This window comes from Murdochiella massiliensis, assembly GCF_900059565.1.
In the GTDB taxonomy this organism is placed as follows: Bacteria; Bacillota; Clostridia; order Tissierellales; family Peptoniphilaceae; genus Murdochiella; species Murdochiella massiliensis.
This window is the reverse complement of sequence record NZ_FIZW01000002.1, coordinates 1090778-1206120: the sequence shown is the minus strand read 5'-3', so window position 1 is coordinate 1206120 and position 115343 is coordinate 1090778. Positions and strand designations below refer to the sequence as shown.

The following is a 115343-nucleotide window of genomic DNA, read 5'->3' as shown; positions in this document are numbered from 1 at the left end:
CGCATTAAACGTGTCCCAGGCAAGCTCCAGTGTGTAAACCGCCCGATTATTCTCGTGAGATACCAGTTTCGCCATTCGTCATTACTCCTTTGTATTTTCTTTTTCGACAAGATTTTTTCATTATAGCACAATGCGAGGGAGACCGCTAAAAGCCGACCACAATGCCGCCACGATTGGCATAGCACGCATTGAGCCCCCCGCCTTCTACGATTTCCACACGGCCGAACGGTGCGCGCGCAAGAATTTCCCGCTTCACATGTTCCGCTCGTTCGATATCCCGAATGTGGGTGATAACGAGTGTACGCTTCGCAAACGGCACATCTTCTGCAGCAATGTGCTCCGCCATACGCATCATCGCGCGATCCATGCCTCGCGCAATCGACTTGAGGCCGATTTCACCGTTTACACCGCGACAAATGGGACGAATGGAAAGATGGGTGAGAATGTTTCCGGCCAGACGCGGTAAGCGTCCGGATTTACTTAACGTGGTGTAGTTATTCAATACGAAATAGGTGTAGTTTGTTTGTGCAATCTCTTCTTCTTTCGCCACAATTTCATCGAAAGAGAGGCCTTTTTGGATGAGCTCGTGCAGACGGAACAAATAGGCGCTTTCTCCTGCAGCGGCGGCCTTGCTGTCAAAGGCATGCGCCCGTTTTCCCTCTTCACACAACTCGCGAGCCGCCAGCGCAGCACTATTATAGGAGCTGCTGAGCCTGCTCGAAATGGTGAGAAAGAAAATTTCATCGGCATCGCCTGCGGCATCAATGAAATGTTGCGGTGACATTGCCGCACTCTGCGCAACTGTATCTGAGGCATCCACATCCGCCAGAAACGCATCAATATCCATGCTGCCGTCATCCACATAGTGATGGCCGTTGCAGCTTAACGCGAAAGGCACGCGACGTGCTGCAATCTCTTTGTCCAACGCTTCATTTCGGTCACAGCTGGAATCGGTAACAATGACTCGTTTCATTCTCTTTCTCCCTCTTCCATCCTCTGTCGCGCTGCCCTCGTTAACGCCGCAGCATGGTTTTCCACATCACCATCAAGAACCTGATCCAAAAGCCACGATAGCATTTCGCCCACGCTCTTCCCCGGTTTCATACCCATTGCCAGCAAATCCGCCCCGCCAATGGTCAAATCCGTTTGTGCCACCGGCAGGTGTCGCTCTTCCACTTCAAGCATTTGCCGTTCCACACGACGGACAGCAGCCTGCCGTTCGTCTCTCTCCTCAGGCGAAGCAGGCAGTATTTCGCTTGCCGCACGAACCAAAGCAAGAAGGGCGTGCTGTTGCGGTCGGGTTCGTCCGATCAGACGCTGCACGTCAGCAAGACATTCCGGCAAAGGGCTATGTCCTTCACGAAGAAGCAGACACACGTTTTCGCGCAACTTCGTGGAGGTTTTTAACCTGCGCAACAATTGATTCATACGTGAAACGCGCACGGCAACCTCATCTTTTGTAGAAGCAAAGGAAGAGCCGAACCCCAATGCCGCCCAGCGCAAAGCCGGGCATGGAGGCACCGTACAGACCAGCGCAGGCTGCACATCGTCCGGGGACAGCAGAAGGGAACTGCCTTTCTGCGGTGGTTCGGCGAAAAGTGCCGTCCAAAGTCCCGTCTCGTTCAACAGAGCGAGAGCCCGATCCGGGTGTGCGTCCGTCAACATCCGTTCCAACTCTTCATAGCAGCGTTCCACGGAAACAAAACGAATGCGCTCATGCTGCTTGATCAAGGCCTGCCGCAAGGAAGGCTCAATAGTCCACTGAAAGCGAGAAGCAAAACGCACCGCGCGCAACATGCGTAAGGCATCTTCGCCAATGCGTTCCTCTGCACAACCCACCGCACGTAGAAGCCCCGCATGAAGATCCCGTTCTCCACCGAACGGATCGCGAAGTCCTCGTTCGGGATGCCATGCCATGGCGTTCATCGTAAAGTCACGGCGTTTCAAATCTTCTTCCAGATGCTGAGAATAATGAACTTCTTCCGGATGACGTCCGTCGCGATAGTCGCTTTCCGCCCGGAAAGTGGTGACTTCATAGACCGCCTTCGGCATCACCACGCGAATCGTGCCGAAGGACTTACCCACATCTAACGTATGTTCGGCGGCAAATACGGTTTCAATCTGTTCCGGCGTAGCGTTGGTGGCCAGATCGATATCCGAGGCGGAGTTCCCCATCAGTAGGTCACGCACGGCGCCACCGACGATCCAGGCTTCATAGCCGGCCGCCTCAAGACGACGCAAAACGAGAAGGGCCTCGTCAGGAAAAATCATGCGGTGAAACCCTCATCACGAAACGCCTGCACGATGTGTTCCGCCATTTCTTCGCACAGATCACTGTCTAAATGTTCGACCATTACGCGAATCAACGGCTCGGTGCCCGATGCGCGCACTACGCTTCGTCCTTCTTCACCAAGCACACGGTTGGCTTCGGCAATGGCGCGTTGGACCCGTTCGTTTGCGAGCGCCCCCTCTTTATCTTCCACCAGAAGGTTACGCAACACTTGGGGATAGTGAATCAAATCCTGATGCAACGAAGCCAGGTCGGTTTTGTTTTCTACCACAATTTCCGCCAGACGAAGCGCCGTCAACACACCATCACCGGTGGTGGCATATTTGGAAAAAATAATGTGTCCGGACTGTTCTCCGCCGAGAGCATAGCCATGCTCAAACATCTCCGCTACGACGTTCTTATCCCCTACGGGCGTTTTTGCATACTGAATGCCGGCGCGTTCAAAGGCTTTATACAGGCCGAAGTTGGACATGATGGTGGTAACAACGGTATTTCCGGGCAATGCATCATTCGCCTTCATCTCTTTGCCGCAAATGTAAAGGATGGCATCGCCGTCCACCACTTTACCGTGGTTGTCTACCGCGATGCAGCGATCGGCGTCCCCGTCGAAGGCAAATCCGCAATCGAGTTTCTGAGACTTCACCAGATCCACCAAGCTCTGAATATGTGTGGACCCACAATCCAGGTTGATATTTAGGCCGTTGGGCTGATCGTGAATGACATGCGTCTCCGCGCCGAGGGCGTCAAAGACGTTTTTTGCCACCGTAAAGGACGCGCCGTTGGCGCAATCCAGTCCGATACGCATACGTTTAAAGGAGCGGCGCACTGTCTGAATCAGATAGCCGATGTAACGATTTCGGCCACGGGAATAATCCTCCACCATGCCGATTTCACCGCGTTGGGCAAGCGGCAAATCATCGGTCTCGGCGTCGATATAGCGCTCAATTTCTTCGAGCAGTTCCTCTTCCATCTTGCCGCCGGCGCTGTTGATGATCTTAATGCCGTTGTCGTAAAACGGATTATGACTGGCGGAAATCATGATGCCGCAGCAAAAGTTCTCCGCGCGTACCGCATACGATACGGAGGGCGTCGTGGTGACGTGCATAAGTCCCACGTCACAACCGCTGGTCGTAATGCCGGCCGCCAGAGCATTTTCCAACATATAGCTGGATCGACGGGTATCCTTGCCGATCACAATGCGCGGGCGCTTTTCTTCCGCCCACTCCGGCATATTATGTCCCGCGCCGAGGGAAACGCGCAATTCCTTCTGTAATTTCAAAAAATGCGCACCGAGATAACGTCCGATTTTCATGGCGTGTTCCGCCGTTAACGACTGATTCGCCTCACCGCGAAAGCCGTCTGTTCCGAAGTATTTCATGGCCACCTCCCTTATCGCCTCATGATACCGATTTCGCGGTCACGGTGTCAAGAACCGGGACCGCGAACGGGATACGACGGGACACCGACGGTGTGGACAGAACGTGACAAAAGCATCGAATTGCCGGCGCCGCGAACAGAATCGGATGATACGCCAAAATCCGGAAAAAGGGAAGAAGCCTCGTCCGCTCAATATTTCTCAGTTTCTTAACGGAAGGAAGGGCGCAATGGCACCGGCCAAGCCGGAAATGGGCATCGTCTGGAGCCAGATCTTTCCGGGACCCGTTAATACGGTATGGAAAAAGCCTTCTGCGCCCAAGAGCTTATTCTTCATGCCCTTGACCTGTTGGATGTCCAGCGAAACACTGCCTTCCATGCCAAGAACATTGCCGGTGTCCACGATCATCTGCTGACCGCTCTGCAATTCATATTCAATATACTCGCCATCCACTTCCACAAAAAGCATGCCGTTTCCGGAAACACGCTGCATAATGAAGCCCTCACCACCAAAAAATCCGGCGCCTAATTTCTTTTGAAAATGCATGGCCAGCTGCACACTACTTTCGGCAGCAAGAAATGCACGCTTTTGCAAAATGATTTCCTTCCCGTTTTCCATAGGAATCGCCAAGATTCTTCCCGGAAAACTGGATCCGAACGCAATCATTCCGTCTCCACGCGCCCGATAGATGTTTTGAAACATATTTTCACCCGAGAGGGCACGGGAAAACATGCTTCCTAAGCCGCCGCCACCGGAGGTGGACATCTCCATGTTCGGTGTCATCCACACCATGGATCCCGCTTCGGTGAACATCTGCTCGCCATTGTTTAACTGACAAACAACGACAGGAAAATTACCACCTTTAATTTCGTACTGCATACATTTCCTCCTTTTCCGCGTTGTGACGCTGCGTTCCTGAACAGTATTTCTTTCTCTATACAATGCTTCTCTACTATTATAAATAACAACCTATACTCCAAGATTTTCTTTACCCATCGAGTCGTTTTTCTGTCTTGAATTGTCAAATCAGGGCATAAAAAAAGCCCACCTTGCCAGCAAGGTGGGCGAAAACGAATATAAACGGATCTACCGATGGGTTATTGGACGTAAACGTCCAGGTGGTTTCCTGTCGTACCGCGATCGTAGATCTTACCGTAATGGCCGAATGGGGTCGGATACACCGTACCCAGCGGAGCGCTGCCGGCTAAGACGATATAGCCGTCACCGTCGCAAACATAACCGTCGTCATTCACGTGACGGCCGGGAATGGAAAGTCCGCCGCCGGGCAATACGCTCTGTGAATAGAAGGTGTATTTATAATCGGAATAGTATACGACGCCCTGGAATTGAAACTGCGCCAGTGTATACAGCATCGGACTCGTCGGCGACGGATCATGCGTGCCCTTGAGCACGACTTCTTCCTCCGCCTTTTTTGTCACGACGTTGGAAACGATCTTCTTTTCAACAGGTTTTCCGTTCTTGAGCACCACTTTGGTCACCGTTTGACGATTTCCCTTAGCACCGGCTTTTTTCACTTTCGTTTCGCCAATGTTCATATCCTCGGTTTCCTGCGTCGTCGTCTTGAACGGAATCGCCGTATTTTCCGTGATCATGCGGGTTTCAATGTGATCCACACGCACGCTGTCCCCGTCATGCAGGGTCTCTGTACGCGCCGGGGAAATCACATCATCCTGATCGACAGCAATCTCATTTTCTTCCAGAAAATTACCTACATTTGTCGCATAAGTCACTTTTTTCTCAACGTGATCTCCATCATAAAGAGTGACGACTTTTTTTGTCTTAATCTGGAGATGCATATTGTCCTGAACTTCATCGCTCATCTCTAAGCTGAGCTTCGCATCCGCAAGATCTTCCAATTTGGCATCCGCCAACGCTTCCTGCAAGGTCTCTTTGTTGGTCACCAGTTCGATGGCTTCTCCATTGTAGTTCAAATGAACTGTTTTCGGACGTTGCGCGTAAACCATGCTTCCCGCAATCGCGCTCAACGTCAGGACGCCCGCCAAAATAAGCGCACGTCTCTTTCCTGCGTGTCTTTTGTTCATGTTGCCTCCCTCCTCGTGGTCAGCGAGGTTGCTCGTTACCTTAGGATGGTCAGTCCTTTTCGGATGGTCGAGAGCCGAAAATGGTAACGGCGCTGTTATATTTGTAATCTTTTTGTTACGAAATTCGTCCTCATTATAGGAATGTTCCTTTTTCTTTGCAAACGGGCAACCGCTTTTTCGATAAAAAAAGAGCGATTTGTTACAGTATTGTAACAAATCGCTCCGGTTTTCTCTCCTTATTGAAGCATCTATTCGCTATTAAAGCATCTATTCGCTTTTGTCGTCCATCTTTTCGACCTTACGTGCCTCTTCCCGCAGCTGATAGACCGCATTTCGACTTCGTCCGGAAAGAGCGATCACCTCTTTCATGGCCGCTTTCGCGGACAATCCCTCCTGCATCTTAGCGCGTAACGCCTGCTTCACTTCTTCATCCGTCCAGGAAGAAGGTGCTTCCGCAGGAGCAATCACCAGGGCAAATTCCCCTTTCTCGGTGATCGGCATCGCTTCGGCCGTCTCACCAGTAACGTGCACGATCTCCTCATACTGTTTGCTCCATTCCCGCAGAACGGCGAAGGCTCGTTTTGGCCAACGCGCGCCAAGTTCTGCCAAGGTTTGACGAATGCGAAACGGCGATTCGTAGCAGATCGCGGCAAGAGGAAAGGTGTCCAACAAGGACAATGTCTCTTCACGCGCTTTTCCTTTGCGCGGCAAGAACCCGAAAAAGGCGAAGCGACCATCCCCAAGTCCGGCCGCCACCGCCGCCACCGTCACGGCCGACGCCCCGGGCAGCACGGTGTAGGGCAAGCCGCGGGAAATGGCCTTGCGCACCAATACCCCGCCCGGATCGGAAACGCCCGGCATCCCGGCATCCGAAATAACCGCCACCTGTTCACCTTCCTGTACACGGGTGAGCAGCTCTTCTGCACGCACCTGTTCGTTGTGCTGATGATAGGAAAGAAGTGGACGACGAATGGCATACGATTCCAGAAGCGGCGCAGAATGCCGCGTATCTTCACAGGCAATCACATCTGCGTTTCGCAACACATCCAATGCGCGAAGCGTAATATCTCGGCGATTGCCGATCGGCGTCGGCACAAGATAGAGCATTCCTGTTCCGTCTTTTGTCGATGAGTCCTCGATCATAACCCCCTCCTTCCCCGGCATGAGCGCGCAGCACCCGCATTTGGACACAAAAAAAGGAAGTGCTCAATGAGCACCTCCTGCCTGATCTTAGGCTTCCGGTTCGATAGCGCCCGTCGGGCAAACGCCTGCGCAAGATCCGCAGTCAATGCACGCGTCTGCATCGATGACGTAAATGTCGCCCTCGCTGATCGCGCTGACCGGGCACTCGCTGATGCAGGTGCCGCAAGCAATACACGTATCATGAATTACATATGCCATGTCAAATCCTCCTCCACAAAATTCACTCCATCAACAGCCGAAGCTGTCACAAAATTATCATAGTCGTTCGCCCCGACCCTGTCAAGAATCAGTGCCGACGCCCACGTCGACGCGGACGCGCCTTCGCTCGTCCTTTTTGCGCATAGCGTTCGGGAGAAGCGCTCGGTTCTTCCTTTTCTTTTTCCACCGATTCCTCGGACGTCATTACGACCGCCGCATTGTTACGGGACGAAGCACCGCAATTTCCACAACATCCCGCCACTTCGGACGTCTCCGTATCACCACGATTCTCTTGTGCTTGTCGACGTTCCTGCTTTTTTTGTCCCTCGGGAATAAATTCATGTTCATCCAGTTCCCGCTCATCCCGCAATTCCGGACGCGGTTGGCCCTTCTTACGTTTGGCCAGTACTTCAATGTCCGGTACCGGATAATACTTCTCATCCTCGGAACCATCCGCTTTATACACATGCACCCGCACGCGCGTTTGCAGGACATCCCGATCGACAACGTAGCCCTGACCATCCTCCGTTAAAACCAGCGTGCCTTTTGCGGGAACACGCTTCGTATTGCTCAAATAGTGCTCTTGTTCGTAGTTGAGACAACACATCAGACGTCCGCATACCCCGGAAATCTTCGTCGGGTTCAACGAAAGACCCTGCGTTTTGGCCATTTTGATGGAAACCGGCACAAAATCGCGCATATAGCGCCGGCAACAGACCGGTTGGCCGCACTGTCCTAAACCGCCGATCATCTTGGCCTGATCCCTCACACCGATCTGGCGCAATTCAATACGCGTATGAAAACTCTGGGCGAGATCACGCACCAATGAGCGAAAATCCACCCGATCTTCGGCCGTAAAATAAAAGATCAGCTTATCGCGGTCAAATGTATATTCCGCGTCCACAAGCTTCATGGCCAGACGGTGCTCTTCAATTTTAAGCGCACAAATGGCCAGCGCATCCTGGGCAAGTTGACCGTTTTCCGCCATTGTCCGGGTATCCGCTTCATCCGCCCTGCGCACAAGCGACGCATCAATCGGCGGCAAAAGCTCTTCAGGAAGTGTAATATTCTCTATACAAATCGTTCCGTATTCAACACCACGATCGGTTGCAACGATGACATCTTCATCCTTCGCGACTTGTTCACCCTGCGGATTCACATAGGTGATCATACCGGAGCGTTGAAAACGAACGCCGATAACTTCTGTCATTCGTTTTCCTCCACTATCTGTTTTCGTTTATCTATTTCTTTGCGCTCTCCTCGATTCGCCCGAGGTGCAAAAAAAAGTGCTCCCAAGCCATCGTCACATTGATGTTTCCTTCAATTAGGCGACTTAATTCCTCTATTTGCATAAGCGCAACACTGATTGCACTCGTTGTCACTTCTTCCGCAAGCGCATGGACACGGGCACGACGTCCCGGCGATACGATTAAATCGTTTCCTATACTTTTGTATTGTAACATATCCGCCAAAGCGGCATGGACAGCCTCAAGATAATCCCCTTTGCGCTCCGTTAACGGAAGCAGACGGTCACGACGATCAAATACCGCCGCTCCTTGCCCGGAAAAGCCGCCACGAAGCAAACCGAACAGTGCCTTTTCTTCCTCTTCCGTCAACAAGGTCACAGTCGACGTTTCTTCCGGTAGAGGACCTTCTTCCGGTGTAGAAGAGGACACTGTGGTCGAAGAAAGGATTGAGCCCGTGTTTCGCGGCGGAACAAAAAGAAGGCGACAACGTGAACGCACGGTCGCCAGCAATTTTCGGCTGTTTTGCGCAACCAGGATCCAAACCAGATAGGCCGGCGGCTCTTCCAGTGATTTTAAGAGCGCATTTTGCGCTTCTTCACGCATACGATCCGCATAATCCAGCAAAAAAACGCGATAGCGACTCGCCAACGGCTGTTGATACAGCGAAGCCGTCAGCGAGCGCACCATCGCGATCGAGATCTTCTCTTCCGTTTCCTCCGTCAAATCACGAAACGAAAACGTCTCCTCGGTTAGAGCGGATCCGTCCCTTCCCTCGGAAAGCAAATGACGCGACAACGCACGCGCAAAAGCTAAGGCATCCTGTCGATTGCCTTCTATAATATAGGCATGGGAAACCTCCGCCGAAGAGGCGGGAAAAAGGCGAACCCAATCCGCCGGCAAAGCGGACGAATCGTTTCTACTCATAGCCGATACATCTGGTCAATATCCAACTGAAAAACGGTCGCCCCGCCCACCTCGATTTCAATCGGAATCGACGAATAGGAGCTGGGATCAATTTGCGGGCTCATCATGGGCGCAATGGTTTTGCGACGGGAACAGTTGCGACGAATAATGCGCAAAGCCTCTTCCACTTGCACCTCCTCCACACCCAAAAGCAAGGTCGTATTGCCGCTCTTGAGAAATCCGCCGGTGGAAGGCAGGCGCGTCACGCGGAATTGATTTTCCACAAGATCTTCGGTTAGCGATGCAGCGTCACTGTCTTGAACAATACAAATCAATAATTTCATCGCGGGACTCCTTTCTGTATGCGTTATTCTTTCGGTCGGCGCGATAACGCGCAGTCAATCGCTTTCCACGCCTCGGCAATCACCTCATCCGACGGTTTTGCGGCATCCACAATCACCACGTTTTTCATCGTTGCCAGCGCTTGTTGATAACCATTATAAACGTTTTGAAAAAAAGCGTCACCCGCTTTTTCTAAGCGATCCTGTTCGACCTGATCGGCTTTTCGGCGCAACACCGTGAGCGGATCGACATCCAAAAACAACGTCAAATCCGGCTTCAGCCCCTCTGTGGCATAGTGGTTGATCGCCGCCACCTCTTCCAGGCCAACACCGCGCGCGATGCCCTGATAGACCAGAGAGCTGAGAACAAAGCGATCGCTGAGAAGAATCTTGCCTTCGGCCAATGCCGGCAAAATGACCTCGCGCACATGCTGCGCACGCGACGCGGCATAGAGCAACGCTTCCGTCATGGGCGCCATCTCCTGATGCGCCGGATCCAGCAAAATGTCGCGGATTTTTTCGGCGATAGGCGTGCCGCCCGGTTCGCGCGTATACAGCACCGGAATGCCCTGCTTGGCAAAATGCGTCTTAATCCCATTCAGTACTGTGGTCTTTCCGGACCCATCGGAACCTTCAAGGGCGATAAAAAAGCCGCGCATCACCATTCCTCCTCTTCTTCCTCCAGACGATCCACCGCCGCAAGCCATGCGGTCGCCTGCACATCCGAGGGCATACGCCATCCGCCGCGCGGAGAAAGCGAAAGTTCACCGACGGCAATACCATCCACCATGACCGAACGCTTAAACTGGGAAGCGAAAAAGCGCGAAAGCATCTTGCGCAAAACGAAGAGCAGGGTGGCATTCGAATACACCCCGGCAAACGCCTTTTGCGCTAACGCCAACAACTTGTCCGGTGCATAACGGTAGCGCAGGAAATGATAGAGATAAAAATCATGGACTGCATAGGGTCCGATGACCTCTTCCGTCTTCTGCGCAATTTCGCCTTCCTCGCCGGGCAAAAGCTCAGGAGAAATCGGCGTCTCTAAAATATCTTCTAAAACCGCCTGCAACGCCGGCAAACGCTTTGCTTCATAGGCGACCAACGCTTGTACCAAGGTCTTTGGGATGGAAGCGTTCACGTTAAACATCGCCATGTGATCGCCGTTAAAAGTGCACCACCCCAATGCACTTTCCGAAAAATCGCCCGTCCCGATATGAAGACCGCCATGCAAATTCGCCAAATCCATCAGAATCTGTGTGCGTTCCCGCGCCTGCGCATTTTCAAACGCTACGGAACGGTCGTCTTCCGCAAGACCGATATCCGCAAAGTGCTGCCGTAATACCGGTGTAAGGGAAATTTCCCGGAAATCGCAGCCGGAAAGTTCACCCAACGTTGCCGCATTACTGCGGGTGCGCTTTCCCGTACCGAACGCCGGCATGCTGACGAGATGAATGCCCTGTTTATCCCATCCGTCGAGGGCAAAGGCGCGCAGTGTCACCAAAAACGCCAAGGTCGAATCCAGGCCACCGGATAACCCGATCCACGCTTGCCGCGTTCGAACGTGTCGCATCCGGCGTGCCAGCGCACGTGCCTGAATTTGCAGGATTTCTTCGCTCTCTTCTTCGGTTTTCACCACAAAAGGAGCCGGATCAACGGCGCACCATTCCGCGCGTCGACGCGGCGTCATGGGGAAGGAAGAGGCATTGCGGTTCGCCATTTCCGCCTCATCCCACGCCTTTCCGATCGCATCTTGAACACGCGACATCGCTTCCTCGCTTGCTGCCACCGTTTCATCCAAAGTTGCCTGTTCCGCGCGTGTCGCTGCTATCGCGTCCAAGTCAAAATCGTAATAAATCGCACGTTCCCCGATCACCGCATCGGGAAGAACCTGTTTTTTGTCGTCAAGCGCTCGATCTTCGCCGGAAGGCAATTCCGCGCGATCAAACGAGTTTGTCGCGCGAACGACGCCGGGAAACGATGGTGCGCGCCCCAGAATTCCGCCATCCGCCACTATACGTCCATTTTCTGCCAGAAGACGATCACCCGCATAAAGTGTATCGATGCCCGTTTCCTGTTCTCCCGCGCAGGCCAGCGCGACACCGACACCGCGGGCAGAAAGCGCCGTTATCTCTTGCACAAGACGCTTCGCCTGTCCTGCCCGAGCGGGAATCGCCGCCGGAAGGAGCAGCAGATCCGTTTCTTCCCGCTCCAGCGCGTCATACACTTTGGAAAAAGAGGAGGTAGTAAGCGTAGAGACCGCACAACGGCACAGAAGGGAACCGTCATAGCGATTGTGGAAGGAGAAACGATCATGGTCCAGGCGCGTTCCATTTTGCACCACCACGACGTGTTCTCGCGCTCTTCCCTGCTCCATGCGCAGAATGCTGATCACCAACGCGGGATGGGTGTTGCGACTTGCTTCAAGTAGTGTATCCAGCGCTTCTTCCGTTGCCGATTGCAGCGTTTGCATGAAAAAAAGATCGCCCAGCGTTGCACCGGTCAGCGCACACGAAGGAAGCACGACAACATCTGCATGCCGTTCCTCCGCTTCCATCAGCACCTGCCGAATTTCTTCCGCATTGGCCTGCGGATCGCCGGCATGCAACGGCGGAACCGCCGCCGCTACACGTATCCAACCTCGCATGAATTCCTCCTCATTCGCATCGCACTACTGTGGCTGATAGCCGAGGCAGTACGAATAAATCCAACCTTCCTGTTTTGTGCCGTCTTTTTTCAGCGCAATACCCTGTACCCAAGCGGCATCATCCACCATTTTCGCCTTCTTGACCATAAATTGATCTCCCGGATTCACCGTGAAAAGAATGGGGTTCTGCGTACCACCATCGCTTCGCACGTTAGCGTCATCCTCCACCAGGAAGGTCTTTCCAATCCAGGTGTCCGGCTTCTGATAATCTGCATCCCCTTCCGTAAGCGGCTTGATTTTTTCCTCTTCGGAAGAAGATTCTGCCGCAGATTCGCTGCTTTGCGCGGCAGACGTCTCCTGCGGCGCTTCCGTATCGCTCTGCTCGATCGAAGAAGATTCCGGTGTCACTTGTGCGGTACGATCGCTCATCGCATCGATAAAGAAAGAGGCCATCAGCCAGAGAATCAGCAGCAAAAAGGCGACGCTGGCCACCGAGAGGATCATGCGTGAAACGACCGGGTTTGCGGATGATGAGCCGCCGCTCTCTCCGGGCCGCATAGGACGGCCGTTGGGCGATTTGCTCCCCGTGTTGTTCATGGATGGCCGAGCCGCACTCGAACTTCCGCCCCGACGGCGCTTTTCGGCGTCCCGTCGACGTTGTTCCGCTTCCCGCCGCTTACGCATTTCGTCCGCTTCAGATTTCCGAATGAGGGCATCCATCGCCGGCATGTCACTCTTTTTCCCTCGCGGAAGAGGCTTCTGCGTACCGTTCGCTTTTGTTTTTTTGGCGTTGCTCTCCTCTGCCGACTTCACTTTCGGCGCATCCGGACGGATGGGCTTTATCTTTCGCAAATACGCCTCAGAGCCCTTTCCTCCATTGGCGGGCGGTCGTTCGAGGCGTCTCGTTCGATCATCTCTGGGAATGGGCTTATAGTCCTCGTTTCGCAACCTCTTCCTCCTTTCGCTTTTGTATTCGTTCTTTCCGTATTTGTCGTCTTCATTTGTTATCTTCTTTTGTCGTCTTTATTCATCGTCTTTTGTCATCTTTATTCATCGTCTTCCGACCCGAAGCTGATGCCCACGGCACGCGCTTCCTGAATAAGCGGATGATCCGTCGGAACGGCCTTTAATTTTCCGGCTGTTTCGCTGAGCGGAATCGTTCCGGTTTCGCCATTTTTGAATACCACGAGCACACCGAATTTTTCCTTCATGACGGCTTCTGCGCCTGCCGCACCGCAGCGTGTCGCCACCAGGCGGTCATAAGGAGTAGGCGATCCGCCGCGCTGCATATGTCCGGGAACGGTGACGCGAACTTCGGCTTGAATATGCTTTTCGATTTCTTCCGCTAAGTGATAGGCCACGGAGGTGGCATCCCGTTCCGAAATGGTCTTTTTGTATTCTTTTTTGCTCAGTTGCGCTTCTTCCACCGATTTTGCGCCTTCCGCGACGGCAATGATGGTAAAACGATGATCCTGACTGCGGCGACGGGCAATGCCACGACAAATAGCATCTACAGAATACGGAATCTCCGGTAACAGGATGATGTCGGCTCCTCCGGCAATGCCGGCATAAAGTGTCAGCCAACCCACTTTATGTCCCATGATTTCGACGATGAACACGCGGCTGTGCGAAGCGGCGGTGGTATGCACGCAGTCAATCGCATTGGTCGCTACTTCCAAAGCGGAGTGGAAACCGAAGGTCAGCTCTGTCCCGAATAGATCGTTGTCGATGGTCTTGGGCAAAGCTACCACATTCAACCCGTTTTCGGACAGAAGCTGTGCCGATTTAATCGATCCGTTTCCGCCCAGAACGACCAGCGCATCCAGTTTCAGGCGTGCATAGGTTCCCTTCATCAGCTCAATTTTATTCATTCCGTTTTCATCCGGATTGCCCATTTCCTTAAAGCTCTGGCGGCTGGTGCCCAGTATGGTTCCGCCGCGTGTCAGCAGCCCGGAAAACTGATCCGGCGTCATCTCGAGATATTCGTTATACATCAGTCCCCAATAGCCGTTCACAAATCCATAAATAACCGTATCGGGGTTTAAGCGAAACATTGCCTTGGCAAAACCGCGCATAGTGGCATTGAGACTCTGACAGTCGCCGCCGCTGGTTAAAATTCCAATTCTTTTTTTCATGGTTTCCTCCGTGTTCACTGCCTGATTTCGCTGTTATTTTATCATAGCCCCCACGTTCCCGCACCCTTGATGCCGTAAGACAGACGGACGTGATATACTGTTTGCATGAACCCGAAGAAGCAATCCGGAAGGGAGCAACGTATGGCGGCAAAAGAGTTACGTCACAAGGGATTTGAAGATCGGCGTGAAGAAGCGATGGAAAAAATTCTGCATCTTGATCCATGGCTCAATACGTATCGAAATGACCTGAAACTCCGCATGGATAACCTGGAAGTCAAACGGCATCTTTTGTTGGGCGAAGAGGGTAGCCTCAGTGAATTCGCTAACGGCCATCACTATTATGGCTTTCACCGCACGGAAACCGGCTGGGTCTATCGCGAATGGGCTCCTGCCGCACATTTGTTGTTTTTAGTGGGTGACTTTAACCAGTGGCAACGCTATACCCATCCTCTGCATCGCAATGAACATGGCGATTGGGAAATCCGTCTCGAAGGCCACGACGCTCTCAAGCATGGCCAGCGCATCAAGGTCATGGTGCAATACGATTACGAAGACCACTTTAAGATTCCTCTCTATTGCCGCCGCGTCGAACAGGAAGTACATGCCGACGGTTCTGTTGACTGGATGGGCATTATTTGGGCTCCGGAAGAGGAATACGCCTGGGATGATCATGACTTTCGACCGGCAAAAGGCGCGCCACTGATCTATGAAGCGCACGTCGGCATTGCGCAGGAAGAGGGCGTTATCAGTTCCTTCCGTCAATTTGTGGAATTTACCTTGCCGAAAATCAAACGTGCCGGCTACACGGCTGTTCAACTTATGGCCATCATGCAACATCCCTATTACGGCAGCTTCGGCTATCATGTTTCCAACTTCTTCGCCGTTTCCAGCTGGTTCGGTACACCGGATGATTTTAAGTATCTCGTCGACTCCGCCCATCAGCTCGGGCTGAGCGTATACATGGATCTTGTTCATTCCCACGCCGTGAAAAATACCGTGGAGGGCATCAATCAATTCGACGGCACGCAGGAACAGTTTTTCCTTTCGGGGGATGCCGGCTTCCACCGTGCCTGGGATTCGATGTGCTTTGATTATGGAAAACCGGAAGTGCTGCACTTCCTTCTTTCCAACTTAAAATACTGGCTGGAAGAATACCATCTGGACGGTTTCCGTTTCGACGGCATCACCTCCATGCTCTTTCATGACCACGGTCTTGGCACGGCGTTTGATTCCTACGATAAATATTTCTCGCTCAATACCAACATTGATGCCGTCTCTTATCTGACCCTGGCCACGGAGCTGGTGCACGAGATCAAACGCAATGCCGTACTCATTGCTGAAGATATGAGCGGTATGCCGGGATTGTGCCTTCCCCCGGACAGCTGCGGTATCGGCTTTGACTATCGCCTTTCCCTGGGCATTCCGGACTTATGGATCAACCTCATGAAGACCAACGATTACGATTGGTCCATGCACAAAATCTACTATGAATTGACCACGCGCCGCCCGAAAGAGAAAAAAATCGCCTATACCGAAAGCCATGATCAGGCGCTGGTCGGTGATAAAACGCTGTTCTTCTGGCTGGCCGATGAGCAGGCCTATTGGCACATGCGCAAGGACGACGACAATTTCATCATCGACCGCGCCATCGCCCTGCACAAAATGATGCGTTTCATCACCTTGACAACCGGACAGGACGGTTATCTCAACTTTATGGGCAACGAATTCGGCCATCCGGAATGGATAGATTTTCCCCGGGAAGGCAACGGCTGGAGTTTCCATTATGCCCGGCGCCAGTGGCATCTTATGCTCGATGATGAGCTAAAATACAGCTATCTCTCAACCTTTGACCGAGATATGCTTCGTTTTGCGAAAAAGGAGAAGGTCTTCAGTCCTCAAGGGTTGCAATATATCCGCATCTATGAAGATCGCAAAGTCATCGTCTACCGCAAGAACAATCTGCTGTTTGTCTACAATTTCCATCCCCAAAACTCGTACGAGAGCTTGCGTTTCCCGACCAATGAAGAAGGCACCTATCGTGTAGTCTTCAGCAGTGACCGCAAAGACTATGGCGGATACGATCGCATTCCCGAAAACGTACTCTACCACACCGAACCGATGGATGACATTGACTGGGATCAGGGACTGACCCTCTATCTTCCCAGCCGTACTCTGGTCGTTTTGAAGAAGCTTCCGCCCGAAGAGGAACAGGTCGTCGACCTGGATGTCGATGAGCAGGAATCCCTTCCGGTAGATGAAAAAGAGCAGCAAGCCATCGATCAAATGCGCCGCGCCGAAGAAATGGCCAAACAGGCACTGCGCGCAGCGAAGGCCAAGAAGAAGTAAAGAAGCGGCGCGGCGTTTGTGCGGTTTTCGCGTGGAGCGCCGCAGGAAGCGACGGCGGCGGCGCGGTGACAAGGCGGTGCGCCGCTTGGATGCGGCGTAGGCGGCGCGGTGGCAAGGTGGTGCGCCGCTGGTTGCGATGGCGGCGGCGCGGTTTCATGCGGTGCGCCGCTCGGTGCGATGGTGGCGGCGCGGTTTCATGCGGTGCGCCGCTCGGTGCGATGGTGGCGGCGCGGTTTCATGCGGTGCGCCGCTCGGTGCGATGGTGGCGGCGCGGTATTTGCTTACAAAATGTGCAAGACCCTGGCTGAGAGAAACAACGGTCCTTTACCAGGGTCGATTTTTTGCGACGTAACCCTGGCTGAGTGAAACAAAGTGTCATCGCCAGGGTTTCTTTTTGCTCACCAAGCCCTGGCTGTAGAAAATATTGTGCGCCAGCCAGGGTCAGCGCGCGATTTCAATCCCTGGCTACAGAAAATGACGTATGCCTGCCAGGGGCGATCGCCCCATTTTTCCCCTGGCTAAGAGATGAACCTTTCCACAGCCAGGGTCGAGGCAGTGGAGCGCTACAATCAGCATTGGCAGCATGGTTATTATAGTGGAGTCGCCTTCGGCGAGTTTTTAAACCGCCGGCCGTAGGCCGGCTCCTTATTTTATAGAGGGGAATTGCCGAAAAACGCAAAACCACTCCACACCCGCTCGCGATTCGGTAGAGGGGAATGGCCAAAAAAACGCAAAACCACTCCACACTCGCTCGCGATTCGGTAGAGGGGAATGACCAAAAAACGCAAAACCACTCCACACCCGATCGTCATTCGGTAGAGGGGAATGGCCGAAAAAGACGAAAACACTCCACACCCGCTCGCGATTCGGTAGAGGGGAATGGCCGAAAAAGACGAAAACACCCCACACCCGTCTATACGTCGGTAGAGTGGTTTCGCGATAATTGCAAAACAAACACGATTTCGGTGACACACAATGAAAAATAAAGCGGAGCGCCGCTTGAACCGCCGCTGGCGGCGCGGTTTTCAGAAGGATCGCTGCATTCGGCAGCGTTTTCAAATCGCCGGCCATAGGCCGGCTCCTTCTTGGCGCCGCAATGGTATTGAACGGCGCCCAACCGCCGACCGCAGGTCGGCACCGCCTTACTATGTTGGTGGTGGAATCCCGTTTTCGACAAACCACCACCATCGCCAAGACCACCAACCATCACCCAAAGCCACCACCATCACCACAGCTTATAGCACTGCCGACGTCACCGTCGCGATCACAGCTAACGGCCATAGGAAGGAGCTGGGCACCTACCGACCGGCTCCTTCCTATGGCCTTCCACCGCGATGAAGGCGAGTCACGATTTATCACGCCTTCTCCATCGCTTGCGCAAAGCGCGGTTGATGCGCACGAAGGAGCAGAGCAATCACTACCCCCTTGCCCAGGCTCGTCAGGCTCATGCCCAGCCAAATGCCGTAAGCGCCAAATGGCTTCATCAAGAGCAAACCCAGAGGAATGCGCAGAAGGTTAAACGCCACCGAGTTAATTGCCGGCGGCAGACTTTTGCTGAACGCGTTGAAACAGGCCGTAGCTGCGGACTCAAAAGCAATAAACGGCTCGGAAATAGAAAAAATCACGAGATACATTCCGCCCATGGCAATGGCGTCAGCTTGCCCGGGCAAAAACAACGAGAAAATGGGACGTCCGAAGAACATAAACAGCAGCATGATGGCCAACCCGATCGCTGTCATCAGGCGAATTCCCGTTCGCATAATCGCATTGACGCGCTGTTGTTGCGCCGAACCGCCGCACATCGTCGCGCCGATGTTTTGCGCCGTCATAGCGGTTAGCGCCGCGCCGAACCCGTCAGCAGTCATCCAATTCAGACTTTCCAGCTGGGAGCCGATCGTCGTGATGGCAACGGCAAGGGCGCCGATGCCGGCAAGCATACGACTGAGTATCAGATTGATGATACAGAATGTTCCGCTTAGAAGTGCCACGGGAAGACCGATGCGCACAACCTCGGTCGCAACCAACCGATCCATCGGCGAGAAAAAGCGTATGCGCCGCAACACGGCGAGCGGATTTTCCGCAAAGGTCATCTGTTTGCCGATGCGGGAAACCACGATACGGAAGAGAAAAAACACCCCCACCTGGGCAAGCGTCGTCGCCCATGCCGCGCCTTCTACGCCAAGTGCCGGGAAGGGGCCGATGCCCACGATGAGCAAAGGATCGACAATAACATTAAAAACCAGCCCGCAAAAGTTAATCCAGAACGCGCTTTGCGAATCACCAAAACTCTGAAATGCCTGTGCATAAGAAAAATGCAGCATTTTAAACAACATGCCGATATAAACGATGCGCCCGTAGCGCGTGGCCACCTCCGAAATAGCCGGACCGAGACCAAAAAAGCGTACAAAGGCGGGAAGTGTCGCTTGGGCAAACAAAAAAAATCCAACGGATGCAATGAGTGCCACTTGGAATCCGGTAGAAAGTATGCCGGAAAGCGTCTCTTCGTCTTTCCCTGCACCATAATTTTTAGCGGTCACCACGCCCAGACCGGTGCGCACACCGGTGGCAATCGCATCGGCCATCCACGTTACAAAGCCGACCATACCGATACCGGCGACGGCATCACCCGAAGCAACCTGCCCCACCCAAAAAAGATCGGTGAGCGTATACACCGTCGTAAAGAGCGACGTCATGACAAAAGGAGCCGCAAACCGCACAAGCAGCGGTAAAATCGGCCCCTCAAGCAAATGTAAGGGTTGTCGTTTCTTATGCATCATGGGTTTACTTACAGCACATGGACATCCACACGACGGCAAGTCAAACCTAAAATGGCTTCCACTTCCTGTCGCACCGCTTCCTGTACATCGCGCACAACCTTGATAATCACACGATCTTTGTCCACCATGATGGACAGTTCGGTGGCCAACTCGCCATCTTTCGTTTCCGTTGTAATGTAGCGCTCATAGCCGCGGCGAAGCGTTCCCGATTCCGCATCAAATCCGGCAACCGCCAATACGCCGTCCACCTCGGCAGCCCGAAGCGCGAGCATCTGATCAATAACCCGATTGGACACCAGACAGCGTCCTCCTTCAAACTCTTTCATTTTTCTCCTCCCGTCTTCGTCCACACCAAAACATGCTTTGTCCGCACGCGGCGCATCCTCAAAATGCCTGTTCGTTTGCCCATTCTTCCGTTTGCCAATCGGCAAAGGAATACAAAAACGCATCCGCTTCCAGGCGAATCGCATCTTCATCCTGATCATATCCTTCGTCCTTGACGCCTACGGTGTGACAACCCGCCTCCCGAGCTGCACGCAACGCCAACAGAGCATCATCAAAAACGACCAGCTCCTCGGGGCGAACACCGAGGCGCTCTGCCGCCACAGTAAAAAATCGTGCGTCGCTCTTGTCGATGCCGAGAGCAGATGAGCTGAGCACAAAGGAAAAATAGGAGCGCAGCTTTGTCGTATCCAGCGCCAATTCACACAGCTCCACCGGTGTCGCCGAACCGATTGCCATCGGAATACCCAAGCCCTGTAGCACGTCCAGCATTTCTCGAACGCCTTCTTTGGGCATCACCGCCGTTGCGTAAAAGTGTTCCATCGCATCGAGCGCTGCCTGTCGAAGTGCGCCGGCATCTAAATCCAACTGCATCCGGTCGTTCAGATACTCCACTACCCCCTGCGTTCCCGCGGTAAGCAGAAATTCATAATCCACATCGTTTTCATCCACGCCCCGATCACGCAAATAGCCCATTTCCGCTTCATACCAAGCTCTTTGCGAATCTAAAAGCGTACCGTCCATATCAAATAATATGGCTTTCATCCGTCCTCCTATTTATTGCCCATTATCGCGAGATTTGCAGTGTCTCGACGTTTAACATCCTTTTTGTACCAACCCCGGGCGCGTTCGCGGGCATCCGCTGTACCGTTTTCGCGGTGCACCGTCGTCCGACGCATTCACACGCATGCCGTCAAAAGCGCCGTAGGGAAACTTTTTTCCAGTATACCATAAGAAAAAGCGCCCGCGTCGCCGAAGCGGCGCGGGCACCTTTACGGTTCGTTTTCTTCTGCTGTGCAGGGCATTACAGTTTGATTTCGCCCACCAGTTCTTTACCGTTAAAGAAGTTGATGATGTTTTCCGCAGCCATCGTGCAGACAGCCGATTCGCATTCATTGGTCTTGACGGCAAAGTGCGGGGTCAACACGACGCGTTCATGCTTGAAGAGCGGGCTCTCGGGATCGCACGGTTCCGCCTCGGTAACGTCGAGGCCGGCACCGAAGATTTTATTTTCGTCCAGCGCACGAATGAGCGCTTCTTCATCCACGATCGGGCCGCGCGCGCAGTTCAGCAGCACAGCGGATTCCTTCATGATGTCAAATTCGTGATCGCTGATCATGTGACGTGTTTCATCCGTCAGCATTAAGTGCAGCGTGACAAAATCCGCCACTTTCAGGACTTCATCCACGGTATCCACATAGGTGACACGGTCATCGTTGCGCTTGACATACGGATCGTACACAACCACCTTCATGTCGAAACCGTTCATGCAGATGTCGCCGATGGCACGACCAATGCGTCCATAGCCCAAAATACCGAGGGTCTTGCCCTTAATCGAATAGCCCATCGGCGTGTTGGAGCGTGCCGCCCAGCTTTCCTTCTGATAACGGCGGGAAGACTGCGAAATCTGCAATGCAACAGTCATCATCAAACCGACGGTAAATTCGGCAACTGCCTGACCATTCGCGCCCGGCGTCGTCGTCAGCTTAATTCCCTTTTCTTTCAGCAACGGCAACGGATAGTTATCATAGCCGACGCCATGATTGGAAATGATCTTCAGATTCTTCGCCGCATTGATGGCTTCTTCCGGAATTTCCGCAATACGAATCAGCGCAGCATCTACATCCGCAAATTCTTTCACCATCGTCTCGGTGTCGGTCAAGTTCTTAATCTTGCTCCAAACCACCTCATAACCGGCATCTTCCAGCTTCTTAATTCCGTCCGGATGGACTTTTTCCGTTACCAATACTTTCGTCATTTCGCTCCCCTTTCGTGCATACGTTGGCCCGCCAGGACTTCTCAAGGCGCAAAAAATCGCCCAAAATCGGACGATCCACTACACTTCTAAGGTAGCATGACGGGACGTCATTGTCAAACGTTCTCCTGAAGGATGGGACTGCTCCTTAATGTTGGATCTTTGCTCTCTCAATCAGGGACGAGGTTGTTAACCACGAAAACTTAAACCTATATTACAGCAATATCAATCGCTTTAACTCAACAGCTAATCCTTGATACCATTGCCTCTACAGATCAGCGTAAACCTCTTATCTTTTAATACTTCAATATATAAGTCCGTTTTTCTATGTGTCCATTTTATTGCAAAATATACCACTACATTTATTGCATATGCTAATAGGATGCATATTATATAAGCGATCACTAAATAGCTAAAATCTTCTGTGAAGGATTTCTCGCTTTTTTTAGACATTATTGATGAAAAGCATCCGAAAATAATCCCTAATAACATCATTAACATCGACCGGATATCCATTTTGGATATAATTCGTTTCATTTCATCTAAGGCCTTGAATTCTCTTGACCCAATAGACCGGCTTGATTCTATGATCATCTCCAAAGCGCGTTCATTCATATTTATGTTTATATCATGAAATACGTCATCAATTGCATCCGATGCGATCTGTTTCTCTTTTTCTGTATGATTTAAAAAATAGTCTGCAAAAGAAAATGATGCAAAAGAGCCAATCACAATTGCATACACGCCTTTGAAAAAACGATCATTCTTATTATTAGGAAAATGAGTGTTGAGAGCAATCACCACAAGTGTTATAGCTATTAAGAAAATAATATGTAATTTAAAGGTCTTCGTCTTGCCGTATGATATTAGCCATATGGAAAAAGCATGTTCATTCGATTTCTTATTCCTATACATCTCGTCAAATTTCGTTTCAAAGTGGCTATACAGGTATTGCGCATTTATATTTCCGCTTTTTTCTGAATCATGACACATAAGAACGACCTTTCTGTCAATTATCTGCATAGTTTTATCTGCATCGTTTTTAAATCGAATTTTTGTGCATAGACAGTTTACGCCTAACCACTCTCCAACACAAATAGAGCTCGCCATCCTCCCCGGCGTCATTGTAGAAATACAATTGGACGGCTTTTCGGAATAAGTTAATAGAACTGCTTAAAGACTGAATAATAAAATAAAGAAGTAACTTGAATTATAGCAGGAGGGGGATCTATGGCATTTGATGAAATGAAATCTTAAAGCAAATTTCGCTAAAGCAGGAAGGGTTCTATTGGGATTTTAAACGAGAAACGCATTCGTCTATAATTAAACAAAGCCTTCCAGACCATTAAAGGCACAGAAGGCTTTAATGGTCGTAAAAAACAGTACTATTCATTAACTTTTGTTTTTTTCAGCTGATAATAATGAATGCTCAACGTAGTGATGTGAAGATACCATTTGTTGTTTCGTATCACTGACCCTGACTGGCGTGAGTTTATTCCGTTTGCCAGGTTTCGGTATGGTATGCGTGACTCTGACTGGCGTGCATTTGTTCTATTAAGCAAGATTTAATGAACGAAAAGCATGGTTTATGTGTCCTATCCGACAAATCTTATCCTTGATCTTGTTTTTTGCTTTTTGGGACACAGCTTCCTTCGATAAAGCCGGAGAGATGTATCCTTTTTTTCGTTTTTCAAAATTCGGGATACAAAGCTCATGCTTCTATAGCTAAATTCGTGTCCCTTTTTACACTTTTCGCATTTTTAGAAACAATATACGGCAATCTCCTAATCGCCAAATGAATTGTCAAGGCAGAAATAGACGTTTCTACAACATCATGGCGACAAGGCAACAAAAAGGAGCCGGCCGCAGGCCGGCGATTCAGAACGCCGCCGAAGGCGGCTCCTCTTCGGTTAACGCGCCGCCAGCAACGGTTCCAGCGGCGCTCCACTTCTTCACCCTGGCTGGCATGCGTTGTTTCTCACAGCCAGGGCTCGACAGAGCGTGTTTGCCCCTGGCTGGCACGCATTGTTTTTCGCAGCCAGGGTTCCGCAGAAGTGAAGAGGCCCTGGCTGGTACATGTTGTTTTTTGTAGCCGGGGTTTCGCAGACGTGAAGAGACCCTGGCTGCGATGCGGCGTTTTTTCCAGCCAGGGCCGAAAGGGGCAGATCGACCCTGGCTGCCTATATTTTGTCTCTCCAGCCGGGATTTAGCTAAAAAATTGACCCTGGCTGCGACACTTACTCCGCTCAGCCAGGGTGGCTCATAATTTATAAGCCAAACTGCGCCGCCATCACCATTCCAAGCGGCGCTCCGCTTTCAAACCCGCGCCGCCAACGGCATTCCAAGCGGCGCACCGCCTAAATACAGCGCCGCTACACACGCAACCTGAACAGCACCGTTACGAACACAGAAGGTATGCACAGAGTGCGCTCATCGTGTATACTTATTGCATAGCGACGCTCGCATGGGCGCCGAAAAGAGAGAGAGGAACAGATGAAACAAAAACGATTACTCCTCGCCCTGGCACTGACCGGCGTCGTGCTCACTGCCTGCACCAGCAATCCCGGCTTTGAGCTGGTCGACGTCCATCGAGAAGAAAGCAGTGCCGGCAAAGAAGAAACCAAAACGATAACGGAAATCATGGAACAAGAATTTCCGGTTACCACCGAAGTGGATGCATCCATCCCGGCGGGCGAATATAAAATTGTGCAAAAAGGCGAACGCGGAAAGAGCAAAATCACCTACGAGGTGCAATATCGCGATGGCCGTGAAGTCGGGCGCAAAGCGCGTGCCGAAGAGGTGTTGAAAAAACCGATAGAAGCCATTGTGAAGATTGCGCCCACGCCGGATCATGACGAAATCGGCGCCCGCGAAATTATCGGCTATTCCCAGCCAAAAGCGAGTAAATACGTAAAGCCGGCCGTCATCACCACGACCTCCACGCCGTCCGAGCTGGTTCTGCGCATCTTAGCCGACAGCAAAGCACTCGAAAAAGACGACAGAAACGCGGACGAAAGCTCCTCGCGTTCATCTTCCTCGAAAGCGCAATCGTCGAGCGTTCCCGAGATTCGCATCGTCCCGATGGATCCCGATGAAAAGCCGATAGAGCCTCAACCGCCCTCCTCAAGCAAACCGCCGGCCCAAACCGAAGAACCCACGCCACCTGAGTCGCAGCCAAGCGAGACGGAAGAGCCTACGCCACCCGAAAAATCCGAAGAAACGGAAGAACCTGCACCGCCCGAAGTCTCCGAATTTGTACCGAACATCGTCGAATAAACGCTGCAATAGCCGGCAAGTTATTGCACGACCGTAAGCGTGTATCGCGACGGTCACGCGCATGAGCACAACGCGCATGAGCACAAGTCGATTCCAGGAAATCGATGTTGGCAGTAAGGATGTAGCGGTATTAGATTACTTTCGCCACGTGAATCAGGCAACGCGAACCGAAACAACTCTTTCTCCAATCAAAAAACAGCACGGCCAAGCCGTGCTGTTTTTCTTATGCTTTTACGCAGATGCGCAATGCGTGATTAACGATATAGATGCGACAGATCCTTCAGCTCAAAGTTCGGATCATAGCTCGTATCTTTAGCGCCCCAGACGACTTCCCAATAGAGACGTCCGTCTTCCGCCGAAAACACACTGATACCAACATGCGTATACTTGGGGTTTACCACGGTGTGCTGATGCGGAGCATGATTCATCAATCCATCAATGAAATCCTGCGCAGAGGGAACCGAAGCAACCGATTCGCCCATGGCGGTATACATGCCCTTTCTCTGGAACTCTTCCGTATACTTCAACCCATCCGGACGAATGTGCGACATCAGTCCCGTCGCTTCACGCGCACGCGACTTCGCCAACTTCGCCAAAACGGGATCAATGGAGACCGGCGTTGCGCCGTATGCCGCACGCTGCTCATTCAACAGCTTCAACACGCGATCAATCTGCCCATCTTCATAGGTTCCCTTAAGAATATGACGATAGGAATTATCAATGTTAGGATCGTTGAAGTTACCGCCGAAGTAGAAACTCCACGCACCGTTATACTTGGCAAGACCGATTGCGGTAATCGTGCCCGATCCGCCGTTGTTGAGATATACGCGATTCAGATTGCCCATCAAATCCGGATCATAACCGAAAAGGCCTGATACGCGATAATACTCATCGCCCGACCAATACTGTCCGCCCGTCGGCAACATCCCTGTCTTCTGCGCAAACATTAGGCGATATGCCGCCTCAATGCTCAAGTTCGGATCATACGTTAACGGTTTTAAGCCGGCATCCTTACGCAGCGAATTGAGTTTAGCGACAAACTCGGTTGCGCCTTCCGTCGACATATCCGATTCAAGCGTTTTCAATGCCTCTTGCACAACCGTCGGTAGTTTCGTTACATCGACCACGCGACCGGGCTTCTTTTCCTGCGGATAGCCGGGATTCTCATCCTGACCGCCCAACGTCTTGTTCAGACTCGTCAGGTTGTTTTCACTGATGGTACCGATACCGCCCATGGTGTAGAGCGTTGCAAGGACTTTGTTCTCCTTAAGATAGCTCGCCACATCGCTGGAAGTCTGATCTTTACGTACCAGAAGAATCGGCGCGTTCAGCTGCTGCGCTGCCGAGCTCGCAGACAAGGCATCCGAGAAGACCTCTCCACTCGCCAGGAACGCCTGCTTGGCATCGGCAAAGTTCTGCTTCGCCACTGCTGCGCTGACTTCATAGCGGTTTGCGCCTGTAATGCGCGTCGGCGTCGAACCCGTTAAGCGCTGAAGCGTATTGGCATACGACTCCGGAACGGAGCCCGGACCGCCGATGATTTCACACGCCACGTTACCCAACGTCTTGACGTAATTTTGAATTGCTGTCGGGAACTGCGCGCCGACCAGTAAAACGGCCGCGTTCTTTTTATGCGCATACGGCGCTGCCACCAACGCATCGGAATAAACCTGACCGGTCGTCACCACAATGCGATCGACTTTGCCGCAATATTTTGCCGCATTGGCACTTACTTCGTAACGGTCACGTCCACCGACACGAATCGGCGTCGTTCCCGTCAGACTTTGTACACTTGCAGCGACACTCTCGCTGACCGATCCCGTACCGCCCATAATGTAGACCTGTGACGGCTTCAGGTTCTTCAACACCTGAATGGTAGCCGCCGGCATGGCGTCCTTTTTGGTGTAGAGAATGGGATACTTGCCTTGGGAAATATTGGTCGAACTGATGGCATCCGCAAACGCCATGTCATTGACCAAAATCACCTTATCCGCTTTCTTTCCTTCCGTAAAGAAGGTGTCGCTTACCTTTTTCGCTACGTCTTCACGGCGTGCGCCATCCAGACGCTGAATCTGAAATTTCTCGGCCACCGCTCCGGCACCCGGCGCAAAGACGCTCGTTAACGTCAGTGCCGCGCCCAAGGCGAAGGCCAACAAGCTTATTTTTCGTTTTGCTTGCATGGGCTCTCCTTTCACTCTTCGATAAAAAAGGGGAGATTCTTTCGAACCTCCCCCCTTTGAGGTTGCTCCACGTATTGGACAACCCTCTTCATTCACACCAATAGCAGTGCGTTATTCAACCCTGATTACTTGCGTTTTTTGGAGGCAACAAAGGCACCAGCAGCAAGTACAGCGGATCCGGCATACGCCAGAACAGCGATGTCACCGGTCTTCGGAGCGACTTTCTTCTCGTCTTTCTTGTCTTCCTTCTTGTCTTCCGGTTTTACGTCCGGTTTGTCTTCCGGTTTTACGTCCGGTTTGTCTTCCGGTTTTACGTCCGGTTTGTCTTCCGGTTTTACGTCCGGTTTTTCATCCGGCTTCGGCGCATCCGTATTCTGCGATTCGGAATCTTTCGGTTCCATGGTCTCTTCGTCGCCGAGGATATCATGGTACTGTTTCAGGATTTCTTCGCCAAGGTTCAGCTTCTTCACCGTCTCAGGCAGGAGAACTTCCTCATCATAAACCAGTTTTGCCAGCCAGTAAGCGACATAATCTTTCGCGGCCAGTTCAGCCAATTTCGGATTGGTTTCGCCCTTGATCATTTCTTCCGTTGCTTTTCTCTGGAAGGTCTTGATCTTGTCCAGCTCAACTTTTCTCAGATTGAGTTCGTCTTCCAGCGTTTCCATATCCTGGAAAGCTTGAGCCCAAGCAAGCTGAGCGGCTTTCTCGGCATCTTCCGCTTCTTTCAACAGAAGATCCTTATAAGCCTTCGTCTGGTTCAACTGAACTAACTCATCCTTTTTGAGTTCGATGCTCTTTGTATACCATTTATCGTGTTTGTTGAGTTCTTCAATTTTATTATCTTGGAACCATTTCAGAGCATCCTTAAGTTTCTGCGCCAGGGCACCGTTGTCAGTGTTCTCTTTTTCAGCAATCTCAATGGCACGTCCATAGGCTTTCTCATCTTCAAGCGTATTTCCGAGTCCTTCAAACTTCTCGGCATAGTCAAGCTCTAACGTATCCTTGTGATCGCGATTCTCTTTTTGCTTTTTCGTCCAATAATCAATCTGGTTATTAGCCGCATCAATCGCCTGCTGCGCTTCAATAACCTCAAGCTTCGCATCCTTTACTGCGTCTTTAGCCTCAGCCCATTCTTTTGCTTTCTTGGCTTCGTCCTTCTTGGCATCGTCGAATTTCTTCTGCGCTTCTTTAACTACTTCTTGCTGCGCAGTGATAATCTTTGCATATGCCTCAGAAGAGGTCAGACCCTTCACTTCCGTAGCGGTGGGGGCGGCCAAAACCGGGGTGGCTACTGCGCCTAATGCCAATGCACTGGCCAGCGCCAAAGCAACAATACGTTTCGTTTTCATAGTTTTTCCTCCGTAATAAGTTCAACCTGCTTTACACATCAACTGCTATGGTTGTGCATGTAATCCGTGAAGCTCCGAAATCTCTGAAACTTCTTGATTTACAAGCTGATAATACCAATTCACTGTAGCCTTGTCAACGGGTAAAGTGCGTTTCGGGACAATTTTATTACAAAAAAGTAACGACCGGGGCTACTTTTTTTGTTTTTTGTGCCTTTTATTCCTTTCCGAGCCTTTGTTTCAGGTCTTTATGGGCGTTGCCTCCTTTATACCTTTATGTGCGTTGCCATCCTTTATTAGAGAAGCACGAGTGTAAAAGATGCACGAGCGGCGTCCTATGTTGCCGACAACTACGGGCGCATCGTCGGCGGAAGAAAGTCGGTAAAGGTCATCTTGCCGGTCTTCTTTTCTTTGCCATGGTAGTATGTGACGTCGACGGTGTCGCCTTTTTTGTACTTGAGCAAGAGGGTTTTGAGGGTGTTCATGGATTCGACGGGATCGCCATTGATGGCCACAATGATGTCGTAGGCTTCGATGCCCATGTTGGCGGCAGGAGAGCCGGCGACTACGTCACGCACAACGACGCCGCTGTCGGTCGGCAGGCCTTGTACTCCGCTGGCGGCGACCAGTTTGGTGTTGGTGCCGTTGATGCCCATATACAGCGGGGTGTAGGTTCCGTCGGCGACGATCTTGTCGACGATGGGCTTTACCGTCGAAACCGGAATAGCGAAGCCGATGCCGTCGGCTGAGGCGGGCTTGGCGGTGTTGATGCCGATGAGTTCGCCTTTGGCGTTCAACAGCGCGCCGCCGGAATTGCCGCCGTTGATGGCGGCGTCGGTCTGGATGAGGCCATCCATAATGTTGCCGTCCTGCAATGTGATGGAGCGATTGAGGCCGGAGATGTAGCCGGACGTCAGAGTGGATTGCAGATCAAGGCCCAACGGGTTGCCGATGGCGACGGCCTTATCCCCTACCTGCACCGTTTTGGCATCCCCGAAGGTAATGGCCGGCAAGTTTTTCTTTTCGACTTTGATGACGGCTAAGTCGAGTGTGGGATCCGCCCAGAGTACGTTCGCTTCGGCCTCTTCGCCGTTGGACAGGCGCACCTGCACGGTTTTGGCGTTGCCGCCGTTGACGACGTGGGCATTGGTTAAAATGTAGCCGTCCGGGGAGACGATGACACCGGAGCCTACGGATTCGCTGTATTGCGGCGTTCCATAAAGGAAGGGATTGTCGCTGAAGCTTTTAGAGACGGTGGTGATGCCGACAATGGAGGGAATGGTCTTGGCCGCAATCGCGTTCTCGACGGTGGTGCTTCCTTCCTTTAAAGAGATATTCACGTTGCTGTTGGCTGCCGTGCCGGCTGTCTGTACTTCCTGCTTCGGCAGGGGTACATTTCCGGATGCTACGAGCGCCGCGCCGCCGCCTGCGCCTAACAATGCGCTGCAAATTACTATGGCAAGGGTGCGTGCCGCGTGTCCTTTCGGCCGGTAATTGCGTGCAATTTCTTCACGCACAATGCGCCGTGTCGTTGCTTCTTCGTGGTCGCGCGCGTGCTGTTCATGAGCAAACTGCTCGTGATCGGGCTCGTGGGCGTATGCGTGTTGTGCGGGATGCTCGTTCCCGTGGTCGATTTCGGCTGCGCGGCGGCTGTCTTCGGTGGCACGACGGGCGTCTTCGGTGGCACGACGGGCGTCTTCGGTGGTGTGATGAGCATCCTCGGCGGCACGATGGGCGTCCGCAATGTTATTGTTCGGACGATCAAAGCCTTCATTCGCTTGTCCGTTGTGTTCAAAACGATCCTGATCGTTCATGGTGTTTCCTCCTTCTCTCGCGGCGGCAACCGGCCTGCTCTTCGCGTTCGGCCACGTGCGCCACGTTTTTTTATATTCGTTATGTAGCCTACCGAACGGCTTTGAAGGAAATATGTTACATCATTGGTACACAAAGTGCCGCGATGGAAGGAGGAGCGCCGCTCGGTGCGATGGTGGCGGCGCGGTTTCATGTGGTGCGCCGCTCGGCGCGGCGTTGGCGGCGCGGTTTCATGTGGTGCGCCGCTCGGCGCGACGTTGGCGGCGCGGTTTTGCCTCGCAGAATATGTGAAACCCTGGCTTGACGAAATGCAGTGCCGTTGCCAGGGTCAATTTTTGAGAAAAAACCTGGCTGGCAGAAAAGAAGTATGACAGCCAGGGTTGGTTTTTAGCCCAAAGCCCTGGCCAGTGACAAGAACGTTTTGCAGCCAGGGGCGATTTTTGCGACGAAACCCTGGCTGAGTGAAGCGAAAAGTCATCGCCAGGGTTTCTTTGTTCTTGCCAAGCCCTGGCTGTAGAAAATAATGTATGCCAGCCAGGGGCGGTCACGCTATCTTGAGCCCTGGCTGCATGAAATGGCACATACCAGCCAGGGGCGGTCACCATTCTTCGATCCCTGGCTGCAAAAAATGGCGTATGTCAACCAGGGGCGAGTGCCTTATTTTGACCCTGGCAAAGGGATAAAACTTTTGCCAGCCAGCGTTGAGCGCCGCAGGAAGTGGCGCTATCGGACCAGTTGCAAGAGTGTGCGCCGCTCAAACCGTTTCTGGCGGCGCAGTTATAGAATGGATGCCGCCTTCGGCGGCATTCCCAAACCGCCGGCCAGAGGCCGGCTCCTTATCTTTATAGAAGGGAATCATTGAAAAAGACGAAGCCCCTCTACACATGCTCGTGATCCTGTAGAGGGGTATTGCCAAAAAAGGCGAAAACCCTCCACCCTCGCTCGCGATTCGGTAGAGGGGTATTGCCGAAAAACGCGAAACCACTCTACCCTCGCTCGCAATCCGATAGAGGGGTATTGCCGAAAAACGCGAAACCACTCTACCCTCGCTCGCAATCCGATAGAGGAGTATTGCCGAAAAATGCGAAACCACTCTACCCTCGCTCGCGATTCGGTAGAGGGGTATTGCCGAAAAACGCGAAACCACTCTACCCTCGCTCGCGATTCGGTAGAAGGGTATTGCCGAAAAATGCGAAACCACTCTACCCTCGCTCGCGATTCGGTAGAAGGGTATTGCCGAAAAATGCGAAACCACTCTACCCTCGCTCGTGATTCGGTAGAGGGGTTTCGCGATAATTGCAAAACAAACACGATTTCGGTGACACACGATGAAAAATAAAGCGGTGCGCCGCTGGAATCGCCGTTGGTGGCGCAGTTAAGAAAGCGGAGCCGCCTTTGGCGGCGTTTTCATACCGCCGGCCGTAGGCCGGCTCCTTCTTGGCGCCGCAATTATATTAAGCGGCGTCCAACCGCCGACCGCAGGTCGGCACCGCCTTTCTACGATGGCGGTGGAATCGCCATCTCAGCAAACTACCACCATCGCCAACCGAAAAAACGATGGTGGTAGTATCGCCATTTCGGCAAACCACCACCATCGCTATGAGCGTATAAGCAAAAACCTCAACGTTTCCGCTTCCAAAAGAACTTTGCCCACCACATTCACCGCAAAGCTGCCCCGTCCGCGAGTCGCCTCTTCGACGAGTCGCGTCCGTTGCAATAGGCGATACAGCGAGGCTACGAAGAGAAGCCAGCACGAGCGGACGGCACAGCTTTGCCTTGGCGAAGAGAAGCAAGCGACGAGCGGACGGCACAGCTTTGCCTATCGCGCTAATCGAAGTAATTCACGACGCATACGGCGGCGCAGACGATACAGGCCGTCCAGAAGGCGATGGATTTGCTCAAGCATGGGCATGAGCGTGCGAGAAAGGATAAAGGGATCCTTCTCCTCTGCCGGTAACGTCACCTCCGGCACATCAAGGTGTCCCATCTCAGCCACAATATCACGAAAAACGGGATGCCGATGGATTTCTCCGAGCACGGCATCCAAACTTGCTGCGTGACGCAACATACGCTTGCGCCATAAGTGCTGCTTGCCGGCATTGGTCAGCGGCGACAGATGGGAAGTCGCAACACGATGTGGACGATCCAGGCTCTCCTGAATGTGCTCCATTTCTTGGCTCAACTCAGAAATGAGCACATCCACCTCATCAAGGCGTGCAACAAGCCACGCCTTCTCATCACTGACCTCAGCATGAAATCGCTCGAGATCCTGACGCCGTTCCGCCTCCTTCGCACGGTTCGGAATACTGCGTGCAACTTGCTGCCAGCGTCGATGCGGACGGTTGGTTAATCGATTCATGGAGTCCTCCTTTACAGTTTCGTGACCGGCTTTAACAGCCTGCCGCAGCCTCATCCACGATGAGCGTCACGTTGGGATGCAGAAGCGCAAGGGTTACGGGACAGGAGGTGGTCACCTTGTGTCCGTCCAACAGGCGTGCAACAGCTTCGCGCTTGTCTTCACCGTTGGCTAAAATCAACAGATGCTTAGCCTGCATAATGGTGCCCATGCCGCTGGAAACGGCGCGTTTCGGCACGTCCTCAAGGGAAGAGAAAAAGCGTGCATTGGCTTCGCGCGTGGACGGCGTCAACGATACCGTCGAGGTGAAAAACGACAGTTCCTCCGTAGGTTCGTTGAAGGCGATGTGGCCGTTTCGACCAATGCCCAAAACCTGCAGGTCAATTCCGCCGGCACGGCGAATACGCGCATCATAAGATTCTGCGCATTCTTCAATGGCATCATACTCCTCATCCGGAAAATGAATGCGATCCGGGGAAAGGTTCACCTTACCGAAAAGATTCTCGTACATAAAGGTATGGTAGCTTTGCGGATGATCCTTCGGCAGATCCAGATACTCGTCCAGATTAAATGTCGTCACGTGCTGAAAATCGAGGCCACCCTTCTGATGAGCCTCCACCAGATGTTCATACAGACCGATCGGTGTGGATCCGGTCGCCAAGCCCAAAACGGCATCCGGTTTTTCCCGAATCAGGGCTTCCACAATGACCCCGGCAACACGGCTCATTTCGTCATAATCCTTGGTTTTAATGACCTGCATAGATCCCTCCTTATTATTTGCGTTACTCTTTTATCTTGCTGACGGCGGTAAAACCCGGACAATGGTTCCTCCGCCAAGTACCGTATCTCCCTGATAAGCTACCGCTGCTTGACCGGGCGCGATGGCGCGCTGCGGAGCATCAAACATAACTTCAACAACACTTCCAAAGGCGCTTTCTCCGACGGCGTTTCCGAAAGAGGCGTCCTCTTCATGCGGAGCCGATTCATTTCCTCTTCCCATGTGGAAAATGGATCCGGAAGTCTCCTTTGCACCTAAGCCCTTCACCTCGTCCGGTGACAGGATGCGAAGAACTGCCGGCTGGTCTTTGGCGTTGTAGCGTATTTTAACCGTCGCGCGGATGGGTTCACGGGGCACTTCCCCGATCCAGTTCCAATCCGCCGCAAGAAGCGAATCCGCCATCAACTGCGTTTTTGTGCCGACGCAGACGCGATTTGTCGCCATGTCTTTGTCGATCACATAGAGCGGTTCCTTTGCCGCGATGCCAAGACCGCGACGCTGACCGATGGTATAGCCCACCGCGCCGTGATGCTTGCCGAGGACGTTTCCCTCGGAATCCACCAAATCCCCATCAGAATAGGTTTGTCCCGTATAGCGCGAAAGAAACGAAACATAATCGCCATCCGGAACGAAACAGATGTCCTGAGAGTCGTGCTTACGCGCGTTGATCAGGCCATGCGCTTCGGCAATCTCACGTACACGCTGCTTTTCATATACCCCCACCGGAAGCAGGGTATGCGCCAATGTTTCCGAATCAAAAGAATAAAGTGCATAACTTTGATCTTTGTGGTGATCTACACCGCGCTTCAGACGATACACGCCGTTTTCCTCAACCACGCGTGCATAATGTCCGGTGGCAACCGCTTCACAGTCAAGTTCGCGGGCGCGCTTGAGCAAATGGTCAAACTTGAGGTAGCGATTGCAGTCGATGCATGGATTCGGCGTCCATCCCCGTTCGTAATAGCGGACAAATTTCTGAATGACTTTTTCTTCAAATTCCGGGGAAAAATCAAACACATAGTATTCCATGCCCAACGTGTGGGCAACATGACGGGCATCTTCCACGTCGTCCAGACTGCAGCAGGTATGACCGGAATGGGCGACCAGCTCGTTTTCATACAGGCGCATGGTTACGCCGACGCATTCATAGCCCGCTTCCTGCAACAATACCGCTGCCACGCTGGAATCCACGCCGCCGCTCATGGCAACCAAAACACGCTTTTTCATGCGTTTCTCCTTGCACAACACGCGCGAAGCGCTTCTACAACATAGTCCACCTCTTCGCGCGTCGTTTGCGCGCCGAGCGAAAAACGAAGGGCGCTGCGACGACGTTCCGGCGCGACATCCAGCGCACGAAGGACGTGACTTTCGACATTGGCTCCCGCCTGGCAAGCCGAACCGGCAGAAGCGGAGATGCCTCGCCGTCCCAACTGCGCGAGAAGCACATCCTGAGATATACCTGCAACGGTGACGTGAACCATACTCGGCAGGCAATTTTCACGCGCAACCGTAAGTGTCACTCCGGGAATGGTGGAAAGACCGTCCGCCAACATACCGCCCAGCTCCGTCAATCGGTTCTCCACCTCGCGGTGATGCAAACGACTGACTTCCATTGCCTTCGCCATGCCGATGAGACCGGCCACATTGGTCGTCCCGGCACGAAGCCCGCGCTCCTGCGGACCACCGAGAAGGAAGGGTGCCGGAATAACCGGATGTCGGGCGATGAGCAGACCGACGCCTTTCGGTCCGCCGAATTTATGTGCCGAAATCGACAGCATATCGACGTCCCATTGTTGGAGGTCGATGGGCAGATGCCCCGCCGCCTGCACGGCATCCGTATGAAAAAGAATGTGTCGTTTTCCCTCATATGCACGAATCGTCTCGGCCAGCTCAGCAATGGGCTGAATCGTTCCCACTTCATTGTTGACGGCCATGATGGATACCAGGACGGTTTCCGGGCGCAGCGCCGCTTCCAGAGCGGATGGCGTGATGATGCCGGAAGATCCCGGATGCAAAAGCGTCACGTCCGCCAGCTGTCTCTTCTCCAAAAACTGAAGGGGCGCAAGAATGGCTTCGTGTTCCATTTCCGTCGAAATGATGTGCGGTTTTTGCGTCGACAAGAGCTCTTCGGCATGCGGTTTTTGTGTCGACAGGAACTCTTCGGCATAACGAAGCCCCGTCCAAATCGCCTGATTGTCCGCCTCCGTAGCGCCGGACGTCAACACCAGTTCCCTGGGTTCAACGTTAAACAGAAAGGCCAGCTGCTCGCGCGCCTTAATGGTGTCCCAATGGATGGCGCTTCCCATCGGATGAGTGCTGCTTGGATTAGCAAAACGATCCTGAAAATACGGGACCATCGCCTCCACCACCTCTTCCGACATGGGGGTGGTCGCCGCATAATCCATATATATGGAAGGAATGCTGTGTTCTGCGCTCATGGTCATCCTTTCGCTCCAATAGAAAAACGGAGGCGATTTCCCGCCTCCGTCCGCTTCGTGTACAATCGTTTCGGTTATTCTTCTTCGGCTTCTTTTTCTTCTTCGCCAACAACCGGAACATCCGCCGCTTCGGTGGACTCTTCCTCTGTCTCTTCTTCCACAGCTTCTTCCTGCGGCTCATTGAGGGAGGCGACCGGTTCGTTCTCGTCGACGAGAACGTTGACCTTTTCGTTCTTGGATACATCAAGGTCGGCGATAGTAATGACGTCTCCGATCTGCATATTCTCGACGTCGACTTCCGCCTGTGCCGGAATATCGCCCGGCAAGCACTCGACTTCAATTTCGTCGATCATCTGCAACAGAATGGAGGGCTGAACGCGAATTTCGTCGCGATGCAGCAGCACCACCGGAACCATCAGGCGAACGGCTTCATCCATGCGGACGCCCTGGAAATCAACATGCAGGACTTCGTTACGATACGGATGTCTCTGCACTTCTTTAATGAGCACCTTTTTTGTGTCGCTATCGACGACAAGGTCTACCAGGCTGGACGAGCCCGCTTTGTTATAAACATGGGCAAACTCCAGGTCTTTGACCTGAACCAGCTCATTCTCTTCCCCTTTTTGGTAAATGACCGCCGGGATCTGTCCCGCCGCGCGTAATTTATCCACCCGGTTTTTGCCGGATCCTTCACGCTTCATCGCGTTTAATTTGTACTCCGTCATGCTTCCTCCTTAAATACTACACATATAGCGTCATTATAATGCGAAAAACGGGATAGTTCAACACTTCACCCTGCTTCCCGCTATTTTTCGTCTTTTTTGAGGTCAAGTCCGACCGATTCTTGCCGGCAATGCGATTGCCGACTGTCGTATGCGTGACTTTGTTTCCGCTTGCGCTACTGGGCACTCGTTGTGTTGCCGGCATCTTTTGCGGAAGGCTGTGACTCGCCGTCATCCTTTGTGGTGGATTCTTCGCCGGCCGCCTGGGCAAGGGCGGAGCGCAGGGCATCCCGAAATCCTTCGCTTGTGCGGGTCGCTCCGGAGATGGTATCCACATCCGCCGTATTTTCTTTGGTTGCCTGTTCCACGAGTTTATCCAGCGCTTTGCCGCCGATTTGCGGGGTCTCCTGGTGTTCCAAAATCTTCATTTCGTAGATCTTTCCGCTCTCATCAATTGTTACGGATAGACGAATCGGTGTTTCTTTGGCATTGCCCTGTCCGGTTCCTTCATACGTTCCGGCCTTGAGCTTTTTTCCGGATCCGCAGGAGGTGAAAAGGAGTGCGCAGGCAACAAGGGCAAGACAGGCAATACGTTTTTTCATTCTTCTTTCCTTTCCGTTGAAGCAGCTACGCGCGAAAACGTGCTTCCTTCCCGGACAGCCGGATCACTGCGTCTTGTGACAGGCGCTGTCCTTCGCCGTCCCGCCGATGCGGCGGCAGCGGAGTTGCCAAGAATGACGCGGCAAAATTCTTCGTTGGTTTCGGTATTTTTCATCAGACGCACAAACTGTTCCATGACGGCGGTTTCATCCGCATTGCGCCCTTGTTTGCGCACTTCGACCATCGCGTTCTGTTCTTCTTTGGTCAGCAGCAAATCCTCTCGGCGTGTGCCGGAAGAGAAAATATCAATGGCCGGGAAAATGCGCATTTCGGAAAGGTTGCGAGAGAGATGTACTTCCATGTTACCCGTTCCCTTAAATTCCTCATAGATCATGTCGTCCATGCGTGAGCCCGTATCTTTAAGGCAGGTTGCCAGGATCGTCAGGCTTCCGGCGTCCCGGATATTTCGGGCGGCTCCGAAGAACTTTTTCGGCGGGTAGAGGGCTACCGGGTCAAGGCCACCGGAAAGTGTCCGCCCGGAAGGCGTTGTTGTAATGTTATAGGCTCGCGAAAGGCGCGTCAGGGAGTCAAGCAGAATCATAACGTCCTGGCCGCTTTCCACCAGGCGTTTGGCACGTTCCAACAATTCCTCCGCCGTGCGGGTGTGATTCTGTGCCTGTTTATCAAAAGTCGAGGCGACGACTTCGGTGCGAATCGCATCGTCAGCTTTTCGCATACGGTTGACGCTCTGCTCAAAGTCCGTCACTTCTTCAGGGCGCTCATCAATGAGCAAAATGAACAGATACACTTCCGGATAGGTCACTTCAATAGCCTGGGCGATGGATTTGAGCAGTGTCGTTTTGCCGGCTTTGGGCGGCGAAACGATGAGTCCGCGCTGTCCGCGTCCCACCGGCGCAACCAAGTCGACAATGCGGTTGGAAATTCCCTCCGGAACGGTTTCCAGCCGCAGGCGTTCATCCGGATAAATGGGCGTTAAGTCATCAAATTCCATACGCCGCACGTAGCTCGTCGGATTCGTGCCGTTGACGGCGTTGATGTAAATGATGGGGGCATACTTATCTTTATCGTGGGCATCGCCGACGATGCCTTCGATGATGTCGCCGCTTTTCAGATTGAATCGCTTAATTTGTACCGCCGGCACATAATAATCCGTTCGGGTACCGTCTTCTTTTTCACCGCGCAAAAAGCCGTAGCCGTCCGACATGACTTCGAGTACGCCGATATCTGCGGGCAGCTCGCGACGTGGTTTCTTGCCGTTGCCGTCCGGAGAAGAAGTTTCTTCCTGTTGGGCATCCGTCGACGTAGGCGCATCAAACGCCGGAATTCGAGACGTCTCTATGGTCGGCGTATCGGTCAATGCTTCAGTCGGAGCGTTTGTCAGCGCATTCATTTCCTCGTTTATTGGTTCGTCGGTCGGTGCGTTTGTTGACACGTTCTTTGGCGCTTTTGCCGATGCAGCTCTTGCTGTTGTCTTCTTTTTTGTAGTTTTCCGTGTCGTCTTTTTCTGCGCGATTTCCCGTGTCGTTTTTTCACTTGTTGCTTCTGAAGCAGTAGCCTCTTTTACTGCGACATTTTTTGCGCCGGTTTTCCTGGTCGCTGTCGATTTGTCTGCTATTGTTTTCTTAGACGTGTCCGTTTCAGCATGGCTAACGCTTTTGCCACGGGTAGAGCCTTTGCTACGGGTAACACTTTCATCATGGGGTGAGCTTTCGCTGCGCGTGACGCTGTCGCCACGGGGTGAACTTTCACTGCACGTGACGCTGTCGCCACAGGGTGAACTTTCACTACGGAGAGTACTTTCGCCGCTTGTTGTTTTGGCTGCATTGCGCTCATCCTGCTCCTGAAGCCAGGAAATCAAGCCGTCTTTACGAAAAGCATAGGCTTTTTTCAAGCCGCGCGATTCCGCCAGTTCTTTTAGCTCTGTTCTTTTCATTGAATAATAGCGATCCAAAGGGTCCTCCGAAAAAAATGAATAAAATAATACGTACCTTATCAGCACGCGAAATGGACTGGCTTAAGTATAGCACGAAAACAGTGTAGACAAATATTTGGTTATGCCTTTTTCATCTCCATTTGTATTGTATTTTTCGATGAAGCCCGGCGCGATTCCATGCGGTGCGCCGCTCAATATGCCGCTGGCGGCGCGGTTTTATGCGGTGCGCCGCTCAATGTGCCGTTGGCGGCGCGGTTATATGCAGTGCGCCGATCAATGTGCCGCTGGCGGCGCGGTTATATAAGTGGATCCGCCTTCGGCGGCGTTTTCAAACCGCCGGCCGTAGGCCGGCTCCTTTTTAATTCGCTGCGGACAAAGCAGTTTCGGATCGCAAGATGCCACGACCCTGGCTGGACGAGACAAAATGCCATAGCCAGGGGAGTTTTTTTGGCACAACCCCTGGCTGGATGAAACAAAGTTTGATAGCCAGGGCTAATTTTTAGAGTAAAACCCTGGCTGGCGAGAAGAAAGTTTGGCAGCCAGGGTCGATCTGAACGCATTGAGCCCTGGCTGGCAAAGGCAAAATGCTGCAGCCAGAATTTCTTTTGTACCTCTGGCCCTGGCTGCGGAAAATAACACGTGCCGGCCAGGATCAATCTCGCGATGTCGAGCCCTGGCTGGCAAAAGCAAATCGCCGCAGCCAGGGTCGTAGATGCTTTCTCTATCCCTGGCTGCGGAATAACACGTGCAAGCCAGGGGCGTGATGCCTTCTCGAACTGTCCCAAAAGTTAAAGTGTCCATCAATCAAGGTCCGACGAAAAGGAGTGCCGCTCGATATGCTGCTGGCGGCGCGGTTCCATGCGGTGCCGCCTTCGGCGGCGTTTCATACTGCCGGCCGTAGGCCGGCTCCTTTTGAAATCACTACTGACAACGCAATGTTAGCGCAGAAAATATTTGCGACCCTGGCTGGGCGAAACAGAGTGCCACAGCCAGGGTCGATTTTTTGGCAGAAACCCTGGCTGGATGAAACAAATTTTGACAGCCAGGGCTAATTTTTGAGACACCCCCCTGGCTGACGAGAAGAAAGTTTGGCAGCCAGGGTCGAACTGAACGCATTTAGCCCTGGCTGCGGAAAATAATTCGCGCCAGCCAGGGGCTTCCACGCCATTTCAAACCCTGGCTGATAGATATAAAATGACCTGGCCAGGGCCGATTGCTGAACACAAACCCTGGCTACAGAAATTAAATCGCGCCAGCCAGGGGCTTCCACGCAATGTCGAGCCCTGGCTGCAGAAAATAATTCGCGCCAGCCAGGGGCGAAACCTGTTATTCAAAGATGTGTTATTCAGAGCCGCCTTCTCGAACCTTGGCAAAGCGCCCAAAGTTCCTCCGGCCGGGGTTCTTCTCCGCAGAGTGGAGCAAAACAAAACGGCAACAAAAAAAGCCGACTTTTGAACTGACCCCAAAAGTTAGACTTTTGGGGTCAGTTCATTTTGCCGACTCCTTTGCCATTTGTTATGCTGTCCTCTTAACGTAACGCGTGCTCTATGCTCTTGTCTTGTATTCCGTCGTTATTCTGCTTTGCCGACCGAACCGAACATTTCGAACTTTTCTTTGACCGTCTCTTTGATGGCGGCCGCGCCGGGCGCTAACAGTTTACGGGGATCAAAGCCTTTGCCCTGTTGATCTTTTCCGGCTTCGATATACTCCCGTGTAGCTTTCGCAAACGAAATTTGGCACTCGGTGTTGACGTTGATTTTGGCGACGCCAAGCGAAATGGCTTTCAAAATCATCTCTTTGGGGATGCCGGTACCGCCATGTAAGACGAGCGGCATATCGCCGGTTGCGTCCTTGATGCGTTGCAGGGCATCAAAGTCGAGGCCTTTCCAATTGGCCGGATAGACACCGTGGATGTTGCCGATGCCGGCGGCTAAAAAGTCAATGCCGAGATCCGCCAAGCGCTTGCATTCTGCGGGATCTGCGATCTCACCCATGCCGACGACGCCGTCTTCTTCGCCGCCGATGGTACCGACTTCGGCTTCGACGGAGATGCCGTGTTCATGCGCCAGGCGCACGATTTCGGTGGTCTTTTCCAGATTCTCTTCGAGCGGAAAATGGGAGCCGTCGAACATGACGGAGGTATAGCCGGCTTCGATGCACTTTTTCGCGCCTTCATAGGTGCCGTGGTCCAAGTGCAACGCAACGGGAACAGTAATGCCCAAGGCCTCATCCATCGCGCGTACCATGGCGGCGACGGTGGTATGGCCTCCCATGTATTTGCCGGCGCCTTCGGAGACGCCTAAGATGACGGGCGACTTGAGCTCCTCTGCGGTTTCCAGAACGGCTTTGGTCCATTCCAGATTGTTAATATTGATCTGTGCGACAGCGTAGTGTTCTTTCGCCGCCTTGATGAGCATTTCTTTGGCCGATACCAGCATGTTTTCCTCCTTTTCGTGTGACGGTTTTGATTCATGTAACGGTTTTTGTGTCTTTTTTCGGCTTGCCGCTCAATCTTCCCGGCAAATCTTTTTTTGTGATGAACGACTTCGTGTGAGGGTTTTTCGAATGTTTCCTACTTTATCGTATCCACTTTCCAAATATCACGCACGTATTCGCGCACGGTACGATCGGATGAGAATTCGCCGCAGTTGGCCAGGTTCATAAGACACTTCTTTGCCCAGCCAAGGCGGTCGCGATACGCGACATCGACGCGCTCCTGCGCTTCAACGTAGCGTTCGAAATCATAGAGCAAATAGTATTCATCCCCGCGTTCGCCATGTTGCGGTGCAACCAACGAATTATAGACATCCAAGAACATATAGGTGCCGTGATCCGACAGACGCTGATCCAACAGATAGTCTACGACTTCCTTAATTTCGGGGTTTTTATGGTAGTATTCGCGCGGGTTATACGAGGAAGCGACGCTTTCCAATTCCTCCACGGTTGCGCCGAAGCGGAAATTGTTCTCTTCCCCGGCATCCGCAAAAATCTCGATGTTTGCGCCATCATACGTACCAAGCGTGGGGGTGGCATTGAGCATGAATTTCATGTTCCCTGTACCGGAGGCTTCTTTTCCTGCTGTAGAAATCTGCTCAGAAATATCCGCCGCCGGGAAGAGCTTTTCGGCGGAACTGACACGATAGTTCTGAACGAAGACGACGCGCAGTTTCTTACGCGTGTCGGGATCGGCATTCACCATCCGGGCAACTTCATTGATGAATTTAATCACGGCTTTGGCGCGGAAGTAACCCGGCGCTGCTTTCGCGCCGAAGATAAAGGTGCGCGGCACCATATCCAGTCCCGGATTCTTTTTGAGCCTGTTGTACAAGTATAGAATATGCAGAATGTTCAGCAGCTGACGCTTGTACTCATGCAGGCGCTTGATCTGGACATCAAAGATGGAGTCAGGATCCAGCGTAATACCTTCGGTACGCACAATGTAGTCCACCAGTTGCCGCTTTTTCTCGGCCTTAATCGCGTTAAGCTCTTCCAGCGTTTCCACATCATCCGCATAGCGTTCGAGTCCCTTTAACAGAGTAAGGTCGTGGTGCCAGGCATCGCTGCCCAGTTTTTTCGTGATGAAGGCGGAAAGTTCGGGGTTGGCATATTGCAGCCATCTTCGTGGAGTTACGCCGTTGGTTTTGTTGCTGAATTTTTCCGGCATGACGGCATACCATTGCTTGAGGGTTTCGTTCTGGAGAATTTGCGTATGAATTTTCGCAACCCCGTTGACCGCAACGGCGCACCAAACCGCTAAATAGGCCATTTCCACGACATTGTCATGGATGATGCGGTAGGTGTCAATCTGTTCTTCGGGCATGCCCTGTTGACGGAACACGGAAATCATCTTCTGGTTGATTTCTTTGATGAGTTCGAGACAGCGCGGGCAGACCTCGTCGACAATGTCGAGGCTCCATTTCTCCAGCGCTTCCTGCAGGACGGTATGGTTGGTGAACGCAAACGTGTGCGTTGCTATGTCATAGGCCTCATCCCAAGAAAGTTCCTCTTCATCAATCAGAATGCGCATCAATTCGGGGATGGCAATCACGGGATGCGTGTCGTTAAGCTGAATGGAATGCAGCGCGGAGAACGAGCGGAAAGTCGTATCCTCGGGGAAATTGACCTTGTAGCGTGCGAGCAGATCCTGGATACTGGCGGAGGTGAAGAAATATTGCTGTTTGAAACGCAACACCTTGCCGGCACGTTGGATATCGTTGGGATAGAGCACGCGGGTAATGTCCTCAGCACGGTTTAATTCGCGCAGGGCGTCATCGTATTGGAAGTTGTTGAAGCGATCAAAATCAAAACCGGACTCGAGCGGTTCGGCTTGCCACAAGCGCAGTGTGTTCACAACGCCGTTTTTGTAGCCGATGATGGGCATATCGTAGGGAACAGCCAGCACGGTTTCGTCGCGAAAGCGCACCAGTTTTGCGTCTTCTTCCCGGCGTTGCGACCAGAAGTCGCCTTTTTTCGTCCAATCGTCGCCTTCTTCGCGCTGAAAGCCGTCGATGAATTTCTGTTCAAAAATGCCTTGGCTGTAGCGCACACCATAGCCCTGCACGGGGTATCCTTCGGTTGCCGCAGAGTCGATAAAGCAGGCGGCAAGGCGTCCGAGGCCGCCGTTTCCGAGAGCAGCATCGTCTTCTTCGTCTTCGAGCTGTTCAAAGTCGATGCCTACGTCGTTCAGGATCGCTTTTACTTCATCCAGAATGCCTAAGTTGAGTAAATTGTTGCCCAACGCTCGGCCGACCAGAAATTCGGCGGAAAAATAGTATTCGTTGCGCATGGTTTTCGTCTTTTCCCGCGTCGCCATCCACGAATCGGAAATCTGGTTCATGATGGTTTGGGAAAGAGCGGCATACTTTTCAAAGGATGATGCCGTTTCGATCGTCTTGCAAAACAAGTGCTTAGCACTTTCGTTCCACTGCTTCAGAAACTGCTCTTTGTCCATGGTTCCTCCTACTTGGCTTGAGCTTGCAATGCGTGTTGACTTGGTCGATTCCGGGGGCATTATCATTAACCGACGTACCTTGCCGGAGCGTCAGGCTCAGACGACCCAATCGATCGGTGACGTTAGGCCTGATCGCCTTCGGCCTTGTCCGTAACCAGCGCCAGTTTTTTCATTTGATCTTCGGTCTGCAGCGCCTCAATCATCTCGGCGATGTCTCCGTCCAAAAATTCATGAATCTGGTAGATCGTGCGGTTGATGCGATGATCCGTGATGCGACCCTGCGGAAAATTATACGTGCGAATGCGCTCGCTTCGGTCACCGCTTCCCACCTGGGAATGCCTTGCCGAGGCGATTTCCTGATTCTGTTTTTCGAGTTCCAGGTCATAAAGCTTGGTCTTGAGGATGTGTAGAGCCTTTTCTTTGTTTTTGAGCTGGCTCTTTTCATCCTGAATGGCCACGACGATACCCGTCGGAATATGCGTAACGCGCACAGCAGAGTCCGTGGTATTGACGCATTGGCCGCCGTGCCCACTGGAACGGTATACGTCCACGCGCACGTCATTCAGATTCAGTTCCACATCAACGTCTTCCGCTTCGGGCAATACCGCCACGGTCGCCGTGGAGGTATGGATGCGCCCGGAGGATTCGGTTTCGGGCACACGCTGAACGCGATGCACTCCGGATTCGTATTTGAGCTTTGAATAGGCACCCTCGCCTTTCACCATGAAGGTAGCCTCTTTGATGCCACCAATGCCCTGTTCCGTGCGATCCAGTTCTTCCGTCGTATACCCCTCTTTTTCGGCATACATATGATACATGCGATATAAATCGCCGGCAAACAGTCCGGCCTCATCCCCGCCCGCACCGGCACGGATTTCCACGATGACGTTTTTATAGTCATTAGGATCCTTCGGCACAAGCAAAAGCTTGAGTTCTTCTTCTTTTTTCTGCGCAGTCTCTTCCTGCTCAGCAAGATCGGCCTTGAGCATGGCCTCCATGTCCGCATCCTGTGCTTCTTTCAGCATTTCGCGGTCTTCTTCGGCCGTTTCTATGGCTTTTCTATATTCCTGATAGGCCTTAGCGATAGGCTTGCGCTCGACATACGCCCGGTTTACTTTACGCCAGGCATCCATGTCGCTAAGCAGCGCCGGATCAGCAAGTTGCTGTTCCATCTCGCGCAGTTGGCTTTCAATATGTTCTAAACTTTCAAACATGGTTTTCCTCTTCGGTTCGTTGTGGGGAGCGTATTCGATTTGTGGCGGCGTGGATTAAACCGCTATCGCTTTGCGCGCACGATGCAGATCAGCGCGCAGTGGCGCGTGCGCGGCGCGGTCGCATTACGGTTCGGACAGCTAACGCTTTGCGCGCACGATGCGGTCACGACCGGAATAATCCGAATGCACCGTGACGGCGCAAAAGCCGGCCTGGCGAAACAGGGTGGAAACGGCTTCACCTTGGCGGTCACCAATTTCCATAAGCACCACGCCTTGCGGGTTTAACAGCGCTGGAAGCATGGGGATCCACGCCTGGTACAGCGCAAGCCCTTCCTTTCCCGGCTCTCCGGCAAATAAAGCGGATGCCGGCTCATAACGTAGCTCATCTTGCAGGCTCTCTTTTTCCTGCGGATCAATGTAGGGCGGATTGGAAACCAATATGTCCACTGTCTCCGGCAGAGCCGAAGGTCCGTCTCCCAGCACCCATTCTATCATGTTTTTTGCCGCTGCCGACGCATCGTTCGGCGTAGATTGTGCTGACGCAGGTTCCGCGGACGCAGGCTGCACAGACGCAGGTTCCGCGGACGCAGGTTGCTCAGACGCGCCCCCTCCCGAAGGCAGAAGGCGAATGGCATTTTCTCGGGCAAGGGCAAGCGCATCGGTCGAGCAGTCGGTGGCATAAATTTTTTTCGGTTGCGGATGCGCTTCCAGCGCGATACTCAAAGCTATCGCGCCCGTCCCCGTACCAATATCGGCAATGATCTTGCCGGCAAAATTTTCTTGAAGAACCATCTCCACAAGGCGCTCCGTTTCGGGCCGAGGAATGAGCGCACGCGCATCGACGTGAAACAGATGGCCGTAAAACTCCCATTCTCCGATGGCGTATTGCAACGGCTCACCGGAAAGGCGACGCTGCACAAGTTCCTGATAGCGTCGAATAATTTCCGCAGGAAGGCTTTCTTGGCATTTTGCGCGCAATGCTCCCGGCGTGGTATCCAACAAATAGGATAACGCCAGATAGCCTTCCTGTCCCGGCAACTGCGCCGCCCATTCTGCGATGGTCTTCATCCTTCCTCCTATTACTGCGTACGATTATTACGAAACGTCTTCGACTTTCGTCGCCTTGTTCTATCCCCTTCGCATCGTCCTCTTTTCATTGTAACGATGTTTGGTATACGACTCTACTTTTTGCGAATACTCAATGCATTTGGGATGGAACTTCCCTATGCGGCGGCGTTGGAATGACGTCGGCCGCTCGGTTTAAGACGGAGCGCCGCCGGAAATGCTGTTGGCGGCGCGGTAGCATAAAGTGCGCCGCTTGGAATACCGTTAGCAGCGCAGCTGAACTCGAAAATATGCGCAACCCTGGCTGGGCAAAACAAAATATCGTAGCCAGGGTTGATTTTTTGGCTCGAACCCTGGCCGACGAGAAAAAAGATCGACAGCCAGGGTCAGTCGCCCCACGCTTAGCCCTGGCTGGAGAAAGAGAAATATCATAGCCAGGGTTTCTTTACGTCTGCAAAGCCCTGGCTGCGGAACACGACGCGCGTCAGCCAGGGGCAAACACGCTCTTGCGAACCCTGGCTGGGAAATAAAACGTGCACCAGCCAGGGGCAAGCATACTCTTCCGAGCCCTGGCTGGAAAAAACGAAGTCCGATAGCCAGGGCTTTGTTATGTTCGGCCGACCCTGGCTGCGGAACGCAACGCCCACCGACCAGGGGCAAGCACGCTCTTCCGAACCCTGGCTGGGGAAAGCAACACGCACCAGCCAGGGTCGGCGAAGCGAAACGCTGCTTGGAATGGCGTTGGCCGCGCGGTTTTAGGCGGAGCGCCGCCGGAAATACTGTTGGCGGCGCAGTTATCGAAAATGATGGATGTTCAGTGGAGCTTGTGTCCGAAAATGCAAGAAATGAAATAAAAGACACACTGTTACTCCGCCATAGCGTGAAATTTGTGTCCCTAATTTCAAAAAACACAAAAAAGGACACACTTTTGCACCGTTAGAATAAGAATTCTGTGTCCCTAATTTCCAAAAGCTCAAAAAAGGACACATTTTCACATCGCTTGATCAATAAACTGTGTCCCTAATCTCAATAATTGAAATTAGGGATACAAGGTTCGGCCGTGACGAGGCAAATCCTGTATCCCTAATTTCAAAATGCACAAAAAGGGATACACTTTTGCACCGTTAGAATAAGAATTCTGTGTCCCTAATTTCCAAAAGCTCAAAAAAGGACACACTTTTACATCGCTTGACCGATAAACTGTGTCCCTAATTTCAATTATTGAAATTAGGGACACAAGGTTCAGCCGTGACGGGGCAAATCTCCCCTGGACGTCCACGCAAAAAACCGACCGCAAACGGCGAAGCCGTCTGCGGTCGGTTTTCGTTTCAGGGCTTTGCGCAAGCCCGTTGTTTTTTGTGTTAGTCGATGTTGTATTTCTTTTTAAAGCGCTCGACACGACCGCCACGTTCTGCTGTCTTCTGTTTGCCCGTGTAAAACGGATGGCACGCCGAACAAACGTCTACACGCAGCTCTTTTTTGGTTGAACCGGTCGTAAACGTGTTACCGCAAGCGCAGGTAACCGTCGCGTTGTCGTAATACTCCGGGTGAATGCCTTGTTTCATGTGATCACCTCTCTTTATCAGTCTTCAGTGCATAGCTTTATGAGTATAGCACGCTAAAACCACCTGTGCAAGTGAAAAAGCCTATTTATCCAGGTTGGTGACCGAGTTGGTCGGCCGACCGAATTCGCCGAAGGTCTTGAGCACCGAAGCGGAGATTGTCCCTTCTCCACCGAGAACGTGCAGAAGCGAGATGGTCGGTGTCTGCTTCATATAGCTTTGAATAGACGCGCTCACGTTGTTCTTCTGAACCAACAGAATGGGCGCGCTCAATTTTTGGCTGAGCGGAGCTGCAACAAGGGCATCGGAGAAAACTTCACCGCTGGCTACCATGGCAGCATTTGCCGAACCGAAGTAGGTCTTCGCCACGTTCGCAGCGACTTCATAACGATTCGCGCCGCCGAAACGCTCTGCCGTTGTGCCCGTAACCGCCTCCATCGCACGCTGAACTGAGGAGGAGACGGATCCGGTTCCACCTAAAATGGTGAGCTTCGGAGAAGGCTGCTTTTGTAAATACGCTTTGGTTGCCGGCGGTAATTCATTGCCCTTAACCAGGAGAACCGGCGCATTTTTCACCATCGCAAGCGGCGTCGCGGTAAGCGCATCCGAGTAGACCATGCCGGTCGTGACCACTGCGTGGCTCGTACCCGAAGCGAAGTTCACGGCAGCCGCCTTGGCATTCACTTCAAAACGGTCTTTTCCACCGATGCGAATGACTTTTGTACCCGTCAACAGGTTGCTGACCGCCGCCTCCACGGAAGCACTGACACTGGCATTTCCACCCATGATGAAGACCTGTTTCGGCTGAATTTTACTCAAGGCTGCTCGCGTCTCCGGAAGAAGCGAATCGGCCTGCGTATACAGAATAGGATACCGTCCCTGGGAGATGTTGGTGGCGCTGATGGCATCTGCAAAAGCAAGGTTGTTGACTAAAATGACACGATCGGTGTCGCTAAAGAATGCATTTGCCACATTCGCCGCGACCTCCTGGCGATTGGCTCCGGCCCAACGATGGATATCCAGCGAATCACCGGGAAGTTCACCCGGTGTCACGTTCGCGTCTTTGTCCGGAATCTTCGGCAACTGATCCGGGAAATTACGCGAGCTCAGCGCCCAAACCACGGTGTCGCCGTCAGCTAAATGGTAGAGATCTGCAATCCCGGGAATCAACTGTTTTTGCCGTTTTCCCTCGCTGTTATAGATGGCAAAGCGCCATTTTAAGCCGGATTGTGCGGAAGATTCCACATAATTTACGTCGTTAATCTGCATATCCACCACAATGGCGCGCTGAACGTCATTCTGGTACGGACGCGTATAAACCGCCTGCAGACCGGTGTTGGTTGCCTGCGCAGCAAGTAAGGCGTCTACCGCGGTTGGATACGTAATCAGATCTCCTGAAAACGGGGTGCGTGATTCTCTTGCGGTATACGAAACCGTTAACGGATCCGTAGTGAAAAATTTCGGGCGCACCCGATCGGACACATTGTTATCATATACACGAACGTAAATATTGTTTGCCGCCGTAGTCGTTTTCGGATTGATTACGGCATAGCCGTAAATGTTCGCCACGGTTTGGCCGGGCAAAACGGCCTTGACATAATAGAGACCGTTAGCGGAATCCGGCAACGGATTTTTCGGCGCCAGAGAAAGACTGGCAATCTTCCCCGATTCTCCCTCACGCACATCCACGGAGGCAACAGCAAGCGGAATGTCTTCCGCTTCATCGTTAACGACGTTTTGCAGCGTAGCAGTAATTTGCTCGGCCAATCCTTCCTTCGTGAATACGATCTCTCCGTTCGCGTCGTAAGGAACGTAGTGCATGACTTCTTCTCCGCCGATGGTGAGCACTTTGTATTTATCCGCGTCGGATTGCGCGGCAATTTTGACCACCACGGACCAATTCCATTCCTGTTCTGTCGGCTCATTGCCTTCTTTCGGCTCATCGGCGTGTACTTGGCCGGTCATGCCGAAAATCAGCAGCACTGCGAACATGCCGGTCATCAATAGCCGGATCAACTTTTTCATGAGGACTCCTTTCGCTTTGTCTGGGTTCGTCTTCCTTATCTCTATTCGTCGAGATGCTCTCTCGTTACGCTGTCGGCTTCTTATCAAGATGCCTTTCTTTCATCGAGATGGCTCTCGTCTTCTTTTCCTTCGATTTTTCGTGTGTTCCGTCCGTTTTACTCAATGAAAAGCACATAAAATCGTATCAAAGAGCGTTTTCACTTCGCGCAAGAGCGAGAATTTGCGCATTTCTTCTAAATTGATCCGCATCTTATCCGGAAGGATTTCGTCCAAATACACCCGTTCCGGATCATCTACTCCTTCCAGTTTATCATTTTCATTGCGATAGGCAATGCTGCAGCGTGAGGTAAGACCTGCCGGAAGGAGAAGCGTTGCCCACATTTCCGGCGTATAGTGCGCGACAAACTTGGGCACCTCCGGGCGAACGCCAACGAAGGTCATGTCGCCTTTAATCACATTAAAAAGTTGTGAAAACTCATCAAAATGTAGTCGGCGCAACACCCTTCCCACCCGCGTGATGCGCACATCGTCACTCTTGGTTACTGCCGCACCGATTTTGTCGGCATTAGCCACCATCGTACGAAACTTGTAAATGAAAAAATGGCGTCCGTACTGCGTCACGCGTTCCTGACGATAGAGCACCGGTCCCGGCGAATCGATCTTGATGGCCAGCGCCGTCAACAGCAAAAATGGAGAAAGCAGCAGGCAAAGAAGCAACGCCAATAAAATGTCCACTATCCGTTTGATGGTCAGCTGAAATCCTTTTTTCGCCAGAATGTCGTAGTAAGGGCGAACTTCTTCCTGTTGTAAGGCGGAAGGAAGCTCGGCAAAGGGTTTTAGTCTCATGGTTCTCGTTTTCTTCTTCTTGCGCAACCGGCTCCGATCCGCCTTTACGGCGATCGTTTGTGCGGCTTACGCTTGTACAGCAGATCGTTCTTCGTCTCTTCGGGTCACACACATTTCTTCGCGTTACGCGCATTTCTTCGGCTTATGCGTTTTGGATGGGACGATATACCCGCCGAAACGCGTCGATCACGTATTCGACGTCCTCATCCGTCAGCACCGTATTCAAAGGAAGCGTGACCTCGTTTTGATACAGCGCGTCCGCATGGGGATAGTTTGCAATGGAAAAGCCCAGATTCTGATAGGCGCTCATGCGCGGTAACGGCTTAAAATGCACATTCGTCGCCACACCATATTCTGCCATGCGTTGAATCAGCGCATTGCGCTCTTCAACCGAGTATCCCGGAAGGCGAAGCAGATATAGATGTGCACTTGAACGATGCTTCGCACCGGTATGTGCAAGATCCTGCAAGCCCAAAGGCTCCACCAGTTCGCTATGGTAGCGCGCAGCAATCGCATGACGACGATCCAGAACAGCTTCATAGCGCGCTAACTGTGAAACGCCAAGCGCTGCCAAAGTATCCGGCATATTGCACTTGTATCCCGGCATCACAATATCATATTCCCAGGCACCCAGTTTTTCTTTGGCCAAGGCGTCTTTATTCTGGCCATGGAGACTCCAAAGCTGCAGTTCATGATAAAGTTCTTCGGGGTCAAACGGCAGACCCTTGCGCCACACCAGTGCGCCGCCTTCCGCCGTCGTCAGATTCTTAACCGCATGGAACGAAAAACAACTGAAATCAGCAATCGCGCCGGCACGTCTTTCTCCTTGGCGCGCGCCCAGAGAGTGCGCCGCATCCGCAATGACGGCGATACGGCCGAGAGCTTCCTGCCGAGGAGACGTCGGATGAAACAGTGCTTTCTTTTCTTCGACAAGACGAAACACCGCGTCATAATCTGCAATAATTCCTGCCAAATCTACGCTGATGATCGCTTTCGTGCGCGCCGTGATGGCGGCTTCGATGCCGGCAGGATCCATAAAAATCGAATCGGGCAAGCTGTCCACCATTTTTAAAGTCGCACCCACGTGGGTGACCACCGAAGCGGTAGCCGTATAGGTGTATGCCGGAACGATCACCTCATCACCGGGGCCTATCCCCAGCGCACGAAGCGTGAGTTCCAGCGCTGCCGTAGCCGAGTTGAGTGCCACGGCGCGTTCTGCGCCAGTATAGGCTTCCAGTTTATGCTCAAAGTCTTTCGTCACGGGACCGGTGGTAATCCAGCCCGAGCGCAACGCATTAATCACCTCTTGGATATCTTCTTCCCGAATATCCGGCGGGGAAAAAGCCACTTTTCTACTTTGCTCCATCGGTTCCTCTTTTCTCTCTTTCGCCTATTGCGGCGGCAAACGATCGTATTTATGCGCCTCTTCCCGCACACGCTGTTCCAGAGCGTCCTTTCCTTCTTCCCGATATTCCTTGTAGTCGATGGGAATGCCTTCAATTGGCACCTTGAACGTGTCCACCATATCCGCCACGGCATCGTATACATTCGTTTTTTCATCCGCCATGAGCGCTTCCAGCTCGTCTAATTGCTTTTCAAAGCGGTCGCGATCAAAGCGCAGAGGCTCCGCCACGCGAATGCGTCGGTTCTTTGTCTCGCGCAGACCTTCTTCACTCATCAGCACTTCTTCATATAACTTTTCGCCGGGACGCAGGCCGGTAAATACGATTTCAATGTCTTCCCCGACTTTATAGCCCGAAAGACGAATCAGTTTTTTGGCCATGTCCAGAATGCGCACCGGTTCGCCCATATCGAGGACGAAAATCTCGCCACCTTTAGCAAAGCAACTGGCCTGAAGCACCAGCGAAACAGCTTCCGGAATAGTCATGAAGAACCGAACAATATCCGGATGCGTAACCGTTACCGGGCCACCTTCCTGGATTTCTTTCTTGAATAGCGGAATCACGGAGCCGCTTGAACCCAACACGTTTCCAAAACGTACCGCGACAAAATCGGTCTTGGATCGATCAGCGAATGCCTGAATAATCATTTCGCAAATGCGCTTTCCGGCACCATAGATGCTTGTCGGATTTACCGCTTTATCGGTGGAAATCAGCACAAAGCGCTTCACGCCGTAGCGATCCGCCATCTCGGCAACGTTGCGGGTGCCGATGACGTTGTTTTTAATGGACTCATGCGGTGCCGCTTCCATGAGATGCACGTGCTTATGCGCGGCAGCATGATAGACAATCTCCGGACGATAGGTCGCAAAAATATCCTCGAGGCGCTTTTTATCGCGAATGGAGCCGATCAGAATGCGTATATCCACATTCGGATGATGGCGTTTCACTTCCATCTGCACATCGTAGGAGCCGTTCTCATTGACATCCAAAATAAGAATCTGCTTCGGCTGAAAACGGGCAATCTGCCGGCAGAGTTCACTGCCGATGGTACCCCCACCACCCGTCACCAATACACGTTTGCCTTTCAAATAATTGCCCACTTCATACGTATTAATCTGAATCGCCTCACGACCCAATAAGTCGTCAAGCGAGACATCACGTACTTTGCTTACAGAGACTTCCCCGGAAATAATCTGGTAAATTCCGGGAACAATCTTCATCTTGGCTTCGGTGCGCTGACAAATTTCCAGAATTTCACGCTGCTGTTGGCGTGATGCGGAGGGAAGCGCCAAAATAATCTCTTGAATGCCGAATTGCCGGACCACTTCCTCAATCTGCTCCCGACCACCGAAAATTTTCACGCCCTCAATCGTTCGACCATGCTTGGTGACATCGTCGTCAATGAGCGCCACCACATGGTTTCGCACCTTTTCCGATACATTCATTTCGTGAATGAGCGTACGCCCCGCCTCACCGGCTCCAACAATGAGCGTCGGAATCCCGCTGTCTTCGCTTGCGGTCTTTAGCAACGCGCGCTCCATAAGCAACTGGAAGCGATACAAAAAGCGATGCGCCGTCACGCCCGTAAACAACAGGAAAAACTCAATCAGATAAAAGCCGTTGGGAATCCAAAGATCGCCGAACGTCAAGCGCATGATGCCAAATTGGACCAGCACGAAGGACAAATTGGCCAAAAAGCTGCGCACGATTTCCGGAAAGCCGACATAAGCGGCCAGAGACTGGTACAGCTTGAACACCCAGTAGAACGCGAGCGCCAAGAGAGTAAACAGCGGTGCTGCTTTCATGAGGTTCTTGCTCAGCTCATACGGAATCAGGCTGTAGCGAAAGTCAAAGCGTATCCACATCGAGCCGAAATAAGCGATATTAATAAACAGGATATCCAAAACGATGGCTGCAAGCTGTCGCCAGGAAAAGGTACTGATCGGTTTCGCTTTCATGCGTTCTCCTTGTTCACGCGTCAGGCGCGCGCTTGCTTCGTCAGGCGAAGCAACGTGGACGTGATTTTCTCAAATTCTTCTTCCGTCATGTAGGCATGCATGGGAAGGCTTAAAACGCGTTGACTATGATCATGGCATACGGGCAAATCTTCCGGCGCATACGCCAAGTCGGTAAAGGCACGCTGTTCATGCATGGGAATCTGGTAATACACCATGACGGGCACGCCCTCTTTCGGCATTTTTTCGAGCAAATAAGCACGTTCTTCCGGACTCTTCGTCAGAATCGTATACTGGGCAAGCGACGTCGTGCGTCCCTCGGGAATAATGGGCGTAGCAAACGTGCCCTTCAATGCCGCATCGTAGCGTTCGCGCAAGGCGTTCTTCTTTTTGATTTCTTCGTCCAGCAGATCCAGTTTTACCAACAAAATGGCGGCCTGAATGGTGTCAAGACGCGCATTGATTCCGATGCGAACATTATCGTACTTGGATTCTCCGTGGCCATGTACGCGCAGGGAATGCATCAGCGTATACAGTTCCTCATCATCGGTAAAAATTGCTCCACCGTCACCGTAGCATCCCAGCGGTTTAGCCGGGAAAAAGGACGTCGCGGAGACATCCCCAAAGGCGCAGCTCTGCTTGCCACGATAGGTGCCGCCGAACGCCTGGGCATCATCGGTCAACAGAAACAGGTCATACTTTTTCGCAATGGCCTCAATACGATCATAATCGCAGGGCAAGCCGAAAAGATCCACAGTCATAATGCCGCGAGGACGTAATTTTCCTTCGGCAAGCGTCTTCTCGATGGCCTCTTCCAGCTTATCCGGATCCATTAAATAGGTCTCATCCGAGTCAATGAACACCGGCACAGCACCGGCCAGACGAATCGTTTCCGCCGAAGCAAAATAGGTAAAGCTCGACACAAACACCGCGTCTTCCGGCTTTACGTCATAGGCCATAAGCGGCAGAAAAAGCGCACTGGTTCCGCTCGAACAGGTCAGACAATACTTGCGTCCGACATAGTCGGCAAGCCGTTTTTCCAGTTCTTCCACCTGTGGTCCCATAATGAAATGGCGGCCGTCCACCACATCACGGATCGCCTGATCAATACGTTCTTTTGCGGCTTCATATTGCCGCCCCAAATCAATAAACTGCATGGATCCTCCTCATGCTTGCGTTTCTTTTAAGCCCTCGCCATCCTGTTCCAAAAGTCTTCCGCATTCCGGACAGCGATAGGCGCCTTGCGCATCCAACTCGTTATCGTAAAAAATATGACCGCAGGTGCATGCCCAACCGATGCGTTTTGCCGGTACGCCGGCGACTAATGCGTGGGCAGGGACGTCTTTGGTAACCACTGCACCCGCAGCAACCATGGCCTGGGTGTGCAGCGTATGGCCGCAAACCACCGTGCAATTCGCGCCCAGCGTAACCCCTTTTTCCAAATGCGTCGGATGATAGCCGGCGCTTCCCTTCGGATATGCCGCCCGCGGATTCAAATCATTGGTAAAGACGCAGGAAGGGCCGCAAAACACATCATCATCCAGACGAAGTCCTTCATACAACGAGACATTGTTTTGCACTCTCACACCGTTGCCGATGATGACGCGATTGCCGACATTGACGTTTTGACCAAAGCTGCAGCCTTTTCCGATGCGCGCACCGGACTGAATATGGCAAAAATGCCAAATTTTCGTATTTTCGCCAATTTCTACATCCTCGTCCACATAGCTCGATTCATGAACAAAATAGTCGGGCATGGGTCCTCCTTTCCGTCCTTCGTTCAACCTCCGCGCTTTCCTTTCATGTACATCGGATTACGCATTCACGCTTCATTCGTTCGCTTCGTTTCGTTCGATTGGTCTCAGTCCGCTTCGACAATTGGCGCATGCGGATCATACTCCAACGATCCTTCACCGAAAATGCCGGTCATGTCGGTCGAGGCAAAATCCGTCAGCGGCAACTTGACCGCTTCTCCCGTTTTTTGACTCTTATAAATAGCCAAAACCAATTCCAAAGCTCGACGACCGGCATGGGCGTCCACATACGGTGCGCGATCGTCCCGAATGGCTTCGATGACATCGCGGAACAGCATGGTGTGTCCGTTACCGTAAATATTGGACGTTGCTTCCTTCATTCCGACCAGACCGTCATCCTCCGGACGATGGTCAGCAAAATCCCAAACCTCAATATCGGTGGTGGATTTTCCGCCCACCTTGACGGTTCCCGTTTCGCCGAATAAAAAGAGAGATTCCTCTAAATTTTTCGGATAGACGTTCGTCGTACCTTCAATAATACCGATAGCACCGTTTTTGAAGGAAACAATGGCCGTGCCTAAATCCTCGGCCTCGAGATAGTCGTGAAATTGCTGACGGGTGCGGCCGACGACTTCCACAATCTCATCGCCCAACATCCAACGTAATAGATCGATGCCGTGAATGCACTGGTTCATCAGCGCACCGCCATCTTCTTCCCATGTTCCACGCCAGGGAGCCTGCTCGTAATAGTCACGGTTACGGTTCCAGCGCACATGGATGGTGCCGTGGGAAAGGCGTCCGAAACGTCCCTCATCCACGGCGTCACGCACGTGTTGAATGGCCACGTTAAACCGGTTCTGATGGCACGCCGAGACTTTGACATGCTTTTCTTCCGCCAGGGCGATGATGCGATCTGCGTCGGCAAGCGACATAGCCATGGGCTTTTCAATAATGACGTGAATGCCGCGACGAATGCACTCCAGCGCAATTTCCGCATGATAGCCGCTTTCGGTCGCAATAGAAACCAGCTCGATTTCCGGATGTTCATCCAGCATTTTTTTATAGTTTGTATAGTGTGCCACCGTGGAAGGATCAAGTTCTCCACGTGTTAAGAGCGCATCCATTTTTTCCGGACGCACATCACAGAGAGCGACGAAGTTCAGGTGATTATTTTTTGCCGCATAGACATGATTGATCGCAATGCGTCCGCAACCGATTAACGCGTAATTCATGATTGTTCCTTTCTGTTTCATACACGAATTCATTATACCGCACTTGCCCATTCATGGTGTCGCATGTAATAGACGATATAGCCCGTACTGAGCAACCCGGAAAGAATGAAGATGGCCGTGGTGGCATACGCCGCGCCGATCGAGCCGAATTTCGTAATCCACCAGGCGTCCAAAATGACATTCATGACACCGGAAATGATAGCCACGACGCTGTTGACCCGCAGGCGATGCAACATCACGAGGATGTTTCCGGAAAGCATCCGAAAGGTTCCGGCAAAGAAATAGCCGACGGCCAGCACCCGGAAAATCGGCACAGCATGCAGATAATGCGGAAAAAGCAGACGAAAGATGAGCGGTGCCGTGACAAAAAGCAAAACACTGATTACGGCATTCAGGGCGCCCATAATAAGATAGAGTTTTTTCAGGTTGACACGAAGCCAATCACGGTCTTCGTGGTGAGAAGCAATGTAGGGATACACGTAGGTCACCACCGCCGAAGGTACAAAAAGCATGGCCATCGGAATGAGCGTTGCCGTATGGTATTCCGCCAGAATGACCGCACTGGTAAGAATGGATCCGATGAGCCAGCCATCAATCAGAAAAAGGAGGCTGGAAATGCTGTTGTTAAAGAGACTGACCAGGCCGACGGAGAGAAGGCTCTTTTTATCCTTCGAGGTAAGAGGAGCAAGACTCGTCTGCTCTGTCTGCCGCGGCAGCGGCAAAAAGCGAGGCTTCGCGCGACGGGCAAAAAGAAAAATCACGGCGAAATACGCGAGATAACGCAACGCCACAATGAGCTTCAGGCTGTTGAAATAGGCGCCGATAATTAAAAATATCGCTCCGGAGATCGCTATGCCGGTGCTGAGATAGGAAAATGCCTTATTCATCAATTGAATGCGAAAATAGCTCTGGAACACATCCACCGTAAAATACAGAAGCGGCATGCCCGCCATCCAAAGGAGTACGGCGCGCGATTGCTCAATAGGAAAGGTGAAGAGGGCGCAAAACAGAACGATGCTCAGCGAGAGAAGCACATTCCATCGCATCCCCAGGCGGTAGCCATAACGGGCAAATGCATCCTGACGCAGGGGATCTTGCATTTCTTCGCTGCCGAGTTGAAGAATGGCCGAGTTCAACCCCAATCCGCTGAACAGAAGAAAGGTGGAGAGGATGTTCATCGCATAACTGTAGACCCCGTAATCGTTTTTGGTCAGGAAATTGACCACCAACAAGCCGCTGCAAGAGGATATCACCTTGTTGAGGACTTGCGAGGAGAAGATATGCACAAAGCCCGTCTCCACTAATTTTTTCATGTTTTTCTTTATGTTCACACCGTCTCCTTCGCCGCTTTTTCCCGACTTGAGCGTGTCGTCCAACTTGCCTTATACGGTTTCCTTCAACGGTCGCCTTTCTCTTCGAGCAGAGAGGTAAAAATACGTTCCATTTTTAACGACAGGGCGCGATAATCGTACTCCTGCACGAGAGCCTGCTCACGCTGTCGAATCGTCTCTCGTTCTTCCGGTGTTAGCCGTGTCAGTTTCGCCAATGCGGAAACGATGGTTTCCACATCTTGGTTTTCCGTTTCCACGCCCAACTTCCATTCAACAATAAGAGAACCATGGGTCTTTACCGTGGAAAGAATGGGCGCACCGGCCGCAAGGTATTCAAAAAGTTTATTGTTGCTTGTTCCATAGCGCGTGATGGCGGTTGCGCGATTATGGGCAAGCGTCACGTCCGCTCGCAGCAAAATACTCGGAATCTCTTCTTTTTTTACTCGGCCTTTGAACCGCGCATTGGTGATGTGTTCCTCTTCAATTCGCTCATTAAGATGCGGCAATTCGGTACCGCCGCCATAGAACAGAAAGCGCACGTGCGGCAGCTCGGTTTGACAGCGTTTCGCCACATCCAACATCACATCCAGACCATAGGTCATGCGAATAGAGCCCATGTACACCACCTTAAAGGTGGACGGATCTTCCAAATCGGGATCGGCATAACGGACTTGCTCCTGATTGCGACGAAATTCCGCTAAGTCCACGCCGTTGTTGACTTGAAAGCATTTGGTCACGTCGACATCGTTCCATCCGCGATCCCGCAAATAATCCGGCCCGCCACTCATGGTAAAGAGCAAGCGATCCGCCCCACGGTAAAGCGAATGCTCCAATGCATAAAGCGGCGCAACCATCGGCTTCAAATGGGGCTTCTTATTCAAATTGCCATACTCAACGAGCGATTGCGGCCAAAGGTCACGCACTTCAAATACAAAGGGGATGTCGTGGCGTTTGGCAAACGACATCGCGCTTTTTGAAGAGAACGGTACAGGAGAAGACGCATAGATAATATCCGGGCGTTCCCCTTCCGCCAACAATTTTCGCATCGCTTTTTTGCAGCGGAGCGAAAATTGTACCATGTTCACCACGCGACGCCAATTGTTTTTCGTGTACCCCATGGTTCGCACGTAGGTGTAGGGCACGCCGTCAAACGTCACCTCGTTGAGGAGTTGTCCGGGCTCGACGAAATTATAGGTCGTGTTGTGCACTTGACTACCGGTCAGAATGCGCACATCATGCCCCATGGCACGCAGATATTTGGAAAAATAGAAATGCCGCACTAAACCACCGAATCGTGGCGGAATAGCGTAATTATTCACAATCCAGATGCGCATTCGTATCCTTGCCTTACAGTGTTTCTACATTCTCGTAGTCTTCCGCGTTGGGGATGGCGTTACGCGAATCGAAAATGGCTTTGGCCTGGCGGAGAATCATCGGGTAATCATACGCTTGATGCGCGGTGGTGATGAGCACCAGATCCGCATCCGCCACATTCTTTTCCGTCAAGGACGTCATGCCGGTGTAGGTTTTTCCCTGATGACGGAAGGACGGGATGTAGGGATCAAAGAATTGTACATCCGCACCGCGCTCCTTAAGAATATCCAACACGCGAATGGCCGGGCTTTCACGATAGTCATCAATATCATTTTTATAGGCAATGCCCAAAACCAGCACTTTGGAGCCATTGAGCGGCTTTTTATGACGGTTGAGCATTTGGGCTGCCCGATCCACCGTATATTCCGGCATCTTGTCGTTCACCATCATGGAGGATTCAATCATGGACGTATGGAAGCCATATTCACGCGCTTTCCAGGAAAGATAGTAGGGATCCAGCGGAATGCAATGACCGCCGAGGCCCGGGCCGGGATAAAATGCCTGGAAACCGTACGGCTTCGTCTTGGCTGCGTCAATCACTTCCCAAATGGAGATGCCCATGCGATGGCAAAGAATAGCCAGTTCGTTCACCAGCCCGATGTTGACGTTACGATAGGTGTTTTCCAAAATCTTTTCCATCTCGGCAACGGCCGGCGACGAAACGGGATAGACTTCCCCTTCCAATACGGCAGAATACATTTTGGCGACGACCTCGGTTGCATCTTTGCCGATGGCGCCTACGACTTTAGGGGTGTTCTTCGTCTTAAACTGTTTGTTGCCCGGATCGACACGTTCAGGGGAAAAGCCTAAATAGAAGTCCTCCCCGCAGCGAAGACCGGAGCCGTTTTCCAAAATCGGCTTCACCAGCTCTTCCGTCGTTCCCGGATACGTGGTGGATTCCAAAACTACCATGGTGCCCGCCTTTAGATGTTTTGCAATGTTTTCGGCGGACGTCTGTACGTAGCTGATATCCGGCTGCTGATGCGCATCCAACGGCGTCGGTACACAAATTGCGATAAAGTCCACCTCTTGGATAAAACTGAAATCGGTCGTCGCACGAAGCATCTTTGCTTCGACCAGTGCCTTTAGGTCATCGTCAACGATGTCGCCGATATAGTTATGGCCGGCATTGACCATGTTAACTTTTTCATCCTGCACATCAAAGCCGATGGTTTCAAATCCGGCGCGCGCTTTTTCCACCGCCAGCGGTAGACCGACATACCCTAACCCCACCACGCCGACGCGAATGGATCGCGTTTCAATTTTTTTAAGCAATTCCTGTTTTAATCCCATAGTCGCTCTATCTCCTTTTTCTATTCCTTCCACTCGATGTTTTCCTTGCTCTATGCGCTTTATTTTATACCTTTTGCGCGCTATTCTCTTTGTGCTCTATTCTAACATAGCGCCCTATTCTAACATAGGAAAAGGGCGAATGGCCGTGTGCCTTCGCCCTTTTCCTCACGTTATGACGATTTTCTTTGTCTGATACCGTTAAAATCTGTTCCATACGCGGTTAAACGCCGTTCCTTACAGCCTTAAAAGCCGTTCTTTTTCGCGTTGCGAATGATTGACGGATAATCCGCCAACATCCAGTTGGCATCCACACCATAGGGGAAGCCGTCTTTTTCGTATGTGGAGGTAAACTGCCACATTCCGTAATCACCGGTATACGACGGGGTGTTGACGCCGTAATGCGCTACCCACACATCGTATTTCTTGAGTCTGGACATCTCCAGCTTATCGCGCAGCCAGGAAGAGGAAGCGTAGATTCCGGTGTAGTACCCGGCTTTTTCCATCTCCTCCAAAAACGCCAGAGCCGTATCGGTCAATGTCTTTTTATCGGTCTTGCGCTGATGATACTCATCCTCTGTATCCCAATAAACGGGAAGGGAGAATTTTTTGCCGGCGATGGACTTCTGGAAGAACTTCGCTTCCGCAACACCCTCTTTTACTTCATTTGCACAGGAGTACCAATAGGCGCCGATGGGGATGCCGCGGGCGTTAAACTCTTTATAAAATCTTTCGAATTCTTCATCTTTTTCGTAATAGTCGCCCGTACCGTGTCCAGTATATCCCGCACGTAAAATGACACCGGAAATGCCTCGCGAAAACGCATCGAAATCAAAGTTCTTCGGTTTTTGATGCGTCGAAAGATCGATTACTAACAGACGATTTGTCGGAACCAGCTTTCCGGTATCGTCGGCTTCCATGAGTCCATCGCCGACCTGTACCGGCTGGTTCGTGACGATGTAGCCGCGCGTTCCGATGTAATAGCGGTTTCCCTTCCATGAGAGAATGCCTTTCGTATGGCGGCGAACATTGTTGTTGGCCGGGTCATAGAAATAATATCTTCCGTCCACCTCATGAATGCCGTCGGTGCTAGCCCCATTTTCATCCATATAGTAATAAGTATCTCCAAAACTGATTTGTCGATTACGATAAACCGTCCCATCCGCCTTTACATAATAATTTTTTCCATCCTTAATTACCCAACCGGCGGTTCCCTTCGCTTCTTTCATGTTGCCTTGCTCATCGACATAGTAGCGTTTCCCGTTGATCATGTGATAGCCGGGCTTATACTCCTGCTCCAGCTTCCCGGTGACGTTGTTTAACTGATAGAGTTTGTTCTGAAAGCGCACCGTTCCGGTACGTTTTGTACCATCCTCGCCCATAAAATAGGTGCCCCTCTCACCGAAATAGATGAAGCGATTATAGTACAGCTCACCGTCCGCATTGGGGAAATAGCGTCCGGCCATTTGATCGACCCATGCGTTATCGCGACGAAGAATGCCGGTTTTCTCATCCAACAAATACTTCTTTTCACCCAATGTCAGCACGCCCGTCATTTGCTGGCCTTGTCCGTTCAGATAGTAAATCGAATTGCCTCCGAAGGAAATGAAGCGCCGGGTATAGCAGTACCCTCTGGAGTTGACAAAATAAAATTGATTTTGATGTTCAACCCAGCGATTAAGGATCGGTTGGTTGTCCGCATCGTAAAACTGCCCTTCGACCAGGTGCGCTGTACGACAGGTGTCCGGCGGGGCGATACGCGAAATATATTTGGTTCCGACCGCCTCTTTGCGTTCCGCTGATTTTGCGGTCACGGCGACATCAGAGGATTCGTTTTCTTGCTTCTCGGCGTTTTGTTCCGAATTCTCTTTTTCCGTTTCGTTCTCTTGTTGTGTTTCTTCGGCAATCTCGATGACGTCGCCAATGCCTTCGGCAAACAGCGGTTGTTTTTGCTTCAACGCTTCTTGCGCCGCTGCTGCTAATTCTTGCTCTTTGCCTTGTTCCGTCGCTGACGTCTCCGGTTTTTCTTCGCTTTGTTTCTGTTCGGTTTCCGACGCGCTTTCATGCGCCATTTCCGTTTCGCTGCCTTGCGCAGCTTTCACTTCTTCACTGGACGCGTCTTGTGTCGTTTCCACGACATCATCGACGAACCGGCCGACATCGTATTGCGTATCCACTTCGGATTGCACAACGGGAAGATCTGCCGTTTCCGCATGAGCAATACCTATGGGCAACGCCAAAACGCCGGCACTTAACAATAAGGCTTTTGCAAGCGAACGTTCATATTTTTTCTCTTGCATAGTATGCTCCCCACTACTCACCCTTCAACAGGGATTCTTTCAAAAAAGTTACAAAACAGTGACAACCCAATCATAACAACTTTGTGCGATGCGCGCAAGTACGGTTCGAGGACGAAAAGCCTTATCTTTGCCACGCTACTCGTACAATTTGTATTGCGCCGATCGACACTTAACCGATTGGTACGTAGACGACCGGCGCTTAGCGAATTAGCCAAGCGCCGGTCAACACGTGACAGCCATAATGGCCATCATGATACATTATTAGTAAACGGTAACCGCGCTGCCCGTGTAAAGCGCGTCATAAACGCGCGGCATCACCGAGGGAAGCACATTCACGCAACCATGGCTGCCTACCCAGGAATAGGAACGGCTGTTGTAATAGAAGTTACCGGAATATTGCCATGCTGCATCATGAATTCCGTATCCGCCGCTGAAGGAAATCCAGTAGTCAACCCATGATTTCCACGTCGGGCCGATCAGATAGGTACCTTGTGTCATTTCCTGTACCGAGAAATTTCCCATGACAGTCGGCGACGAAGGCTTTCCGGAGATAATCGGCGTTTCCACTGCAAGTTTTCCATTATGGAAAACCCACATATATTGATGGTCGAGACTGATCACGGCGAAATTTTTTCCGACATAGCGATCATAGACAGCGGGTCCGGTAAGGTAACCGCCGGAATAACACCATTCGCCTTTAACTTCATACAGGGTTTCCTGTTTTGCTTTGCCGTTCGCATCAAAACGATAGGAATAGCCATCAATCGTGCGCGTGGTATTTTCCAAGCGTGCAGGATATTTGGCCTCAGGGTCAAAATAGTAAGACTCACCGTTGATTTTCTGCCATCCCTTGGTCAGGGCGAAGTCTTTCCCGCTATAATAGGTTTTTCCATCCACTTTGAAAGCTCCGCCGTTGCGCATAAGGTTTCCGGTACTCGGATCGGCATAATACGCTTTTCCGCCTTCTGAAACAAGGCCGTACTGCTTGGTTCCATCCGCGCCCATGTACATGGCGTAGCTGCTGCCGAACGTAAGCACACGACTGCGATACGGCTTGCCGTCGGGTTTAGAAAAATAAGTCTTTCCATTGTACTCATAGGAGGAGGATTTTTTAACCAAAAAGCCGTTTTCATCAAAGCGATAGGCTACACCGCGATACAGCACAATGCCCGTCTTTCGTGCACCGTCCTCGCCCATAAGGGCGATGCGTCCGCCGCCGAAGTTGAGGAAGATGTCGCGATACGGATCGCCGCCTTCCGGCGCATAATAATAATTTCCTTCATACGTATAGCCGTGGGGATGCATCTTCACGCGACCATCTTCATCGGTATCGTAAATGGTTCCCTTTGCGGCCACGAAGCCGGTCTGCTTGACCCCTTCCTCGCCCATATAATACTTGACTTTTGGGCCGAAGGTAATAAAGCGGTCATGATACAATTTTGCTTCCGGACCGACAAATACCATTCCTTTTCCTGTTTCCTGCCAGCCGATACGGCTGACGAGCTGTCCCTTCCGGTCACCATTTTCAAGGAAATAATAGTAATCCCCGGCAATCTCCGTGATGCCGGTTTGCATAATGCCGGTAGGCCCTACATAATAGGCGATGCCGGTGGCGTGATAGCGCAAAAACGTGTTGCGATAGGGATGTCCCTGGGCATTGGGAAAGTAGCGTTCGCCCAGATAATCCACCCACTGCTCGCGAAGCAGTTTTCCACCCTGATAAAACGCATCATCTTCCGGAGAATAGCGAATCTTGTGGCTTTCGGATTCACTGGTCAGCACGGCTTCGCGTGGCGCCTGTTCCTGTGTCTGTTCCTGTGTCTGTTCCTGTACAGAAGACGAGATTGCTTCCTCATCGGAAACCGACGTATCCGCCGTTCCGTCGGCAAAAACGGTACCCAGAGGCAACAGCACACACGCCAGCGCCAGGCTCAACCGGATACGGCGTCGAAAACTCGTTTTATTCCCAGTCATCTTCTTTCCTTTCTTTTGCAAAACAATCCATGCTCTTTCAACAATTTTGCCTACATTGTACCATACTGTCCGTGTCCTCTCCTATCTTGTCTTGTCTTTTCTCTTCGCTTTTACCTTGCCGACTTTGCGGATAACCTTATGACGCAGTATGAGGCAAAGTCGATCCCTAAAATAGGGCAAATAAAAAACGATGGAGAAGATCAATCCCCATCGCTTCCGTACTTTTCTTTTGCGGTACACCGGCTTGCATTGATGCCTTTGTGCTTACTTGGTATAAACGTCGAAGTGGTTGCCTACGGTTCCACGATCGTATACTTTTCCATAATAGCCGAACGGCGTCGGAATCACGGTTCCTTTCGGCGCATCGTTCGCTAACACGATATAGCCGTCACCATCCGCCACATAGCCGTCTTCGTTGACGTGACGTCCGGGAATGCGCAATCCGCCTCCGGGCAACACGCTTTGCGAATAATAAGTAAATTTGTATCCGTTCCACCAGATGACGCCTTGGAAATTAAGATCGCGCAGACTGTAGAGCTTCGGCGCACCCTTTCCGACTGCTTTCGGCGCATTGGATTCCCGTCCCTGAATTGCTCCCGTTGAAGGATCGACGGTATAATCATAGTCGCCCAACGTAAAGTTATTAAATAAACGAGCGCCGTCTTTTCCGTGGTAATACTGCACACCATTAACGGTGACGATCTGATTGCGCACCGGTACGCCATTGGCATCGGCATAGAAGGTCTTTCCCTCGGCGGCGTATTCACCTTCTCTTACTAAACGCGCACCGTTTGCACCGGTCATCCGATACACCGTGCCGTTCACGCTGACCGCACCGGTGACGGCCACGCCGTCGTTGCCCATATAATAGGCCAGTTTATTACCAAAGGTAATAAATTGATTGCGGTAAATTTTTCCTTCTGCATTAACAAAAACTTGTCCACGCTCGGTACTCATCCAGCCGTTTCTCTGGTCGCGCATTCCGTTGGCGTTGAAGTACATTAAGTCTTTACCGACTTCACGGAAGCCGGTTCCGATCGTGCCGTCATGATCCATGTAATAGGCAACTTGCGGGCCAAACGTGATCAAGCGATCCCGATACACCTTACCTTCCGCGTTGGGGAAAACCCATCCACGCTCGGTGTTCACCCAGTCGTTGTCCTGATGGCGCTTCCCGGTTTTGTAATCGAAGAAGCTCAATGTTTCGCCGATTTCACGAAAGCCGGTTCCGAGCGTACCGTCATGATCCATGTAATAGGCCCGATAGGGACCGAACGTAATCATGCGATCGCGATAAAGCACGCCTTCCGCATTGGGGAAATAATATTTTCCCTGGTATTGCACCCAAGCATTATCTTGATGAAGGGTTCCGTTGTCGTCAAAGAGATACAGGACGCCGTCAATTTCCTGAACACCGGTCAACAGACCTTCTTCTGTTTGATAGGCTTTGGTCTGATCGTCCCGTACCTTCCAGCCTAACGAAACTTCCTGGGTCGCAGTTTCTTCTTTTACCGCATCACTTTGCACATTGGTTTGGGGAAGCACATTGGTTTGGGGAACTTCCGCTTCATCAGCTTTGACCGGGGTAGTCTGCAATACAAGAGCAAACAGTAATCCCGCGGAAAGCGTCAGCAGATGTCTTTTTTTTGTCCGATTGTTCATGTTACCACCTTTCTGCAATCGCTCAGGCGCATGGAATTCGATGCCTTGTTGAGCGATTGGTCGTCGCAAACAGGCGACGGCAACAAAATCTTTAACGAATTTGTAATGATTTCCGCAACAAATGTAACAAATAGGTTACAACCTGTCAACTCTTTTCTCGCTTCCGCGCATTCCATTCTGTTTTTTTCTGTTTCTATTCTGTTTTTTCTGTTTCTATTCGTTCTACTTGGCTTTCTACTGAGCGTTCTATTCGGTTTTCTATTCGGCTTTTCGACGGAAAAATTGGCCGGATGCTTCGCCGAGAATTTGTCCTTCACTAAACATAGTTCCCTTCGTGACAATGATGGTGTCTCCCTTTTTCAACACCTTTCCCTTCGCACAGATGCATTCGCCACGTCGTGCAGGACGAAAAAAGCGATAGTGTAAATCCATCGTGACGACGGATCCCCCCAAGGAGGATGCCGCTGCGCCCATAGCCAAATCCATCATGGCTAAAAGCACTCCGCCATGCGCAATCTTCTGGGAATTCAAGTGGTAATCTTCCACCGTCAGTTCCACCTCGGCTTCTCCGTTTTCCTGTTTTACCAGATCCATCGCAATATGTTGGCCAAATTCCGGATTCTTGTTTGTCATCCGTCTCCTCACCCTCTATTTCTTTTCTTTCGTTTCCCGGGTATTGTACCGCATTCCGCTTTCTGCTGTTCTATGCCGAAGGAGGAACACCTGCTATAATCGAAGCGTAACTCTTAATTGAAGGTTGTTCGCTGTGAATACGCTTTGTCGTTCGCTATGAACACACTTTTCGGTATTCGCCGGCCTCCGGGATGTCGAAAAGTCGTATAGACAAACCCGCATATGTGCATACAAAAGAAATGAGGTGCAAAATGAATCTCTATCGTGTCACTCCGGAGGATACGTTCCTCCTCTTCATCGATCTGCAAGAACGAATGCTGCCCAGTATGGCTGATGCGGATCAGGTAGCCAAAAATGCGAAGGTGTTATTGGAGGCCGCAAAGGCCTTCCATTTGCCGATGATCGTTACCGAGCAGTATCCCAAGGGGCTCGGCGCAACGGTGTCGGCGCTGCAATCCGCAAAGGAACAGGAATATTCAAAATATGCGGAAAAAACGGTGTTTAATGCCATCACGCCCGCCATTCACGAAGCACTGAACGAAGCTCCTTTTGCCGGCAAAAAACGGGTCATTGTCACCGGTATTGAGGCGCATATCTGTGTGTTCCAAACGGTGCGTACCCTATTGGAGGAAGGCTATCATGTTTTTGTTGCGGCGGATGCGGTCAGTTCACGCGATGCGCGAAATAAAGAGCGCGCCTTGACTCTTTTCTCGCAAATGGGTGCCGTTGTTACGTCTACGGAATCGCTTCTGTTCGATCTTTTAGGCGATGCGAAAAACCCGCATTTTAAAGCGCTGCAGGCGCTGATCAAGTAAACCGTTGATAAAGTAAACCGTTGATGAAGTAAGCCATTGATGAAGTAAGCCATTGATGAAATAAACAACGAAGCGTTGCCGATGATGATTACGTAAAATCGCGTTGTTGCAGACGCGGATGACGTAAAAAACGAACGCGATGCTGCCCATCGGTTGCGGAAAACGTGATGCATGCGATATAGTTGTGGACAGAGAAAACGGCGTCTTGCCGAACAAAAGAAACGAATTTGCGTTACGCAATAGAAAGAGTGTGCTATGTCAACAAAAACCAGATTTTCACGTGAAGAATTGGGACCGTCCCTGTCGGCCATGAGCGCTCTGCGCACCATTGTGGAAACGCCGTTTTACGGCAACAATGTTGTGGAGGTAAAAACGCTTGCCGAAGCCTATGAGATGGCCAAACATTCCACCGGTACGGTGGTCACGGATCTGCCGATTGAGCAGCCGGAAAAATTAGGTCTTCCTGCAGATGCGAAGGTATTGCTGTTTAACGACGGCGGAGTTACCGGACGTACCGCTGCTGCGCGCCGCATCGTTGGGGATGAAGGTGTAGACAGTGCAGATCTCAACCGCAAGGTGATGACCGCCATATATGATACGCGCTGGAACACGATGTATCATGCGCAGGTCTTTGTCGGTCTGGATGAGGATTTTATGGTGCGTGCGCATCTGCTCATTCCGGAGGGGGAAGAAAACATTCTCTATGATTGGATGTTGAACTTCCAGCCCTGCACGCCGGAATATGAAGAAATGTATGCAAAATCCAAGGCCATTCACGGAGAAGGGGACATCTATGTCTTCTCTGATCCACAATGGGCGCATGAGGAACACCCCCTGGGTCTGACCTATTTTGATTCGGCGCATAACTGTGCCGCTTTGCTGGGCATGAAATATTTTGGCGAACATAAAAAAGGCACGTTGACGTTAGCTTGGTCCATTGCCAATCGTCATGATTATGCCTGCTGCCATGGTGGCTGCAAAACCTTTAATCCGAACAGCGATTCGCCCTACACACTTGCCGTATTCGGCCTTTCCGGATCGGGAAAATCGACATTGACCCATGCTAAACACGATGGAAAATATGACATTCGCGTGTTGCATGATGATGCCTTCATCATTTCGACGAAAGACTTCAGCTCGGTTGCTCTTGAACCCGCCTATTTTGATAAGACGGCGGACTATCCTGCTTCTTCCCCGGACAACAAGTATCTGTTGACGGTTCAGAACTGCGGTGTCACGTTGGATGAGGACGGAAAAAAGATCATCGTTTCGGAAGACATTCGTAACGGCAACGGTCGTGCGGTGAAGTCACGCCTCTGGTCGCCGAACCGCGTGGATGTATTGCATCAGCCGATGACCGCGGTTGCCTGGATTATGAAGGATCCGGTTCTTCCGCCGCTGGTTCGTGTACATGATCCGAACGTTGCCGCGCTGATGGGCGCTACGCTCTCAACGAAGCGCAGCAATGCCGAGCGCTTGGCTAAGGGCGTGGATCCGAACAAGCTGGTCATTGAACCCTATGCCAACCCGTTCCGCACGTATCCGCTGAACGATGATTTCCGCAAGTTTCTGGCTCTCTTTGAGCAAGGTGTGGATTGCTATATTCTCAACACCGGCTTCTTCCTGGATAAGAAGGTGCCGAAGGAAGTCACGATCGCCGCGATCGAAAGTCTGGTGGACGGCTCGACGGTCTGGAAGCCGCTGAAAGCGATGAAGGGGCTGGAATATGCGGATATCGAAGGTTTCGATGTTCCGGATGATGACGACTATCGTGCCAAGGTACATCACAGTCTGGAGAATCGCACGATTTTCCTCCAGGAACAAAAAGGATTGAATCGCCTTCCCGATGACGCGATTGCCATGCTTTTCGATTTGGAAAAGTAAGAACGGTCCGGGTCGGCACACCTGCCGACCCGGTTTTTCTCTTTTTGTATGGAATGATGTGGCACCGGTTGCCGACCTGATTGGCAACCGATTGGTACGACATGCGTTGCCGGTTTGAGCGTGGATTACAGGTTTATGCGACTGTGGTGGAAGGGGTGACCGCTTGGGTCAATCGCCCCGCGCAGCCAACCGAAGCAGGCTGAAGAACAGGAAGAAAGGAGGACGCTATGGACAAAAAGACGGTTTTGGAAAAGCAAACGCCGGTCTTGGACGCGGAAAAATTAGATTTGCCGCATTCCGACGAAACGCCCTCTCTAACGTCACCGGATACCCTGCCCACTCGTCGGAAGAAAGAGGCTCGCCGTTCGAAAAAGCAGGGACGAAAACGGGGTAAAATTAAGCGCGTCCTAATTGGGCTGATCATGAACCTGCACAATCAAGATCTCCTCTATCGCGCGTCCTCTCTTTCCTACGACTTACTGATGGCGAGTATTCCTTTGCTTCTCCTGTTCATCGTTGTGGGTTCACTCTTCTTCGCTCAACCGACGGCTTCGCTCTATTCGCTTTTTCGCCTTCTTCCGCAAGCGGTTGCCGACATTCTTTCGGATGTGCTGAACGTACTGATGAAAAACGTCAATGCCGGTACTGTCGGATTCGGTTTGGTTACCGCCGTTTGGCTCGGCTCCAACGGGTTTAATAAGCTCATCCTGGACGTCAATACATCTCTCGGCTTTCACATACGTGGAAAAAGTGTTATGCGCCGTGTTTTCGCTATTATCTATACGGTTCTGTTCTTGACCGCTATTGTCCTTTTGTTGGTATTGGTCGTCTTTTCCCGTAGCTTGATTTTAGTCGCGGAACGAGCCATTCATGAATTCGGCATTCGAGAGTTGGAGGCGCTTGTCGGCCTGCTTAATTCCTTCCTCGCTCACTATTTGCCACTTTTCTTTTTTCTTTTTACACTGGTGCTCTTCTATCGCACGGCTCCTATCGTTAGCAATGGGCACGTCACTTGGCGAGAAGCTGCCTTTGGCGGAATCATTGCCGGTGTCGGCATTTTTTTGCTGACGATCATCTACGGTTACGTGCTCGATAACGTTTCACGTCTTTCTCTCTACTTCGGCTCCCTTACCGGCTTTCTCGGCTTGTTCTTTTGGCTGAAATATACCTGTCTCATTCTCATCATCGGCGCGGAAATCATTGCTGAAGTGCGCAGGGTTCCGGACAAGAAGGGTGCTCCCTCGCGGTAATTTATTGATGGCCGCAGTATAGCATTGTCATCGAAATAATCTTGATAATCTTGCTCTTCATTTTCGGGCATAGTGTTCCTTATTTTGCGAAAGCGTATCCTTTTTTTGTATTTTCGATTTTTCGGACACACCATCGCCGTGTTCAGCCGTAAATGTTTGTCCCTATTTTGCATTTTCCCAATTTTCGGACACGGATTTTCCTTCCTACCCAGCAAAAGTGTGTCCCTTTTTTTGCATTTTCGGTTTTCCGGACACACAATTGCCGTGATCAGTTGAAAATGTGTGTCCCTATTCTGCAGTTCCTCAGTTTTCGGATACAGTTTTTCCTTTCTATCCTGAAAAAGCGTGTCCCTTTTTTGCATTTTCGGTTTTCCGGACACACAATCGCCGTATTCGGCCGGAAATGTGTGTCCCTATTTTGCACTTAGCTCATTTTCGGACACAGTTTTCCTCTCTACCCTGCGAAAGCGTGTCCCTTTTTTTGCATTTTCGGTTTTTCGGACACAAATTCCCATCTTTTTTCAACAAACGCATTTTCTATTGTGCTTTCTTGCTTTACAAAATTTTTCTCAGCAACATACGGTGACACCTCTCTGGCACGCGGCAGCACGCGATGAAATCACGGCGACACCTCGTCGGCACACGGCAGCATCTCGACTCATTCCCAAGAACTTCCAGCGAATCCGCATAAAACAATGCATCGTATCCTTGGAACACAATGAAAAAATGAATATGAAAAAATAGGAAAACAGATAACGTTCTTGCAAAGAGCCGTTTTCTATTGATAAGGCGAAAAGAAAGTAAAAATGGAGGTTCTATGCGCACCAGCCAAGAAGCGCTGTTCGAATTACGAGACGAATATCGACGGCAATGGAATGAACTAATAAAAAGAGAAGATGCCAACGTTAATGGTACTTTAAAAATTGGGCATCGAAAACATAAAGTTCTTTACTATCATGACTATGTCGATCCGGAAACAAAAGCCAAAAAAAGAAAGTATCTTGGCGATCACGACACTCCCTTTATCCGGCAATTAGCGCAAAAATCTTATGATCAAAAATTAAAACGATTGCTGGAAAAGAGGCTGCGCGCTCTTGATCAAATATGCCCTGATTTTCACGATGAAGAATTGGAAAACCTCTACTCCTCCTTAAGCCCACAACGCAAAAAGCTCATTAAACCGACGATTCCGAGTTGGGAGACATTGGTAAAACAGTGGCTCGAAAAACCCTATCCTGTTGAACCGCCTTCCTTCCCCAGGCCGGAAATCTACAGTAAAAACGGCGAGCAGCTGCGCTCAAAATCGGAGAAAATTCTGGCCGATATGTTCTATGACCAAAACATTCCTTATAAATATGAATGTCCGCTTTGGTTAGAACAAACCTGGTATTATCCCGACTTTACCTTCCTCAGCCCCTATACGAAAAAAGAAGTGTACTGGGAACATCTGGGCATGATGGGTGAAGAGGAGTATGCCTCCCGTGCCATACAAAAAATACTTCTTTATGATCGTCATGGAATTTATCCGGAAAAAAATCTCATCCTCACCTATGAAACAGGCGCCACGCCCTTAGACTTTCGTTGGGCACAGCGCCTGATTTCGCGTTATCTGATTAAAAGGGGATAAGAATCCATATGAAAGCCGAATGAGGGCCCACAACGTGCTCATCACGGCCTTAACGCCGCACAGTTCCCTCACCGCACCTGCTCTCCACAGTGTGTCCACGGTCCTCCTATCACCACGATCCTCCCATCACCACAGTCCTCCCCATCAGCCTTGCTAAACCTCTTCCGCCAAAAAAGCAGCTGCATGGCGAAAAACAATTTCCGCGCGCTTTACCATCGCTTCGTTCGTAAAGTATGCAATGTGCGGCGTAAGAAGCACATTGGGCGCAGAAAGAAGCGGTTCTTCCGCAGAAAGTGGCGGCTCTTCATTAAAGACGTCAACCCCTGCACCGGCAAGAGCTCCACGCTGTAGTGCATCCGCTAAATCGCCGGAATGAACAATCGGTCCACGTGCACAATTCAGGAGTATGGCCGTCGGCTTCATAAGCGCAAATTCGCGTGCAGTAAGAAAGTTTCGGGTTTCCGGCGTACTTGGTAGATGCACCGTAAGAATGTCCGCCCGACAAAGCACCTCTTCCAACGGAAGATAGGTTAGGCCAAGGGCTTTCAACTCGTCCTTCTCGGAACGATTAAAGCCGATCAACTGTACACCGAAGGCATGAAAGAGCTTCGCTACACGCGTACCGATGCGTCCAGTGCCGATGATGCCAACCGTCCGACCGGCAATTTCCGCCCCGCAAAAATCCGCTGCCTTCCCGCCTTGACGGATCCCTTCATCGGCCGCTTTGAGTTTTCGCAAAAGAGAAATTGTCATACCGATGACCAGCTCAGCGACTCCCTCGTCCGAATAGCCCGCTGCATTGACGACACGAATCCCCTTCGCCTCGGCTTTTGCTACCGGCACATGATCCATCCCTGTAAAGGCAATGTTGATATATTTCAGCTTTGGCACACGCTCAATGACGCTTTCCGGCATGGGCGTGTTCGCCAAAATCACCTGCTCCGCATCCCCGATACGCGAAAGCCATTCCTCTTCCGTCTTCGGTTTCGTATAATAGGCCTCAAAAGAATGACCGTTCTCCCGAAGCGGAGCAGACAATTCATTCAAACGCGCTGACGAAATCGTCAAAGGCTCCACAAGTACCGTTCTCATCTTTCCTCCTTACTCTACAGCCAGCCGCCTTCACTTTCCTCCTGCGAGGGATAATCCACGCAAGCAAGTGTCAGCCCTACAGCATACCAATGCACTTCGTTAAGGATTTGCATCGCCTCAAACAATGTATTTCCCGTGGTTAAAAAATCATCACAAATAATGCCTACGCCCACGAGAGGATCGTGCAAAGCCGACGGAGACAAGGAAAATGCACCCTTGACATTCGCCCGGCGCTCCCATGCGGAAATTCGTTTCTGTGCCCGATGCGTCATGCCCTTTTCCAGCAGCGAAACCAACGGAAGGTGCAATGTGGAAGCAACGGATTCCGCAAGCGCTTTTGCCGGATGGGAACCGCGGAGCACCTCACGACGATGCGTCTGCGGGATATACGATACCCAGGAAGCCTGTGAAAGTACGGGATGCTGCATCACATAGGCAGCCAAAATCTCCTGAAAAACCGATGCATAAGCCGTTTTTTGCTGAAATTTATAGGCTCCAAAAAAATGGCGCAAGAATCGATTATAAAACAGCGCACTATAGGCGTAAAACGGTACGTCGTCATCAACCGACATTGCGTCGGAAAATGCACTATCGTTGGCCAAGGACATCTCGTCGGGCATCGGCACGCGGTCAAGAAACGGTACGTCATCATCCACCGGCGCACTGCTTTTCTCGTCAGAAAAATTAGGGGTCAGGAGGCGGCAGGCGCCCGGTGTTTCGAGTTCATCAAGGCAATCGCGACATAACCCGAAACGCCCATCTGCCGGACGATGGCAAAATGGACAACAATCCGCGTCCACAAATAAAAAGGACACCCTACCTCCTTAAAACAGCTCCTTACGCAGCGCCAATGCCTGTATTAATCGCTCATCCAACGAGGAATTGCGCCGGCGAATATGATTGTTTTCGACCATGCGCTTAAGAGTCTGCGGATCACCGACGCAAAGGCACAGATTGCGCGCGCGCGTCATGGCCGTGTACAGGATATTGCGCGTCAGCAGCATCGGTGCGCCGGGTACAACGGCAATCACCACGCAGGGAAATTCGGAACCTTGCGACTTGTGAATCGTAATGGCATACGACAAATCCAGTTCATGAAACTGTTTTGGCTCATAACGTGTCAGGCGGCCGTCAAAATCCACTTCGAAAAAGGCACCCTGTTCATCAATCGTCGATAGCACTCCGAAGTCGCCATTATACACGCCCTCGCCCTTCTCCTCCGCTGCTGTGGTCCAAGACAGATCGTAATCATTCTTGATCTGCATTACCGCATCCCCTTCCCGGAAATGCCGCTCACCCACGTCCCACTCGCGCTTTGCCTCACGGGGAGGATTGAGCGCCCGCTGAAGACGCGCATTTAAGCTGACCACCCCGCATTCACCCCGTTTCATCGCCGAAAGCACCTGAATATCCTGAAATGGAGAAAGCCCGTAGTAGTCCGGAAGACGGCGCGTAACCAGATCTTCGATGAGATCAGCCGCATCCCGCGCGTTGTTCGTCGGCAGGAAGAAGAAATCGCCATCTTTTTCATTCGCTACCGGCATCTCCCCATGCCGCACACGGTGCGCATTGCGCACGATGCCGGATTGTTCGGACTGACGGTAAATATGTTCCAGACGCACCGTTTCAATAATGCCGGAAGCAATGAGGTCGTGCAGCACATTGCCGGCACCAACCGACGGCAACTGATCCGCATCACCCACCAGAACCAAGCGCGCCGAATCCTTAAGGGCATCAGTCAGATTCGCCATCAAAGGCAAATCCACCATGCTCAGCTCATCCACAATAACCGCGTCCGCCTCAAGCGGATTTTCCGCATTGCGGCTCGGCCCGGAAGATTCTTCTCCTCCACGATAGCCCAGCAAACGATGCACGGTCAAGGCTTCTCTGTCCGTCGACTGTTCCAATCGTTTCGCTGCACGTCCCGTCGGTGCCGCAAGAGCACTCACCAATCCGTTCTGATCAAACAGCTCCAGAATCGCACGTACTATGGTCGTTTTTCCGGTTCCCGGACCGCCGGTAATCACTACGACTCGTTCCCGCGCCGCCTGCGCAATGGCAGCTTTCTGCAAATCATCTGCCACCAGACCGATCTTCTCTTCTATTGCAGGAAAATTCACTGTAAGCGGCTCTTCTGCATTTTCACGAAGCAAAACCAGGCGCATGGCGACATCATGCTCAGCGACATCGTATCGGCGCAGATAAATCCGCTTCTTGGCCGGATCACGGACGATACGCTCATCCACCGTCAACGAAAAAATGGCCTCCGGACAGGATTCCGGCACATGCCCCAGCAAACGCTGTAAGCCGCGATCCAATTCTTCCTCCGTCACAAAACAAGCGCCATCCGACAGCGCAGCATGCTCACAAAAATAGGCAATGGCCGCCTTCGTCCGCAAAAGCGAATCCTCCTCTATGCCCAACTTTTTTGCGATTGCATCCGCCGTGAGAAACCCTATGCCCTCCACCTGCTCGACCAGAATATAGGGGTTCTTTTTTATCACCTCCATGGCGTCGGTACCGAAGACGCGCAAGATCTCCTGGGCTGTTTTCGGGCCGATGCCGAGATTTTGCAACGCCATCATGATTCGCGAAGACGCTTCCTGCGCAATCAGCGCCTCCTGAATTTCAGCTGCCTTGACGGGGCCGATTCCGCGAAGTGTGAGCAACACCTCCGGCTCCTCACGAAGGATGGTCAATACGTTGACGCCATATTCTTCAACCAGCTGTGTGGCACGCTTTTTACCGATATGGGGAATTGCCCCGGAAGAAAGATAGCGGATAAGCTGTTCTGCCGACGTCGGTTCCACTTTGCGGGCAATTTTCACCTGCAACTGCTCGCCGTATTTAGGATGGAAAACCAGTTCGCCGCCAAGTTCCAGATCTTCTCCTTCCGCCAACGAAAAAAAAGTGCCCACACAGGTTAGGGGGCCGTCCTCGGTGGACAGCACAAAGACGGTCCACCCGCTCTCCTCATTATGAAAGCGTACGGTGGAAACCGTCCCCATAACCTGCATAGAACACCTCATTTCGATGTCTTTCAAAAAGCTTTCCGGTGGTGTCTGCGCAAAGCTCAGAGCATCCGCGCTAAGCACACGACATCCCGCATTGAGCACAAGCCATTTTATACAAAACGCCCGACGACATCCTCACCACCCCGGCAAGCATTCGACCGGGTCTTTTCTTTTTATTCGATGAAACGCTCGACGTCCGCGCCCAATCCTTTCAATTTCTCCTCAAAGCGGTAGTAGCCGCGATCCAGGTGGTAGACGTTATGCACCTGCGTCTCCCCATCCGCCACCAGGCCGGCCAATACCAACGCCGCACCGGCACGTAAATCGGTTGCGTTCACCTTTGCGCCGACCAGATGCTCCACACCGCGAATGACCGCCTCATTGCCGTCCGTGACGATGAGCGCACCCATCTTGTTGAGCTCATCCACGTGCATAAACCGATTTTCGAAGACGGTTTCTTCCACATAGCTCTGGCCTTTGGCAATGCACATGAGCGCCATGAATTGCGCCTGTACATCCGTCGGGAATCCCGGATACGGAAGCGTGCGAATCTTAGTGGCTTTCAGCCTTCCGGTTGACTGCACAAGAATCGAATCGTCATCGGTTTCCTCGATGCGAACACCCACTTCCTGAATCTTTGCCAAGATCGGACGAATATGGTCGGAAAGCACATTTTGTACTTCGACCGTCCCGCCGGTCATCGCCGCAGCGACAATAAAAGTCGACGCTTCAATACGATCGGGAATAATGATGTGCCGTGCCCCATGCAGTTTTTCCACACCTTCAATGGTGATGGTTGAAGTGCCCGCACCGCGCACTTTGGCGCCCATTTTGTTGAGGAAGTTGGCTAAGTCGGTAATTTCCGGCTCTTTGGCCGCATTTTCAATGATGGATTCCCCGCGTGCCAACGTAGCAGCCATCATAATGTTTTGCGTTGCCCCCACCGAGGGAAAATCGAGATAGACTTTACCACCTACCAGCCCGCCGTCCGGCGCTTTTGCCCCCACGGCATCCGGTTCTTCGTCAATCTCCGCACCGAGCGCCTTGAATCCCTTCAGATGCAAATCCACCGGTCGTTTCCCGATGTTACATCCGCCCGGCATTTGCGTAAACGTCCGTCCCAGACGGGTCAGCAACGGTCCCATCACGACAAAAGAAGCGCGCATGCGGTTCATGAGTTCTCCCGGCGTCACCGTTTTGGTCACCTGTGAAGCATCAATGCGGATGGTTTCCGCATCCAAATAGTCCACCTTGACGTCCAGCGCACGCAGCACCTCAACCATCACTTCCACATCCTTCAGCGGCGGCACCTGCTCCAGCACGATTTCTTCCGTGCCGAGCAACGATGCAGCCAGAATCGGCAGAGCGGCATTTTTTGCGCCGCTGATGGTCACGCGTCCTTCCAACGGACCGCGATTGCGTACGCGAATGTATTCCATAAAAACTCCTTACTTCGTTCCGAAAAGGCGGTCGCCGGCATCACCCAAACCCGGCATAATATAAGCATTCTCATTCAATTCCCGGTCCAAAGCGGCCATAATGATGTCCACATCGGGGTGTTTCTCCTGCACCAGCTTCACACCTTCCGGCGCACCGATTATGCAGACGGCTGTAATTTTCTTGCATCCCGCTTTTTTCAAAAAGTCGATGGAGGCAACCATGGATCCGCCCGTCGCCAGCATCGGGTCAAGAACAAAGACATCGCGATTGGAAACATCTTGCGGCAACTTGAGATAATACTGCACGGGAAGATGCGAGTCAGGGTCACGATAAAGGCCGACATGACCCACCTTCGCCGTCGGCACAATATCCAGGAACGAATCCACCATGCCTAAGCCGGCACGCAAAACCGGAACGATGCAAAGTTTCTTTCCTGTCAGTCGATAGCCCGTCGTCTGCTCCATCGGCGTTTCCAGTGCATATTCTTCCAACTGCAAATCCCGCAAGGCTTCATAGGCCTCGAGAAGCGCAATTTCCTGCACCAGATGACGAAACTCATTCGTTCCGGTATTTTTATCCCTCAAAATTGATACCTTATGTTGAATCAACGGATGATCTAATACAACCAGCTTTCCCATCTCGTCCCCCTTTCCGGGCATTTTTCTTCATTTTACCACAGAACCGGCACGAGAATGAAACCCGTCAAAAAGGCTTATGATACGTGAATACAATTTCCGCCGGCTGCTTTCATCAATCGGTTCATGATCGCGATGCCGTAGCCCACCGGCTCGATGCCTTGCACAAAAATGGCATCACAATGATGACGATCCAGTTCGCGCATGAGCCGAAAGATTCGCTGTCCCATGGTATCAAATCTTCCTTCTTTTCCCAGCGAACGCACGATCGCCTGTTTCGGTGAAAGCAACAGCGAAAGTTCCTGTGCCGCCTCTTCAAACACCATAAAACCCACCGTTTTTCCCTCTGCGCTCTGCGTATGAAAATCACTGATCATGCGCGACTTGATCGCTTCCTCGGAGCCGAGATAGATTGTCACCTGTGCACGCGGGGCATAATGGCGATATTTCATGCCCGGGGATTTAGGCGGAGCGCTGGGCGCTTCCGTCATTGTAGAAATCTCCTGCGAATCTTGCGTATTGCCCCTTGTCAACGTGAGTGCAGGATCCAAATGCACGCCCGGAAAAAAGTTTTCCAGCATACTGGGCGGATAATAACCCGGACGCAGAACGACCGCAGTGTCTTCCGTTAAATCGACCACCGTCGATTCGACGCCGATATCACAGGCGCCACCGTTAAGAATGAGTGGAATGCGTCCATCCATGTCCTCCAATACGTCAAATGCCGTGGTTGGACTCGGCCGTCCGCTTCGGTTGGCGGAAGGCGCTGCAATGGGCGTCTTCGCCTGAGCAATAAGCGAGCGCGCCACCTCATTAGTCGGCATGCGAACCGCTACCGTGGATCCGCCTGCGGTAACACGATCGGGCACGCGATCGGATTTTTCAAAGATAAAGGTTATGGGGCCCGGCCACAGACGCTGCAATGCGCTATAGTGCGCCGGACGAATTTCTTTTACCAAAGGATCCAGCATATCCAACGTCGCAATATGCAAAATAAGCGGATTATCCTGTGGCCTTCCCTTTGCGGCAAAAATTTTTGCTACCGCCTCTTCATTGAGACCGTCTGCGCCTAAACCGTAGACGGTCTCGGTTGGAAAAGCGACCAATTCGCTCCGACGAATCCATTCGGCTGCCTCGGTAATGGCGGGTGCTTCGGCATTGACGGCAGGTAATACCTGCGTCGTATACCGTCCTTCCGATAATGCGTCAGCGTCTCCGTTCGGTTCCAAATCCATCACATGATTCATCGTGTCTTCTCCTTCGCCCGACCGATAGCCGCCGTCAGCTTCGGCACGAGCTGCTTTTTACGAGAAAGAAGCCCGACGCCCAAAAAGCAATTCTTTTCCAACGTGGCATGAAATTCTTCGGCAATTTCTTTGGCATGATCACCGTCTACAAAGATGAGCGAGTTTTCGGCAAAAATATCCGTTACCACGAGAAGATAGGTGTCTAAGCCCTGCTGACGACGCAGTTGCTGCATGGTTTCCATCAAGGCAGGTTCCATGTTCACCAGACTTTGGCTGTTCAAGGTGAATACCTGCGCCACTTTCACCTTTTCGCCTTCAATATCAAACGGCTTGACGTCAGCCGTTAACAGGTCAATCGGATCTTTTCCGGTCAAATCGGTTCCTGCACGGAACATGGCCATCGCGTATTCTTCAACATTGATGCCGGCAATGGGAGCAAGACGTTCCAACGCCAAGCGATCGAGCGCCGTAGTCGTCGGCGAGCGCAATAAGAGCGTATCCGAAATAATGGCGGAACACATCATGCCGGCCGCCTCGCGAGAGGGACGAACCCCCTGCTCGAAGTACATCTGGGAAATAATCGTCGAGGTGCAGCCCACCGGCATCACCCGAAAATAAATGGGGCTTGGCGTATTGACGTTCGCCACACGATGATGGTCGATGATTTCCAAAATATCCGCCCGATTCAAGTCGGGAACGGATTGCGTAGACTCATTGTGATCCACCAGCACGATTTTTTTCTTGGGCGTATTGATCAAATGATAACGACTGATGGAACCGACGACACGCCCCTGTCCATCCAGAACAGGATAGGAGCGGAAGCGGGTTGATGCCATAATTTCCCGCACTTCATCCAAGTATTCCGACCGATGAAAGGTGACGAGCCCTTCCGAGGTCATCAAAAAGCGTACAGGGACCGCCTGGGGCAAGAGTCTGGCTGTTGAATAAGTGGAATTCGGTGTCCGCAATACCGTCACGCGGTACGTTTTGCAAAGTTCTTCCATTCCTTCCGCCAGATGCGCATTGTTGGTCAGAATGATCACCGACGCGCCGATGCGTATGGTTTCTTCCTGTGCTTTTGCGCGATCACCCACCACGACAATGTCGTTTTCGCCAATCACTTCATTGATATGATCCATGGCGTGAATGTGGATGGAACCGGTTCGTTCACGCGGATTCTCCGGCAGGTACACCACCTGACCGGAAAGGACTTCCACAATATTCTCCAGAGGCGTCTCTGAGCGGCCGAGGATGTTGTCGTTCCACACCGTGGCATACGAGTTGGTAATATTCGAAAGGGAAATCACGCCGATCAGCTTCTGGTCGTCGTCCACGATGGAAAGCGAGTTCTGATGGTTTTCCTGAATGATCTGCGTCGCACGCGCGAGCGTCGTCATGGGCGAAATACCATAACTGGTATCAATATCGATTTCCGATAGCTGCGCCTGCATCGTGTCGCGAAAAGCCGGCGGCTTCACGCCGAAATAATTAAGCGCAAATTGCGTCTCCGCATTGACGTCTCCCAGACGAATGGGTACCGCCTCATAATCGGTCGTCCGATTTTTTAATTCGGCATACGCAATGGCCGAACAAATCGAATCCGTATCCGGAACCTGGTGTCCGGAAATATACAGAATTTCTTTTCCTCCCACACTATTCCTCCTCTTCCGGCTTCGGGACAACATCGTCTGCTTCACCACTGTTCTCTTCCTGTCGCGACGCAACCTCACCATTTTCGGTGTCATCGATCATCTTCGGTTCCGCAGGAACAGCAGGATCTTCTTCATGTAAAGCAGGTTTTCCATTTTCGACGAGGGTCTTGTTGAGCAACTCCATAAATTCCTCGCCGGTGATCGTCTCTCGATCCAGGAGGAAGTCGGCAATGGCGTGCATCTCCACGGCATTCTCTTTCAGAATTGTTAAGGCCTTTTGATGTGCGTCTTTCAGGATTTCTGCAACGCGTCTATCCACATCCGCCGCCGTGGCATCCGCCGCCATCAACGACGTATCCTGACTTAAATAGGGACTGTTGACGGTTTCCAAAGCCATAAAATCGAAGTCTTCACTCATGCCGAAGCGAGTGACCATCGCACGCGCCAACTTGGTGGCGCGCTCAATATCATTCGACGCACCGGTTGTTTTCGTTTGAAATACCAACTCTTCCGCACTGCGTCCACCCGTTAATGTAACAATCTCCCGGAAGATATCCTCATGGGTCATGATGACCTTTTCTTCTTCATCCACCTGCATGGTATAGCCGAGGGCTCCGGAGGTGCGAGGGATGATCGTAATTTTCGTCACCGGCGCCGTCCCCTTTTGGATGGCGGCAACGAGGGCGTGGCCTACTTCATGATACGCAATAATCCGTTTGTCGCGATCCGTAATGACGGCATTCTTTTTCTGCTGTCCGGCAATGACCGTCTCGACCGATTCAATCAGGTCTTCGGTTGTCACTGCATTTCGCCCTTCGCGCACGGCGCGCAATGCGCCTTCATTAATAATATTTGCTAAGTCCGCCCCGGAGGTTCCCGCGGTCATTTTAGCGACCTGAAGAAAATCCAACTGAGCATCAGTCTTGATTTTGCGGGCATGCACGCGCAAAATGTCTTCACGTCCCCGAATATCGGGCAATTCCACTCGAATTTGCCGATCGAAACGACCAGGGCGCGTGAGTGCACGGTCAAGAATCTCCGGGCGGTTAGTTGCCGCTAAAATCACGACGCCACTGTTTCCTTCAAAGCCGTCCATTTCGCTCAATAGCTGATTAAGCGTCTGTTCACGCTCATCGTTTCCGCCAATACCGGCTGTATCACGACGCTTACCGATGGCATCAATTTCATCGATAAAAACGATGCACGGTGCTTTTTTCTTGGCTTCCTTGAAAAGGTCGCGCACTTTGGCCGCACCCATGCCAACAAAGAGTTCCACAAATTCCGATCCGGAAATGGAAAAGAACGGCACATGGGCTTCACCCGCAACAGCTTGTGCCAACAAGGTTTTGCCCGTCCCCGGAGGGCCGACAAGCAACACGCCCTTTGGCGATACCGCACCAATTTCTCGATATTTTTCCGGGTTGGCAAGAAAATCCACGACTTCCAGCAATGACTCTTTAGCTTCATCCTGTCCGGCAACGTCGTGAAAACTTTTTCCGCTTTTGGCTTTCACATAGACTTTTGCATTGGATTTTCCGAAGCTCATTGCCCCGGATCCCTGCATTTGCGTGATGATGCGTCTTCCCATGTACCACAAAAGCGCCAAGGGAATGACAAAGGTTAACAGAAAGCCCAGTAGTGGATTCGGCGTCCTCGGGATTTCAGCGCTGTACTCCACTCCTTTTTTATTCAAGAGCGCAGTCAGTTCGTCGCTTTCCCACGGGCCGGTCTTCATCTTGACCATTTCTCCGTTCTTCGCTTTAACCTCAAAAGTATAACCCGTCGCGCTCTTTTGCACTTTCTTTACCCGGTCGTCTTCAACCATTTTAGTAAAGGCGGAATAGGACACTTCCTTAACACGTGACTCCGTAATCATCGGACTGATGATCAGTTGAATGATCAGCAATACGAGAAATACAGACAAATAGTAATAAATAATCGGTTTTTTCTTATTGTTTCCGTCCGAATTCACCGTACACCTCTTTTCTATAGCTTCGCTTCCTCATGCTGTTACCCTTTTTACGCATAAGGAAATGAGATTTTATGAGTATACGGTGAAATTGTGGGGTTACGTTGTTTTTTGGCCGATGTTCGAAGAGCTACTATCGACCTGTAACCGCAGTTGGAGTGCTTAATTTGGGACTGTAGTGCTCCTGCTGTAGCCGCAGCAGCAATAGTAGTCGCAGCGGCACTTCTTCTGTAGACGCCTTTCAGCGGTGGTGTAGCGCTTCTCTTCTTTGGATTCCTCGTCAGCAAAAGTGTAGCGACGCTTCTCTTCAACGACCCCGGCCGAGAAACGTTTGATCATTTTGCCAGGGTCAAAATGGGTGTCCGACCCTGGCTGGCGAAATTATTAGCCGGTAATCAGGGTTCGAAACATCGTGCTGACCCTGGCTGGTATGCATTGTTAGTCGTTGCCAGGGTTTTACAGACGTACAACACCCTGGCCATGGCGCTTCGTTTGCTCCAGCCAGGGTCGAAGATGATCGACTCAACCCTGGCTGGTATGCATTGTTGGTCGTTGCCAGGGTTTTGCAGACGTAAAACACCCTGGCCATAGCGCTTCGTTTGCTTCAGCCAGGGTCGGAAGGGATTGGATTGACCCTGGCTACGGCGTTCTATTCCATCAGCCAGGGCTCGGACGAAAAAATTAACCCTGGCTACGGGCCTTCCTTCCCATCTGCCAGGGTTCGATCAAAAAAAGCCCTGACTAGCAAATTGTTTATTGCCAGCCAGGGTTCATTCAAAAAACATCCGCCCAAACCAATTTTTATACGTTCAGAATTTCAATTTGGCACGCTTTCATGGCCTTCAGCGCCGTCTGATGCGATTCCGGCGTTACGCCGGCACAGCCTTGTGCGTCCACCTTGATGGGGATCTCCGGGAAGAAGGCTTTGATGAGTAGGGCATTGGAAATGACGCAAATGTCGGTGTCCAGTCCGAGAAGGGTAATCGACGAAATGCGATCGTGATCATCCAAATCCGACAGGATGGCCGGAAGAGATGCCGCACCGAAGGTGACTTTATCGATGGGTTCCGTTTTACGCAATGCCTCTAGATTAGGATGAAGCTGCCAACCGTGCGTTCCGCGAAGACAATGCATAACCGGAAGATTCCGTCCCTCCTGTGTATTCGCATAATTTTCACGATGTGTATCCCGCGTAAAAAGAACCGTTCCCTCGAAATTTTTCACCTGATCCACCACATAGGGGACAACGGCCTGCGCAGCCTGTGATCCCAGTGCACCGTCAATAAAATCATTTTGCATATCAACCACAAGAAGAATATTTTGCATTGTTTTTCCTTTCTGAATTGCTTAGTTAATTATAGCGTAGCAAGGAAAAAAGTGTTACCATGGGGATGATCCTTCGACAGAACGGAGACGGAAGTAAACACTACCGGCTCAATATCGTGGTGTTGCGACTTCACCAAACACATCAAATTAATCCTTTGCGGCTGTAGTTCAATGGTAGAACACCGGCTTCCCAAGCCGGATGCGCGGGTTCGATTCCCGTCAGCCGCTTTTTTGTTTTGATCGCAGTGATTAATTACCACAGCAATCAAGTATCACGGCGATTAAATATCACGTCAATCAAACATCGTGGCAATCAAATATCACGGCGAACAAACATCGCGGCGATCAAACATCGCGGCGAAAAGGTGTTGCGACGATAAAATAGGCATACACGAACGAAAGCAACAACTTCAGGCGTGATCAAAAAAGACCCGACACGTTTTTGTGTCGAGTCTCTCTTTTTTGCACAAAAGTTGAAGCGTCTTACTTATCCTTCTTTTGACCGCTCAATTTTTCCGCTTTTTCCGCTTTCTCTTTTTCCGTTGCACCATCTTCATGCATTTCAATCGGTTTTTCGTCGTTGATGGCATGGTTGATGTAGAAATCGGTGTTGCGTTCGTTACGATTCATCTGGTTATTATTCGCTTCCATCGCCTCATCATTCATTTTATTAATTTTTTCGTTGTTCACAATATATCCTTTCTGTTCCTGTGCTCTCCTCCTCATGCTTCCGGCGTTCCGACCGGAGGGTCCAATTTTTGTCCACATTCGGGACAGAAGCGTGCTTTTTCACTTACCGGATGGCCGCACTTCGGACATTTTCGGGCATCGTCCGGTTTCTTTGTCCCGCACTCCGTGCAGAACTTTCCGCTGTTTTTCGTTCCACACTTAGAACAAACCCAGCTACTTTCCCCAAATGATGCCTGCACGTTGCCCATGACTACGCCCCCTTCTGCAGGAGTCACTGCTCCACCATTCGGATTTGCAGAGGGAGTAGCTTGCTGCGCCTGCTGTTGACGAATCTGTTCCGCATTATTCTGAGAGAACTGACCGAAGCCGCCCCCGATGGTGGACATACCAACCCCCATACCGAAGAAACCTTGTCCTGCACCGGCCTCGTTGCTGCCTGCCGCTTCCAGACCTCTTGCCACAGAACCCTGGACGTAGCCTTCGCGAATGGAGGCATCGGAAAGCATCGCGCCCTGATTGCGCATATTGATGAGTTTTTGCGATTCTTCATCGTAGGAGATGGAGGCGATGGCGACCGATTCAATCTGGAAACCGCGCAACTCCTGCCATTTCTCATCTAAGACATCCTGCATGTATTCCGCGAGCTGATCTCCACGAGAAAGCACAAACGAGATGCGCTCCCCATCCGCACTCATCTTATTGAGTGCCGTCTGAAATGCGGTGAGGAACTCATTTCGATACTGTTCGCTCATATCCGCGACATCAATACTGGAATCCGCATCATGATCTGCCACCTGAATATAAAATTTCAACGGATCGGTTATGCGAATGGTGTAGGAGCCATGGGCGCGCAGGAACAACTCCGCATTGTAGAAGTTATCATAATAGTTCACCGCATTCGGCGTACCAAACTTCAGTCCGCGCACTTCCTGCATATTGATAAAATATGCGGTTTGCTTATACGGCGTAGAGCCGGAAAAGCGAACACGATTGAAAGTCTCCTTCACCGAGTCTCCCAGCTCACCGTTAAAAAGCGAAGGCATTGAGGAGTTATCTACTTTAAAATAGCCCGATTCGCCGGAATAGTCGATGACTTTTCCGCCATCCACAAGCAGCATAAACTGCCCTTCTTTAACCTGGATGATCGAACCGTTTGAAATGGTGTCCGCCGTCCCCTTTTTATTGTTGTTACGGGGATCATTTTTGCGAACGATTACGCCCGGCGCAGTAATGGTCGTCGGCCCCATATAATCCGATTCATAGGATTCTAACCATTCATCGCCTAAACCGCCGCCGATTGCACTCGTAATCGCGCGAATAATGCCCATGCATGCCTCCTTGATTTGGTAATACGCTCATAATGCGAAACGCTTTTCTCGTCTTTCTGTTCGCCTTCTCTGCGTGTGTTCAGCCTTCGGATGTCGTTCAATTTACCTCTTCTCTTAGGGCTTTCCTTTTTGATCGAACGTCTCCTATTTGTCTTAGATTTTGTTTTTACTATACCCGAACTGCAAACTTTATTTCTTTTTTTCGGTTCGTTTTTTTCCGTATTTTTTTCGCACTTCTTCTTTAAATACGGCACCATCATGAATCTTGATGCCCGGATGGTATTTTTCTGCCAAACGCAGAACGCGCTTACGCTCGGTAGTGGGAAACAATGCGCGCATCGTCACATCGCCGCGCGTGAAATAGAGAAGGCAAACTTCGGGATGCTCCTCTACTTTTTCATAGGTAATCGTATCAATCGCCTCCCAAGGAGTCAGGCGATGATTGGAAAGAATATACATGTTGGCAAACTGCTCGAAGCCTTGCCCCGTCACTGCGGCATAGCGCTTTGTTGTCACCGCCAACAGCACCAACACACCAAGGACAAGAGAAAGGCGATATTTTGTCATAATGCCTAAGCCGATACAAAAGAACGCCAACACAAACGTATATGGCATAACCCATTTCTTCCGAAAATAGGTCTGTCTCATCTCAATCGCTTCGTGGTCGTTGCGCCATGGACGCTCTTTTTCTAAAAATGACTTCATACGTTTTCCCTTCTTCTCTTCCTCTTTTTATAATGCCACAAAAGAAGAAAGCGCGCCATGCTGTCGGTCCATAAGACACGGCACCAGGCGCGCTTTTTCGTTCTTTCCGAAGATTCTCATAGAAAAGCTATCTTTCCTTGAGCAATCCCTTTCGTTTCTGTGTTAGCTAATGCGCGGAGCACGACCGTCTTGACGCATTTGTTCAAGAGCTTTAAGAGCCTTCTCATGCGCTTCCTTCGGTGCCTTTGCTTCTTTACCGGCACGTGTTTTGCCGAAGATGTTCGTAATGGAACCATCCGCCCAGATGATATTGCGACCCATAAGTGCGGTCAACAGAGCATAGATTGGGTTCAGGAGGTTAACGAACGCAAACGGGAAGTAATAGAGCGGGTTGATGCCCAAGGTTCTCATCTGGTAAGCGCCGCAAGCGGTCCACGGGAACATAACTGCCCAAAGCGTACCGGCATCTTCCAACGTTCTCGAAAGCATGTTGCGTCCAAGACCCAACTCATCGTATTTTTCAGCATAGAGCGGAGCCGGAACACCAATGCCCAAGAACTGGTCGCACATAGCGGCGTCGCAGAAGATGGATGTCAGCATGGTTGCAAAGAGCAAACCGGGGACGCTGTGAATTTTCTTCTTAATACCACCAAAGAGACGCTCAACAATACCGCAGCGTTCCAGCGCACCGCCGAAAGCAACCGCTAAGAGGATTAAGTTAACCGTCCACATCTGGTTTTCCATACCGCCTTTGGCAAGCGCGGCATCCAAGAACTCGTTACCGGTTTCAACGACCGGACCATAATGCAAAATGGAGAAAATGTTCGCCAAGCTCTGCGTGCCCTGGAAAATCAAGGCGAAAACAACACCGGTCACAACCGAAATCAGAATACCGGGAAGTCCGGGGATACGCAGCAAGCAAACCGCGATAACCACGAGAATTGGCACCATAACCAGCGGGTTCACGTTGAAGTTCTCGGCAATCGCCGTGCGGATACCTTCCGCAATCGCCGGATCATAACCGGCAACAGAACCGCTCGATAAACCGATGCAGGTGTAAATGATTAAGGAAATAATGAATACCGGGAAGGTCGTAGAGACCATAGCAGCGACGTGGTCAAACAGACCCGTTTCCGCAACACCGGCAGCCAGGTTCGTCGTATCGGACAGCGGCGAGAACTTATCACCGACATAGGCGCCGGAGATAACCATACCGGCGGTCAATGCCGTATTCATGCCCAAGCCTTCACCGATCGTCATGAACGCGATACCGATGGTGGCGGTCGCCGTCCAGGAGGAACCGCAAGCCATACCGACGATAGCGGTCAGAATGCAGCCTACCGGCAAAAAGAATTTCGGTGTCAGCAGCTGTAATCCGTAATAGATGACTGCAGGAATCGTACCGGCCGTCATGAAGGACGATACCAACAGACCGACGGTCAGAAGAATAAGAATCGCTTCCAATGTCGCATTAATACGGTTCATAATTCCTTCAAGCATATCCTGGAAGCTGTGGCCACAAATCACGCCGATAATGCAGGTGACGACCAACGCAACGATCAAAGGCATGTGCGCCGCGTCATACTCTTCGTGACTGAAGGCAAAAACATAAACCATCAGACCGACCATGACGAGAATCGGAATAATTGCCTCAAAAAAACTGGGCAAACGCACTTCCCGTTTTGTAGTGGTGCTCATAAGCACTCCTTTCTTTCTCCCCATAGGGGTTTTCGAAATCGTTTGGTGAACGTTTTCCACTCACTTTCACGATTTCCATTGTTGAGGCAGCGCCCCTCCGCCGCCTTTCGGCGGCGGAGTCCGTTTCGCACCTGCGAAGCGGCGGTCACTGACCCACTTATTCAATTTCAATCCTTAACATGAAACATTATATCGTGAAATAAGAAAGCTATGGCAAAAACTATGACACTTAGAACAGTTTTGCGACCGCAGCCTTCACTTTTTCCTCATCCGCAAGATACGGAATGGTGATGTGCGCATCCGGATGTTTCTTGTTAAATGCCACAGCAACTTCCATCGCATGCTCGTTACGTGCCCAGTTGCGGCGGGCAACGCCACCGATAACATCCCAAGAAAGGGAGAGACGAATGATCTCATCGACACGCTCAGAGCCATCCAGGACGAGGCCGAAGCCGCCGTTGATTGACTTGCCGATGCCGACGCCACCGCCGTTATGCAAAGCGATAAGGCTCATGCCGCGCGCCGCGTTTCCGGCGTAGGTCTGAATCGCCATATCGGCGCATACTTTGGAGCCATCATAAATATTGGATGTTTCGCGGAACGGAGAATCCGTACCGGATACGTCATGATGATCACGGCCGATCATTACGGGGCCGATTTTTCCTTCGCGTACCAGCTTGTTGAATGCCAAAGCGATGTTCACGCGGCCTTCTTCATCCTGGTAAAGAATGCGAGCTTCGGTACCGACGACCAGTTTGTTCTCCTCTGCGTCGCGAATCCAGTTATAGTTGTCGCGATCCTGGTAACGACGGTTGGGATCAATCGCATCCATCGCGGCATGGTCGGTGGCGACCAAATCTTCATGTTTTCCGGAGAGGCATACCCAGCGGAACGGACCATAGCCGTAGTCAAACAGCAACGGACCCATGATGTCTTCGACGTAGCTCGGCCAGATGAAGCCTTCCTTATCATCAACACCGTTCTTGGAAATTTCTTTGACACCGGAGTCATAAATCGCCTTCATGAATGAGTTACCGTAATCGAAGAAGTACGTTCCCTTTTCGGTGAGCTTTTTGATGATGGCGAAGTGACGTGCCAGCGTTTTGTCTACCAGTTTGATGAAGCCGTCATGGTCTTCGGCGAGCATGCGGGTGCGCTCTTCAAAGGAGATGCCAACCGGGCAGTAGCCGCCATCGTAAACATTGTGGCAGGAAGTCTGGTCGGAAAGCAGGTCGATGTGTACGTTGTTCTCGTACATGTATTCAAGAAGATCAACGATGTTGCCGTGATAGGCGATAGACATGGCTTCCTTCTTTTCGAGGGATTCCTGTGCCAGCTTGACGGCTTCTTCCGGCGTTTCCGCCAGCTTGGAAATCCAGCCTTGCTCCAGACGCGTCTCGATACGGCTGATGTCCACTTCGGCGACGATGCCGACCGCATGCGCAATCTCGGCCGCTTTCCCCTGTGCGCCGCTCATGCCGCCCAAACCGGACGTGACAAACAATTTGCCGGACAGATCATCTTCTGCGCTCAGACCCAGTTTCAAACGGCCTGCGTTCAGGATCGTGTTGAAGGTACCGTGAACGATGCCCTGAGGTCCGATGTACATCCAGCCGCCGGCCGTCATCTGGCCGTAGTTGGTGACACCCATTTCTTCCGCGATTTCCCAATCTTCATGGTTGTCGTATTCACCAATCAGAAGGCCGTTGGTGATGATTACACGTGGAGAATTTTTACGGGATTTGAAGAGGCCAAGCGGATGACCGGATTCCATGACCAGCGTCGTTTCATCCGTCAAGTTTTCCAGATATTTCTTGATCAAGCGATACTGCATCCAGTCGTGGCAGACGGATCCGGTTTCGCCGTAAGTAACCAATTCATACGGATAGAGAGCAACATCAAAGTCCAAGTTATTGTCGATCATGACCTGGAAGGCTTTGCCATCGAGGCATTTTCCTTCATATTCGTCGATCGGCTTTCCATAGATGCGGCCTTCCGGACGGAAGCGATAACCATAGATACGGCCGCGCGTCTTTAATTCTTCCAGGAATTCCGGAATCAATTGCTCATGGAATTTCTCCGGGATGTAGCGCAGCGCATTTTTCAACGCTACTTCAGTTTGCGACTGGGTCAGACGGAAGCCGCGATCCGGTGCACGCCGAATGCCTTCTTGAAACTTCGGCATCTCAGGCAGCTCATCCATTTCCAAACGAATGGTCATGGCCTCCTGAATCTGTTTGTTTTCTAACATGTTTTCCTCCTTCAATACCCTACCATCCTGCGAAATGGTTTTCATTTGACGATATGGTTATCCTATTCAAGGCTCGTCTTTATACAGTCTATGAAAAAACCGTTTTTTCTCCTTGCGTCTATTTTTATCCCGTAAGTCTTGCAATAACAAAGTCGTCGCCCTTTTGACGTCTAATAGACAAACTGGAAAAGAATAGAATGGGTATAGGAAAAATAAGTGAATGTTCCATCCTACATGATGGAAATCGGGAAAACGGCGTCCTCGTTTTCCCATGCATCTTTTCACCGTATCCGAATATCCATGTCTGTCGTGAACCATATTTATAGAGGAGGAACTATGACGGCAACTTTAATTCTCACCCATTTTAACGAACTCTTCGTCCCGAATGATCCGGGGCACCCGCTGCGCGGAAAAGAAATGAATGAAGCGACCGTGCTGAAAGATGCATACGTCGCCTTTCAAGACGATAAAATTCTGGCCATTGGAGAAGGCGAAGTTCCCGCTGAACTCATCGGTCCAAAGACCAAAATTGAAGAGCGCCGAGGTATGGTCGCCACCCCGGGACTGATCGACTGCCATACCCATCTTGTCTATGGAGGCAGCCGTGAACATGAGTTTTCCAAGAAACTCAACGGCATGAGCTATCTCGATATTTTAGCGGAGGGTGGCGGTATTCTGTCCACCTTAAAAGCGACACGCGAATCGTCCTTTGAAACCTTGTATGACAAATCCAAAGACCTGTTGGAGCAGATGATGATTCATGGCGTGACGACAGTCGAAGCGAAAAGCGGCTATGGTCTGAATTGGGAAACGGAAAAACGCCAGTTGGAAGTCGTCAAAAAGCTCAATGAAGATTTACCGGTCGATTTGGTTTCCACCTTTATGGCCGCGCACGTTATTCCCCCCGAATACAAGGAAAATCCGGATCCGCTGATCGATGACATCATTACGATGCTGCCGAAGGTCAAAGAAGAAAACCTCGCCGAATTCGTTGACGTCTTCTGCGATGCCGGCGTGTATACTGCGGAACAATCGAAGCGCCTTTTAGAAGCGGCCAAAAAGGAAGGCTTCGCCCTGCGCATCCACGCGGACGAAATTGAATCTATTGGCGGATCAACGGTTGCGGCAGAGCTTGGTGCCACCAGTGCGGAACATCTCATGGTGATTACCGACGAGGATATTCAAAAGCTGGCCGATGCACACGTGATCGGTAATCTATTGCCGGCAACGACATTCTCCCTCATGGAAGATACCTATGCCCCGGCGCGCAAAATGATGGATGCCGGTATGGCCATCACCATCACGACCGATTCCAACCCCGGATCCTGCCCAATGGCTAACCTGCAGTTTGTCATGCAACTCGGTTGCCTCTATCTTCGCATGACGCCGACGGAAGTCTACAATGCGGTAACCATCAATGCGGCGTATTCCGTCCACCGTGAGAAGACAGTGGGTTCACTGGATAAGGGTAAAAATGCGGACCTTACTGTCTTTGCCGTTCCGAACCTAGATTATTTGCTCTACTACTTCGCGACCAATCATGCCGCAGAAGTGTATAAGAATGGCAAATGCATTGTAAAAGATCGGCAAATCGTGCGCGCTTGACGCACAATTTCCAAAATCCTGTCCACCTTTAAGTTTATGCGTCCTCTTTGCGACAAATTGCTTCGCAAAAGGACAGAAATATCACAATGACTTAGTCCAAAAAAAAACAGAAAAAGAAAAATAAAATCGCAAACGTCGAAATACCACCTTTGATTTGACGTTTCATAGATTCTGTTCGCTTATCATGATGCCAACGTCGGATGAATGGACGAAGAAGCAAAATCGCTTTCATCGTCGCTACTACCCGATTATAATCCGTCAAAGGATCGTCAAATAAGGCATGGGCGGTCCCCTCTGCAGGAATAATTCCTGCCCTGATCTGATCTGTTGCAATGAACATTGATGAAGGAGGAAACAAGACAATGAAACGTGTAATGTGTATCCCGAACTACTCTGAAGGACGCGACCTCGAAAAAGTCGAAAAAATTGCCGATTGCTTCCGTGCAAAAGAAGGGCTGAAATTAGTTGATTATCAGCCGGACAAAGACCACAACCGTACCGTCGTTGAAGTGATTGGTGATCCGGAAGCCGTCATCAAAGCGGTAATTGAATCCGTTAAAGTGGCAAAAGAAGTCATCGACATGACCAAGCACAGCGGCGGCCATCCTCGCATGGGCGCTGTCGACGTTGTTCCTTTCATTCCTATTACGGAATGCACCACCGAAGAATGCGTCGAATACGCTAAAGAAGTCGGCAAAGCCATCGGCGAACTGGGTATTCCTGTTTATCTGTATGAAGATGCGGCAACAAAACCGGAACGCAAGAACTTGGCCAAAGTCCGTAAGGGTCAGTACGAAGGCTTCTTCGAGAAAATCAAAGAAGATGGTTGGGAACCGGATTTCGGTCCGCGTGAAATGAACGAGAAGAGCGGCGCAACGGCTGTTGGTGCCCGTTTCCATCTTGTTGCTTTCAACGTCAACCTCAACACCGACAAGGTCGAAATTGCCGAAGCCATCGCGAAAAAAGTTCGCCACATCGGCGGCGGTCTGCGCTTCGTCAAGGCGATCGGTCTTCCCCTGGAAGAACGCCATCAGACGCAGGTTTCGATGAACCTGGTCAATTACGAGAAGACGGCGATCTATCAAGCCATCGAAATGATCAAATCGGAAGCCGCTCGCTACGGCGTCAGCGTCTACGGCACCGAAGTCATCGGCATGGTTCCGCTGCAAGCGTTGGTGGATTCCGCCGCATACTATATGCAAATTGAGAATTTCCGCGCCGATCAGATCATTGAAACCCTGTTAATTGAGGAGTAAATCATGGCAGAAGTAAAAACCGATATTGAAATTGCCAATTCTGTAGAGATGCTCCCGATCGTAGACATCGCCAAAAAGGTAGGTTTGGAAGAAGACGATCTGGAGCTGTACGGAAAATATAAAGCGAAGATTTCGCATGACGCGATTCAGCGTTTTTCCAACAAAAAAGACGGAAAGCTGATCTTGGTCACGGCCATCACGCCGACTCCCGCAGGAGAAGGAAAATCCACCTGCTCCATCGGCTTGACGATGGGTCTGAACAAAATCGGTAAGAATTCCGTTGTTGCTCTTCGTGAACCCTCCCTCGGCCCGGTATTCGGTGTCAAGGGTGGTGCAGCCGGCGGCGGCTATGCGCAGGTGGTTCCGATGGAAGACATCAACCTTCACTTTACGGGCGACCTGCACGCCATGACGGCGGCGAACAACCTTCTGTCCGCACTCATTGACAACCATCTGCAACAAGGCAACGCCTTAAACATCGACGAACGTCGCATCGTCTGGAAGCGCGTTCTGGATATGAATGACCGCTCGCTGCGTAACGTCGTGATCGGACTTGGCGGCAAAGCAGCCGGTGTTCCCCGTGAAGATCACTTTATGATCACTGTGGCTTCCGAAGTTATGGCTGCACTGTGCCTTGCTTCCGGTCTGGAAGATTTGAAGGCGCGCCTGGCACGCATGATCGTCGCCTATAATAAGGAAGGTGCACCGGTTACTGCAGGCGATCTCAATGCACAGGGCGCAATGGCCATGCTTTTGGCGGACGCCATCAAGCCGAACCTCGTTCAGACGCTGGAACATACGCCGGCGCTCATCCACGGCGGTCCGTTTGCGAACATCGCCCACGGCTGCAACTCCCTCATCGCGACGAAGCTGGGCTTGAAAATGGCCGATTACCTTGTCACGGAGGCAGGCTTCGGTGCCGACCTCGGTGCGGAAAAATTCTTCGACATCAAATGCCGTCTCGGCGGTCTTAAGCCGGACGCAGTCGTCATCGTCGCTACGATCAAGGCGCTCAAGATGCACGGCGGAGTCGATAAGAAAGATTTGAAAGGCGAAAACGTAGAGGCGGTTAAGGCCGGCTTTGCGAACCTCGGTCGCCACATCAAGAATATGAAGGGCTTCGGTCTGCCGACGGTGGTCGCGCTCAACCGCTTCATCTTCGATACGGATGCCGAAATTAAGGCGTTGACGGAGCTGTGTGCGGAATACGGCGTTGAACTTTCTCTGTCCGACGGCTGGGCAAAGGGTGGCGACGGCATGACCGATCTGGCCGAAAAAGTCGTTAAAGCTGCAGATCAGGAAAATAACTTCCATTACCTCTATGATGTGGAAGCTTCTATTCCGGAAAAGCTGGATACCATCGTTAAAGACTACTATGGCGGTGGAAAAGTAACGCTGACAGCGGCAGCAAAGAAGCAAATCAAGACGCTCGAAAAACTCAGCCTCGACAAAATGCCGATCTGCATGGCGAAAACGCAATTCTCGTTCTCGGATGACAAAAACGCGGTCGGTGCGCCGAGCGGATTTGAAATCACCGTCCAGAATGTGCGCGTATCTGCCGGCGCAGGCTTCATCGTCTGCGAAACGGGCGACATCATGGTTATGCCGGGTCTGCCCAAAGTTCCGGCTGCCGACCACATGGATGTTGACGAAATGGGTAACATGGTCGGTCTGTTCTAAGACACCGCAGTTAGCCTTTGCCCCCGTTTAAGCGATTTTCCATCGTCTCAAAAGAAACGGGGGCAGGCATTCTATCCTCCCTTTTTGCAAACGACACAAGGGAGGAAAAAGAGAAAAGGAGAAACAATGTTAAAAGATTTAACCGTAACCGGTTTTATTGAAGAATTGGCTTCGGATTCTCCCGCTCCCGGCGGCGGCTCGGTTGCCGCTCTCGGCGCGGCGCAAACAGCAGCGCTGTTTGCTATGGTCTGCTCCCTGACGGTGGGCAATAAAAAATACGAAGATGCCAAAGAAGAAATGACCGGCTACATTCCGGAACTGAAGGAATACGAGAAATTCTTCATCGACGCCATCGATAACGATGCAAATTCCTTCAACGGCGTTATCGCGGCATTCAAACTGCCGAAGGAAACGGATGAAGAAAAAGCCATCCGCAAAGAAACGATTCAGAAGGAATATAAGAACGCAGCGAACGTTCCGCTTTCCACGGGCATGAAAGCCATGGAATTGCTCAAATACGCAGAGCCGCTCATTCTTCGCGGCAACCAGAGCGCTATCACGGATGTCGGTGCCGGTCTGCATTGCCTGCGCTCCGCCGTCATCGTCGCGTTCTACAACGTCAAAATTAATCTTGGCTCCATCAAGGACGAAGCCTACGTTGCCGAAACCCGTCGCAAGATGGACGAAGCCTTAAAGGAATTGGATGCGAAGATTGCTGCTTGCATTGAAAAAGTGGAAGCGGCGCTGGAATAAACCTTCCCGCTATGTATGAATCGAGAAACGGATCGGTAAAGAGAATCCGAATCCCGTGATGTTCTCGCCGGAAGGAGTCGATCAAACACCGACTCCTTCCGTATTCAAGCAATATTTTTGCCTTTTTCCCTATATTTTCAAGGCTTTTCAAGCACCGACTTGCCGTTTTCCCCTACGAGTTAACCCATCGAAAAACTCACTTATTGTGCGATATTTTGATTCGTTTGGAAGGCTGAATTCACTACCGTGGCCAGCTCCCAGGACTTGTTATACTTAACCTTGGCGTAGATGTCCATAGTCACCTTGCTGTTTTCGTGCTCTGCATCTTAACTGTCAAGACATATGTTACACATTCCGCTAAGATGTATCTGACACAGTTATCCTTTTTCCGGCGGTTCTTTCACAGGCACTTCCTTTCGACTTGTCAAGAGCGAAGAGCGACCAGAGGGAGCGTCCCTTGACCTGGAGAAAGGAAGTGCCTATCCTTTTCCCCCGGAATAAGCAGTATCCTAAGCGACGGAGGTTTCAAAATACTCCCGCACCATCTGTTCCGGGCTTTTGAAATGCAGAACGTATTTCGCTGTTGTATTGTAACATCGCTCATGCTTTTTTACCTGCTTCACAAGATCTTTTTTTCTTGTGAAAACACGTCGACTATACAGAATTTTCCCATCCTCTCGATGACTTCGTTCCACTCTCCCGTTTTGCCACGGCGAATAGGGCCTTGTCCTTCGCAGTGCCCATCCTTTCTTCTTTACCGCCCGTTCAAATCGACTTTCCCGGTTGGTGCGATCCTCGTCATTCACAAATTCGCAACCATTGTCCACCGGAATGGTATGAATGGGAAATCCTATGCTTTCTTCTAAATCATCTAAAAATTTTGTTGTCTCATAGGTCGATTTCTCCTCAACAATTTTTAGAACTCGCTTTCGACTGAATTCATCAATTGCTGTTATCTGATAGTAGCGTAATCCATAGCTTGGAAAGCGGATGCATTCCTGCGGAACATATTTGATGTCGATTTATACTTTATCTCCCGGAAACTTCCCCTCCAGTCCTTCATAGCGTGTATAGCTCTTACGACGAACCTGTGGCTTTCTATAGCCTTTTTTACGTATTTGACGACACATACTTTCAAAACATCGGCTGTATCCCTTAGAACGACATCGTACATACACTTCCGCCAGACCATACACGCCGTTTCTTCTTAGCATGCGACGTATCAGACGTAGTTCTTCTTCCCTGTGGGCGTTGGGACTTGTTTTCGGTTTTCGCGAACGAAGAGCGAGACTGCCGGCCGTGCCGTCATATCGCTCCAGTTGGCGATACACAAATTGCCGGTAGGTGTGATACCTGCGTGCTGCTTTTGTCATGCTGTGTTTTAGTGCGTATTCACATACTTTTTGACGATATCGCATTTCTTCCGTTATAATCTTACTCAAAAGGGGCTCCTTTCGATGCAACGAGTTTTGGTTAAACACATTGTATCAGAGCACCTCTTTTCTTTTGTTGAAAGTGTCACATATGTCTTACTACATTACATCTTCCTGATCCTTAGGTTCCAGCATACCTGCAGCAAATCCTATTACAGTGTCTTCGTTCTTAGCAACCATTGCAAAGCCGTGATTGCCATGTATTTTGTCTCCTATCGAGTTTGCTGTAATCTTCAAAAGCAATTATCTGATGTTTCCAAACTTAATCTCGCAAATGCGCCTAAAATAGTCGCAATTATTAATCAACTCATCAAATGTTCCGTGTGTTAATAATTTCCCGCCCTGCATAACAAGGATATCATCATATTCACGGATTAGTTTGCCTGAAAAGTTGTGAGATATAAAAACAACTGTTTTATCCTTGAAATCAAGTGCCATTCTCTCTATTTCGAACGCTGTCTCGATATCCAGTGTTGATACGACCTCATCAAAGATGATCATACGAACAGAAGACAATAGGCTTCGAGCAATCTCAATTCTCCGCTGTTCTCCGCTTGAAATATTTCGCCCTTCATCGTTTATCGTTCGATTCAGATCTAACTTTATTTGAGAGTCCGATACGGCTTTATTGAAAACCTCCGGACTACATTTTCTAAATAAGGTAATGTTGTCTCTGACGGAGCCGAAGAATAGTGAAACATTCTCGTTAAGGTACGAAACACACTTACTCAGGCTTTCATTGCCGATCTTTGAAACTGGTTGGTCATTAATTTTGATATTATCAGCGTTACTCCCGTACCATTTCTTAAGCGCCTTAAATAGAGTGCTTTTTCCCGAACCATTCAGACCTACGATAAGGTATTTCTTTCCTGTTTCAAAACAGAAGGAGAAATGATCTATTATGTTGGTCTCGCCAAGAGTCAAGTTGAAATCATCAAACGAGACTTCAAATCGATTATATTCTGATTCAACTCCAATTCTCATATTATCAACCGAAGGATCTTGTAATTCGAGTGATTTCTCGTGCATGCCTCCGGATGACATCTCCTCAAGCTTTTTAACAATGTTCCTAACTGAGCGAATCGAGTTAATATTAACAATAATGTTGTTCAACGGACCCGCCAAATCGCTGGCAAAGGATTGAGCAGCAATGACTGTACCAACTAAAATTTCACCTTTGATGACATACGCCAAGCCAAGCCCTACTCCCATAAGCTGCATAAACCAAGCCAGCAACTGACCCACACAATCAGCAAGAGTTAGAGTACAGTCGGCATCAAACTTTGCATCTTCCGTATGATTGTTTTCTCGATCAAACCGTGTCGTGATAGCCTGTTCTATAGAGTAGTTTTTTATTGTCGGATAAGCCACCATGTACTCTTTTACCTTTTGGGTAAACTTTGATATTGCATTAGAATATTGCAAGCTCTTTTCGTTCAGCTTTCGAGAAAACACAGCGGGAACAAACATTGCCACTATACCAAATCCAATGATAGGGATAGCAAGTTTAGCATTCAGCGCAACAAATGATGTTCCTAATATAGCTAATGAAAACAGGCCTGATATCAAGCCTAAAATTTGATTATAAAACCTCGTTTCAAGTAAAGTGATATCATTTGTAAATATTGAAATATATTCTCCACTCGAAGCAACCTCGGCAATATTGGCTGTATCCAGTCCCATCATGCGCACAAAAAGACGATGCTTGATATCCCTCTTGGCATTGCAGATAAACCGGGCTTTTATAACCCCATTTGAATAGATAATAACCCGTTTCAACATCCACAACAAGAAGCCTGCGGAGAGAAGCCGCAACAGTTCTACAATACTCCCTCCTGGCGTTGCAGAGTTGAACATACGCTGAAGCAGAAAATTCATAACTGAATTCAAGGTTGGCTCAGCGATCATCAGCACAAGAACAACCAATAAATACCACTTATATTTGAACATGTGCTTCAGCATATGTAAATCTCCTTAAACTCAGTTCTCAGTAGCCTTAGTAAGTAACCAAACATAGCCTTCGTTGGCATCAACTAAAATAATACGATCAGTGCCAACGATTGATGCCGACATTTCAATGCCCAGTGCAGGAGCTTTAATCACATTTCCGCTCCACTCATAATCTGCTTCGATCGTAGGGGTTTCTGCGTTGTCTCGAAAGTCAGCTAAGGTACTATCGCCAAATACAAGATACTCATTAGCAATGGGTTTGTCAGTTGGCCTATAAGTCACATTCCACTTGCCGGTAACTGTATCAGGCGAAAATGCTTCACTCAGTACAGACTCATTGTCAGCTTTGACCAGCGTCATATATGTGTCATCATTTGTATACAGCGAAACGTATTGTTCTGTTTTCTGAGAAATATGATAAGTTCTTGAGATGTCGGGTAATTCCAACACGTCTCCGGAAACTTTATAAGTGCTCTTAACATAAGGAACAGTATTACCATCTCTGTAGTCACGTGCTTCCCCGTTATCGAATACCATGTATTCGTTTTGAGGAATGCTTATTGATCCATCTGCAACATTTACTGCAACCTTCCATGTTCCATCCAGTTCAACCGTAGATGTGTGTTCTCCTTCTTTTCCAGTGAACACGAACACCATAATTGCTGCAAGTGCAACCACAACCACTGCAATCGCCGCACCAATCATTACTTTCTTTTTCATTGTAAGTCTCCGTTTTGTTTATTTTATTGTAAGCACATTGCGAGAAATAAAATCGCAAATGAACATACCCCAATAAATAGAATAACTAAGCTACCTGCGAGAATTCGCTTAATTAGTAGGCGTAAAGCTGATGCGCCTTCCTCTCCATTTACGCTTTCAGTTCTTGATATCTTGTCTGCAACCATATTATGTTCTCCCCTTAACCATTAATCTCTGATCCAAACGGCATCAATGCCAGCTTGGCAATCTTGAAATACTGTTTCACGAAGGGAATGCCTACAATCGTCAAACAGTAGATGACTCCAATGACCACAGCTTCAATCGCAAGAGTCCAACCAGTAAAGCAAATCCACAGTATGTTTAGGAAGAAGCTCCCAGTTCCGCCTGTGTTCTCCACGGTCTTTCCAAAGGGAAAAAAACACAGCTTTGCTATCTTAAAGCATTGCTTACCTACCGGAATACCGATTAAAGTAATCGACCATATAACTCCAGCAAAACACCATAGGAGCCCTGTTAGTGCCCCACCGAGTACAAACCATATAATATTTCCAAGAATATTCACCGAACTCCCCCATCTGTGTAATACCGTAGTAAAGTAAGCTGCCCAATAGGTAGATTCACAAGCAGAAGATCTACTTAAGCGTCTTTCTACATTAATGCTTGTATCAGCTTAGGACAATTAGCGCAATTGTAGCCAAAGGTATTCCCAATCGCGCACCGGTGATAAAGCGCCTCACATTACTTGCTCGAATTAGCTTTGAACGAGTAAGAAAGTAGTCAATTCCAGCGGGCAATGCGAACAGGTAAATAACAAAGTCTTTTGCCAGAACGCAATCTGTAATAAAGGTGATGACGATTGTTCCAAAGGCTCTTACGACAGCTCCTGTGCATCTCCAGCAAAGAAAAAAACATTTTCCATTGATATGAGGGGCCGATGAAGGATTGTTATTGCATAATGGTCTACAGCAAAGTATTTTCATTTCAGCTACCAGACAGCATTCCAAAAATAATCGCTACAGCTGTTGCAATAGCACAAAGCACGATTGCAAGTGAAATAAGGAAAATCAAAAGTATGTAAAGCGCTGCGCATCCAAAGGATGTTAGAATTGAAAGAACATAGTGATGCCATTTATAGCCTGTTATTTTTCCACTTGAAGACCAAAGGCAATTATAAATCAATGTGCCAATCAGTCCACAAATCACAAATCCCCAAGGTCCAAGCCAAATGGCGATGTTTACTCCCCATGATTCAATGCTGCTTCCATATCCGTTTCCCCACAGTGCATTTAATAATTCATCTCCAGCTGTGCCAAATACTATTCCCTGGACTGCCAGCGGTATAGCCAATGTTAAAAACCAAAACATGCCTGAAGACGCCATTACTCCATCGGACATAGCAGGCGACGGAGATGGGGCAGCAGTAGTATTGGTTGGCGCGACATTTTGCGTCGTAGTAGTTGTCTTTACGGGTGTCTGAACTATGGTTGAAGGTGGTGTCGGCAGAGGTTTTGCTTCCAATTCACACCATGTGCATTTTTTCAAATGAGAAGAATACATATGGTGCTTATTTTTTGAGCAAACAATCAAATTTTGCTGCATTGTAGTGAGTGCATTATACCACTCAACCGTATCCGGCCTTTGTGATGGATCACTGTGTCCTTTTACAAACGCTCGAACAAAAAGATCCTGAATATGAGTCGGAAGAGAACTAAATTCAGGCGCATACCGGGGTGTCGTAAACCCAGATTTCTTTGTGTAAAAAGGAAAAAATCCTGTTACTATATTGTCTATAGGCTGCGGAACGGTAACAGAAGGTCGGCCATGTGACAGCGGCCCAATGTTTGTTTTATTGTTGGAGGCACATGCAAACGGGTGGCATCCGTTCATAAGCAACGCAAAAATGTGTACAGCCAAGGCAAACAAATCCGAATACTTGCTAAATGTAGGTAGCGGCGCAGTAGCCAAGGTCTGTCCATTTTTCATTTTTTCTTGTATTTCTCGCGGAAGATATTCCGGGCACCCCACTTCGCATCGATATACACGAGATCCGTTAGCATCAGTAATGTGGTAAGAATCCGTGTCTACTAATGTAACTCTGGCGCTTTGAGGGTCTACACCGATATTTTTAGGGTTCAAATCGCCACAAACCTGTCCGGCATTGTGTACCGCATTTATGGCGGCGCATAAGTTCTTAGCAATGGTTATTTTTTCCGACAAAGTACAAATATACTTGTCGGAGTACATGACATTTAAATCTTCATTGTTTTTTATTGCCGGCATAACATAACCGACGAATTGACTCCCTTGATAAACAACATCGACCGGCCAAGTGATTTGCTGCATTGCAGATGGGGGCAGTGCTGTAGTTATCATGGTTAATAGCTTCCTGTGCCGCGTCTCCGTCCTTTTATCATCCTTAAACACCTTTAACACATATTCAGGCATTCCAGTAATGCTGTAAACGGATCCTTCTCCACCTTTACCGATTGCCGGCTCAATAACTGTATATACTTTTCCTTTTTTTCCTGTATAAGAAGCCGCCATTTTTCCACCTCGTTTTTATTCCGCTTCTATTTTTAATTGATAGCCGCTCACTCCAGAGGACTGGCGAACCTGAATTTCATAGGTGTAACTGAGCGTGAGGTTCTTGAGCGTGATATTATCTCCATTGGTGCAGTATGTATCGGATGTAATCGTCTCTCCTAGTTCGTTGAAAGCATACAGTTCGACTGCACGTCCACTTCTTAAGCCCCCAATTTCAAAACGATACCTCCCGTCTTCAGGGGGGCTGAACAAATACAAAAAATGTTAAAACACAATTTGGTAAATTGATTAGTTTATAGATCGAACCTTCGCCGCCTTTACCCTCTGCTGGTTCGACAATCTTATATACCTTTCCGGTTGTACCTATGTATTCCATGCTATTCACCCCGCCAACTAAACAATTGATATTAGTTCTTTTGCGTAATTAACCAACAACACATATCCAGTCATTTTCAGCAGCTTTCCTAAAAAGCAAGCAGCATAAAATTTTATAGGATTCATCTTTGTCATTCCGGCGCATATTCCAACAACATCAAAAACAGGAAGAGGAATTAACGAAAAGAGAAAAACCGACAAGACAGGTTTTTTCATCAGCCACATAAAAAACTTTTTTTCTGTGTCTATGTTTGCGATCTCATTTCCGGTGCGCCCAAGTAAGTATCCAATCATCTCTCCGAGAGCGGTTCCAATGGAGCCAAGAAGGATGACTATCACTGGGTTTAAAAACTGCGCATATTGTATAACAATAAGAATTCCTGGAGCAGGAAGTAATATGGTTGCTGTGGCCGCAAAACACGCAAGAAAGACCCCCAGATATCCTGTAGCCGCATAATTCTCAATTTGATCCCGAAAAATAAAGGCACTTATGATAACAAAGAGTACAACTGCAAGGCCTATTATGCTTTGTAATATTTTTTTGGGATCTTGTTTCTTCATATATTTCTCCTAACTCACGTGCAAATGAAAAACAAATTGTGTATCGTTGCTTAAAAGCTGATAATGGGCAGCAAACACAATCGACTTGCTAATCGTATCCGCCGTAATGTCTATAAGTTTTTTCTTGGTTGTGGCGAGGTCAGGGACATCCGGCAGCTTGAAGACAATGTCTTTTTCACCCTTCTTTATGCATTTCAGCAAATAGGAGCGATAATCGCTTTGCGTATGCACGTACATTTGATTGATCCTGTAAAAACACCCGCTCTGCAAGCAAGGAGGAATCGGTGAAGATATAATTGTATGATCATTTTGTATCTCTCGGTCAGATAAATTGAAGTAGTCGTACCGGACTATTCCAAAAGCCTGTACAGTTAAATCAAAAGTCACATCCAAATGATAATGCGATCCATTTGCACGCACTATATTCCACGCATGCATATCACCTATAGCAGAGGGGGTAGAATGTTGTTGCTTTGATCTCCCGTAAACTACAAGGCTTTGGATGTCAACAAAGTCAAGCAAAAGTTTTACTGCTTTTGAAATTCCTTCGCACACGCCCTTTCCAAACAAAAGAGGGCCAACACACTCAAAAGAAGAGGCCGAAAACTCAGTGTCATATCTGACATTATTGCAGAAAAAGTCGTGTATCAGCTGTTCCTTTTCTTCCTCATCGGCACCTACACAGGTCGAAGCTATCGACGTACATTTGTTGATGAGCGATAAGAGTGTGGCATTGATTTCCTCTTTACTGAACCTATACTTTGGTATCACTGCTCCGCTGTTAATGAACGGAGTATACTGATACGCGGCAGATTCGACAAAGAATATAAAGGGATTATCCTGTTTTAACTTTTCAAGGATTACCGAAATTTGACTCATATCTGCGGCTTGAACAGGGATAGCCTTTGAGTACGCCAAAAATCCGTCTCTTAACTTGTCATATATTTTTCGCTCACTATCCTTAAGAGTAGATCGATAATAAGCGTACTGTTTGTCTTTGAAGTCTTTGAAATACTCAAATCCCTGCATAATTGTCATCAGTCAAATAAATCTTCGATTTTTCCTAAAATTCCTTTTTTCCGTGGTTTTTCGTGCTTGGGTTTCGCCTGTGGCTCTGGCTCCTTAGTAGCTGTGGGAGCCGTAGCACCACGAGGAGGAGCTGTAGTGGGACCGCCTGCACTGGAAGTTTCAGGCACATTATTGTTCTTTGGGGGTGTCTCTCTTTTCTCAAAAATCAGCAGCACATCATCAAAGGCATCGTCTTCAGATGCTTTTTTCGTATGATCAGTTGTCTGGGACGGGGCATCACTTTTGACGGTCGAGGCACCCGAATTCTGCGCATCATCATTTTCAGCCGTTTCTGTTTTTTGATCGGAATCTGATCCAGCCTCGCCATCTTCCTTTTTAGCATAAAGGTGAGGATATGCTTTTCGATTCCACGCTTCCTGGAGTTCTGCCCAATTAGGTTCTGAGTAAAAATCGGCTTCCTTGTCGTCAACCAGCAGATCGGTGTTGATAAGACCGACAATTGTTTTATCATCTTGCTCAGCTTGCATTAAATTAACCGGGTAGTTTGACTTTTTTAACGTGTCTATTATTTCATCAGCCGCATCTGATGCGCGTTTTTTGTAGATACTAAGCAGACGCTCATAAAATTCATCTGCGTTATAAGACTCGTCTGCAATAACAAACTTTGCTATCAGCTTTCTCACGCAATCAATCTTTTCTTCGCTGAAACCATAAGGGTCGGCAAAATATGATGCGAGAGGAACATAGGCCTTGTTTGCTTTTCTTTCATGGTCTCTCAAAAGGTAATGACAGAGTGTTTCCAGCATGCCATCGGTCATCAGTAAAACCGCAGCGAGATCCTCCTCGTAAGTGTCAATAACCCACTGGGTGTAGCCCCCTCTAAGAGGAATCACCGATACTCCATCAGTACTTTTCTGCGGCCGTGTGATCTCTACGTAATCGCCGAATGTGGTCAAGCCAAAAATGGCTCCATCGCCAGAATGCCCATAAATAATTCGCTGACCATCATAGATTACCATTGATAGCGTTGTATCATAACTTTCAATTGGCTCGCCACTTTGCTCGGATTCCCTTAATATCTGTTTATAAGCATAGTTATAGGCGGTACGCATCATTGACTTAATGCTGATTACGTTATAATCCCACGGCATACACTCATCACAAAACTCGACGACTGTCTCCGCCGCAATTTTAGAGCCTATGTGTGAGTTTTTTGCAGAGCCGACTCCATCCGCTACAGCAGCGATATACCAACCGTTTTGTAATTTTTTGATATAGTGAGAATCCTGGCAACAGGTTCCTTTTTTTATGTGTGATTTTCCAACAGTGCTTATGCCATAATCAATAATCATGTTTCAATTCCTCTCCTTGCGATGAATTTGCCGAGCATTGACCTAAAGGCACTTGCAAACGCAAGTATCCTTAGGTCAATGCTCAGCAAGTAGAAATTCAACTTGCTAATCATTGAATATGTAATTTACCAATCGGTAGGAATGACCTGAGCGTCAGAAGGCAGATTGGACAATGCCGGATTTTCCCCGACACGGCTCACAGAAATAGTAACCATACTTTCGCTCAACCAGTCGAATATTCCCTTGAAATTAGTTTCATCGAGCGCAATGCACCTTTTAGTTAACGAAGTGAGAACATCCTTGCTGTACCCCGGAACACCAACGGCCCAGAACTTCAGCTTTCCATGAGCGCCCTTGCTCTCCTCGTCAAGGATTCTTTGTCTTGCCGCAGAAATGTCATCGGTAGGAGCGCCATCCGTAATCATGAAGATCCACGGTTTGAAGCAAGGAGTGCCCATATCATTATAGAAATGATTTCTTTCCTTAACCTTGTCGATGGCAAGATTAATGCCGGCACCCATTGCCGTGCAGCCCGTCGCTGAAAGTGTAATCGGCTGCATCTGAGGCAGGGGGGGTGAAGTCCTGTACGACGCGAGCAGTATCATTAAACTCGATGATTGCAATGTCAACGCGCTTTTGCGCCAGCTCGTCCATCGATGTTTGCTCTTTAAAGTCGTTGATTGCCTTGTTCAAGCTTGCGATGGGAGCGCCACTCATGGAACTGGACGTGTCCAACAGCAACACGCAGGCCATGTGCGGTTCACCCGGAGCTGCAATTCCACCTCCGGGAACCTCGTTGAAAGTTGTTTGATTTAACTCCATGATCAAATCCTCCTATTTTTTATTTTAATTTCCGAACGCCGTTCGGTTAATTGCGTGAAAGGAAAATTTCCTTAACTTTTTACCATTTGTCAAGTGGAACAATATGTGCGTTTTCTGGAAGCTCTACAATAAAGTTCCCAGGATTATCAAAACGCTTATTGATGCAATTCCCAATGAAATCGAATAGTTCATCCAGATCATAGTCATCAACATTCACGACACTATTGGTTAGGGCCTGTAGTATTTTGTTGTCACAACCGGGAAGACCAATTGCAAATAGCGAAACCTTATTTTGTTCTTAAGGTCCTTTGACCATCTCCTGCAGAATAGGCAAATTGGAAACGAAATTACAATCCGTGATCAAAATAATCCTCGGCTTATAATAAAGCACACCATATTCCATATATTTTCGCCTTCTTTTATAAACCTCATCGAGTGCAGTTTGAAGACCTGCTCCGAGATTTGTTGGGCCGTATGCCTCTATGGCTATTTCGCTACACACTTTAGAAGGGAGAAAGGACCTTATCACTTCTGCGTGATCAGAAAAGGCGACTACCGCTAAATCAATTACTTTAGCATAATCACTTTTAGACAGCAACTCGATCAGCCTAATGATTCCGCTGTTCAATCTTCTTATCGGCTCACCGTGCATAGATCCCGCAGTATCAATAAGAAACAACAATGGAATATGCGGTTCATTCAGTTGCAGAATATCCCTATCATTTTGGGAGGTAATATTAAACTCCATGTACTTATCTACCTCAACGTTGTATATGCTAATTCACGTGCATTTCGATCTAGTATATATACTTCCGATGGAGAGAGCCTAGCTAATTCTTCTGGCTTAACGATAAACTCGCGATTTGTAGCAACACTTATGCTTGTAGAAGAACCAAACCCGTATCCCCATAGATAATTTTGATTGGTGCCAGTATTCTGCGATACTTTATCAACATCGTAATAACCAAACACCTCAGCCCATTTATTGCACGAGACACCCATGCTGTGGGAAAAAACTATGCACTTGCAGGCATTGCCAACAAACGAGTGAAAAAGATTGTCATCCGCGCCGAGCATGGAATATACATCATCCGCTAACATCGTTGTAAGGCACCTTGAAGAAAGTGACTTAATTATTTTCAGGAGTGTGTCATTTGAATTGATATTAATTCCATCTAAGACAAGCATAATTTGCCTGCCCGCAGCCAATACCTCCTTCACTTCATTCATCAGCAGATTCAGCAGGATATCATTGGTGCTTGAGCCTATGTCAATCATCAACATACCATTGTGTTCTACCGCAGTTCGAATATTAACCGCCGCATTGCGACTTCCTTTGTTTGAAAGCACTCCGGCACCTTGATAAGACAATTGCGAAAAAAACGATTGGACATTCGCACGCTCATTTTGCCCCTGCATTAACTGATTTCTAATCTGCACCGCCTTTTGATCCGTTATATGTCCTTGGACAACCGCATCGTCTATTTTATCAAACAATGCATCGTGAGGGCATCTGATAAACATTTCACAAAATGGTGGAATGTTTTTACTCTTAATGAATTCCGCAATGCCTATGATATACTGTTGACCGATTGCGCTAATCCCCGATGGAGACTGTGTCGAATTAATAATCAAATTGCATATCTCTTGATTCGTCCTGTTATAGAAGGGATCATAGACTGATGTGCTTTTTGCAATAATGACTTTGTTATTAGTAAAGGCTGTGGCCGTTGCAATTGCATTTTGCAGATTTATGTTTCCTTCATGCAGAACAACAACTGGAACATTTTGCGACAGTGAGCATGCCACAATTAAAGCGGCCGCCCTTGAGCGATATTGGGGGATTCCTCCAGAAATAATGTAAGATCCTACTTGGGCATCTCTTTCAATAAACCCCTCAATATCACTCGGCTCGTAGCGTGTAATGTTACGTCGAGCCTCGTTGTTCCTTTCTATATTACGAATAGTTTGTTTTGTCCGTCTGTTTGCGAGCCAAGTGTTTACTAATGAAGTAAATGTTCCTATCTTCATCACCCCCTAAACAGATCGAACTGGAATTTAAAAGGTTTCTCAAAAGGTAACCCTACTATGGCCTGTCCTACCCTAAGGCTATTCATATCCCAGTCTTCAACCGTTTTTCCCTCGCGTTTTTCCTCAATTAATGTATTGTTTGCAGAACGGTATTGCTCTAAAACGATATTTTTTCCATATAAATCGGATATAAACTCTCTGGTGGAGGTGTCGTTAGCCTTGAATGCCAGCACCGAAGAAAATCCAGCAGCTATATTTCGTCCTTTGCTTTCGCCGTATATTTCATACAACTGCTCGATGCTCTGAATACCAGCCATTATCTTGACACCAAGACTTCTGCCAAAGTTCACTCCATCTTCAATGTGCTGCAGGTTGGGCAGCAATTTAAATTCATCACATATCAAATATACATTTCCTTCTGGCTTGTTTCTTCCCATAGCCTCCTTAAGCGCCAAATCAAAAAGCAAGCGATATATTGGGGAAAGCGTTTCCCCAATAGACATATCGTACTCGACAAATAGAGTTTTAGCACCTTTTTGCCGTACAAAGTCCCTAACAGAAAATCGACCATCGTCTGCGAATACCCCAATGAAAATCTGCCTAATTACATTTTGCATTTCAGCCAGAACACCAAGGGACTGATCGGACAATCCATCTCCAATGTAACTCAGTACAGAGGATAAATCCGAGAATACATCATTTGACAGTAATTTGGTGATTCTATTAGGCGTCAGACGATCAAGGTAGCTTTTTAGGGCCTTATTGTTAAAATACGCCTTTTTAAAATCCAAGTCATCTGCCCCCATTCTTACGTGGGCAATAATAAGCGATGCCAGCAAATCTCTAGCCGCGTTTGGAAAAAACGGCTGACCGCTTTTTTCTACAGCGTCACGAAAGAACGAACGCATAATCTCGTGGGTGTTATTGTAAACATCGTTGTTATTAAATCCATCTACGACGATTTCTTTATAAATGTTCCACCTGCTTGAAACGTCAGCATGCGCTTTTGAATTTGAAATAACAACATCCCCGGAACGGTAAAACTTGCGCAGGAAGTCGCCCTTTGTATCAAAAATAATCATAACGTCATCTTTTCTTAATTGGCGTTTGATCTGCTGGACAAAGTAGTTAAACACATTCGTCTTTCCACACCCAGTTCCACCAACTAAAAGTGTATGCTTGCTGAGCGTTTCCTCAGAGAAACCTACTGTTGTCTGCTTTTGATTAAAGTAGCCTGGTATATTTACATATGTAGGCCCATTTTTGCTTGGGGGAAGCGTATGGTTAATACTGTCTCCCTGTATGGTTGTTACATTTACCGCCATAATTATCACCTGCTGATTCCATGACCTTCGCTACTGCTATTTGTGGTGCCTTCACTGTCTTCTGCTCCGCCTGACTGTCCGGCTTTATAAGCATCTCTCGCACTGCTTATTCCGTCACTGTTGCCATCAGTATCAGTTGTAACGCTTTCATCTGATACATACGCTTCCCGAACATGTTCTATAGACAAGATTTGGTCGTCGGAATAGCATTCAGTGAGGTCGTTTACCGGAATTTGTCCTAGTTCAGATCCCTCAAAATCGTTCATCGTTTGGGTTTCCGGATCGTAATAACCGTTTGTTGCGTTATGGTAGCTGCCTTGATGAGCGCCATTTAGGTGTTCATCCTCGCTTAAAAACTGAATGTTCGACGGGTCGCCTGCGTATTCTGGATACAGGCTTACAGACTTCATGTGATGCCCTTCATAACCAGACACAGCACCTCTTTGTAAAAGTTCACGCTGCTGACTCGGAGTCCAGTCTCGGGTTCCTTGACCGTTATTTACCCGTTCTTTTTCTTCTTTCCATGCGTTCCTAACGGCATTTTGCCTTTCATTTGACAGGCGCTTTTTTTCTTCGTTTGTTAATCCGCTTGCCATTATTCCGCACCCGCCTCGTATTTCTTGAAACAGTCTATCGCCTCTTTCAAGCATTCAGAGATGCTGGCCCAAGTGCAGTACTGTTCGTCATTTTCATGATCCCATTGAATTACATCGTAGGGAGCATTCAAATTAACACACAGTAAATCACCAAAGTTTAGTTTTGCAAATATCAAGTAGTGATTTGGTATAGAAAATGCGCTGCGCCGTGTCTTTGCATTTGCCTCACGCAATGTCATTCTTTTATCGTTGGGTTCAAGACCGTATATTACAGTTCCCGGGATAAAGATTTCGCCGCCATCAAAATGTTTATACAGCACCGTCAATTCGCTGGGCAAGACGATAGAATTACTTGTCTGAAAATTGAGAATAGAAGTCGTTCCCACTTTTTCGCATAAATCATGATGCTCGCTATAGGTCAAGAGTTCTTTGAATAATTCGGCTGTTTCCATTCATCTTATCTCCTTAATCCACGAACAAGTTTTTTCCCTTGTTCTTCATTGTTTGTTTCTTCTTCGCTTTTATATTGGGAATACACTTCTCGCTTGGCGTCATCCATTGTGTCTCCTTGCTGCCAAGTCTCATAAAATTCTTCGGCATAGTTTTTTCTTATTGATGCCAACGATGCGCTGGCGGCCTCATCATCGCCATCGCCTGATTCCATTTGCTCTTTGATGACCATCAGTTCGGCTCGCATAGCTTTTAGCTCTCGAATCCGATCTTCTCTGCTTTTTTCGGCCAATAATGTCACCTCCTACATTAGATTTCGTCAGCCATGAGCAAAACGTAAGAAACGCAGTGATTGCAATGGTTTCCGGCCATGGCTAAAACCGAAAATCACTCATATGGTATAGAAAGCGGAGCCCCTTTTTGGTAAAATTAATTTGCAGAAAACCAACCGGAAAGGGGCTGGCCGCTATCTACCGACAGAAATCATTCAAGATGTCACGCTGTTTACATCCCAAAGTGCCGCTGCGTTCTATGACAAACTTTTCAGCAGTCTGGACTTCACGCTGCCCAGAGCGGCAACCGGGCGGCGGGGCTTTCCGAAAGAAGCCATGGTCTGTGCTTTTATCGTTATGAAATGCGAGGGGCTCTCTCAGATCACAGATTTGATGGATTATCTGGACAACAGCCGGCTCATTGCCCATTACTGCGGCTTTAACATCATGGAGCCGCTGCCGTCCTACTGGACGTATGACCGTTTCCTTAAAAAATGGATAACGTTGCATTGAAAGAAATTATGGCGGCACAGGTGAAGAAACTCTATGAGATGGGGGTTGTGGATGCCTCATTTATTGGTCTGGACTCCACACCCGTTGCAGCAAATACAAAGCAGAACAACCCGAAATCCTTTGCAAAAAACAAGTTCTCCAAGGAAAACCACCCGAAAAGCGACCCGGACTGCGCCCTCGGCGTCCACTCGGCCTCCAACCAGCACAATGAGCGGCGGTATGAGTTCTACTGGGGCTACAAAAGCCATGTGCTGGTGGACTGCATCTCCGGGCTGCCGCTCTATGAGCTGACCACGCCGGGCAACATCGCCGATTCTGCTGTCGCCGCTGAGATCCTCGCGGCCGCGGATCAGACGATTTCTTTGAAGGAATGCGCCTTCCTTGCCGACAAGGGCTACGATGCGAAAAGCATCTACAATATCGTGAAATCGGTCTATGAGGGCGAGGCATTTATTCCCCTCAATCCACGCGGCACGAAAGCCTTAAAGGCACTTTCTGTCGGTAATCCGGTCTGTGAGGCAGGCCTTGCCATGCGCAAGGATGGCAAGACCACCGACAATGGATGTACCCGGCAGAAATACTGCCGCCCGTTCCGCCAGTCCAAAACGGGTGCGTGTCCCTGCAACCACAAGAATTGGAACAATGGGAAGAAAAACCGGGGCTGCACGAAATATAAAGCCATTCCCGATGACTACAGACTTTCCATTGACCGCAGCTGTCTCTACTTTAAACGGACTTACGCCCTGCGGACGGAGTGTGAACGTTACAACTCTCGTTTCAAATCCACAGGTCAGGAACGGCTGTGGGTGCGTAACGGCGCAAGCGCAGCGAACCTCAATACGCTGGCTCATATCTCCGCTTTAGCGGTTGCGCTGGCCGCCGTTTTGTCCGGCTCTCACTCCTACCGCGCATCCAAATCATTCCGGCGAGGCGCTTAAAGCACCTCCCTCATACGGCTTTTTTCGCTCGGTTTTCCTCCGGGCTTGCTTTTTATGCGTTTTTTCTCTTTGCCGGGTGATCCCTGCTTCCTTTCTCTCTTTGCCTTTTTGTTTTAGGACTTGTTTTGCTCATCTCTATAGATTTCGTCATTATATTTCATTATTAGCTCAATAGGATATATTTTTAAGTCGTCAACCATTTCCTTTGTTGCATTAAAGTTATGAAAGAAAAAGATTAATGCAATATAAGCTGCCCACGACATTTTTCTTTTTCCTGTTTCAATACCATAATATGTCTGCCTAGACATACCGATTAAGTTCGCAAGTTCCTCCTGAGATATGGCTGCTTTTGCTCGCAAGGCAACTAAGTTTTCTTGTAATATGGCAATGCTTGTCTCTTTATGCTGCGGTGTGATCATCCACTTTTCTCTAATCATTTGTAGCCATCTCCTTTTCGTAACAATTAATAAGCATAAGTTTGTTGCAAAGCCGCAATAGTATTGGCAAGCTCTTCTTGTGGGATCCTGTTCATGACCTAGAGACTTACGATTTTCAGTCAGTTTTTTATTGACTATTGCCCGATCATCTATAGTCAATTTATTCTTGCGCCATCGTGAGAGGCTTGCTTCGTTAATAGTTTCACAATGGTGTTTTGTTCTGTAACAACCCACATTGCAATAATAGTGAAAATCATAGAGTAAAC

The 115343-nt window shown here is 50.2% G+C and carries 93 protein-coding genes and 1 tRNA gene (1 of these 94 cut by a window edge); 13 read left to right on the top strand and 81 right to left on the bottom strand.

What is annotated here, in order from left to right:
- The 15 genes from tig to BN3910_RS06985 all read right to left on the bottom strand — a co-directional run.
- Positions 1-75, bottom strand: the start of a protein-coding gene (gene tig, locus BN3910_RS07055; protein WP_066925924.1) for a trigger factor. Its footprint begins 1266 nt before the window's first position; the window shows 75 of its 1341 coding nt (coding positions 1-75); the start codon lies at positions 73-75; its stop codon lies beyond the left edge, outside the window.
- 70 nt (positions 76-145) lie between these two features.
- Positions 146-973 carry a DegV family protein gene (locus BN3910_RS07050; RefSeq protein ID WP_066925921.1) on the bottom strand — a complete coding sequence of 276 codons (828 nt, stop codon included), beginning with the start codon at positions 971-973 and terminating at the stop codon, positions 146-148.
- Positions 970-2271 carry a CCA tRNA nucleotidyltransferase gene (locus BN3910_RS07045; RefSeq protein WP_066925918.1) on the bottom strand — a complete coding sequence of 434 codons (1302 nt, stop codon included), beginning with the start codon at positions 2269-2271 and terminating at the stop codon, positions 970-972. The genes BN3910_RS07050 and BN3910_RS07045 overlap by 4 nt, the downstream gene beginning before the upstream one ends.
- Positions 2268-3668, bottom strand: coding sequence for a phosphoglucosamine mutase (gene glmM, locus BN3910_RS07040; RefSeq protein ID WP_066925915.1), 1401 nt, complete (start codon positions 3666-3668; stop codon positions 2268-2270). The genes BN3910_RS07045 and glmM overlap by 4 nt, the downstream gene beginning before the upstream one ends.
- 198 nt (positions 3669-3866) lie before the next feature.
- Positions 3867-4544, bottom strand: a complete 678-nt coding sequence (locus tag BN3910_RS07035; RefSeq protein ID WP_066925912.1) for a TIGR00266 family protein — start codon at positions 4542-4544, stop codon at positions 3867-3869.
- A gap of 218 nt (positions 4545-4762) precedes the next feature.
- Positions 4763-5728 carry a G5 domain-containing protein gene (locus tag BN3910_RS07030; RefSeq protein WP_148417355.1) on the bottom strand — a complete coding sequence of 322 codons (966 nt, stop codon included), beginning with the start codon at positions 5726-5728 and terminating at the stop codon, positions 4763-4765.
- Positions 5729-5995: 267 nt separating this feature from the next.
- Positions 5996-6871: a 16S rRNA (cytidine(1402)-2'-O)-methyltransferase gene (gene rsmI / locus BN3910_RS07025; RefSeq protein WP_066925906.1), complete on the bottom strand. Its 876-nt coding sequence runs from the start codon at positions 6869-6871 to the stop codon at positions 5996-5998.
- An 87-nt stretch (positions 6872-6958) separates the two neighbouring features.
- Positions 6959-7129 carry a DUF362 domain-containing protein gene (locus BN3910_RS07020; RefSeq protein ID WP_066925903.1) on the bottom strand — a complete coding sequence of 57 codons (171 nt, stop codon included), beginning with the start codon at positions 7127-7129 and terminating at the stop codon, positions 6959-6961.
- 88 nt (positions 7130-7217) lie between these two features.
- Positions 7218-8339: a PSP1 domain-containing protein gene (locus BN3910_RS07015; RefSeq protein WP_075968012.1), complete on the bottom strand. Its 1122-nt coding sequence runs from the start codon at positions 8337-8339 to the stop codon at positions 7218-7220.
- Between the two features lie 31 nt (positions 8340-8370).
- Positions 8371-9300 (bottom strand): hypothetical protein, encoded by a 930-nt coding sequence (locus BN3910_RS07010; RefSeq protein WP_066925900.1) that lies wholly within the window; start codon positions 9298-9300, stop codon positions 8371-8373.
- Positions 9297-9623, bottom strand: a complete 327-nt coding sequence (locus tag BN3910_RS07005) for a cyclic-di-AMP receptor (RefSeq protein ID WP_066925897.1) — start codon at positions 9621-9623, stop codon at positions 9297-9299. The genes BN3910_RS07010 and BN3910_RS07005 overlap by 4 nt, the downstream gene beginning before the upstream one ends.
- A 23-nt stretch (positions 9624-9646) precedes the next feature.
- Positions 9647-10279, bottom strand: a complete 633-nt coding sequence (tmk, locus tag BN3910_RS07000; RefSeq protein ID WP_066925894.1) for a dTMP kinase — start codon at positions 10277-10279, stop codon at positions 9647-9649.
- Positions 10279-12264, bottom strand: a complete 1986-nt coding sequence (gene nadE / locus BN3910_RS06995) for an NAD(+) synthase (RefSeq protein WP_066925891.1) — start codon at positions 12262-12264, stop codon at positions 10279-10281. Before nadE ends, tmk begins: the two co-directional genes overlap by 1 nt.
- Before the next feature lie 24 nt (positions 12265-12288).
- Positions 12289-13212 (bottom strand): SH3 domain-containing protein, encoded by a 924-nt coding sequence (locus BN3910_RS06990; protein WP_066925889.1) that lies wholly within the window; start codon positions 13210-13212, stop codon positions 12289-12291.
- A gap of 98 nt (positions 13213-13310) precedes the next feature.
- The gene (locus BN3910_RS06985; RefSeq protein ID WP_066925885.1) at positions 13311-14399 is read right to left on the bottom strand and encodes a 6-phosphofructokinase; all 1089 of its coding nucleotides are present in this window, start codon (positions 14397-14399) and stop codon (positions 13311-13313) included.
- A gap of 141 nt (positions 14400-14540) precedes the next feature.
- Here BN3910_RS06985 and BN3910_RS06980 point away from each other — a divergent pair, with 141 nt between their 5' ends.
- A complete protein-coding gene (locus tag BN3910_RS06980; protein WP_075968010.1) occupies positions 14541-16745 on the top strand; it encodes an alpha-amylase family glycosyl hydrolase in 2205 nt (734 codons plus the stop codon).
- 645 nt (positions 16746-17390) lie between these two features.
- Here BN3910_RS06980 and BN3910_RS06975 read toward each other — a convergent pair.
- From BN3910_RS06975 to BN3910_RS06950, 6 genes are all read right to left on the bottom strand, one after another.
- Entirely contained in the window at positions 17391-17816 is a 426-nt protein-coding gene (locus tag BN3910_RS06975) for a hypothetical protein (protein WP_066925882.1), read from the bottom strand.
- Between the two features lie 284 nt (positions 17817-18100).
- On the bottom strand, positions 18101-19522 hold the full coding sequence (locus BN3910_RS06970) for an MATE family efflux transporter (protein WP_066925879.1): 1422 nt from the start codon (positions 19520-19522) through the stop codon (positions 18101-18103).
- Positions 19523-19530: 8 nt separating this feature from the next.
- Positions 19531-19848 (bottom strand): Asp23/Gls24 family envelope stress response protein, encoded by a 318-nt coding sequence (locus BN3910_RS06965; RefSeq protein ID WP_066925875.1) that lies wholly within the window; start codon positions 19846-19848, stop codon positions 19531-19533.
- Between the two features lie 58 nt (positions 19849-19906).
- Positions 19907-20569, bottom strand: coding sequence for an HAD family hydrolase (locus BN3910_RS06960; protein ID WP_066925870.1), 663 nt, complete (start codon positions 20567-20569; stop codon positions 19907-19909).
- Between the two features lie 259 nt (positions 20570-20828).
- The gene (locus BN3910_RS06955) at positions 20829-21782 is read right to left on the bottom strand and encodes a hydroxyacid dehydrogenase (protein ID WP_066925867.1); all 954 of its coding nucleotides are present in this window, start codon (positions 21780-21782) and stop codon (positions 20829-20831) included.
- A 243-nt stretch (positions 21783-22025) separates the two neighbouring features.
- Positions 22026-22889 (bottom strand): hypothetical protein, encoded by an 864-nt coding sequence (locus BN3910_RS06950; RefSeq protein ID WP_066925864.1) that lies wholly within the window; start codon positions 22887-22889, stop codon positions 22026-22028.
- Positions 22890-24272: 1383 nt separating this feature from the next.
- Here BN3910_RS06950 and BN3910_RS06945 point away from each other — a divergent pair.
- Positions 24273-25055 carry a G5 domain-containing protein gene (locus BN3910_RS06945; protein ID WP_066925861.1) on the top strand — a complete coding sequence of 261 codons (783 nt, stop codon included), beginning with the start codon at positions 24273-24275 and terminating at the stop codon, positions 25053-25055.
- A 254-nt stretch (positions 25056-25309) separates the two neighbouring features.
- Here BN3910_RS06945 and BN3910_RS06940 read toward each other — a convergent pair whose 3' ends face one another.
- The 29 genes from BN3910_RS06940 to BN3910_RS06780 form a co-directional block, all read right to left on the bottom strand.
- Positions 25310-27235, bottom strand: a complete 1926-nt coding sequence (locus tag BN3910_RS06940; protein WP_066925858.1) for a cell wall-binding repeat-containing protein — start codon at positions 27233-27235, stop codon at positions 25310-25312.
- Positions 27236-27360: 125 nt separating this feature from the next.
- A complete protein-coding gene (locus tag BN3910_RS07930; protein WP_066925855.1) occupies positions 27361-28584 on the bottom strand; it encodes a hypothetical protein in 1224 nt (407 codons plus the stop codon).
- 347 nt (positions 28585-28931) lie between these two features.
- Entirely contained in the window at positions 28932-30395 is a 1464-nt protein-coding gene (locus BN3910_RS06930) for a S1C family serine protease (RefSeq protein ID WP_066925853.1), read from the bottom strand.
- A 1817-nt stretch (positions 30396-32212) separates the two neighbouring features.
- Complete coding sequence (locus BN3910_RS06920) at positions 32213-32752, bottom strand: hypothetical protein (RefSeq protein WP_066925846.1); 540 nt, start codon at positions 32750-32752, stop codon at positions 32213-32215.
- A gap of 31 nt (positions 32753-32783) precedes the next feature.
- Positions 32784-33509: a glucosamine-6-phosphate deaminase gene (gene nagB / locus BN3910_RS06915; protein WP_066925843.1), complete on the bottom strand. Its 726-nt coding sequence runs from the start codon at positions 33507-33509 to the stop codon at positions 32784-32786.
- A gap of 30 nt (positions 33510-33539) precedes the next feature.
- Positions 33540-34754, bottom strand: a complete 1215-nt coding sequence (gene mnmA, locus BN3910_RS06910) for a tRNA 2-thiouridine(34) synthase MnmA (RefSeq protein ID WP_066925840.1) — start codon at positions 34752-34754, stop codon at positions 33540-33542.
- Positions 34751-35965 (bottom strand): cysteine desulfurase family protein, encoded by a 1215-nt coding sequence (locus tag BN3910_RS06905; RefSeq protein WP_066925837.1) that lies wholly within the window; start codon positions 35963-35965, stop codon positions 34751-34753. Before BN3910_RS06905 ends, mnmA begins: the two co-directional genes overlap by 4 nt.
- A 74-nt stretch (positions 35966-36039) precedes the next feature.
- The gene (locus BN3910_RS06900) at positions 36040-36690 is read right to left on the bottom strand and encodes a 50S ribosomal protein L25 (RefSeq protein WP_066925834.1); all 651 of its coding nucleotides are present in this window, start codon (positions 36688-36690) and stop codon (positions 36040-36042) included.
- 173 nt (positions 36691-36863) lie between these two features.
- On the bottom strand, positions 36864-37289 hold the full coding sequence (locus BN3910_RS06895; RefSeq protein WP_066925831.1) for an FMN-binding protein: 426 nt from the start codon (positions 37287-37289) through the stop codon (positions 36864-36866).
- On the bottom strand, positions 37286-39259 hold the full coding sequence (gene rho, locus BN3910_RS06890; protein ID WP_066925829.1) for a transcription termination factor Rho: 1974 nt from the start codon (positions 39257-39259) through the stop codon (positions 37286-37288). The genes BN3910_RS06895 and rho overlap by 4 nt, the downstream gene beginning before the upstream one ends.
- A gap of 1553 nt (positions 39260-40812) precedes the next feature.
- A complete protein-coding gene (fba, locus tag BN3910_RS06870; RefSeq protein WP_066925817.1) occupies positions 40813-41679 on the bottom strand; it encodes a class II fructose-1,6-bisphosphate aldolase in 867 nt (288 codons plus the stop codon).
- 134 nt (positions 41680-41813) lie between these two features.
- Positions 41814-44192 (bottom strand): glycogen/starch/alpha-glucan family phosphorylase, encoded by a 2379-nt coding sequence (gene glgP / locus BN3910_RS06865; RefSeq protein ID WP_066925815.1) that lies wholly within the window; start codon positions 44190-44192, stop codon positions 41814-41816.
- 122 nt (positions 44193-44314) lie between these two features.
- Positions 44315-45406, bottom strand: a complete 1092-nt coding sequence (gene prfA / locus BN3910_RS06860) for a peptide chain release factor 1 (protein WP_066925812.1) — start codon at positions 45404-45406, stop codon at positions 44315-44317.
- A 138-nt stretch (positions 45407-45544) separates the two neighbouring features.
- Positions 45545-46474 (bottom strand): N5-glutamine methyltransferase family protein, encoded by a 930-nt coding sequence (locus BN3910_RS06855; RefSeq protein ID WP_066925809.1) that lies wholly within the window; start codon positions 46472-46474, stop codon positions 45545-45547.
- A 1358-nt stretch (positions 46475-47832) separates the two neighbouring features.
- Entirely contained in the window at positions 47833-48036 is a 204-nt protein-coding gene (gene rpmE, locus BN3910_RS06850) for a 50S ribosomal protein L31 (RefSeq protein ID WP_066925806.1), read from the bottom strand.
- Positions 48037-48117: 81 nt separating this feature from the next.
- A complete protein-coding gene (locus tag BN3910_RS06845) occupies positions 48118-50058 on the bottom strand; it encodes a cell wall-binding repeat-containing protein (RefSeq protein WP_066925803.1) in 1941 nt (646 codons plus the stop codon).
- A gap of 159 nt (positions 50059-50217) precedes the next feature.
- Positions 50218-50904 carry a sugar transferase gene (locus tag BN3910_RS06840; protein ID WP_066925800.1) on the bottom strand — a complete coding sequence of 229 codons (687 nt, stop codon included), beginning with the start codon at positions 50902-50904 and terminating at the stop codon, positions 50218-50220.
- Between the two features lie 142 nt (positions 50905-51046).
- The gene (locus BN3910_RS06835) at positions 51047-52270 is read right to left on the bottom strand and encodes a DegT/DnrJ/EryC1/StrS family aminotransferase (protein WP_066925797.1); all 1224 of its coding nucleotides are present in this window, start codon (positions 52268-52270) and stop codon (positions 51047-51049) included.
- 24 nt (positions 52271-52294) lie between these two features.
- Entirely contained in the window at positions 52295-54265 is a 1971-nt protein-coding gene (locus tag BN3910_RS06830) for a polysaccharide biosynthesis protein (protein WP_066925794.1), read from the bottom strand.
- 20 nt (positions 54266-54285) lie between these two features.
- Positions 54286-55419: a DegT/DnrJ/EryC1/StrS family aminotransferase gene (locus BN3910_RS06825; RefSeq protein ID WP_066925791.1), complete on the bottom strand. Its 1134-nt coding sequence runs from the start codon at positions 55417-55419 to the stop codon at positions 54286-54288.
- Positions 55420-55428: 9 nt separating this feature from the next.
- Positions 55429-56019 carry an acyltransferase gene (locus BN3910_RS06820; protein WP_066925787.1) on the bottom strand — a complete coding sequence of 197 codons (591 nt, stop codon included), beginning with the start codon at positions 56017-56019 and terminating at the stop codon, positions 55429-55431.
- Positions 56020-56123: 104 nt separating this feature from the next.
- Positions 56124-57248, bottom strand: coding sequence for a Gfo/Idh/MocA family protein (locus tag BN3910_RS06815; protein ID WP_066925784.1), 1125 nt, complete (start codon positions 57246-57248; stop codon positions 56124-56126).
- 32 nt (positions 57249-57280) lie between these two features.
- Positions 57281-58579 carry an oligosaccharide flippase family protein gene (locus BN3910_RS06810; RefSeq protein WP_148417353.1) on the bottom strand — a complete coding sequence of 433 codons (1299 nt, stop codon included), beginning with the start codon at positions 58577-58579 and terminating at the stop codon, positions 57281-57283.
- 65 nt (positions 58580-58644) lie between these two features.
- The gene (locus BN3910_RS06805) at positions 58645-59913 is read right to left on the bottom strand and encodes a glycosyltransferase family 4 protein (RefSeq protein WP_066925778.1); all 1269 of its coding nucleotides are present in this window, start codon (positions 59911-59913) and stop codon (positions 58645-58647) included.
- Between the two features lie 13 nt (positions 59914-59926).
- The gene (locus BN3910_RS06800; protein ID WP_066925775.1) at positions 59927-61246 is read right to left on the bottom strand and encodes a nucleotide sugar dehydrogenase; all 1320 of its coding nucleotides are present in this window, start codon (positions 61244-61246) and stop codon (positions 59927-59929) included.
- A 242-nt stretch (positions 61247-61488) separates the two neighbouring features.
- On the bottom strand, positions 61489-63543 hold the full coding sequence (locus BN3910_RS06795) for a GH25 family lysozyme (protein ID WP_066925772.1): 2055 nt from the start codon (positions 63541-63543) through the stop codon (positions 61489-61491).
- A gap of 261 nt (positions 63544-63804) precedes the next feature.
- Complete coding sequence (locus BN3910_RS06790; RefSeq protein WP_066925769.1) at positions 63805-65517, bottom strand: L,D-transpeptidase family protein; 1713 nt, start codon at positions 65515-65517, stop codon at positions 63805-63807.
- A 264-nt stretch (positions 65518-65781) separates the two neighbouring features.
- The gene (locus BN3910_RS06785) at positions 65782-67179 is read right to left on the bottom strand and encodes an N-acetylmuramoyl-L-alanine amidase family protein (RefSeq protein WP_066925766.1); all 1398 of its coding nucleotides are present in this window, start codon (positions 67177-67179) and stop codon (positions 65782-65784) included.
- A 258-nt stretch (positions 67180-67437) separates the two neighbouring features.
- Positions 67438-67812, bottom strand: a complete 375-nt coding sequence (locus BN3910_RS06780) for a PaaI family thioesterase (protein WP_066925763.1) — start codon at positions 67810-67812, stop codon at positions 67438-67440.
- Positions 67813-68063: 251 nt separating this feature from the next.
- Between BN3910_RS06780 and BN3910_RS06775 the strand changes: the two genes are divergently transcribed.
- The 4 genes from BN3910_RS06775 (at position 68064) to BN3910_RS06755 (ending at position 73388) form a co-directional block, all read left to right on the top strand.
- Positions 68064-68627 carry an isochorismatase family protein gene (locus BN3910_RS06775; RefSeq protein ID WP_066925760.1) on the top strand — a complete coding sequence of 188 codons (564 nt, stop codon included), beginning with the start codon at positions 68064-68066 and terminating at the stop codon, positions 68625-68627.
- 255 nt (positions 68628-68882) lie between these two features.
- Positions 68883-70511: a phosphoenolpyruvate carboxykinase (ATP) gene (locus tag BN3910_RS06770; protein WP_066925757.1), complete on the top strand. Its 1629-nt coding sequence runs from the start codon at positions 68883-68885 to the stop codon at positions 70509-70511.
- 227 nt (positions 70512-70738) lie between these two features.
- On the top strand, positions 70739-71761 hold the full coding sequence (locus BN3910_RS06765) for a YihY/virulence factor BrkB family protein (RefSeq protein WP_066925754.1): 1023 nt from the start codon (positions 70739-70741) through the stop codon (positions 71759-71761).
- Between the two features lie 817 nt (positions 71762-72578).
- On the top strand, positions 72579-73388 hold the full coding sequence (locus BN3910_RS06755) for a hypothetical protein (protein WP_066925748.1): 810 nt from the start codon (positions 72579-72581) through the stop codon (positions 73386-73388).
- Positions 73389-73541: 153 nt separating this feature from the next.
- Here the strand turns inward: BN3910_RS06755 and BN3910_RS06750 are convergent, their stop codons facing one another.
- The 9 genes from BN3910_RS06750 to BN3910_RS06710 all read right to left on the bottom strand — a co-directional run bounded on the left by BN3910_RS06750 (position 73542) and on the right by BN3910_RS06710 (position 85763).
- Complete coding sequence (locus BN3910_RS06750; protein WP_066925745.1) at positions 73542-74480, bottom strand: NAD(P)-dependent oxidoreductase; 939 nt, start codon at positions 74478-74480, stop codon at positions 73542-73544.
- A gap of 14 nt (positions 74481-74494) precedes the next feature.
- Positions 74495-75295: a ComF family protein gene (locus BN3910_RS06745; RefSeq protein WP_066925742.1), complete on the bottom strand. Its 801-nt coding sequence runs from the start codon at positions 75293-75295 to the stop codon at positions 74495-74497.
- Positions 75296-75304: 9 nt separating this feature from the next.
- Positions 75305-77497, bottom strand: coding sequence for an SF1B family DNA helicase RecD2 (recD2, locus tag BN3910_RS06740; protein WP_066925739.1), 2193 nt, complete (start codon positions 77495-77497; stop codon positions 75305-75307).
- Between the two features lie 170 nt (positions 77498-77667).
- Positions 77668-78933 (bottom strand): UDP-N-acetylglucosamine 1-carboxyvinyltransferase, encoded by a 1266-nt coding sequence (gene murA / locus BN3910_RS06735; protein WP_066925736.1) that lies wholly within the window; start codon positions 78931-78933, stop codon positions 77668-77670.
- A gap of 9 nt (positions 78934-78942) precedes the next feature.
- Positions 78943-79572: a uracil phosphoribosyltransferase gene (gene upp, locus BN3910_RS06730; RefSeq protein WP_066925733.1), complete on the bottom strand. Its 630-nt coding sequence runs from the start codon at positions 79570-79572 to the stop codon at positions 78943-78945.
- Positions 79573-79646: 74 nt separating this feature from the next.
- Positions 79647-80816: an L-threonylcarbamoyladenylate synthase gene (locus BN3910_RS06725; protein ID WP_066925731.1), complete on the bottom strand. Its 1170-nt coding sequence runs from the start codon at positions 80814-80816 to the stop codon at positions 79647-79649.
- The gene (locus BN3910_RS06720) at positions 80813-82468 is read right to left on the bottom strand and encodes a putative manganese-dependent inorganic diphosphatase (RefSeq protein WP_187367697.1); all 1656 of its coding nucleotides are present in this window, start codon (positions 82466-82468) and stop codon (positions 80813-80815) included. Before BN3910_RS06720 ends, BN3910_RS06725 begins: the two co-directional genes overlap by 4 nt.
- Before the next feature lies 1 nt (position 82469).
- Positions 82470-84440, bottom strand: a complete 1971-nt coding sequence (gene ftsH / locus BN3910_RS06715) for an ATP-dependent zinc metalloprotease FtsH (protein ID WP_066925727.1) — start codon at positions 84438-84440, stop codon at positions 82470-82472.
- Between the two features lie 798 nt (positions 84441-85238).
- Positions 85239-85763: a cysteine hydrolase family protein gene (locus tag BN3910_RS06710; RefSeq protein ID WP_066925725.1), complete on the bottom strand. Its 525-nt coding sequence runs from the start codon at positions 85761-85763 to the stop codon at positions 85239-85241.
- A 157-nt stretch (positions 85764-85920) separates the two neighbouring features.
- Between BN3910_RS06710 and BN3910_RS06705 the strand changes: the two genes are divergently transcribed.
- Positions 85921-85991, top strand: a tRNA-Gly gene (locus BN3910_RS06705).
- A gap of 255 nt (positions 85992-86246) precedes the next feature.
- On the opposite strand, the gene BN3910_RS06700 is transcribed toward BN3910_RS06705, so the two are convergent.
- From BN3910_RS06700 to BN3910_RS06680, 5 genes are all read right to left on the bottom strand, one after another.
- Positions 86247-86453 carry a hypothetical protein gene (locus BN3910_RS06700; RefSeq protein ID WP_066925723.1) on the bottom strand — a complete coding sequence of 69 codons (207 nt, stop codon included), beginning with the start codon at positions 86451-86453 and terminating at the stop codon, positions 86247-86249.
- A gap of 32 nt (positions 86454-86485) precedes the next feature.
- Positions 86486-87781 (bottom strand): SPFH domain-containing protein, encoded by a 1296-nt coding sequence (locus BN3910_RS06695; protein ID WP_066925721.1) that lies wholly within the window; start codon positions 87779-87781, stop codon positions 86486-86488.
- Positions 87782-87970: 189 nt separating this feature from the next.
- Positions 87971-88486, bottom strand: coding sequence for a hypothetical protein (locus BN3910_RS06690; protein ID WP_066925718.1), 516 nt, complete (start codon positions 88484-88486; stop codon positions 87971-87973).
- Positions 88487-88648: 162 nt separating this feature from the next.
- On the bottom strand, positions 88649-90184 hold the full coding sequence (gene nhaC, locus BN3910_RS06685) for a Na+/H+ antiporter NhaC (protein ID WP_066925715.1): 1536 nt from the start codon (positions 90182-90184) through the stop codon (positions 88649-88651).
- A gap of 229 nt (positions 90185-90413) precedes the next feature.
- Entirely contained in the window at positions 90414-92435 is a 2022-nt protein-coding gene (locus BN3910_RS06680; RefSeq protein WP_066925712.1) for a urocanate hydratase, read from the bottom strand.
- A 336-nt stretch (positions 92436-92771) separates the two neighbouring features.
- Between BN3910_RS06680 and hutI the strand changes: the two genes are divergently transcribed.
- The 4 genes from hutI to BN3910_RS06660 all read left to right on the top strand — a co-directional run bounded on the left by hutI (position 92772) and on the right by BN3910_RS06660 (position 97729).
- Positions 92772-94040, top strand: coding sequence for an imidazolonepropionase (gene hutI, locus BN3910_RS06675; protein WP_066925709.1), 1269 nt, complete (start codon positions 92772-92774; stop codon positions 94038-94040).
- Between the two features lie 362 nt (positions 94041-94402).
- A complete protein-coding gene (gene ftcD / locus BN3910_RS06670; RefSeq protein ID WP_066925706.1) occupies positions 94403-95296 on the top strand; it encodes a glutamate formimidoyltransferase in 894 nt (297 codons plus the stop codon).
- Between the two features lie 3 nt (positions 95297-95299).
- Positions 95300-96976 (top strand): formate--tetrahydrofolate ligase, encoded by a 1677-nt coding sequence (locus BN3910_RS06665; protein ID WP_066925703.1) that lies wholly within the window; start codon positions 95300-95302, stop codon positions 96974-96976.
- 126 nt (positions 96977-97102) lie between these two features.
- Positions 97103-97729, top strand: a complete 627-nt coding sequence (locus BN3910_RS06660) for a cyclodeaminase/cyclohydrolase family protein (protein ID WP_066925700.1) — start codon at positions 97103-97105, stop codon at positions 97727-97729.
- Positions 97730-99405: 1676 nt separating this feature from the next.
- Here BN3910_RS06660 and BN3910_RS06645 read toward each other — a convergent pair.
- The 16 genes from BN3910_RS06645 to BN3910_RS06575 form a co-directional block, all read right to left on the bottom strand.
- Entirely contained in the window at positions 99406-101124 is a 1719-nt protein-coding gene (locus tag BN3910_RS06645) for an ATP-binding cassette domain-containing protein (RefSeq protein WP_066925691.1), read from the bottom strand.
- An 18-nt stretch (positions 101125-101142) separates the two neighbouring features.
- Positions 101143-101832 carry a hypothetical protein gene (locus BN3910_RS06640; protein WP_066925688.1) on the bottom strand — a complete coding sequence of 230 codons (690 nt, stop codon included), beginning with the start codon at positions 101830-101832 and terminating at the stop codon, positions 101143-101145.
- Positions 101833-102031: 199 nt separating this feature from the next.
- Positions 102032-102394, bottom strand: a complete 363-nt coding sequence (locus tag BN3910_RS06635) for a YccF domain-containing protein (RefSeq protein WP_066925686.1) — start codon at positions 102392-102394, stop codon at positions 102032-102034.
- A 103-nt stretch (positions 102395-102497) separates the two neighbouring features.
- Complete coding sequence (locus BN3910_RS08060) at positions 102498-102812, bottom strand: DUF2085 domain-containing protein (protein ID WP_075968009.1); 315 nt, start codon at positions 102810-102812, stop codon at positions 102498-102500.
- 1 nt (position 102813) lies between these two features.
- Positions 102814-104376: a protein kinase domain-containing protein gene (locus tag BN3910_RS06630; protein WP_066925683.1), complete on the bottom strand. Its 1563-nt coding sequence runs from the start codon at positions 104374-104376 to the stop codon at positions 102814-102816.
- Between the two features lie 393 nt (positions 104377-104769).
- Positions 104770-105312, bottom strand: a complete 543-nt coding sequence (locus BN3910_RS06625; RefSeq protein WP_066925680.1) for a YqaA family protein — start codon at positions 105310-105312, stop codon at positions 104770-104772.
- Positions 105313-105321: 9 nt separating this feature from the next.
- The gene (locus tag BN3910_RS06620; RefSeq protein ID WP_066925677.1) at positions 105322-106350 is read right to left on the bottom strand and encodes a transglutaminase domain-containing protein; all 1029 of its coding nucleotides are present in this window, start codon (positions 106348-106350) and stop codon (positions 105322-105324) included.
- Entirely contained in the window at positions 106350-107693 is a 1344-nt protein-coding gene (locus tag BN3910_RS06615; protein ID WP_066925674.1) for a protein phosphatase 2C domain-containing protein, read from the bottom strand. Before BN3910_RS06615 ends, BN3910_RS06620 begins: the two co-directional genes overlap by 1 nt.
- 125 nt (positions 107694-107818) lie before the next feature.
- Complete coding sequence (locus tag BN3910_RS07705) at positions 107819-108214, bottom strand: vWA domain-containing protein (RefSeq protein ID WP_148417351.1); 396 nt, start codon at positions 108212-108214, stop codon at positions 107819-107821.
- Positions 108198-108515, bottom strand: a complete 318-nt coding sequence (locus tag BN3910_RS07700) for a vWA domain-containing protein (RefSeq protein WP_066925669.1) — start codon at positions 108513-108515, stop codon at positions 108198-108200. The genes BN3910_RS07705 and BN3910_RS07700 overlap by 17 nt, the downstream gene beginning before the upstream one ends.
- A gap of 298 nt (positions 108516-108813) precedes the next feature.
- The gene (locus BN3910_RS06600) at positions 108814-109263 is read right to left on the bottom strand and encodes a vWA domain-containing protein (RefSeq protein WP_066925668.1); all 450 of its coding nucleotides are present in this window, start codon (positions 109261-109263) and stop codon (positions 108814-108816) included.
- Positions 109264-109271: 8 nt separating this feature from the next.
- Positions 109272-110546 carry a hypothetical protein gene (locus tag BN3910_RS06595; protein ID WP_066925666.1) on the bottom strand — a complete coding sequence of 425 codons (1275 nt, stop codon included), beginning with the start codon at positions 110544-110546 and terminating at the stop codon, positions 109272-109274.
- A complete protein-coding gene (locus BN3910_RS06590) occupies positions 110546-111871 on the bottom strand; it encodes a type IV secretory system conjugative DNA transfer family protein (RefSeq protein ID WP_066926303.1) in 1326 nt (441 codons plus the stop codon). Before BN3910_RS06590 ends, BN3910_RS06595 begins: the two co-directional genes overlap by 1 nt.
- 5 nt (positions 111872-111876) lie before the next feature.
- Positions 111877-112467 carry a hypothetical protein gene (locus BN3910_RS06585; RefSeq protein WP_066925661.1) on the bottom strand — a complete coding sequence of 197 codons (591 nt, stop codon included), beginning with the start codon at positions 112465-112467 and terminating at the stop codon, positions 111877-111879.
- The gene (locus BN3910_RS06580) at positions 112467-112919 is read right to left on the bottom strand and encodes an SMI1/KNR4 family protein (protein ID WP_066925658.1); all 453 of its coding nucleotides are present in this window, start codon (positions 112917-112919) and stop codon (positions 112467-112469) included. The genes BN3910_RS06585 and BN3910_RS06580 overlap by 1 nt, the downstream gene beginning before the upstream one ends.
- A gap of 5 nt (positions 112920-112924) precedes the next feature.
- The gene (locus tag BN3910_RS06575) at positions 112925-113209 is read right to left on the bottom strand and encodes a hypothetical protein (RefSeq protein ID WP_066925655.1); all 285 of its coding nucleotides are present in this window, start codon (positions 113207-113209) and stop codon (positions 112925-112927) included.
- A 142-nt stretch (positions 113210-113351) separates the two neighbouring features.
- On the opposite strand from BN3910_RS06575, the gene BN3910_RS07920 reads away from it, so the two are divergent.
- Both BN3910_RS07920 and BN3910_RS06570 read left to right on the top strand, forming a co-directional pair.
- Positions 113352-113702, top strand: a complete 351-nt coding sequence (locus BN3910_RS07920) for a transposase (protein WP_197457235.1) — start codon at positions 113352-113354, stop codon at positions 113700-113702.
- Positions 113703-113710: 8 nt separating this feature from the next.
- Positions 113711-114640, top strand: coding sequence for a transposase (locus BN3910_RS06570; protein ID WP_197457234.1), 930 nt, complete (start codon positions 113711-113713; stop codon positions 114638-114640).
- A 113-nt stretch (positions 114641-114753) separates the two neighbouring features.
- Here BN3910_RS06570 and BN3910_RS07915 read toward each other — a convergent pair whose 3' ends face one another.
- Entirely contained in the window at positions 114754-115077 is a 324-nt protein-coding gene (locus BN3910_RS07915; protein ID WP_066925652.1) for a helix-turn-helix transcriptional regulator, read from the bottom strand.
- Between the last annotated feature and the right edge of the window lie 266 nt (positions 115078-115343).

Coding starts and splice junctions, on each gene's coding strand:
- BN3910_RS07050 (WP_066925921.1), bottom strand. CDS start 973: ATGAAACGAGTCATTGTTACCGATTCCAGCTGTGACCGAAATGAAGCG.
- BN3910_RS07045 (WP_066925918.1), bottom strand. CDS start 2,271: ATGATTTTTCCTGACGAGGCCCTTCTCGTTTTGCGTCGTCTTGAGGCG.
- glmM (WP_066925915.1), bottom strand. CDS start 3,668: ATGAAATACTTCGGAACAGACGGCTTTCGCGGTGAGGCGAATCAGTCG.
- BN3910_RS07035 (WP_066925912.1), bottom strand. CDS start 4,544: ATGCAGTACGAAATTAAAGGTGGTAATTTTCCTGTCGTTGTTTGTCAG.
- BN3910_RS07030 (WP_148417355.1), bottom strand. CDS start 5,728: ATGAACAAAAGACACGCAGGAAAGAGACGTGCGCTTATTTTGGCGGGC.
- rsmI (WP_066925906.1), bottom strand. CDS start 6,871: ATGATCGAGGACTCATCGACAAAAGACGGAACAGGAATGCTCTATCTT.
- BN3910_RS07020 (WP_066925903.1), bottom strand. CDS start 7,129: ATGGCATATGTAATTCATGATACGTGTATTGCTTGCGGCACCTGCATC.
- BN3910_RS07015 (WP_075968012.1), bottom strand. CDS start 8,339: ATGACAGAAGTTATCGGCGTTCGTTTTCAACGCTCCGGTATGATCACC.
- BN3910_RS07010 (WP_066925900.1), bottom strand. CDS start 9,300: ATGAGTAGAAACGATTCGTCCGCTTTGCCGGCGGATTGGGTTCGCCTT.
- BN3910_RS07005 (WP_066925897.1), bottom strand. CDS start 9,623: ATGAAATTATTGATTTGTATTGTTCAAGACAGTGACGCTGCATCGCTA.
- tmk (WP_066925894.1), bottom strand. CDS start 10,279: ATGCGCGGCTTTTTTATCGCCCTTGAAGGTTCCGATGGGTCCGGAAAG.
- nadE (WP_066925891.1), bottom strand. CDS start 12,264: ATGCGAGGTTGGATACGTGTAGCGGCGGCGGTTCCGCCGTTGCATGCC.
- BN3910_RS06985 (WP_066925885.1), bottom strand. CDS start 14,399: ATGAAAAAAAGAATTGGAATTTTAACCAGCGGCGGCGACTGTCAGAGT.
- BN3910_RS06980 (WP_075968010.1), top strand. CDS start 14,541: ATGGCGGCAAAAGAGTTACGTCACAAGGGATTTGAAGATCGGCGTGAA.
- BN3910_RS06975 (WP_066925882.1), bottom strand. CDS start 17,816: ATGGCCGGCGATTTGAAAACGCTGCCGAATGCAGCGATCCTTCTGAAA.
- BN3910_RS06970 (WP_066925879.1), bottom strand. CDS start 19,522: ATGATGCATAAGAAACGACAACCCTTACATTTGCTTGAGGGGCCGATT.
- BN3910_RS06965 (WP_066925875.1), bottom strand. CDS start 19,848: ATGAAAGAGTTTGAAGGAGGACGCTGTCTGGTGTCCAATCGGGTTATT.
- BN3910_RS06960 (WP_066925870.1), bottom strand. CDS start 20,569: ATGAAAGCCATATTATTTGATATGGACGGTACGCTTTTAGATTCGCAA.
- BN3910_RS06955 (WP_066925867.1), bottom strand. CDS start 21,782: ATGACGAAAGTATTGGTAACGGAAAAAGTCCATCCGGACGGAATTAAG.
- BN3910_RS06950 (WP_066925864.1), bottom strand. CDS start 22,889: ATGGCGAGCTCTATTTGTGTTGGAGAGTGGTTAGGCGTAAACTGTCTA.
- BN3910_RS06945 (WP_066925861.1), top strand. CDS start 24,273: ATGAAACAAAAACGATTACTCCTCGCCCTGGCACTGACCGGCGTCGTG.
- BN3910_RS06940 (WP_066925858.1), bottom strand. CDS start 27,235: ATGCAAGCAAAACGAAAAATAAGCTTGTTGGCCTTCGCCTTGGGCGCG.
- BN3910_RS07930 (WP_066925855.1), bottom strand. CDS start 28,584: ATGAAAACGAAACGTATTGTTGCTTTGGCGCTGGCCAGTGCATTGGCA.
- BN3910_RS06930 (WP_066925853.1), bottom strand. CDS start 30,395: ATGAACGATCAGGATCGTTTTGAACACAACGGACAAGCGAATGAAGGC.
- BN3910_RS06920 (WP_066925846.1), bottom strand. CDS start 32,752: ATGAATCGATTAACCAACCGTCCGCATCGACGCTGGCAGCAAGTTGCA.
- nagB (WP_066925843.1), bottom strand. CDS start 33,509: ATGCAGGTCATTAAAACCAAGGATTATGACGAAATGAGCCGTGTTGCC.
- mnmA (WP_066925840.1), bottom strand. CDS start 34,754: ATGAAAAAGCGTGTTTTGGTTGCCATGAGCGGCGGCGTGGATTCCAGC.
- BN3910_RS06905 (WP_066925837.1), bottom strand. CDS start 35,965: ATGAGCGCAGAACACAGCATTCCTTCCATATATATGGATTATGCGGCG.
- BN3910_RS06900 (WP_066925834.1), bottom strand. CDS start 36,690: ATGACGGAGTACAAATTAAACGCGATGAAGCGTGAAGGATCCGGCAAA.
- BN3910_RS06895 (WP_066925831.1), bottom strand. CDS start 37,289: ATGAAAAAACGTATTGCCTGTCTTGCCCTTGTTGCCTGCGCACTCCTT.
- fba (WP_066925817.1), bottom strand. CDS start 41,679: ATGCTGGTATCGGCCAAAGAAATGCTCATCAAGGCGGCGAAAGAACAC.
- glgP (WP_066925815.1), bottom strand. CDS start 44,192: ATGGACAAAGAGCAGTTTCTGAAGCAGTGGAACGAAAGTGCTAAGCAC.
- prfA (WP_066925812.1), bottom strand. CDS start 45,406: ATGTTTGAAAGTTTAGAACATATTGAAAGCCAACTGCGCGAGATGGAA.
- BN3910_RS06855 (WP_066925809.1), bottom strand. CDS start 46,474: ATGAAGACCATCGCAGAATGGGCGGCGCAGTTGCCGGGACAGGAAGGC.
- rpmE (WP_066925806.1), bottom strand. CDS start 48,036: ATGAAACAAGGCATTCACCCGGAGTATTACGACAACGCGACGGTTACC.
- BN3910_RS06845 (WP_066925803.1), bottom strand. CDS start 50,058: ATGAAAAAGTTGATCCGGCTATTGATGACCGGCATGTTCGCAGTGCTG.
- BN3910_RS06840 (WP_066925800.1), bottom strand. CDS start 50,904: ATGAGACTAAAACCCTTTGCCGAGCTTCCTTCCGCCTTACAACAGGAA.
- BN3910_RS06835 (WP_066925797.1), bottom strand. CDS start 52,270: ATGGAGCAAAGTAGAAAAGTGGCTTTTTCCCCGCCGGATATTCGGGAA.
- BN3910_RS06830 (WP_066925794.1), bottom strand. CDS start 54,265: ATGAAAGCGAAACCGATCAGTACCTTTTCCTGGCGACAGCTTGCAGCC.
- BN3910_RS06825 (WP_066925791.1), bottom strand. CDS start 55,419: ATGCAGTTTATTGATTTGGGGCGGCAATATGAAGCCGCAAAAGAACGT.
- BN3910_RS06820 (WP_066925787.1), bottom strand. CDS start 56,019: ATGCCCGACTATTTTGTTCATGAATCGAGCTATGTGGACGAGGATGTA.
- BN3910_RS06815 (WP_066925784.1), bottom strand. CDS start 57,248: ATGAATTACGCGTTAATCGGTTGCGGACGCATTGCGATCAATCATGTC.
- BN3910_RS06805 (WP_066925778.1), bottom strand. CDS start 59,913: ATGCGCATCTGGATTGTGAATAATTACGCTATTCCGCCACGATTCGGT.
- BN3910_RS06800 (WP_066925775.1), bottom strand. CDS start 61,246: ATGGGATTAAAACAGGAATTGCTTAAAAAAATTGAAACGCGATCCATT.
- BN3910_RS06795 (WP_066925772.1), bottom strand. CDS start 63,543: ATGCAAGAGAAAAAATATGAACGTTCGCTTGCAAAAGCCTTATTGTTA.
- BN3910_RS06790 (WP_066925769.1), bottom strand. CDS start 65,517: ATGACTGGGAATAAAACGAGTTTTCGACGCCGTATCCGGTTGAGCCTG.
- BN3910_RS06785 (WP_066925766.1), bottom strand. CDS start 67,179: ATGAACAATCGGACAAAAAAAAGACATCTGCTGACGCTTTCCGCGGGA.
- BN3910_RS06780 (WP_066925763.1), bottom strand. CDS start 67,812: ATGACAAACAAGAATCCGGAATTTGGCCAACATATTGCGATGGATCTG.
- BN3910_RS06775 (WP_066925760.1), top strand. CDS start 68,064: ATGAATCTCTATCGTGTCACTCCGGAGGATACGTTCCTCCTCTTCATC.
- BN3910_RS06770 (WP_066925757.1), top strand. CDS start 68,883: ATGTCAACAAAAACCAGATTTTCACGTGAAGAATTGGGACCGTCCCTG.
- BN3910_RS06765 (WP_066925754.1), top strand. CDS start 70,739: ATGGACAAAAAGACGGTTTTGGAAAAGCAAACGCCGGTCTTGGACGCG.
- BN3910_RS06755 (WP_066925748.1), top strand. CDS start 72,579: ATGCGCACCAGCCAAGAAGCGCTGTTCGAATTACGAGACGAATATCGA.
- BN3910_RS06750 (WP_066925745.1), bottom strand. CDS start 74,480: ATGAGAACGGTACTTGTGGAGCCTTTGACGATTTCGTCAGCGCGTTTG.
- recD2 (WP_066925739.1), bottom strand. CDS start 77,497: ATGCAGGTTATGGGGACGGTTTCCACCGTACGCTTTCATAATGAGGAG.
- murA (WP_066925736.1), bottom strand. CDS start 78,933: ATGGAATACATTCGCGTACGCAATCGCGGTCCGTTGGAAGGACGCGTG.
- upp (WP_066925733.1), bottom strand. CDS start 79,572: ATGGGAAAGCTGGTTGTATTAGATCATCCGTTGATTCAACATAAGGTA.
- BN3910_RS06725 (WP_066925731.1), bottom strand. CDS start 80,816: ATGAATCATGTGATGGATTTGGAACCGAACGGAGACGCTGACGCATTA.
- BN3910_RS06710 (WP_066925725.1), bottom strand. CDS start 85,763: ATGCAAAATATTCTTCTTGTGGTTGATATGCAAAATGATTTTATTGAC.
- BN3910_RS06695 (WP_066925721.1), bottom strand. CDS start 87,781: ATGGGCATTATTCGCGCGATTACGAGTGCAATCGGCGGCGGTTTAGGC.
- BN3910_RS06690 (WP_066925718.1), bottom strand. CDS start 88,486: ATGAAGTCATTTTTAGAAAAAGAGCGTCCATGGCGCAACGACCACGAA.
- nhaC (WP_066925715.1), bottom strand. CDS start 90,184: ATGAGCACCACTACAAAACGGGAAGTGCGTTTGCCCAGTTTTTTTGAG.
- BN3910_RS06680 (WP_066925712.1), bottom strand. CDS start 92,435: ATGTTAGAAAACAAACAGATTCAGGAGGCCATGACCATTCGTTTGGAA.
- hutI (WP_066925709.1), top strand. CDS start 92,772: ATGACGGCAACTTTAATTCTCACCCATTTTAACGAACTCTTCGTCCCG.
- ftcD (WP_066925706.1), top strand. CDS start 94,403: ATGAAACGTGTAATGTGTATCCCGAACTACTCTGAAGGACGCGACCTC.
- BN3910_RS06665 (WP_066925703.1), top strand. CDS start 95,300: ATGGCAGAAGTAAAAACCGATATTGAAATTGCCAATTCTGTAGAGATG.
- BN3910_RS06660 (WP_066925700.1), top strand. CDS start 97,103: ATGTTAAAAGATTTAACCGTAACCGGTTTTATTGAAGAATTGGCTTCG.
- BN3910_RS06645 (WP_066925691.1), bottom strand. CDS start 101,124: ATGCTGAAGCACATGTTCAAATATAAGTGGTATTTATTGGTTGTTCTT.
- BN3910_RS06640 (WP_066925688.1), bottom strand. CDS start 101,832: ATGAAAAAGAAAGTAATGATTGGTGCGGCGATTGCAGTGGTTGTGGTT.
- BN3910_RS08060 (WP_075968009.1), bottom strand. CDS start 102,812: ATGAAAATACTTTGCTGTAGACCATTATGCAATAACAATCCTTCATCG.
- BN3910_RS06630 (WP_066925683.1), bottom strand. CDS start 104,376: ATGGCGGCTTCTTATACAGGAAAAAAAGGAAAAGTATATACAGTTATT.
- BN3910_RS06625 (WP_066925680.1), bottom strand. CDS start 105,312: ATGAAGAAACAAGATCCCAAAAAAATATTACAAAGCATAATAGGCCTT.
- BN3910_RS06620 (WP_066925677.1), bottom strand. CDS start 106,350: ATGACAATTATGCAGGGATTTGAGTATTTCAAAGACTTCAAAGACAAA.
- BN3910_RS06615 (WP_066925674.1), bottom strand. CDS start 107,693: ATGATTATTGATTATGGCATAAGCACTGTTGGAAAATCACACATAAAA.
- BN3910_RS07705 (WP_148417351.1), bottom strand. CDS start 108,214: ATGGGTGCCGGCATTAATCTTGCCATCGACAAGGTTAAGGAAAGAAAT.
- BN3910_RS07700 (WP_066925669.1), bottom strand. CDS start 108,515: ATGGAGTTAAATCAAACAACTTTCAACGAGGTTCCCGGAGGTGGAATT.
- BN3910_RS06600 (WP_066925668.1), bottom strand. CDS start 109,263: ATGGAGTTTAATATTACCTCCCAAAATGATAGGGATATTCTGCAACTG.
- BN3910_RS06595 (WP_066925666.1), bottom strand. CDS start 110,546: ATGAAGATAGGAACATTTACTTCATTAGTAAACACTTGGCTCGCAAAC.
- BN3910_RS06590 (WP_066926303.1), bottom strand. CDS start 111,871: ATGGCGGTAAATGTAACAACCATACAGGGAGACAGTATTAACCATACG.
- BN3910_RS06585 (WP_066925661.1), bottom strand. CDS start 112,467: ATGGCAAGCGGATTAACAAACGAAGAAAAAAAGCGCCTGTCAAATGAA.
- BN3910_RS06580 (WP_066925658.1), bottom strand. CDS start 112,919: ATGGAAACAGCCGAATTATTCAAAGAACTCTTGACCTATAGCGAGCAT.
- BN3910_RS06570 (WP_197457234.1), top strand. CDS start 113,711: ATGGCGGCACAGGTGAAGAAACTCTATGAGATGGGGGTTGTGGATGCC.
- BN3910_RS07915 (WP_066925652.1), bottom strand. CDS start 115,077: ATGATTAGAGAAAAGTGGATGATCACACCGCAGCATAAAGAGACAAGC.